This is a genomic window from Paracoccus cavernae, from assembly GCF_042430175.1.
Classification (GTDB): Bacteria; Pseudomonadota; Alphaproteobacteria; order Rhodobacterales; family Rhodobacteraceae; genus Paracoccus; species Paracoccus cavernae.
The window spans coordinates 1-111,227 of record NZ_JBHMDZ010000002.1 but is presented as its reverse complement, the minus strand read 5'-3'; the positions used below and the strand labels follow the sequence as shown (position 1 = coordinate 111,227).

At 63.3% G+C, this 111,227-nt stretch carries 112 protein-coding genes, 3 tRNA genes and 1 pseudogene (1 of these 116 running past the window's edge); 34 read left to right on the top strand and 82 right to left on the bottom strand.

The annotated features are described in order from the left end of the window. Together cyoE and coxB are read right to left on the bottom strand one after the other, a co-directional pair. Positions 1-544 carry the 5' portion of a heme o synthase gene (cyoE, locus tag ACFFUC_RS04165; protein ID WP_377683828.1) on the bottom strand. 374 nt of this gene lie to the left of the window's left edge, so 544 of the gene's 918 nt are visible here — the first part of the coding sequence; the start codon lies at positions 542-544; its stop codon lies off the left edge, out of view. Between the two features lie 15 nt (positions 545-559). Further along, entirely contained in the window at positions 560-1,456 is an 897-nt protein-coding gene (gene coxB / locus ACFFUC_RS04160) for a cytochrome c oxidase subunit II (protein ID WP_377683826.1), read from the bottom strand. 163 nt (positions 1,457-1,619) lie between these two features. On the opposite strand from coxB, the gene tldD reads away from it, so the two are divergent. The 3 genes and pseudogenes from tldD (at position 1,620) to ACFFUC_RS04145 (ending at position 6,589) form a co-directional block, all read left to right on the top strand. After that, positions 1,620-3,041: a metalloprotease TldD gene (gene tldD / locus ACFFUC_RS04155; protein ID WP_377683825.1), complete on the top strand. Its 1,422-nt coding sequence runs from the start codon at positions 1,620-1,622 to the stop codon at positions 3,039-3,041. A 122-nt stretch (positions 3,042-3,163) separates the two neighbouring features. After that, a pseudogene (dprA, locus tag ACFFUC_RS04150) lies at positions 3,164-4,339 on the top strand (DNA-processing protein DprA). 195 nt (positions 4,340-4,534) lie between these two features. Continuing rightward, entirely contained in the window at positions 4,535-6,589 is a 2,055-nt protein-coding gene (locus tag ACFFUC_RS04145; RefSeq protein ID WP_377683823.1) for an OmpA family protein, read from the top strand. A 75-nt stretch (positions 6,590-6,664) separates the two neighbouring features. Here the strand turns inward: ACFFUC_RS04145 and phoB are convergent, their stop codons facing one another. The 8 genes from phoB to ACFFUC_RS04105 form a co-directional block, all read right to left on the bottom strand. Beyond that, the gene (gene phoB / locus ACFFUC_RS04140) at positions 6,665-7,357 is read right to left on the bottom strand and encodes a phosphate regulon transcriptional regulator PhoB (protein WP_377683822.1); all 693 of its coding nucleotides are present in this window, start codon (positions 7,355-7,357) and stop codon (positions 6,665-6,667) included. Positions 7,358-7,360: 3 nt separating this feature from the next. Further along, a complete protein-coding gene (phoU, locus tag ACFFUC_RS04135) occupies positions 7,361-8,083 on the bottom strand; it encodes a phosphate signaling complex protein PhoU (RefSeq protein WP_377684152.1) in 723 nt (240 codons plus the stop codon). Positions 8,084-8,105: 22 nt separating this feature from the next. Continuing rightward, the gene (pstB, locus tag ACFFUC_RS04130) at positions 8,106-8,903 is read right to left on the bottom strand and encodes a phosphate ABC transporter ATP-binding protein PstB (protein ID WP_377683821.1); all 798 of its coding nucleotides are present in this window, start codon (positions 8,901-8,903) and stop codon (positions 8,106-8,108) included. Between the two features lie 20 nt (positions 8,904-8,923). Continuing rightward, a complete protein-coding gene (gene pstA / locus ACFFUC_RS04125) occupies positions 8,924-10,312 on the bottom strand; it encodes a phosphate ABC transporter permease PstA (protein ID WP_377683819.1) in 1,389 nt (462 codons plus the stop codon). After that, entirely contained in the window at positions 10,309-11,547 is a 1,239-nt protein-coding gene (gene pstC, locus ACFFUC_RS04120; RefSeq protein WP_377683817.1) for a phosphate ABC transporter permease subunit PstC, read from the bottom strand. Before pstC ends, pstA begins: the two co-directional genes overlap by 4 nt. 112 nt (positions 11,548-11,659) lie before the next feature. Beyond that, the gene (locus tag ACFFUC_RS04115) at positions 11,660-12,688 is read right to left on the bottom strand and encodes a substrate-binding domain-containing protein (RefSeq protein WP_377683815.1); all 1,029 of its coding nucleotides are present in this window, start codon (positions 12,686-12,688) and stop codon (positions 11,660-11,662) included. Between the two features lie 372 nt (positions 12,689-13,060). Next, on the bottom strand, positions 13,061-14,164 hold the full coding sequence (aroC, locus tag ACFFUC_RS04110) for a chorismate synthase (protein WP_377683814.1): 1,104 nt from the start codon (positions 14,162-14,164) through the stop codon (positions 13,061-13,063). 73 nt (positions 14,165-14,237) lie between these two features. Further along, positions 14,238-15,308 (bottom strand): NAD(P)/FAD-dependent oxidoreductase, encoded by a 1,071-nt coding sequence (locus ACFFUC_RS04105; protein ID WP_377683812.1) that lies wholly within the window; start codon positions 15,306-15,308, stop codon positions 14,238-14,240. Between the two features lie 188 nt (positions 15,309-15,496). Here ACFFUC_RS04105 and ACFFUC_RS04100 point away from each other — a divergent pair, with 188 nt between their 5' ends. Further along, positions 15,497-16,684, top strand: coding sequence for an MFS transporter (locus tag ACFFUC_RS04100; RefSeq protein ID WP_377683810.1), 1,188 nt, complete (start codon positions 15,497-15,499; stop codon positions 16,682-16,684). A 113-nt stretch (positions 16,685-16,797) separates the two neighbouring features. On the opposite strand, the gene carB is transcribed toward ACFFUC_RS04100, so the two are convergent. The 7 genes from carB to ACFFUC_RS04065 all read right to left on the bottom strand — a co-directional run bounded on the left by carB (position 16,798) and on the right by ACFFUC_RS04065 (position 25,468). After that, the gene (carB, locus tag ACFFUC_RS04095; RefSeq protein ID WP_377683808.1) at positions 16,798-20,130 is read right to left on the bottom strand and encodes a carbamoyl-phosphate synthase large subunit; all 3,333 of its coding nucleotides are present in this window, start codon (positions 20,128-20,130) and stop codon (positions 16,798-16,800) included. A gap of 388 nt (positions 20,131-20,518) precedes the next feature. After that, positions 20,519-21,238, bottom strand: a complete 720-nt coding sequence (locus ACFFUC_RS04090; protein ID WP_377683807.1) for a sulfate/molybdate ABC transporter ATP-binding protein — start codon at positions 21,236-21,238, stop codon at positions 20,519-20,521. Between the two features lie 54 nt (positions 21,239-21,292). After that, the gene (gene cysW / locus ACFFUC_RS04085) at positions 21,293-22,174 is read right to left on the bottom strand and encodes a sulfate ABC transporter permease subunit CysW (RefSeq protein WP_377683805.1); all 882 of its coding nucleotides are present in this window, start codon (positions 22,172-22,174) and stop codon (positions 21,293-21,295) included. After that, positions 22,167-23,048 carry a sulfate ABC transporter permease subunit CysT gene (cysT, locus tag ACFFUC_RS04080; RefSeq protein ID WP_377683803.1) on the bottom strand — a complete coding sequence of 294 codons (882 nt, stop codon included), beginning with the start codon at positions 23,046-23,048 and terminating at the stop codon, positions 22,167-22,169. Before cysT ends, cysW begins: the two co-directional genes overlap by 8 nt. A 12-nt stretch (positions 23,049-23,060) precedes the next feature. Further along, positions 23,061-24,119 (bottom strand): sulfate ABC transporter substrate-binding protein, encoded by a 1,059-nt coding sequence (locus ACFFUC_RS04075; protein ID WP_377683801.1) that lies wholly within the window; start codon positions 24,117-24,119, stop codon positions 23,061-23,063. 438 nt (positions 24,120-24,557) lie between these two features. After that, positions 24,558-24,923 carry a cell division protein ZapA gene (locus ACFFUC_RS04070; protein WP_377683799.1) on the bottom strand — a complete coding sequence of 122 codons (366 nt, stop codon included), beginning with the start codon at positions 24,921-24,923 and terminating at the stop codon, positions 24,558-24,560. A gap of 2 nt (positions 24,924-24,925) precedes the next feature. Then, positions 24,926-25,468 carry a hypothetical protein gene (locus tag ACFFUC_RS04065; protein WP_377683797.1) on the bottom strand — a complete coding sequence of 181 codons (543 nt, stop codon included), beginning with the start codon at positions 25,466-25,468 and terminating at the stop codon, positions 24,926-24,928. A 178-nt stretch (positions 25,469-25,646) separates the two neighbouring features. Here ACFFUC_RS04065 and hisB point away from each other — a divergent pair, with 178 nt between their 5' ends. Both hisB and hisH read left to right on the top strand, forming a co-directional pair. Continuing rightward, a complete protein-coding gene (gene hisB, locus ACFFUC_RS04060; RefSeq protein ID WP_377683795.1) occupies positions 25,647-26,234 on the top strand; it encodes an imidazoleglycerol-phosphate dehydratase HisB in 588 nt (195 codons plus the stop codon). Then, positions 26,234-26,869: an imidazole glycerol phosphate synthase subunit HisH gene (gene hisH, locus ACFFUC_RS04055; RefSeq protein ID WP_377683793.1), complete on the top strand. Its 636-nt coding sequence runs from the start codon at positions 26,234-26,236 to the stop codon at positions 26,867-26,869. Before hisB ends, hisH begins: the two co-directional genes overlap by 1 nt. A gap of 76 nt (positions 26,870-26,945) precedes the next feature. Here the strand turns inward: hisH and ACFFUC_RS04050 are convergent, their stop codons facing one another. After that, positions 26,946-27,332, bottom strand: coding sequence for a DUF2147 domain-containing protein (locus ACFFUC_RS04050; protein ID WP_377683791.1), 387 nt, complete (start codon positions 27,330-27,332; stop codon positions 26,946-26,948). A 200-nt stretch (positions 27,333-27,532) separates the two neighbouring features. On the opposite strand from ACFFUC_RS04050, the gene hisA reads away from it, so the two are divergent. From hisA to ACFFUC_RS04030, 4 genes are read left to right on the top strand one after another with little or no spacing between them, the layout of a single operon-like run. Beyond that, entirely contained in the window at positions 27,533-28,249 is a 717-nt protein-coding gene (gene hisA, locus ACFFUC_RS04045) for a 1-(5-phosphoribosyl)-5-[(5-phosphoribosylamino)methylideneamino]imidazole-4-carboxamide isomerase (protein WP_377683789.1), read from the top strand. 9 nt (positions 28,250-28,258) lie between these two features. Continuing rightward, positions 28,259-28,657 (top strand): hypothetical protein, encoded by a 399-nt coding sequence (locus ACFFUC_RS04040; RefSeq protein WP_377683787.1) that lies wholly within the window; start codon positions 28,259-28,261, stop codon positions 28,655-28,657. Positions 28,658-28,679: 22 nt separating this feature from the next. Next, on the top strand, positions 28,680-29,441 hold the full coding sequence (hisF, locus tag ACFFUC_RS04035) for an imidazole glycerol phosphate synthase subunit HisF (protein ID WP_377683785.1): 762 nt from the start codon (positions 28,680-28,682) through the stop codon (positions 29,439-29,441). Further along, positions 29,438-29,752, top strand: coding sequence for a phosphoribosyl-ATP diphosphatase (locus tag ACFFUC_RS04030; protein WP_377683783.1), 315 nt, complete (start codon positions 29,438-29,440; stop codon positions 29,750-29,752). The genes hisF and ACFFUC_RS04030 overlap by 4 nt, the downstream gene beginning before the upstream one ends. Before the next feature lie 27 nt (positions 29,753-29,779). On the opposite strand, the gene ACFFUC_RS04025 is transcribed toward ACFFUC_RS04030, so the two are convergent. The 4 genes from ACFFUC_RS04025 to ACFFUC_RS04010 form a co-directional block, all read right to left on the bottom strand. Further along, a complete protein-coding gene (locus ACFFUC_RS04025; RefSeq protein WP_377683781.1) occupies positions 29,780-30,766 on the bottom strand; it encodes a GNAT family N-acetyltransferase in 987 nt (328 codons plus the stop codon). 28 nt (positions 30,767-30,794) lie between these two features. Next, the gene (rnd, locus tag ACFFUC_RS04020; RefSeq protein WP_377683779.1) at positions 30,795-31,985 is read right to left on the bottom strand and encodes a ribonuclease D; all 1,191 of its coding nucleotides are present in this window, start codon (positions 31,983-31,985) and stop codon (positions 30,795-30,797) included. A gap of 220 nt (positions 31,986-32,205) precedes the next feature. After that, the gene (gene tgt, locus ACFFUC_RS04015; protein ID WP_377683777.1) at positions 32,206-33,351 is read right to left on the bottom strand and encodes a tRNA guanosine(34) transglycosylase Tgt; all 1,146 of its coding nucleotides are present in this window, start codon (positions 33,349-33,351) and stop codon (positions 32,206-32,208) included. 142 nt (positions 33,352-33,493) lie between these two features. Then, positions 33,494-34,240 carry a GNAT family N-acetyltransferase gene (locus ACFFUC_RS04010; protein ID WP_377683775.1) on the bottom strand — a complete coding sequence of 249 codons (747 nt, stop codon included), beginning with the start codon at positions 34,238-34,240 and terminating at the stop codon, positions 33,494-33,496. Between the two features lie 140 nt (positions 34,241-34,380). Between ACFFUC_RS04010 and msrB the strand changes: the two genes are divergently transcribed. Together msrB and ACFFUC_RS04000 are read left to right on the top strand one after the other, a co-directional pair. Beyond that, entirely contained in the window at positions 34,381-34,779 is a 399-nt protein-coding gene (gene msrB / locus ACFFUC_RS04005) for a peptide-methionine (R)-S-oxide reductase MsrB (protein WP_377683773.1), read from the top strand. 45 nt (positions 34,780-34,824) lie between these two features. Then, a complete protein-coding gene (locus ACFFUC_RS04000; RefSeq protein WP_377683771.1) occupies positions 34,825-35,823 on the top strand; it encodes a P1 family peptidase in 999 nt (332 codons plus the stop codon). Between the two features lie 147 nt (positions 35,824-35,970). Here ACFFUC_RS04000 and ACFFUC_RS03995 read toward each other — a convergent pair whose 3' ends face one another. Further along, complete coding sequence (locus ACFFUC_RS03995; protein ID WP_377683769.1) at positions 35,971-36,426, bottom strand: outer membrane protein assembly factor BamE; 456 nt, start codon at positions 36,424-36,426, stop codon at positions 35,971-35,973. Positions 36,427-36,543: 117 nt separating this feature from the next. Between ACFFUC_RS03995 and ACFFUC_RS03990 the strand changes: the two genes are divergently transcribed. Further along, on the top strand, positions 36,544-37,068 hold the full coding sequence (locus ACFFUC_RS03990; protein ID WP_377683768.1) for a YceD family protein: 525 nt from the start codon (positions 36,544-36,546) through the stop codon (positions 37,066-37,068). A gap of 70 nt (positions 37,069-37,138) precedes the next feature. Here the strand turns inward: ACFFUC_RS03990 and betA are convergent, their stop codons facing one another. From betA to betI, 3 genes are read right to left on the bottom strand one after another with little or no spacing between them, the layout of a single operon-like run. Beyond that, complete coding sequence (gene betA, locus ACFFUC_RS03985) at positions 37,139-38,791, bottom strand: choline dehydrogenase (RefSeq protein WP_377683766.1); 1,653 nt, start codon at positions 38,789-38,791, stop codon at positions 37,139-37,141. 41 nt (positions 38,792-38,832) lie between these two features. Further along, positions 38,833-40,278 carry a betaine-aldehyde dehydrogenase gene (gene betB, locus ACFFUC_RS03980; protein WP_377683764.1) on the bottom strand — a complete coding sequence of 482 codons (1,446 nt, stop codon included), beginning with the start codon at positions 40,276-40,278 and terminating at the stop codon, positions 38,833-38,835. Next, positions 40,275-40,844: a choline-binding transcriptional repressor BetI gene (gene betI / locus ACFFUC_RS03975; RefSeq protein WP_377683762.1), complete on the bottom strand. Its 570-nt coding sequence runs from the start codon at positions 40,842-40,844 to the stop codon at positions 40,275-40,277. Before betI ends, betB begins: the two co-directional genes overlap by 4 nt. Before the next feature lie 91 nt (positions 40,845-40,935). On the opposite strand from betI, the gene ACFFUC_RS03970 reads away from it, so the two are divergent. The 4 genes from ACFFUC_RS03970 (at position 40,936) to choV (ending at position 44,757) form a co-directional block, all read left to right on the top strand. Beyond that, positions 40,936-41,874, top strand: coding sequence for a choline ABC transporter substrate-binding protein (locus tag ACFFUC_RS03970; RefSeq protein WP_377683761.1), 939 nt, complete (start codon positions 40,936-40,938; stop codon positions 41,872-41,874). Further along, positions 41,874-42,833, top strand: coding sequence for an alpha/beta fold hydrolase (locus ACFFUC_RS03965; protein WP_377683759.1), 960 nt, complete (start codon positions 41,874-41,876; stop codon positions 42,831-42,833). Before ACFFUC_RS03970 ends, ACFFUC_RS03965 begins: the two co-directional genes overlap by 1 nt. A gap of 66 nt (positions 42,834-42,899) precedes the next feature. Continuing rightward, complete coding sequence (choW, locus tag ACFFUC_RS03960) at positions 42,900-43,751, top strand: choline ABC transporter permease subunit (RefSeq protein ID WP_377683757.1); 852 nt, start codon at positions 42,900-42,902, stop codon at positions 43,749-43,751. Next, complete coding sequence (choV, locus tag ACFFUC_RS03955) at positions 43,744-44,757, top strand: choline ABC transporter ATP-binding protein (protein ID WP_377683756.1); 1,014 nt, start codon at positions 43,744-43,746, stop codon at positions 44,755-44,757. The genes choW and choV overlap by 8 nt, the downstream gene beginning before the upstream one ends. 65 nt (positions 44,758-44,822) lie before the next feature. Here choV and ACFFUC_RS03950 read toward each other — a convergent pair whose 3' ends face one another. Further along, the gene (locus tag ACFFUC_RS03950; protein WP_377683754.1) at positions 44,823-45,710 is read right to left on the bottom strand and encodes a DMT family transporter; all 888 of its coding nucleotides are present in this window, start codon (positions 45,708-45,710) and stop codon (positions 44,823-44,825) included. A 38-nt stretch (positions 45,711-45,748) separates the two neighbouring features. After that, on the bottom strand, positions 45,749-46,348 hold the full coding sequence (locus tag ACFFUC_RS03945; RefSeq protein ID WP_377683752.1) for a LysE/ArgO family amino acid transporter: 600 nt from the start codon (positions 46,346-46,348) through the stop codon (positions 45,749-45,751). A gap of 84 nt (positions 46,349-46,432) precedes the next feature. Between ACFFUC_RS03945 and ACFFUC_RS03940 the strand changes: the two genes are divergently transcribed. Then, a complete protein-coding gene (locus ACFFUC_RS03940; protein ID WP_377683750.1) occupies positions 46,433-47,302 on the top strand; it encodes a LysR family transcriptional regulator ArgP in 870 nt (289 codons plus the stop codon). 47 nt (positions 47,303-47,349) lie between these two features. Here ACFFUC_RS03940 and ACFFUC_RS03935 read toward each other — a convergent pair whose 3' ends face one another. The 9 genes from ACFFUC_RS03935 to ACFFUC_RS03895 form a co-directional block, all read right to left on the bottom strand. Beyond that, positions 47,350-48,093 carry a YebC/PmpR family DNA-binding transcriptional regulator gene (locus ACFFUC_RS03935; RefSeq protein ID WP_377683749.1) on the bottom strand — a complete coding sequence of 248 codons (744 nt, stop codon included), beginning with the start codon at positions 48,091-48,093 and terminating at the stop codon, positions 47,350-47,352. 47 nt (positions 48,094-48,140) lie between these two features. Next, positions 48,141-48,419, bottom strand: a complete 279-nt coding sequence (locus ACFFUC_RS03930) for a ribbon-helix-helix domain-containing protein (protein WP_377683747.1) — start codon at positions 48,417-48,419, stop codon at positions 48,141-48,143. Continuing rightward, positions 48,412-48,615: a DUF4169 family protein gene (locus ACFFUC_RS03925; RefSeq protein WP_377683745.1), complete on the bottom strand. Its 204-nt coding sequence runs from the start codon at positions 48,613-48,615 to the stop codon at positions 48,412-48,414. The genes ACFFUC_RS03930 and ACFFUC_RS03925 overlap by 8 nt, the downstream gene beginning before the upstream one ends. A gap of 131 nt (positions 48,616-48,746) precedes the next feature. Then, the gene (gene fumC, locus ACFFUC_RS03920) at positions 48,747-50,141 is read right to left on the bottom strand and encodes a class II fumarate hydratase (protein ID WP_377683743.1); all 1,395 of its coding nucleotides are present in this window, start codon (positions 50,139-50,141) and stop codon (positions 48,747-48,749) included. A gap of 158 nt (positions 50,142-50,299) precedes the next feature. Then, positions 50,300-50,779 (bottom strand): SspB family protein, encoded by a 480-nt coding sequence (locus ACFFUC_RS03915; RefSeq protein ID WP_377683741.1) that lies wholly within the window; start codon positions 50,777-50,779, stop codon positions 50,300-50,302. A gap of 236 nt (positions 50,780-51,015) precedes the next feature. Further along, positions 51,016-51,092 (bottom strand) — tRNA-Asp (locus ACFFUC_RS03910). A 31-nt stretch (positions 51,093-51,123) separates the two neighbouring features. Beyond that, positions 51,124-51,200: transfer RNA gene (locus ACFFUC_RS03905), tRNA-Asp, on the bottom strand. Between the two features lie 147 nt (positions 51,201-51,347). Then, positions 51,348-52,187, bottom strand: coding sequence for a PRC-barrel domain-containing protein (locus ACFFUC_RS03900; protein ID WP_377683739.1), 840 nt, complete (start codon positions 52,185-52,187; stop codon positions 51,348-51,350). A 107-nt stretch (positions 52,188-52,294) separates the two neighbouring features. After that, positions 52,295-53,398: an anhydro-N-acetylmuramic acid kinase gene (locus tag ACFFUC_RS03895; RefSeq protein ID WP_377683738.1), complete on the bottom strand. Its 1,104-nt coding sequence runs from the start codon at positions 53,396-53,398 to the stop codon at positions 52,295-52,297. 60 nt (positions 53,399-53,458) lie between these two features. Between ACFFUC_RS03895 and tyrS the strand changes: the two genes are divergently transcribed. Continuing rightward, positions 53,459-54,703 carry a tyrosine--tRNA ligase gene (gene tyrS / locus ACFFUC_RS03890; RefSeq protein WP_377683736.1) on the top strand — a complete coding sequence of 415 codons (1,245 nt, stop codon included), beginning with the start codon at positions 53,459-53,461 and terminating at the stop codon, positions 54,701-54,703. Between the two features lie 79 nt (positions 54,704-54,782). Here tyrS and ACFFUC_RS03885 read toward each other — a convergent pair whose 3' ends face one another. The 3 genes from ACFFUC_RS03885 to ACFFUC_RS03875 all read right to left on the bottom strand — a co-directional run bounded on the left by ACFFUC_RS03885 (position 54,783) and on the right by ACFFUC_RS03875 (position 56,687). Further along, positions 54,783-55,409 carry a DUF2585 domain-containing protein gene (locus tag ACFFUC_RS03885; protein ID WP_377683734.1) on the bottom strand — a complete coding sequence of 209 codons (627 nt, stop codon included), beginning with the start codon at positions 55,407-55,409 and terminating at the stop codon, positions 54,783-54,785. A gap of 173 nt (positions 55,410-55,582) precedes the next feature. After that, positions 55,583-56,176: a peptidylprolyl isomerase gene (locus ACFFUC_RS03880; protein WP_377683732.1), complete on the bottom strand. Its 594-nt coding sequence runs from the start codon at positions 56,174-56,176 to the stop codon at positions 55,583-55,585. Continuing rightward, complete coding sequence (locus ACFFUC_RS03875) at positions 56,169-56,687, bottom strand: peptidylprolyl isomerase (RefSeq protein WP_377683728.1); 519 nt, start codon at positions 56,685-56,687, stop codon at positions 56,169-56,171. The genes ACFFUC_RS03880 and ACFFUC_RS03875 overlap by 8 nt, the downstream gene beginning before the upstream one ends. 166 nt (positions 56,688-56,853) lie before the next feature. Here ACFFUC_RS03875 and ACFFUC_RS03870 point away from each other — a divergent pair, with 166 nt between their 5' ends. Next, complete coding sequence (locus ACFFUC_RS03870) at positions 56,854-58,047, top strand: phosphoglycerate kinase (RefSeq protein WP_377683727.1); 1,194 nt, start codon at positions 56,854-56,856, stop codon at positions 58,045-58,047. A 197-nt stretch (positions 58,048-58,244) separates the two neighbouring features. Here the strand turns inward: ACFFUC_RS03870 and ACFFUC_RS03865 are convergent, their stop codons facing one another. Further along, entirely contained in the window at positions 58,245-58,502 is a 258-nt protein-coding gene (locus tag ACFFUC_RS03865; protein ID WP_377683724.1) for a hypothetical protein, read from the bottom strand. Positions 58,503-58,629: 127 nt separating this feature from the next. Here ACFFUC_RS03865 and ACFFUC_RS03860 point away from each other — a divergent pair, with 127 nt between their 5' ends. The 3 genes from ACFFUC_RS03860 (at position 58,630) to ACFFUC_RS03850 (ending at position 61,311) form a co-directional block, all read left to right on the top strand. Continuing rightward, positions 58,630-59,559 (top strand): class I fructose-bisphosphate aldolase, encoded by a 930-nt coding sequence (locus tag ACFFUC_RS03860; protein ID WP_377683722.1) that lies wholly within the window; start codon positions 58,630-58,632, stop codon positions 59,557-59,559. 175 nt (positions 59,560-59,734) lie between these two features. Then, positions 59,735-60,961 carry a signal recognition particle-docking protein FtsY gene (gene ftsY / locus ACFFUC_RS03855; protein WP_377683720.1) on the top strand — a complete coding sequence of 409 codons (1,227 nt, stop codon included), beginning with the start codon at positions 59,735-59,737 and terminating at the stop codon, positions 60,959-60,961. A gap of 83 nt (positions 60,962-61,044) precedes the next feature. After that, positions 61,045-61,311, top strand: coding sequence for a hypothetical protein (locus ACFFUC_RS03850; RefSeq protein WP_377683718.1), 267 nt, complete (start codon positions 61,045-61,047; stop codon positions 61,309-61,311). Between the two features lie 30 nt (positions 61,312-61,341). Here ACFFUC_RS03850 and hisG read toward each other — a convergent pair whose 3' ends face one another. Genes hisG through hisS form a run of 3 tightly spaced genes read right to left on the bottom strand, consistent with a single transcriptional unit; the run spans position 61,342 to position 64,570 of the window. Further along, the gene (gene hisG, locus ACFFUC_RS03845) at positions 61,342-62,028 is read right to left on the bottom strand and encodes an ATP phosphoribosyltransferase (protein WP_377683716.1); all 687 of its coding nucleotides are present in this window, start codon (positions 62,026-62,028) and stop codon (positions 61,342-61,344) included. After that, positions 62,025-63,086, bottom strand: a complete 1,062-nt coding sequence (locus ACFFUC_RS03840) for an ATP phosphoribosyltransferase regulatory subunit (protein ID WP_377683714.1) — start codon at positions 63,084-63,086, stop codon at positions 62,025-62,027. The genes hisG and ACFFUC_RS03840 overlap by 4 nt, the downstream gene beginning before the upstream one ends. Further along, positions 63,083-64,570 (bottom strand): histidine--tRNA ligase, encoded by a 1,488-nt coding sequence (hisS, locus tag ACFFUC_RS03835; RefSeq protein ID WP_377683712.1) that lies wholly within the window; start codon positions 64,568-64,570, stop codon positions 63,083-63,085. The genes ACFFUC_RS03840 and hisS overlap by 4 nt, the downstream gene beginning before the upstream one ends. A gap of 50 nt (positions 64,571-64,620) precedes the next feature. Here hisS and ACFFUC_RS03830 point away from each other — a divergent pair, with 50 nt between their 5' ends. Then, positions 64,621-64,839 (top strand): SlyX family protein, encoded by a 219-nt coding sequence (locus ACFFUC_RS03830; RefSeq protein WP_377683710.1) that lies wholly within the window; start codon positions 64,621-64,623, stop codon positions 64,837-64,839. A gap of 25 nt (positions 64,840-64,864) precedes the next feature. On the opposite strand, the gene ACFFUC_RS03825 is transcribed toward ACFFUC_RS03830, so the two are convergent. Next, the gene (locus ACFFUC_RS03825) at positions 64,865-65,230 is read right to left on the bottom strand and encodes a DUF4177 domain-containing protein (RefSeq protein WP_377683708.1); all 366 of its coding nucleotides are present in this window, start codon (positions 65,228-65,230) and stop codon (positions 64,865-64,867) included. 512 nt (positions 65,231-65,742) lie between these two features. Next, positions 65,743-67,257, bottom strand: coding sequence for an Asp-tRNA(Asn)/Glu-tRNA(Gln) amidotransferase subunit GatB (gene gatB / locus ACFFUC_RS03820; RefSeq protein ID WP_377683706.1), 1,515 nt, complete (start codon positions 67,255-67,257; stop codon positions 65,743-65,745). A 583-nt stretch (positions 67,258-67,840) separates the two neighbouring features. On the opposite strand from gatB, the gene ACFFUC_RS03815 reads away from it, so the two are divergent. Beyond that, the gene (locus ACFFUC_RS03815) at positions 67,841-68,473 is read left to right on the top strand and encodes a transglycosylase SLT domain-containing protein (RefSeq protein WP_377683704.1); all 633 of its coding nucleotides are present in this window, start codon (positions 67,841-67,843) and stop codon (positions 68,471-68,473) included. 81 nt (positions 68,474-68,554) lie between these two features. Here the strand turns inward: ACFFUC_RS03815 and ACFFUC_RS03810 are convergent, their stop codons facing one another. Then, on the bottom strand, positions 68,555-72,475 hold the full coding sequence (locus ACFFUC_RS03810) for a hypothetical protein (protein WP_377683702.1): 3,921 nt from the start codon (positions 72,473-72,475) through the stop codon (positions 68,555-68,557). 199 nt (positions 72,476-72,674) lie between these two features. Here ACFFUC_RS03810 and ACFFUC_RS03805 point away from each other — a divergent pair, with 199 nt between their 5' ends. Next, complete coding sequence (locus tag ACFFUC_RS03805; protein ID WP_377683700.1) at positions 72,675-73,577, top strand: SIMPL domain-containing protein; 903 nt, start codon at positions 72,675-72,677, stop codon at positions 73,575-73,577. Between the two features lie 79 nt (positions 73,578-73,656). On the opposite strand, the gene ACFFUC_RS03800 is transcribed toward ACFFUC_RS03805, so the two are convergent. The 6 genes from ACFFUC_RS03800 to ACFFUC_RS03775 form a co-directional block, all read right to left on the bottom strand. Next, positions 73,657-74,943, bottom strand: a complete 1,287-nt coding sequence (locus tag ACFFUC_RS03800) for an O-acetylhomoserine aminocarboxypropyltransferase/cysteine synthase family protein (protein WP_377683699.1) — start codon at positions 74,941-74,943, stop codon at positions 73,657-73,659. A gap of 175 nt (positions 74,944-75,118) precedes the next feature. Beyond that, positions 75,119-76,729 (bottom strand): glucose-6-phosphate isomerase, encoded by a 1,611-nt coding sequence (gene pgi, locus ACFFUC_RS03795; protein WP_377683697.1) that lies wholly within the window; start codon positions 76,727-76,729, stop codon positions 75,119-75,121. Positions 76,730-76,743: 14 nt separating this feature from the next. Next, on the bottom strand, positions 76,744-77,418 hold the full coding sequence (gene pgl, locus ACFFUC_RS03790) for a 6-phosphogluconolactonase (protein WP_377683695.1): 675 nt from the start codon (positions 77,416-77,418) through the stop codon (positions 76,744-76,746). Next, on the bottom strand, positions 77,415-78,866 hold the full coding sequence (gene zwf / locus ACFFUC_RS03785) for a glucose-6-phosphate dehydrogenase (protein ID WP_377683693.1): 1,452 nt from the start codon (positions 78,864-78,866) through the stop codon (positions 77,415-77,417). The genes pgl and zwf overlap by 4 nt, the downstream gene beginning before the upstream one ends. A gap of 50 nt (positions 78,867-78,916) precedes the next feature. Next, positions 78,917-79,504: an RSP_2648 family PIN domain-containing protein gene (locus tag ACFFUC_RS03780; protein ID WP_377683692.1), complete on the bottom strand. Its 588-nt coding sequence runs from the start codon at positions 79,502-79,504 to the stop codon at positions 78,917-78,919. Continuing rightward, positions 79,501-80,697 (bottom strand): RSP_2647 family RNA methyltransferase, encoded by a 1,197-nt coding sequence (locus ACFFUC_RS03775; RefSeq protein ID WP_377683690.1) that lies wholly within the window; start codon positions 80,695-80,697, stop codon positions 79,501-79,503. The genes ACFFUC_RS03780 and ACFFUC_RS03775 overlap by 4 nt, the downstream gene beginning before the upstream one ends. 116 nt (positions 80,698-80,813) lie before the next feature. On the opposite strand from ACFFUC_RS03775, the gene edd reads away from it, so the two are divergent. Beyond that, entirely contained in the window at positions 80,814-82,616 is a 1,803-nt protein-coding gene (gene edd, locus ACFFUC_RS03770; RefSeq protein ID WP_377683689.1) for a phosphogluconate dehydratase, read from the top strand. A 148-nt stretch (positions 82,617-82,764) separates the two neighbouring features. On the opposite strand, the gene ACFFUC_RS03765 is transcribed toward edd, so the two are convergent. From ACFFUC_RS03765 to ACFFUC_RS03730, 8 genes are all read right to left on the bottom strand, one after another. Then, entirely contained in the window at positions 82,765-84,834 is a 2,070-nt protein-coding gene (locus tag ACFFUC_RS03765) for a methyl-accepting chemotaxis protein (RefSeq protein WP_377683687.1), read from the bottom strand. A 108-nt stretch (positions 84,835-84,942) separates the two neighbouring features. Beyond that, complete coding sequence (locus tag ACFFUC_RS03760) at positions 84,943-85,416, bottom strand: arsenate-mycothiol transferase ArsC (protein ID WP_377683686.1); 474 nt, start codon at positions 85,414-85,416, stop codon at positions 84,943-84,945. Next, complete coding sequence (locus ACFFUC_RS03755; protein ID WP_377683684.1) at positions 85,417-85,926, bottom strand: UPF0262 family protein; 510 nt, start codon at positions 85,924-85,926, stop codon at positions 85,417-85,419. Further along, on the bottom strand, positions 85,923-87,233 hold the full coding sequence (hisD, locus tag ACFFUC_RS03750; protein ID WP_377683682.1) for a histidinol dehydrogenase: 1,311 nt from the start codon (positions 87,231-87,233) through the stop codon (positions 85,923-85,925). The genes ACFFUC_RS03755 and hisD overlap by 4 nt, the downstream gene beginning before the upstream one ends. Positions 87,234-87,367: 134 nt before the next feature. Further along, positions 87,368-87,862, bottom strand: a complete 495-nt coding sequence (locus tag ACFFUC_RS03745) for a GNAT family N-acetyltransferase (RefSeq protein WP_377683680.1) — start codon at positions 87,860-87,862, stop codon at positions 87,368-87,370. Further along, positions 87,863-88,339: a DUF2948 family protein gene (locus ACFFUC_RS03740; RefSeq protein WP_377683678.1), complete on the bottom strand. Its 477-nt coding sequence runs from the start codon at positions 88,337-88,339 to the stop codon at positions 87,863-87,865. After that, positions 88,332-89,615 (bottom strand): UDP-N-acetylglucosamine 1-carboxyvinyltransferase, encoded by a 1,284-nt coding sequence (gene murA, locus ACFFUC_RS03735; RefSeq protein ID WP_377683676.1) that lies wholly within the window; start codon positions 89,613-89,615, stop codon positions 88,332-88,334. The genes ACFFUC_RS03740 and murA overlap by 8 nt, the downstream gene beginning before the upstream one ends. Next, positions 89,616-89,843: a hypothetical protein gene (locus ACFFUC_RS03730; RefSeq protein ID WP_377683674.1), complete on the bottom strand. Its 228-nt coding sequence runs from the start codon at positions 89,841-89,843 to the stop codon at positions 89,616-89,618. 181 nt (positions 89,844-90,024) lie between these two features. Here ACFFUC_RS03730 and ACFFUC_RS03725 point away from each other — a divergent pair. Beyond that, positions 90,025-90,099: transfer RNA gene (locus ACFFUC_RS03725), tRNA-Thr, on the top strand. Between the two features lie 707 nt (positions 90,100-90,806). Further along, positions 90,807-92,111, top strand: a complete 1,305-nt coding sequence (locus tag ACFFUC_RS03720; protein WP_377683672.1) for an outer membrane protein — start codon at positions 90,807-90,809, stop codon at positions 92,109-92,111. Between the two features lie 160 nt (positions 92,112-92,271). Here the strand turns inward: ACFFUC_RS03720 and ACFFUC_RS03715 are convergent, their stop codons facing one another. Together ACFFUC_RS03715 and ACFFUC_RS03710 are read right to left on the bottom strand one after the other, a co-directional pair. Further along, on the bottom strand, positions 92,272-92,556 hold the full coding sequence (locus ACFFUC_RS03715; protein ID WP_377683671.1) for a hypothetical protein: 285 nt from the start codon (positions 92,554-92,556) through the stop codon (positions 92,272-92,274). An 805-nt stretch (positions 92,557-93,361) separates the two neighbouring features. Then, entirely contained in the window at positions 93,362-93,649 is a 288-nt protein-coding gene (locus tag ACFFUC_RS03710; RefSeq protein WP_377683667.1) for a hypothetical protein, read from the bottom strand. 209 nt (positions 93,650-93,858) lie between these two features. Between ACFFUC_RS03710 and ACFFUC_RS03705 the strand changes: the two genes are divergently transcribed. Next, the gene (locus ACFFUC_RS03705) at positions 93,859-94,623 is read left to right on the top strand and encodes a class I SAM-dependent methyltransferase (RefSeq protein ID WP_377684150.1); all 765 of its coding nucleotides are present in this window, start codon (positions 93,859-93,861) and stop codon (positions 94,621-94,623) included. Positions 94,624-95,012: 389 nt separating this feature from the next. Here the strand turns inward: ACFFUC_RS03705 and ACFFUC_RS03700 are convergent, their stop codons facing one another. From ACFFUC_RS03700 to ACFFUC_RS03680, 5 genes are all read right to left on the bottom strand, one after another. Then, positions 95,013-96,278 carry a phosphoribosyltransferase family protein gene (locus ACFFUC_RS03700; protein ID WP_377683665.1) on the bottom strand — a complete coding sequence of 422 codons (1,266 nt, stop codon included), beginning with the start codon at positions 96,276-96,278 and terminating at the stop codon, positions 95,013-95,015. Between the two features lie 13 nt (positions 96,279-96,291). Then, positions 96,292-97,233, bottom strand: a complete 942-nt coding sequence (locus ACFFUC_RS03695; RefSeq protein WP_377683663.1) for a DNA-processing protein DprA — start codon at positions 97,231-97,233, stop codon at positions 96,292-96,294. Between the two features lie 564 nt (positions 97,234-97,797). Further along, positions 97,798-98,412 (bottom strand): SOS response-associated peptidase, encoded by a 615-nt coding sequence (locus ACFFUC_RS03690; RefSeq protein WP_377683661.1) that lies wholly within the window; start codon positions 98,410-98,412, stop codon positions 97,798-97,800. 56 nt (positions 98,413-98,468) lie between these two features. Further along, positions 98,469-98,852 carry a hypothetical protein gene (locus ACFFUC_RS03685; RefSeq protein ID WP_377683659.1) on the bottom strand — a complete coding sequence of 128 codons (384 nt, stop codon included), beginning with the start codon at positions 98,850-98,852 and terminating at the stop codon, positions 98,469-98,471. 2 nt (positions 98,853-98,854) lie between these two features. Then, the gene (locus ACFFUC_RS03680) at positions 98,855-99,577 is read right to left on the bottom strand and encodes a peptidoglycan recognition protein family protein (protein WP_377683657.1); all 723 of its coding nucleotides are present in this window, start codon (positions 99,575-99,577) and stop codon (positions 98,855-98,857) included. Positions 99,578-100,083: 506 nt separating this feature from the next. Here ACFFUC_RS03680 and ACFFUC_RS03675 point away from each other — a divergent pair. After that, complete coding sequence (locus ACFFUC_RS03675) at positions 100,084-100,422, top strand: hypothetical protein (protein ID WP_377683655.1); 339 nt, start codon at positions 100,084-100,086, stop codon at positions 100,420-100,422. A 114-nt stretch (positions 100,423-100,536) separates the two neighbouring features. On the opposite strand, the gene ACFFUC_RS03670 is transcribed toward ACFFUC_RS03675, so the two are convergent. From ACFFUC_RS03670 to ACFFUC_RS03660, 3 genes are all read right to left on the bottom strand, one after another. After that, a complete protein-coding gene (locus tag ACFFUC_RS03670; RefSeq protein ID WP_377683653.1) occupies positions 100,537-100,800 on the bottom strand; it encodes a hypothetical protein in 264 nt (87 codons plus the stop codon). A gap of 356 nt (positions 100,801-101,156) precedes the next feature. After that, positions 101,157-101,324, bottom strand: coding sequence for a hypothetical protein (locus tag ACFFUC_RS03665; RefSeq protein WP_377683651.1), 168 nt, complete (start codon positions 101,322-101,324; stop codon positions 101,157-101,159). Next, positions 101,321-102,118, bottom strand: a complete 798-nt coding sequence (locus tag ACFFUC_RS03660; protein ID WP_377684148.1) for a glycine-rich domain-containing protein — start codon at positions 102,116-102,118, stop codon at positions 101,321-101,323. The genes ACFFUC_RS03665 and ACFFUC_RS03660 overlap by 4 nt, the downstream gene beginning before the upstream one ends. On the opposite strand from ACFFUC_RS03660, the gene ACFFUC_RS03655 reads away from it, so the two are divergent. Further along, complete coding sequence (locus ACFFUC_RS03655; RefSeq protein WP_377684166.1) at positions 102,047-102,259, top strand: hypothetical protein; 213 nt, start codon at positions 102,047-102,049, stop codon at positions 102,257-102,259. The genes ACFFUC_RS03660 and ACFFUC_RS03655 overlap by 72 nt on opposite strands. Here ACFFUC_RS03655 and ACFFUC_RS03650 read toward each other — a convergent pair. The 7 genes from ACFFUC_RS03650 to ACFFUC_RS03620 form a co-directional block, all read right to left on the bottom strand. Then, positions 102,238-102,429 (bottom strand): hypothetical protein, encoded by a 192-nt coding sequence (locus ACFFUC_RS03650; RefSeq protein WP_377683650.1) that lies wholly within the window; start codon positions 102,427-102,429, stop codon positions 102,238-102,240. The genes ACFFUC_RS03655 and ACFFUC_RS03650 overlap by 22 nt on opposite strands. Further along, positions 102,426-102,758 carry a hypothetical protein gene (locus tag ACFFUC_RS03645; protein ID WP_377683648.1) on the bottom strand — a complete coding sequence of 111 codons (333 nt, stop codon included), beginning with the start codon at positions 102,756-102,758 and terminating at the stop codon, positions 102,426-102,428. The genes ACFFUC_RS03650 and ACFFUC_RS03645 overlap by 4 nt, the downstream gene beginning before the upstream one ends. A 105-nt stretch (positions 102,759-102,863) precedes the next feature. Then, entirely contained in the window at positions 102,864-103,166 is a 303-nt protein-coding gene (locus ACFFUC_RS03640) for a hypothetical protein (protein WP_377683646.1), read from the bottom strand. Then, entirely contained in the window at positions 103,163-105,019 is a 1,857-nt protein-coding gene (locus tag ACFFUC_RS03635) for a phage tail protein (protein WP_377683644.1), read from the bottom strand. The genes ACFFUC_RS03640 and ACFFUC_RS03635 overlap by 4 nt, the downstream gene beginning before the upstream one ends. Beyond that, on the bottom strand, positions 105,019-105,414 hold the full coding sequence (locus ACFFUC_RS03630) for a GNAT family N-acetyltransferase (protein ID WP_377683642.1): 396 nt from the start codon (positions 105,412-105,414) through the stop codon (positions 105,019-105,021). Before ACFFUC_RS03630 ends, ACFFUC_RS03635 begins: the two co-directional genes overlap by 1 nt. Beyond that, complete coding sequence (locus tag ACFFUC_RS03625; RefSeq protein ID WP_377683641.1) at positions 105,405-106,010, bottom strand: hypothetical protein; 606 nt, start codon at positions 106,008-106,010, stop codon at positions 105,405-105,407. The genes ACFFUC_RS03630 and ACFFUC_RS03625 overlap by 10 nt, the downstream gene beginning before the upstream one ends. Continuing rightward, the gene (locus ACFFUC_RS03620) at positions 106,010-106,684 is read right to left on the bottom strand and encodes a hypothetical protein (protein WP_377683639.1); all 675 of its coding nucleotides are present in this window, start codon (positions 106,682-106,684) and stop codon (positions 106,010-106,012) included. Before ACFFUC_RS03620 ends, ACFFUC_RS03625 begins: the two co-directional genes overlap by 1 nt. Before the next feature lie 59 nt (positions 106,685-106,743). Between ACFFUC_RS03620 and ACFFUC_RS03615 the strand changes: the two genes are divergently transcribed. After that, on the top strand, positions 106,744-106,944 hold the full coding sequence (locus tag ACFFUC_RS03615) for a hypothetical protein (RefSeq protein ID WP_377683637.1): 201 nt from the start codon (positions 106,744-106,746) through the stop codon (positions 106,942-106,944). A gap of 12 nt (positions 106,945-106,956) precedes the next feature. On the opposite strand, the gene ACFFUC_RS03610 is transcribed toward ACFFUC_RS03615, so the two are convergent. The 4 genes from ACFFUC_RS03610 to ACFFUC_RS03595 are packed head-to-tail and all read right to left on the bottom strand — an operon-like array spanning position 106,957 to position 110,631. Beyond that, positions 106,957-109,620, bottom strand: a complete 2,664-nt coding sequence (locus ACFFUC_RS03610; RefSeq protein ID WP_377683636.1) for a phage tail tape measure family protein — start codon at positions 109,618-109,620, stop codon at positions 106,957-106,959. Then, a complete protein-coding gene (locus ACFFUC_RS03605) occupies positions 109,620-109,769 on the bottom strand; it encodes a hypothetical protein (RefSeq protein WP_377683635.1) in 150 nt (49 codons plus the stop codon). The genes ACFFUC_RS03610 and ACFFUC_RS03605 overlap by 1 nt, the downstream gene beginning before the upstream one ends. Further along, positions 109,769-110,155 carry a gene transfer agent family protein gene (locus ACFFUC_RS03600; RefSeq protein ID WP_377683633.1) on the bottom strand — a complete coding sequence of 129 codons (387 nt, stop codon included), beginning with the start codon at positions 110,153-110,155 and terminating at the stop codon, positions 109,769-109,771. The genes ACFFUC_RS03605 and ACFFUC_RS03600 overlap by 1 nt, the downstream gene beginning before the upstream one ends. A gap of 14 nt (positions 110,156-110,169) precedes the next feature. Continuing rightward, positions 110,170-110,631: a phage tail tube protein gene (locus tag ACFFUC_RS03595; RefSeq protein WP_377683632.1), complete on the bottom strand. Its 462-nt coding sequence runs from the start codon at positions 110,629-110,631 to the stop codon at positions 110,170-110,172. Between the two features lie 3 nt (positions 110,632-110,634). Between ACFFUC_RS03595 and ACFFUC_RS03590 the strand changes: the two genes are divergently transcribed. Beyond that, positions 110,635-111,227, top strand: a 593-nt coding sequence (locus ACFFUC_RS03590; protein ID WP_377683630.1) for a DUF2303 family protein, incomplete at its 3' end; no start/stop codon positions are given.

Here is a 111,227-nt window from a genome sequence, read left to right as displayed (position 1 = left end):
AGAAGATCAGTGCGAACATCAGCAGGGATTCGATACTGATCCCGCCGGTCGCACAGGCCCAGCCCACCATGGGCGGGAAAGAGCCCGCCGCGCCGCCGATCACGATGTTCTGCGGGGTCAGGCGCTTGAGCCACATCGTGTAGATCACGACATAGAAGAAGATGGTGAAGGCCAGAAAGCCCGCCGCGAACCAATTGGCCGCGAGGCCCAGCATCATCACCGAGAGAACCGAAAGCGCAATGCCGAGGCCAAGCGCTTCACGTCCTTGGATCAACCCGGCCGGGATCGGCCGGGTTTGGGTCCGGCGCATCTTGGCGTCGATATCCGCGTCATACCACATGTTCATCGCGCCGGAGGCGCCGCCCCCGATGGCGATGAACAAGATGCAGCAAAAAGCCACGAACGGGTTCATCGACACCGGCGCGACCACAAGCCCTGCAAGGGCCGTGAACACCACCAGCGACATCACCCGCGGCTTCAGCAGGGCGACGTAATCGCCGAACCCTGCCTCTGCCGGACCTTCATATGCGTTAATCTCAGCCACAGCGTTTCCTAGACCTTACTGAGCCGAAGCCAGCTGGACGGGAGCTGCCGGAAGGTAGTCCGAGGCATCAGCCGCGAATTCCTCTTTTGCACCCGCAAGCCAGGCGTCGTATTTCTCCTGGCTGACCGCCTTGACGACGATCGGCATATAGGCGTGGTTCACACCACAGAGTTCCGAACACTGACCGAAATAGATGCCTTCTTTGTCGGCTTCGAACCAGAGCTGCGCGATACGGCCCGGAACGCCGTCCTGTTTCACGGCGAAGGCCGGAACGGTCCAGCTGTGGATCACGTCGGCAGCGGTAACCTGCACGAGGATCTCTTTGCCGACCGGAACGACGACGGCGTTGTCGGTTGCGAGCAGATATTCCTGTTCGGTGTAACCGGCATCGGCCAGATCTTCTTTTTCCAGCATGATGGCGTCGAAAGCGATGCCGTCATTGGGGTATTCATAGGACCAGTACCACTGGTGGCCGGTCGCTTTGATCACCAGAGCCGGATTGTTCGGCATTTCCTGGCTGCGGAACAGGATCGGCAGCGAGTAGGCGCCGATTGCCACAAGGATCAGCACCGGAACCAGCGTCCATGCGATCTCGAGGGGCGTGTTGTGCGTGAAACGTGCCGGAACCGGGTTCGCGCGCTTGTTGAAGCGCAAGATGCAGTACAGCAGCATAAGGCAGACAAGAACCGTCACCACCGAAATGATGATCAGAACGAAGTGGTCCAGCCACTGCTGGTCGTGCGCCAAGGGGCTTGCCGCCGGCTGAAAATTCATGCCGCCGTCTACCGGAGTCCCGATAATCGGCAGGTCGCCCAGCACGTCCTGCGCCAAAGCAGGAACTGCCGTCGCGGCTGCCAGTCCCGTCGCTGTCATTGCCGCCAGCGCGCGGCGCATTGATGCAATTGCCATCATCCCATCCCGTTGCCTACAGTCATACCGGCCGCCTCGCAGGAAATGCGATCAACCGACATTGGTGCGGACTTCACAACCATATCTTGGCCGGACGGGCAAGCCATACCTATCGACTTTGGGTCAAAAACCCCATACTCGACCACTTCAGAGAGGGACCGCACACATGACCGAAGCCCAATTCGCACCCTTTGACGATCTTCTCGACCGCGATCAGGCCCTGAGCATTCTGCGCTCCGCCGTGGCCGGTGGCGAGGACGGAGAACTCTTCCTCGAACGTTCGCGCGCGGAAAGTCTGGTTTTCGACGACGGACGGCTGCGCAATGCCGGATACGAGGCCGATCAGGGCTTTGGCCTGCGCGCGGTCAGCGGCGAAGTCACGGGCTATGCCCATTCGACCGAAATCAACGAGAAATCACTGCGAAACGCGGCGGAAACCGCGCGTTTGGCGGTCGGAAACGGCGGCGCGACGCTGGCCGCGCCCCCCTCGGGCGAGACCCCTGCCCTCTATGGCGCCTTCGATCCGGCCGCGAATGTGGGCTTTGCCGACCGCGTCCAGCTTTTGCGCGAGATCGACGATTACGCCCGCTCCAAAGACCCCCGCGTCGTTCAGGTCAGCGCCTCGATTTCCAGCGCGGTTCAAGAGGTTGCGATCCTGCGCCCCGAGGGCGGGCTCTGGACCGATTTCCGTCCCATGGCGCGACTGAATGTCACGGTCATGGTCGAATCGAATTCGCGCCGCGAATCGGGCAATGCCGGCGGCGGCGGACGTATTGCGCTTGACGGCCTTGTCGCGCCCCAACATTGGCGCGCTCTGGTCGACGAGGCCCTGCGCATCGCCCTTGTAAACCTGCGTTCCGTGCCCGCTCCTGCCGGCGTGATGGATGTGGTTCTCGGGCCGGGCTGGCCGGGGATTTTGCTCCACGAGGCCGTCGGCCACGGACTCGAAGGTGATTTCAACCGCAAGGGCCATTCGGCTTTTGCAGGACTAATGGGCCAGAGGGTCGCGGCCAAAGGCGTCACCGTGATCGACGACGGCACCATTCCCGACCGCCGCGGCTCGATTTCCGTCGATGACGAGGGCACGCCCCCGGGCCGCAACGTGTTGATCGAGGACGGCATTCTGACCGGCTATATGCAGGACCGCCAAAGCGCGCGATTGATGGGGGTTGCGCCCACCGGCAACGGCCGCCGCCAGAGCTACGCCTATGCGCCGATGCCGCGCATGACCAATACCTTCATGCTCGCAGGGCAGGACGATCCGGCGGCTATGCTCGCCGATCTCAAGGACGGGATTTATGCGGTCGGCTTCGGCGGTGGTCAGGTCGACATCACCAACGGCAAGTTCGTCTTTTCCTGCACCGAGGCCTACCGTGTCAAAAACGGCGTCGTCGGCGATCCGATCCGTGGCGCGACACTGATCGGGGACGGCGCGACCGCGCTCAACCATATCCGCGCGATCGGCAATGACCTCGCGCTGGATCCCGGCATAGGCAATTGCGGCAAGCAGGGCCAATGGGTGCCGGTCGGCGTGGGCTTGCCCTCGCTGTTGATGGGTGGGCTGACCATCGGCGGCTCGGCAGCCTGAGGGCGCACCCTGCGCTTTCTCGGACGGGCGGTTGCCGCAAGGCATCGCCCGCAGCCCGAAAACTAACCGATCCTTAAGATTTCTCCGCCATTCTCGGCGCGAGAAGCAAAAGAATCGGCGCAATGTTCAGAAAATCCCCCCCGAGAGGCGGCTTCCGGCCGGCACGAAACGCTGATTCCGGCGCGGCCTTCGACGCTTTGCGGCTGATCCGCTCGCGCAGGGTCGGGCCTGCGACCTTCTATCGCCTGCTCGAAGAACACGGCAGCACTCAAGCCGCCCTCGCCGCCCTGCCCGACATCGCTCAAGCCGCGGGAATCGCCGGTTACGCCCCCTGTCCGCTGGCCGCGGTTCAGGCCGAGCTTTCCGCAGGCCGGCGCGCGGGCGCACGGCTGCTGAGCTGCTTCGACGCGGATTACCCGCAGGCATTGCGCGATATTCCCGAAGCCCCGCCCGTCATCTGGGTCAAAGGCGATCTTTCCGCGCTGAACAGACCGCAAATCGCCGTCATCGGGGCGCGCAACGCCTCGTCTCTGGGGTTGCGGATGGCGCGCACGCTGGCGGGCGGGCTCTCGCGGGCGGGGATCGTCACCGTCTCGGGCCTCGCGCGCGGCATCGATACCGTCGCGCATGAGGCCAGCCTTGCCACGGGCACGATCGCGGTCATGGCGGGCGGGATCGACGTGATCTATCCCGCCGAGAACACCGAACTCGCCGCGCGGATCTGCGAGACCGGCCTGTTGCTGAGCGAACAGCCCCCCAGCCTCGCCCCTCTCGCGCGCCATTTCCCCGCCCGCAACCGCATCATCTAGGCGCTCAGCCTCGGCGTGGTCGTGGTCGAGGCGGCAGAGCGCTCGGGCAGCCTGATTACCGCCCAAAACGCGCTGGATCAGGGGCGCGAGGTCCTCGCCGTGCCCGGCCATCCGATGGATTCGCGCGCGAGCGGCTGCAACAATCTGATCCGTGACGGCGCGACATTGGTCCGCTCGGCGCAGGATGTGCTGAATGCTCTGGAACTGGCGGACCACCCTCCGCCGGAACGCGGCGCCGCCCGGCGTCCCCCCGTTTTCGAGGAAACGGCCCCCGCTCCGCACGGATCCGGCTCGCCCGCCGAGGAAGCGGGCCGCCAGAAATCGATTCGCGCGCGCATTCTCGCGCGGCTCAACCTCAGTCCGACCGACGAGGATGCGCTTTTGCGCGATCTCGGCATTCCCGCCGCGGAAGGTGCTCAAGAACTGCTGGCGCTCGAACTCGGCGGCGAGGTCCAACGCAGCGGCGGAGGCTTCATCCACCGCAATTAGGCAGGAGCGCCACAGACCAATCGTGCCAAAGCTCCTGCTTTGCGCCGGTTCTCGCGCGAAGCCCCGAAAGCCGTTAGCCGGAAGCCGCCGATCACGCGGCTCTCACGCGGCTGTGCCCGTCCGTTCCGGAACCTGCGCTGGACCGCATCGTTCGTTTCCAGTCTGGTGATGGCGATAAGGCCGAAAGGAAGTTTGATGCGGCATATTTTGAAGACATCCACAGCGATCGTCATGGTCCTGTCCCTGATGACCCCGATGACGGCATTGGCCCAGAACCAGGCGGCGCCGGAAGGCGAAGCCTCGGCGCAACCGGCCGTCGATCCCGCAGCCGCCCCGCCCGCCGAGGCCGCTCCCGAAACGGCGCCCGAAGCAGCGGACGCCCAGGCCGAGCCCCAAGCCGAAGCCGTTGGCGACACCCCGCCACCGCCCCCTCCCCAAGCGGTCGAAGCGGAGGCCGGACAGCCCGTGACCGCCGACGCGCCGTCCGCCAAGCCCGAGGTCGTGGAGGCCCCCGCCCCCGAGGCCAAGCCCGAAGATGCGCAAGCTCAGGCGCAAAAGGCCGAAGCCCTCGCCGCCGAGGCAGAGAAAAAGCCCGAGCCCGCCCCGCGCGAGGCCGTCATGGATGCTGCGCCAGAGACCAAACCGGATGATGCCGCGTCCGAAGCATCTGCCGTCGCGGCCGAAGCGGAAACCGACATGGAACGCGAAGCGGATCCCGTCGTGACCCAGCCTGCAGTGGAAGCCCCTACGCCCAAGCCCGATGACGCTGCAGCCAAAGCCGCCGCCGTGGCGGGCGAAGCCGAGACCGAAATGGAGCGCGAGGCCGATCCCGCCGTGGCCGAACCTGCGGACACCAAGCCGGCAGAAAAACCGGCGGCGAAACCTGCCGCAAACGCCGAGCCGAAGGCGGAGGCCGCGCCGGCCGAAACATCTGTCGGCGACAATCCGGATGCGCTGAAAGACGCCCTCGCGGCAGAGGCGAAAGCCGCGCAAGGGCAAACCGCCACGCCCGAGGCAGAGGCAGAGACAGAGACAGAGACAGAGGAAGCGCGGGCAAAAGCCGAGGCAGAGGCCGCGAATATCGCCAATCTGGTCGAGAACCTCGCCCCGCCCGAAGCCGCAGCCGAAGAGACCGCCGCCGCGGTCGAGGCCGCCGAAGCCAAGGCCCCCGCCGCCAATGACGCGCTCAAGGCGCTTGCCGATGGCGCGACGGCTGCCGCTGCCGGTGGTCAGGTCAGCGAAATGACGGTCAGCGCCGATGATGCGCGCCGCTCGGACGAGGATTTCACCACCTCGGTCGCGAAAAGCATCGCCGATGCGGTTGGTGCCCAGAAGACGGAAGGCGAGGCCAAGGCAAAATCGGACGACAACAAGGGCCGCGACCTCGCACGGCTTGCTCTGGTCGGCATGGCCGGAATGGCGGTCGGCTCGATGCTGTCGAACAACCGCGAGGTTGCGCTCAACACCGGCGACCGCGTGGTCGTGACCCTGCCCGACGGCTCGCAGCAGCTGATCAAGAATGACGACACCCTGCTTTTCCAGCCCGGCTCGAATGTCCAGACCGAGAAATTCTCGGATGGCTCGACCATCACCACGGTGACGCGCGCCGACGGCAGCAAGGTCATGACGATCCGCGACGCCAATATGAACGTGTTGCGCCGCACGGTCCAATCGGCGGACGGAACGCAGACCGACCTGATCGACGACACGGCCGAAAGCGAACCGGTGCGCGTCTCGGAGCTGCCGCCGCCGGCACGGCCGATCGTCTACCAAAGCTCGATGAGCGAGGATGCCTTGCGCGAGGCCCTGATGCAGCAATCGCGGGTCGACCGGCATTTCACCCTCGACCAGATCCGCGACATCGCCCAGGTCCGCGCCTTGGTGCCGCCACTCGATATCCAGTCGATCACCTTCGAGACCGGCTCGGCCGCCGTCCAGCCGGATCAGGCCCGCCAGCTTTCGCTTTTGGGCCGCGCCATCGCGCAATCGATCCGTGACAACCCGCGTGAGATCTTCCTGATCGAGGGCTACACCGATGCGGTGGGCTCGGATGCCTCCAACCTCGCGCTGTCGGATCGCCGCGCCGAATCGGTGGCGCTGGCGCTGTCGGAATATTTCGCCGTGCCGCCCGAAAACCTCGTGGTTCAGGGCTATGGCGAGCGGTTCCTCCGCATCCAGACCGATCAGGCCGAACGTGCGAACCGCCGGGTCGCGATCCGCCGAATCACGGAGCTGATCGCCCAGAACTAAAGCGCCACCTGCCGAAACGCGAAACGGCCTGCGGAGAGCGATCCCCGCAGGCCGTTTCCTGTTCTGACGCGCGCCTCAACCGAGGGCGTAGCCCGTGCCGCGCACCGTACGAACCGGATTTTCGCCGCCGTTCACCATCAGCGCCTTGCGCAGACGCCCGACATGGACGTCGATGGTGCGGGTATCGACATAGACGTCGCGCCCCCAGACCCGGTCGAGCAATTGCTCGCGCGTCCAGACACGGCCGGGCTTTTCCATCAGGGTCGAGAGCAGGCGGAACTCGGTCGGGCCGAGATGCAGCGTCTGCCCGCCGCGAAACACCCGATGCTCGCCCGCATCGAGGATGATGTCCTCGAAGCTCAGACGCTCGCCCATCGTGGTCGGACGGGTACGGCGCAGCTGCGTGCGCAGACGCGCCATCAGCTCGACTACCGAATAGGGTTTGACGACGTAATCATCGGCACCCGTTTCCAGCCCGCGCACGCGGTCGACCTCTTCCGAGCGCGCCGAAAGCATGATGATCGGGATATTGCGCGTCGCAGGATCGGCCTTGACGCGGCGGCAGACCTCGATCCCCGAAACGTTCGGGAGCATCCAGTCGAGCACGATCAGATCGGGCTGTTCCTCCTGAACCAGCAGCATCGCCTCGTCGCCGTTTTCGGCGAGAACCACATGGAAGCCCTCGGCCTCGAGATTGTAGCGCAGGACCTCGCGCTGTGCGCCTTCATCCTCGACGACCAGAACGCAGGGTTGTTGTGCCGATGCCATGCCTCAGTCCTCGCCCTCGTTGAGGTTGGTGCGCACCACGCTGTCGCTTTTGGGGCGGGCCTCTTCGGGGAGTTCGCCCGTGGTGAGATAGATCACCTGCTCGGCAATCCCCGTCGCGTGATCGCCCATGCGCTCGATGTTTTTAGCGATGAAATGGAGATGCATGCAGGCGGTGATGTTGCGCGGATTTTCCATCATATAGGTCAGAAATTCGCGGAAGAGCGCATTGTACATCTGGTCGACTTCGAGGTCGCGCTGGCGCACATCTGCAGCCAGAGCCGCATCGCGCTGGATGAAGCTGTCGAGCGCATCCTTCATCATGCCCTCGACCGTGGCCGACATGCGGCGCAAGGCAATGCCCGAGCCGTTGATCACCGGCATATGCGCCAGAACATGGCTGCGTTTGGCAATGTTTTTGGCGTAATCGCCGACCCGCTCGAGGCTGGCGGAGATCTTGATCACCGTCAGCGCGGTGCGCAGATCCGAGGCGATGGGCGCGCGCAAGGCGATCAACCGCGCGGCTTCCTCGTTGATTTGCGCCTCGAGCGCATCGATGGCCTTGTCGCGTTTGCGCACGTCCTCGGCCAGCTCGTCATCGCGGGTTTCCAGCGCGCGGGCCGCGTCCTGAATGGCGGTTTCGACCATGCCGCCCATTTTGACGACCAGCGCCTGAACGGTTTCGAGGTCGCGGTCGAAGGCGGAAGCAATGTGCTTTTCTGAAATCATCGTCATAATCTCGGCTCCTCGATCAGCCGATCCGGCCGCTGATATAGCTTTCGGTCCGCGGATCGCGTGGGCGGGTAAAGATGTCGTCGGTATCGCCGTATTCCACCAGATTGCCCAGATGGAAGAAGGCGGTTTTCTGGCTGACGCGGGCGGCCTGCTGCATCGAATGGGTCACGATCACCACCGAGTAATCGGCGCGCAGCTGGTCGATCAGCTCTTCGACCTGACTGGTCGCGATCGGATCGAGCGCGGAACACGGCTCGTCCATCAGGAGAACCTCGGGCTGGGTTGCAACCGCGCGCGCGATGCACAGACGCTGCTGCTGGCCGCCCGACAGGCCGGTTCCGGGTTCGTGGAGGCGGTCCTTGACCTCGTTCCAAAGCGCGGCGCCGCGCAAGGATTTCTCGACGATCTCGTCGGTCTCGGCCTTGTTGCGCACCAGCCCGTGGATGCGCGGGCCGTAGGCCACATTGTCGTAGATCGATTTGGGGAACGGGTTGGGCTTTTGAAAGACCATGCCGATCTTGGCGCGCAGTTGCACCGGATCGACGCGGCGGTCGTAGATGTCCTCGCCCATCAGATCGATGCGGCCCTCGACGCGGGCGATGTCGATCGTGTCGTTCATGCGGTTGATGCAGCGCAGAAAGGTCGATTTGCCGCAACCCGAGGGGCCGATGAAGGCCGTCACGGTTTTGTCGAGGATATCGACATCAACGTCTTTGATCGCATGTTTCTCGCCGTAATAGACCTGCACGGCCCGGGCAGAGATCTTGACGTCGTTTTGGGTCACGGCGCGCTCCATGATGCTCATGTCGTTCATATCAGAATTCCTTTCTGGGATCACCACCGGCGCTCGAAGCGGCGACGCAGGAAAATGGCGAGAAGGTTCATGCAGAGCAGGAAGACCAGAAGCACGATGATCGCGCCGCCGGCCCGCTCGAAAAAGGCGGGGTCGGCGCGCTGGGTCCAGTTGTAGATCTGGACCGGCAGCGCCGAGGCGGGATCGCCCAGACCGCCGAGGCTGTTGATTCCCTCGGCGGGCCAGGGCGCACCGGGGAAGTTTTTCACGAATGCGACCATGCCGATCAGCAGAAGCGGCGCGGTTTCGCCCAGAGCCTGCGCCAGACCGATGATCGTGCCGGTCAGGATGCCGGGCAGAGCCAGCGGCAGGACATGGTGGAAGATCGTCTGCATCTTCGAGGCACCGATCCCCAAGGCCGCATCGCGGATCGAGGGCGGCACGGCCTTGAGCGCGGCGCGGGTCGAGATGATGATGGTCGGCAGCGTCATCAGCGTCAGCACCAGACCACCGACGATCGGCGCCGATTGCGGCAGGTGCATGAAGTTGATGAAAGCCGCGAGGCCGAGGATGCCGAAGACGATCGAAGGCACCGCCGCGAGGTTCGAGATATTGACCTCGATAATATCGGTCAGGCGGTTTTTCGGCGCGAACTCTTCCAGATAGATCGAGGCGGCGACCCCGATCGGCACGGCGAGAAACAGCACGATCAGCATCATGTAGAGCGAGCCGAGGATCGCGACGCCGACGCCGGCCGCCTCGGGGCGCTGGTCGGAGGCATCGGGATTGGTGAGGAAGGACCAGTTCCATTTGGTCTCGACCAGCCCGTCATCCTTGAGCTGTTGCGCCAGCGCAAGCTGCGCGGGCGAGGTATTGCTGTCGCGGGCGGCGGCCTCCATCGTGACGCGGCCCTTGAAGAAACCGTCGACGCGGCCATTGGTCAGGAAGCTCGAATCGATGGTCTTGCCGACCAGCTCGGGATTGGCGAGCACCATGGCGCGCAGCTGCGCGGGCGCCTCTTTGGAGATGAGATCGCCGATATCCTTGTCCGAGAGCCCCTCTTCGCTGATGCCGTTCGCGGCCAGCGCCTGACGCAGCGCCGCATCGACCACGCGACCGTAACCGATCGTCGTGACCTTGCGCAGATCCTCGGGATTGCGCGCGCCTTTGGGATCGACGATCTGCGTATCCAGCGTCACGGGGATGGTGATATAGGTCTGCCGGAAGGCACCCATTCCGCCCGAAAGCACGGTATAGAGCAGCGCGATGAGGCACAGGACGGCGATGACGATCGCTCCCATCCCATAGGCGCGAAAACGGGCTTCGGCGCGGTGGCGGCGGCGGAGGTTGGCATCCGCCTGCATCAGCGAGCCGTGACGACGCGCCGGCGCGGCTGCCGGGGCCGCTCCCATATTGGTTGCGTCGGTCATTCGTACTGCTCCCGGTATTTGCGCACGACATAGAGCGCGAGGATGTTGAGCCCCAGCGTGATGATGAACAGCGACAGGCCGAGCGCGAAGGCCACGAGGGTCTCGGGCGCGCGGAAGTCGGTATCGCCGGTCAGCTGCGAAACGATCTTCACGGTGATCGTCGTCATGGCCTCGAAAGGGTTGAGGTCCATTTTCGCGGCCGCCCCCGCCCCCATGACCACGATCATGGTCTCGCCGATGGCACGCGAGGCCGCCAGCAGGACGGCGCCGACGATGCCCGGCAGGGCTGCGGGCAGAACCACCTTGCGCACGGTTTCCGATTTGGTCGAACCAAGGCCGAGCGCGCCGTCACGCAGGCTTTGCGGCACGGCGTTGATGATGTCGTCCGACAGCGAGCTGACGAAGGGGATGAGCATGATGCCCATCACGAGGCCTGCGGTCAGCACCGAGGAACCCGAGCTTCCGAGGTTCAGCGGCTGGGCGAAATAGTCGCGCAGCATCGGGCCGACAGTGATCAGTGCGAAAAGGCCGTAGACGATGGTCGGTATGCCTGCGAGCACTTCGATCACCGGCTTGACCACCGAGCGCAGGCGCGGGCCGGCATATTCCGACATGTAGATCGCGGCAAACAATCCGACCGGCACCGCCACAACCAGCGCGATGAACGAGACGTAAAGCGTGCCCCACATCAGCGGCAGCATGCCCAGCTGCGAGCCGCCGCCGAAGCGCGGCGACCAGGTGGTGCCGAAGAGGAACTCGGTCCAGGCATATTGTTTGAAGAAGTTGGCAGTCTCAAAAAGCATCGACAAGACGATGCCGAGTGTCGTCAGGATCGCGATGCTCGAACAGGCGATCAGCAGGCCTTTGACATAGGTCTCGACAAGCGCGCGTGCGCGGAAATCGGGGGTCATCCGTCTCAGCGTGGTGATCAGGCCGAAAACGGCAACCGCAAGCACGATCAGCGTCAGCGTGAGGCGCGCGCCTTGCCCGACCTCGCCCGGAACATCGACCGCCGAGGCGGGATCGACGATGGCCGCCTGGATGATCGCGATCACGATCATCGCCAGAAACGCCGGAAGCGCGGTCGAAAGGGCAACGCCCCAGCCGTGATAGGGCGGGCGCGAATTCAAGCGGCGGCTGTCGCCCCCCGCGAGGGAGAGCGCGCGGTTGACACCCAGAACATAGCCGATGACGGCCAGTCCAAGGATTGTCAGCACGATCCAGATTGTCGGCATAAGGGCCTCGGGCTTTCGTGAAAAATACGGACGGAACGGAAGAATCTGGTGGGTAGGATCGGGTCGTTAAGGGAGAAGCGGGGCCATTTCTGACCCCGCTTCCGGTAAGCGCTTATTGTGCCAGCACCGTTTCGTCGGCGACGGCTTTCTGGACTTCCGCCAGCGCCGGATCGGCAACCAGCCCGTATTGGGCCAGCGGGCCCTCGGCCCCTGCGATATCGTCCGAAACGAAGAATTCCGCGAACTCCTTCAGGCCCGGAACCGTGCCGATATGGGCTTTCTTGACGTAGAAGAAGAGCGGGCGCGACACGGGATAGTCACCGGCCGAGATGGTCTCGGTCGAGGGCGCGACGCCGCTCATCGTGGCGACTTTCAGCTTGTCGGTGTTGTTTTCGTAAAACGACAGGCCGAAGACGCCGATGCCGTTCAGCGACGAGCCGATGCGGGCGAGGGTTTCGGTGTAATCGCCGTCGATATCGACCGATTTACCGTCGGTGCGCAGGGTCGAGCAGGCTTCTTTGCCCTTCTCGTCACCCAGCTCGGTCTTGAGAGCCGCAGCCGCGCCGCTTTCCTCGCAGCCTGCCGCGATCACCTTTTCGTCAAAGACTTCGCGGGTGCCGTGCTTGGTGCCCGGAACGAAAGCGAGGATCTCCTGATCGGGCAGATCGGCGCGGATCTCGTTCCATTTCGTATAGGGGTTGGCGACAACCTTGCCGTCCTTGACCACCTGCGCCGAAAGGGCGTTGAACCAGTCGGCGGGGGTGAATTCAAAGGAATTGCCGTTGATGTCGCTGGCAAAGACGATCCCGTCATAGCCGATGCGGACTTCCACGATGTCGGTCACGCCATTGGCTTTGCAGACTTCGATCTCGCTGGCTTTGATCGGACGCGAGGAGTTCGCGATATCGATCGTATTGTCGCCGACACCGTCGCAGAACTTCTTGAGGCCTGCCGAAGAGCCGCCCGATTCGACGACCGGCGTCGGGAAGTCCGAGTTCTCGGCAAAGGCTTCTGCGGCGATGGTCGAATAGGGCAGCACCGTGGACGAGCCTGCGACCTGGATCTGGTCGCGTGCTGCAGCAGCCGTTGCGGTCGCTGCGATGATGGCCAGAGCCGAGACGGTGAGTTTCGCGGAAGTCATGGATCTCTCCTGAATGTCGTGCGGTCGGGTTCGACCATGGCTGTGACCTAGGCCCTCGACATGTCGCTTCTGCTAAAGTTTTGTGTCACTTGCGTGACGTTGTGCGCGACCCCGATCAAATCATTGAAAACGCTTAATTATGTCGCGGAAATTTGGCGTAATTTTTCTCGGGGCGCTGTCACATTCGGGCAAATCCCTCGACAACAACCCGATTCGTCTAGCCGCGATTCGCCCGAATGTGACGGCTCTTGTCACAAAACCCGACCGGATTCGCGCCCGCCGGACGGCCGCGCGAAAGCGTGCCCCACAAGCGAAAGCCGCGCCCGAGGGCGCGGCTGGTGCAGGTCGTTCTCTGTCCGAATACGTTCGGGCTTAGCGGCCGATCGGACCGCGCTGCCCGCCGGTCTGGGCGCGGTCGAGCAGAAGATGGTCGAGGATGACGCAGGCCGCCATCGCCTCGGCGATTGGAACGGCGCGGATGCCGACGCAGGGATCGTGGCGGCCCTTGGTGATCAGTTCGATCTCCTCGCCCTTTTGGTTGATCGTGCGGCGCGGGGTCAGGATCGAGCTGGTCGGCTTGACCGAAAAGCGCACCACGATGTCCTGTCCGGTCGAAATCCCGCCCAGAATGCCGCCTGCATGGTTCGACAGGAACACCGGCCCGTCATTGCCCATGATGATCTCGTCGGCATTCTCGGTTCCGGTCAGGCCCGCTGCCGCCATGCCCTCGCCGATCTCGACGCCTTTGACCGCATTGATCGACATCATGGCCGCCGCGAGCTCGGTATCGAGCTTGGCATAGATCGGCGCGCCGAGGCCTGCGGGGCAGCCCTCGATCAGGACCTCGACTGCCGCGCCGACCGAATTGTGATCCTTGCGGATCGCGTTCAGATAGCTTTCCCATTCGGGGACGGCACCGGCATCGGGCAGGAAGAACGGGTTGTTCAGGATCTCGCTCGCGTCGAATTTCGTGCGGTCGAGATGCAGGCTGCCCATCTGGGTCATATAGCCGCTGATACGCAGGTCCGGCACGAGATCGCGCAGCACCGCCTGCGCCACGCCACCCGCCGCGACCCGCGCCGCAGTCTCGCGCGCCGAAGAGCGCCCGCCGCCGCGATAATCGCGGATGCCGTATTTCATCTGATAGGCGATATCGGCATGGCCCGGACGAAAGGCCTGCGCGATTTCGCCGTAATCCTTCGACCGCTGGTCGGTGTTCTCGATCATCAGCTGGATCGGCGTGCCGGTCGTCTTGCCCTCGAACACGCCCGAGAGGATGCGCACCGCATCCGGCTCTTGACGCTGGGTGGTGAATTTCGACGTGCCCGGACGGCGACGGTCGAGGAATTGCTGGATGAAGGCCTCGTCCAGCGCGACACCGGGCGGGCAGCCGTCGACCGTCGCGCCAAGCGCAGGCCCGTGGCTTTCGCCCCAGGTGGTGAAGCGGAACAGATGGCCGAAAGTGTTGAAGCTCATGGATCGCCCTGCCTGAAGGTAGTCTCGCCCTGCGATAGCCGCCCGCCCCGCAGGGGGCAACGGCAAACTGGTCTTAGCCGAAGCGCGCCGGATCGATCGCGCGGCGCAGCTGTGCATCCGTCGGGCGTCCCGCCGCGATATCGGCGATGAAGCGCGCCGCCGCGACCGAGCTTTGGAAGCCGTAGCCGCCCTGCCCCGCAAACCAGATGAAATCGGGCTGGTCGGGATCGCGGCCGTAGACCGGCGCACCGTCGGGGGCAAAGCTGCGCAGTCCCGCCCAATTGGCGATGAGGCGATCGACCGGATAGAGCATGAGCGCCTCGTAACGCGCGAGACCCTCGGCCAGCACCATGTCGTCGGCCCAGGCGTCATGGGCGGTGGTCGGCTCCGCATCGGCGGGCGAGACGATCAGCGCCCCCGCATCGGGCTTGGCGTAAAAACTCTCGTTCACGCCCAAAAGCATCGGCCAGCTCGCGACATCAAGCCCCGCGGGTGCCGGAATGCGTGCCATCGAGCGGCGGTGCGGCACGATGCCTTTGGGGGCAATGCCCGCCATTTGCGCCACCGGATCGGCCCAGGCCCCCGCCGCATTGATCAGGACTTTCGCGGAGAAAACGCCCTTGGGCGTGGTGACAACCCATTGCCCGTCCTGCCGCGCGATCGCGGTTGCGGGGGCTGAAAAGAGGATCTCGGCTCCCCGTGACCGCGCATCGCGCTGATAGCTCTGGATCAGCAGATCGGTGTCGATATCCTGCGCCCTTGCCCCCATCGCCGCCCGCGCGACCTTCGCGGGATCGAGCGCGGGAAAGGCCGCGACGGCGGCATCGGGCGCGATCTCCTCCATCCGCATCAGTTCGGCCTCGTGATCGAAATGGTCGCGCTCGTCATGCCCCGCGACCAGCATCACGCCGCGCGGCGAGAGCACGCCTGCCGCAGCGAGCCCCTCCCCCGAGGCAAGGCTGAATTCGACCATCGGCGGCGGGCCGTAAAAGGGCTCGTAAAGCGCGGCCGAGCGCCCAGAGGCGTGGTAGGCGGCATGGGCCTCTGCCTCGATCAGGCGGCAGCTGCCCAGATGCGACAGTTCGGCCGCGGCGGATACGCCGGCGATACCGGCGCCGATGATAAGGAAATCAGTGGTGGTCATGCTCTTGCTCCTGCCCCCGTCCGCGCGCGGCGGCTCCGGTCGCGCAGGGGTCTTTCTCCACTTTCAACAAATGCTTGCAGAAGGTTCAAGCAATCCCTTGGGCCGAGTTTCGGGATTTCGGCGGGCCAAGCGGGAAACTCTGCTCTAAGCTTTGCCCAAGCCGCCCGAAACCGCATAAGGATGACGCAGTGACCAGATCCAACCGCCCGCTATTGCTTGCCATTTTGCTTTTGTCGCTCAGTCTGCGGCCGGTGATGGCGGTTCTGGGTCCGGTGGTCGATCTGATCGAGGACTACACCGGCCTGAGTTCGGCCCAGGCGGGGCTTTTGACGACGCTGCCCATTCTCGTCATGGGGATCGTGGCGCTTTTCGGCGGGCGGGTCAGGCGTCTGATCGGCGAAAAGCGCGGCATTGCGCTCGGGGCCTTGTGCCTGACCATCGCCTGCGCCATGCGCCTTCCGGTCCATAATGCTGCCGGAATGCTGTTCAGCGCGGCTCTGGGCGGGCTCGGGATCGCGCTGACGCAGGCGCTGCTGCCGGGGCTGATCAAACGCCATTTCGGCATGGCGACCGGAACGGTCATGGCGCTTTACACCACGGGCATCATGACCGGATCCGCACTCGGGGCGGCGAGTTCGGCCGATATGGCGCGCCTGATCGGTTGGCAGTCCTCATTGGCCTTTTGGGCGCTGCCGGCGCTGGCGGGGCTGATCGTCTGGAGGCTGATCGCGCCTGCCGACCCTGCGCCCGCCAAAAGCGCGACACGGAGCCGCAAGACCGGCTTTGCCGGTGTCGCGCGGGCGTGGCAGCTGGTGGCCTTCTTCGGCCTCGGCACAGGCTCCTATACGCTCGTCCTGGCCTGGCTTCCGCCCTATTACCAAGACCTCGGCCTCGGCCGCGAGGCCAGCGGCTATATGCTCGCGGGCCTGACCATCACCGAGGTTTTCGCAGGCCTCGGCATCGCGGCTTTCATCGACCGCTTCCCCGACCGCCGCGCGCCGCTGATGGCGGTTCTGTCGTGTCTGATGCTCGGGCTGATCCTGCTGGTCTGGGTGCCGGTCACGATGGCGGTTCCCGCGATGATCCTGCTCGGGATCGGAATCGGCTCGGTCTTCCCGCTCGGGCTGATCGTGACGATGGACCATGCCGCCAATCCCGAAACCGCCGGAGATCTGGCGGGATTCGTGCAGGGCTGGGGCTATGTTCTGGCCAGCACGCTTCCCTTTGTCGCGGGTGCGATCAAGGACCACTTCGCCTCGCTGACGCAGGCTTGGTATCTGATGATGCTGGGCGTGGTGGTCATGGGCGCGGTCTCGCTCGGCTTCAGCCGCAAGAGCTATGCCGCGTTCGACGCGCGGATCTCGCTGCAGGACTAGACGGAGCGAAACAGGCGGGCGGACCGGCCAGTCCCGGACGGCATGAGGCACAAAGAAAAAGGGGGGAAGGCTGCGGCCCTCCCCCCTTTTCATTGTCCCGATAGGGCGCGCGCTCAGGCTTGCAGCGGCCGCACGCTGATTTCGCCCTCGCCACGCGATTTGATCGCGGCAACTGCGGCGATCGAGCCGGCAGCCGTGGTGAAATAGGGCGTCTTGCCGTGAAGCGCGACCGCACGCATTTCGCGCGAATCGGCGATGGCCTGCTTGCCCTCGGTGGTGTTGAGCACCATGGCGAGCTCGCTGTTTTTCAGGCGGTCGACGATGTTCGGGCGGCCTTCGTAGACCTTGTTCACCAGCTCGGTCGCAACACCTGCCTCGCGCAGGAATTCGGCCGTGCCGCGGGTTGCGACCAGAACGAAGCCCATATCGACGAGATCACGCGCGGCAGCCGCGAGATCGGCGCTCTTGTCGGCATCCTTGACCGAGATGAAGACGCGGCCTTCGCTCGGCAGTTCCACGCCCGCACCCAGCTGCGCCTTGAGGAAGGCGCGCGCGAACGAGCGGTCCCAACCCATGACTTCACCGGTCGAACGCATCTCCGGCCCGAGCAGCGTGTCGACGCCGGGGAAGCGGGCGAAGGGCAGCACGGCTTCCTTGACCGAGAACCACGGCGTGTTCGGATCGGCCAAAGTCATCGGATCGGCGAAGGGCAGATCGGCATCGGCCGCAATGCCTTCGGGATAGGCCGGACGCTCGGGGAAGCTCGCCAGCGTTTCGCCCGCCATCAGACGCGCCGCAATCGAAGCGATCGCGCTATCGGTCGCTTTCGCGACGAAAGGCACCGTACGCGAGGCGCGCGGGTTCACTTCGAGGACATAGATCGTATCGCCCTTGATCGCGAACTGGACGTTCATCAGACCGACCACGTTCAGCGCCAGCGCCATTTTGACGGTCTGCGCCTTCAGCTCGGCCACGACGGCAGGGGTCAGCGTATGGGGCGGAAGCGAGCAAGCACTGTCGCCCGAATGGACGCCGGCCTCCTCGATATGCTCCATGATGCCCGCGACATGGACGTTCTTGCCGTCGCACAGCGCGTCGACATCGACCTCGATCGCGCCCGAAAGGTAGCTGTCGAGCAGAACGGGGCTATCGCCCGAAACCTGCACGGCCTCGCGGATATAGCGGTGGAGCTGCTCCATGTCGCGCACGATTTCCATCGCGCGGCCGCCCAGAACATAGGACGGACGGATGACCAGCGGGAAGCCGATGCGCTCGGCAATCTCGATCGCCTGCTCGTCGGTATGGGCGATGCCGTTGATCGGCTGCTTGAGGCCCAGATCGTTGAGCAGCTTCTGGAAACGCTCGCGGTCCTCGGCAAGGTCGATCGCGTCGGGCGTGGTGCCGAGGATCGGGATGCCTTCGTCTTGCAAAGCATTCGCCAGTTTCAGCGGGGTCTGGCCGCCGAACTGGACGATCACACCGTGAAGCGTGCCGTTTTCTTTCTCGATGCGCAGGATTTCCAGCACATGTTCAAAGGTCAGCGGCTCGAAATACAGGCGGTCCGAGGTGTCGTAATCGGTCGAAACCGTCTCGGGGTTGCAGTTGATCATGATGGTCTCGTAGCCGACATCGGACAGCGAGAAACATGCATGGCAGCAGCAATAGTCGAATTCGATCCCCTGACCGATCCGGTTCGGGCCGCCGCCGAGGATGACGACTTTCTTGCGGTCGCTCGGGCGCGCCTCGTTTTCGACATCGCCCATCGCGGGGGCTTCGTAGGTCGAATACATATAGGGCGTCTGCGCTTCGAATTCGGCGGCGCAGGTGTCGATGCGCTTGAAGACCGGATGCAGCTGCAGCGCGCGGCGGGTCTTGCGGACCTCTGCCTCGGCCTTGCCGGCCAGTTTGGCCAGACGCGCATCGGTGAAGCCCATCATCTTGAGCTTGCGAAGACCTTCGACATCCGAGGGCAGGCCATTGGCGATCACGCCGGCTTCGATTTCGACGATCTCGCGCAGACGGGCAAGGAACCACGGATCGAACGAGGTCGCCTGCTGGATCTCGTCATCGCTCAGACCGTGACGCATCGCCTGGGTGATCAGGCGCAGACGGTCGGGCGTCTGGACCGAGATCGCCTTGATGACGGCGGCTTTTTCCGGCGCGCCGGGGATCTCGATATCGTCGAGGCCGGTCAGCCCGTTCTCCATCGAGCACAGCGCTTTTTGCAGCGATTCGTGGAAGGTCCGGCCGATCGCCATGACCTCGCCTACCGATTTCATCGCCGTGGTCAGCTCGGCCTTGGAGCCGGGGAATTTCTCGAAGGCGAAACGCGGGATCTTCGTCACGACATAGTCGATCGAAGGCTCGAAGGACGCGGGCGTGACTTTGGTGATGTCGTTGTCCAGCTCGTCCAGCGTATAGCCGACCGCCAGTTTCGCGGCGATTTTCGCGATCGGGAAGCCGGTCGCTTTCGAGGCCAGCGCCGAAGAGCGCGACACGCGCGGGTTCATCTCGATCACGACCATGCGGCCGTCGGCAGGGTTGACCGCCCATTGCACGTTCGAGCCGCCGGTTTCCACGCCGATCTCGCGCAGAACCGCGATCGAAGCGTTGCGCATCGCCTGATATTCGCGGTCCGAAAGCGTCAGTGCCGGTGCGACGGTGATCGAATCGCCGGTATGGACGCCCATCGGATCGATGTTTTCGATCGAGCAGACGATGATGGCGTTGTCGTTGCGGTCGCGCACGACTTCCATCTCGTATTCTTTCCAGCCGAGCAGCGATTCATCGACGAGGATCTGCGCCATCGGCGATGCATCCAGACCCGAGCGGCAGATCGCCTCGTAATCGTCGCGGTTATAGGCCACGCCCCCGCCGGTGCCGCCCAGCGTAAAGGCGGGACGGATGATCGCGGGCAGACCGATGTGATCAAGCGACTTCATCGCTTCGGCAACACCGGCCGAGATGTCGAACTTGCCGTTGGGCAGTTTCGGCGCGGTGATGATGTCGGCTTTGGGGTTCTCCAGACCGATGCGGTCCATCGCCTCGCGGAACAGCTTGCGGTCTTCGGCCATTTCGATCGCGGCGCGCTGCGCCCCGATCAGCTCGACGCCGTAGCGGTTGAGGACGCCCATATCGGCCAGGGCAAGCGCGGTGTTCAGGCCGGTCTGGCCGCCCATCGTCGGCAAAAGCGCGTCGGGGCGCTCTTTGGCGATGATCTTTTCGACGACGGCCGGGGTGATCGGCTCGATATAGGTCGCATCCGCCATCTCGGGATCGGTCATGATCGTCGCGGGGTTGGAGTTGACCAGAATGACGCGGTAGCCTTCTTCGCGAAGGGCCTTGCAGGCCTGTGCGCCCGAATAATCGAACTCGCAGGCCTGCCCGATCACGATGGGACCTGCGCCGATGATCATGATGGATTTGATATCAGTTCTTTTCGGCATGGCTTTGTCCTCGGGCGGTTGGCGGCAGATAAATCGTCCGGCGTTATAGCTATGGCAAGCCCGCGCGCAAGGGTAGAGGCAGCTTTTCCGTACGGAAAAGCAGCGCCTCCTGATCGACCCCGCCTCCCGCGCAAGCCGTTTGCCGACGCAGGGCGGGCTGTTTCCCCAAGGATCGGGGCACCGCCGCCTGCGGCAAGCGCCCAACATGGCGGGGTCACACCCCAAGGTCAAGACCGCCCCCGCCCCCACGGCGAAACACGGCAAAGCCCCGCAAAACAAAGACGGAAAAATGCCGGAGGCTGACCTCTTTCTTCATCACCCCAATACCCGAATCCACAGCGCAACCGGCACCCGCCCCGCAGAACGGAAGGGTACCGGCGACAGGACCTCAGGCGTCGATGAAGCTTTTGACGAATTCGGTCGCGGGCCGCGCGCGGATATCTTGCGGACGCCCGACCTGCTCGATCCGGCCCATCGACATGACGACCACGAGATCGGCAAGCTCCATCGCCTCTTCCTGGTCATGGGTCACGAAGATCGAGGTCAGGCCGGTGGAATCGTGGATATCGCGCAGGCCCGCCCGCAGCTCCTTGCGCACCCGCGCATCCAGCGCCCCGAAGGGCTCGTCGAGCAGCAACATCCGCGGTTCGATCGCAATGGCGCGCGCCAGAGCCACACGCTGGCGCTGGCCGCCCGAAAGCTGGCTCGGGAAGCGCTTGCCGATATCGGGCAGCTGGATCAACTCGAGCAGCTTGTGCACGCGGCGGTCGATCTCGGCATTGGTCGGTCGGCTCCGGCGCGGACGCGCGCGCAGCCCGTAGGCGATATTCTCGAACACCGTCATATGGCGAAAGAGCGCATAGCTCTGGAACACAAAGCCCGCGCGGCGCTCCTGCACGGTCAGGCCCGTCGCATCCTGCCCGTCAAAAAGCACCCGCCCCGAGGTCGGAAACTCCAGCCCGCCCAATATGCGCAGGAGCGTGGTCTTCCCCGAACCCGACGGCCCCAGCAGCGCCACCAGAGCCCCCGAAGGGATCTTGAGGCTGACCGGATGCAGCGCAGAGGTCACACCAAAGCTTTTCGCGATTTCGTCGATTTCGATATGCATGTGCAAACCTTTCATCCCCGGCCCCGGGGCCGTGTCATGATGGGAGGGCGCGCCTCAGTGGCGGCGCCCCGAAGCAAGCTGGTCGGCAAAGCGCCATTCGAGAACGGTTTTGAGCAGCAAGGTCACCAGCGCCAGCGCGGCAAGCACCGCCGCCATGCTGAAAGCCGCGACCGAGAGATACTCGTTATAGGCCATTTCGATCGCGATCGGCATGGTCGCGGTCTGGCCGCGGATCTTGCCCGAGACGACCGCCACCGCCCCGAACTCGCCCATCGCGCGGGCATTGCTCAGAAGCACGCCGTAAAGCAGCGCCCATTTGATATTGGGCAGGGTCACGGTCAGAAACGTCCGCCAGCCCGAGGCGCCAAGGGTGAGCGCGGCCTCCTCCTCGGTGCGGCCCTGCTCGATCATCACGGGGATGAGCTCGCGGGCGACGAAGGGAAAGGTCACGAACATCGAGGCCAGCACGATGCCGGGCAGCGCAAAGATCACCGGATAGCCCATGCCGACCAGCCAGCCGCCAAACAGGCTGTTCACCCCGAAAAGCAGGACCAGCGCCAGACCCGCAACCACCGGAGAGACCGAGAACGGCAGGTCGATCAGCGTAATCAGAAAGGCCTTGCCGCGAAAATCGAACTTGGTGATCACCCATGCCGCCGCCAGTCCGAAGACCGCGTTCAAAGGCACGGTGATCCCCGCGACCAGAAGCGTGAGCCGGATGGCCGAGCGCGCCTCGGGCGCGCCGAGCGAGGCCAAAGCGGCACGACCGCCTTTGGCCAAGGCCTCGGCAAAGACCACGGCAAGCGGGGCCACGACCAACAGGGCAAGCAGCACAAGGCAGATCACGATGAGCGCGATACGGAAGGGCCGCTTTTCTTCGGTGACGGGCTGCCATTTGCGCGCGGGCACAGCGGGATGAAGAGAGGTCTCAGACATTGCCGATTCTCCGTCTGCTCCAGATCTGGATGAGGTTGATGGCCAGCAGCATGCTGAACGAGATCGCGAGCATGGCGATCCCGATCGCCGAGGCTCCGCCATAGTCGAACTCTTCAAGCCGGATCACGATCAGCAGGGGCGCAATCTCGGTTTTCATCGGGATATTGCCCGCGATGAAAATGACCGAGCCGTATTCGCCGACCGCACGCGCCAGCGACAGCGCAAAGCCCGTCAGCGCGGCGGGAGCCAGCATCGGCAGGACGACGCGGCGCAGCGTATAGGCGCGCGTTGCGCCCAATGTGGCCGAGGCCTCCTCGACCTCGCGCTCGATCTCGCCGATCACCGGCTGGACCGTGCGCACGACGAAGGGCAGGCCGACAAAGATCAGCGCGATCAGGATGCCCCATTGCGTATAGGCGATCTTGCCTGAAAACTCGATGCCGAAGACCCCGAAGACGCTGTTGGCCGCCGGCGCGAGATGGTTCTTGACGAAGGCGCCAAAGACTCCGTTCGGCGCGTAAAGCGTCGTCAGCGCAATGCCCGCAACCGCCGTCGGCAGGGCGAAGGGCAGATCGACAACCGCATCGACAATGCGCCGACCGGGGAAGTCGTAACGCGACAGGACCCAAGCCAAAGCAACGCCGAAGACAAGGTTGAAGACCGCCGCCATCAGCGAGATCCGGAAGGACAGAAACAGCGCCCCCCAAACCCTTTCGGTATTCACGACCCGCCAGATTTCCGACGGGCCGAAGTTCAGACCAAAGAGCAAAAGCGCCCCGATCGGCAAAAGCACGACCAGCGACAGCATGGTCAGGGTAATGCCCATGCCGAGGCCGAAACCCGGCATGGGGGATTTTTGCACGAGCGCTTTCATGACCGTAGCGCCTTACTTCGCGGTATAGATCTGGTCGAAGGTGCCGCCGTCGCCGAAATGCTCGGCCTGCGCCTGTTTCCAGCCGCCGAAATCGGCGATCGTCACCAGATCGAGCGCGGGGAAGCGGGCGACATCAGCCGGATCTGCCTTGGAGGCGTCCCAGCCGCGATAAAAATTCTTGTAGATGATCGCCTGACCTTCGGGCGAATAGAGATAGTCGAGATAGGCCTTCGCCAGTTCGCCTTGGCTTTCGCTGGTGATGTTCTTGTCGACAATCGCCACGGGCGGCTCGGTCAGGATCGAGACGGACGGTGCCACGATGTCGAACTCGCCCTCTCCGAGCTCCTGCAGCGCCAGATAGGCCTCGTTCTCCCATGCCAGCAGGACGTCGCCGATACCGCGCTGGGTGAAGGTCGTGGTCGATCCGCGCGCCCCGCTGTCGAGAACCGGCACGTTTTTATAGATCGCGCCGACGAATTCCTTGGGGTCCTGGCCGTTCTTTTGCGCCCAGGCCCAAGCTGCAAGGTAGTTCCAGCGCGCCCCGCCCGAGGTTTTCGGGTTCGGCGTGATGACCTCGACGCCCTCTTTGGTCAGATCGCCCCAATCCTTGATGCCCTTGGGATTGCCCTCGCGGACGAGGAAAACGATCGTCGACGTATAGGGCGAGGAGTTGTGCGGCAGGCGGGTCTGCCAATCTTCGGGCAAAAGGCCCTTGGCCGCGATCTGGTCGATATCGGCACCCAAGGCCAGCGTGACGACCTGCGCGCCAAGCCCGTCGATCACCGCCCGCGCCTGCGAACCGGAGCCGCCATGCGAGCTTTCGAGCTGGGGCTTTTCATGGCCGTCGGCCTCCCATTTCGCGGCAAAAGCCTCGTTCACGGCGCGGTAGAGCTCGCGGGTCGGGTCGTAGCTGACGTTGAGCAGGCTGTCGGCGGCGCTGGCGGTCTGGGGGCCGAGCGCAAGCGTGAAAGCGGTCACGACACTTGCCACGAAACGGCGCAAAGGCCTGTGGGCGCGCGGCTGCGCATGGGGCGGAACGGGCGCGGTCTTCGAGCGGTCAGAGCGGATCATTCTGGTCTTCCTTCCTGCGTTTTCCGGGCTGCCGGTGGCGGCGCCTCTTGCTGGACATAAATATCGACCGACTTACTCGCGTTTATCAAGAAAATAATTACGCTAAAACTTATCGTGTTTAAGATGTTTTTATTTTCCCGCCTTTTCCGGAACGTCCTCCCTGCCCCGCACTGCCGTCCCACGACAATATTCGCCAATGATTGGAGATTTCGCGCCCGACCCCGCGCCAAAAGCACCGCGAATCACTTTCGGTGGCCGGAATCGACGGGAAAGGTTCTTGTCGTCACACAGGCCGAATGCGGAAAAAACCGGCCGCAGGTACGAAGGTCACACAAAAGGGACTGCCGGACGTCATGCCAAAGAAAAAGGCCGGACTTCCGTCCGGCCTTTTTCTCGTGCGGGATATCAAAGGGCGGGACTGCGCCCGCCCGTCCCGTCCTAACCCTGTTTCAGGCTATCTTCGGCCTTCTGCGCCAAAGCCTCGGCCCTTGCGGCCAGATCGGCCAGCGCATCGGCCACGCCCTGCGGCACGACCGGCACTTCGACCCGCGCCGGATTGGCCTTGAGACGGGCCAACTCGCGTTCTGCCGCAACCGCGCGATCCTCGAGCGCCGAGGTGCGGTCGGCGAGCATCAGCCCCGCCAGCAGCAAAAGCCGCGGCTCGGGCATGCGGCCGGCCTGACCAAGGATCTGCTGCGCCTCGGCATCCAGCATGCCCGCGGCGCGTTTGAGCAGACGCTCCTCGCCCTCCTGACAGGCCACGGTATAATCCTTGTGGCCGATGGTGAAATCGACTTCAGCCATTGCTAGCGCCCCTCATCCGTTTCCTGATCATCCGTCCGGCTCTCTGCCGAAAGGCTGTCGCCGGGCAAAAGCAGGCTGTCGGCGGCGCCTTCGCCCAACATTTCGTCCAGAGCAGCAACAATGGCACCGATCCGGTTGATCTCGGCCTCGCGCGCCAGACGCAATGCGGCGTTTTCGGCCTCGAGCGCGGCCCAAGCCTCGTCGGCACCGGTAGAGCCGCTATCGGCGCGCAGCAAAAGCTGGTGGTTGGCCTGTGCGAGCGCTTCGTTCGCGGCCGAGAGCTCGGCCAGTTGCGCCGCTGCGATGGCGAGTTCGGCCTCGAGCGCGGCATTGCGCGCTCCGGCAGCCGCAAGCTCCTCCGCCAGACGCCGGTTTTCTTCGGCGGCTGCGGCCGCTTCGCCGTCAGACGCACCGCCTTGTGTGCGGGACCCGGCATCCGCCGCCGCCCCGTTGCGCAGATCCTTTGCCGCGCGTTCGATCGAAGTATCGATCCTGTCCAGTGCGGCCAGAAGACGCTTCTCACTGGTGGTCAGGTTGCCGATCATGGTCTGCATCCTTTCAGATAATCCCGAACTTTTTGGCATCCTGCGGCCCTTATGACAAGGATGCGCGGCAAGAGAGCGGCCGCTGGACGCGAAAACCCGCGACTTTACGGGGAAAGCGGTGCTTTTCAGGGCGGTCGGAGCGACCTATAAGGTGGCGTCACATCATGAGGGATTGCCGATGCGCCGCGCCACGATCATCCGCGAGACAGCCGAAACCAAGATCGAGGTCACGCTCGACCTCGACGGGACCGGCCGTTACGACAACCAGACCGGCGTGGGCTTTTTCGATCACATGCTCGACCAGCTGGCACGCCATTCGCTGATCGACATCAGCGTCCGCGCGACCGGAGACCTCCATATCGACGATCACCACACGGTCGAGGATACCGGCATCACCATCGGTCAGGCACTGGTCAAGGCTTTGGGCGACAAGCGTGGCATCCGCCGCTACGGCGCTTTCAACCTTGCGATGGACGACACCCAGATCCGCGCGGCGCTGGATCTGTCGGCACGGCCCTATCTGGTCTGGAACCTCGATTTCCCGACCCAGAAAATCGGCCAGTTCGACACCGAGCTGGTGCGCGAGTTCTTTCAGGCGCTCTCGACCCATGGCGGGATCACGCTCCATATCGACCGCATCCACGGCTTCAACAGCCACCACCTTGCCGAAGCGACCTTCAAGGCGGTGGCGCGGGCCCTGCGCGAGGCGGTCGAGCCCGATCCGCGCATGGCGGGCGTGCTGCCCTCGACCAAGGGTGCTTTGTGATGCGGGTTGCGCTGGTCGATTACGAAAGCGGCAACCTCCATTCCGCGGCAAAGGCGCTGATCCGCGCGGGCAACGAAGCCGGTGTGACGGTCGAGGTGACAGCGGATCCGCGTGTCGTCGCCGCTGCCGACCGCATCGTTTTGCCCGGTGACGGCGCTTTTCCGGCCTGCCGCGAGGCTTTGGGCGCGGTGCCCGGCATGATCGAGGCGCTCGAAGAGGCGGTTACCCGCCGCGCAGTACCCTTTCTCGGGATCTGTGTCGGCATGCAGATGCTGGCCGAGCGCGGGCACGAGTACCGCCTGACCGACGGTCTGGGCTGGATCGGTGGCGAGATCGTCGCAATCGCGCCGGCAGATCCCGCGCTGAAAGTGCCGCATATGGGCTGGAACGATCTGCACCTGCACCGCCCGCATCCGGTTCTGGACGGGATCAAGGACGGCGATCACACCTATTTCGTCCATAGCTGGCAGTTCGCGGTCAGCGATCCTGCCGATCTGATCGCCTCGGTCGATTATGGCGGACAGGTCACCGCGATCGTCGGGCGCGACAATGTCGTCGGCATGCAGTTCCACCCCGAGAAATCCCAAGCCGTCGGCTTGCGGCTGTTGACAAATTTCCTGCGCTGGCAGCCCTGACGAAAAGGCCGGAGGCTTTGCGCCCCCGGACCCCCGCAGGATATTTCGCCATGAAAGTTGGTTTGGACGCGCCGGCTTATTGCGCGCGACGCCAGGTCTGGGTCTTGCAGAAGACCGTGACACAGCCCGAAACGCTGAGCGTATTGCCCTTGAGCGTCATTTTCGACTTGTAGGTCTTGTCGGCGCCCGGGTCCCAGATCGTGCCGCCCGAAAAAGAATTGTCGCCGTTGTCGTTCATATTGGCGACGATATTTTTGCCCGTCGCATTGCTCGCGATCTCGTTGCCGCTCTTGTCGAAGGAGCGGACGAGCTTGCCGCAATACTTGCCGCCGCAATCGTAGAATTCGACCATGCCGATATGGCCCTGGTCATTGGCCTGTGTCTGGAAGATCCCGCTGATTCCATCGGCTTGCGCCATGCCTGCGGTCAGCGCCATGACGGCTGCGTAAAGATAAGCTTTCACGATTTCCTCCCGATGAAGCCTTCCCTGACAGGAAGGATGCGGCTGCTGGCGGCTTGCGATCAACTGTAACGTCGGGTCCCGCAAGCGCGCCAAACGCGACAATCGCGGCGGCGGGGGGTTTGATGAAGGCGCGGGGATGTGGCAAGGGGATTGAAAAGGGGCCGTGGCCCTTGCCGCAAGGCATTTTCAGGAGAGATGCGATGATCCTTTACCCCGCGATCGACCTCAAGGACGGCAATTGCGTGCGGCTCTTGCGCGGCGAAATGGATGCGGCGACGGTTTTCGGGACCGATCCGGCAGCTCAGGCACGCGCGTTTCAGGATGCGGGCGCGGAATGGCTGCATCTCGTCGATCTGAACGGCGCTTTCGCGGGTCATCCGGTCAATGGTGCGGCAGTCGAGGCCATTCTGGCCGCGACCTCGATCCCCGCGCAGCTGGGCGGCGGCATTCGCGATATGGCCACGATCGGGGCATGGATCGAGCGCGGCCTCTCGCGCGTCATTCTGGGCACGGTCGCGGTCGAGAATCCTGCGCTTGTGCGCGAGGCGGCGGGTGCCTTCCCCGGCAAGATCGCGGTGGGCATCGACGCGCGCAAAGGCAAGGTCGCGACGCGCGGCTGGGCCGAGGAGACCGATGTCGATGCGACCGATCTCGCGCGGCAGTTCGAGGACGCGGGCGTCGCCGCGATCATCTATACCGACATCGACCGCGACGGCGCGATGGGCGGGCCGAACACCGCAGCGACCGAGGCTTTGGCCCGTGCCGTCTCGATCCCCGTGATCGCTTCGGGCGGGGTATCCTCGATGGAGGATCTGGCCGCGCTCAAGGCAACCGGCGTGATCGCGGGCGCGATTTCGGGGCGCGCGCTTTACGACGGCGCGATCGATCTCGGCGCGGCGCTCGCCTTTTTGAAGTAAGGCTCGGAGATGGTCGCCCTTCTCGAAGTGCTGGCCGTCACCTCGCCGATCTGGATCATGTTGCTGCGCCATTTCGCGCTCGCGCGAGTGGCGCGGCTCGGGCTGGCCGTCATGGCGGTTTGCGCGGGTCTCACCTTTTCCTCGATGGTGTTTCTCGGTGCGGTCTGCGCGCCCGCGCAAGACCTGACCTATGGGCCGGCCCAATGCCCGAGCCTGCCCGTCCCGCTGATCAACGCGCTGGTCTTCCCGATGCTGTTCGGGATCATCGCCTTCGTGATCTGGGCGCCCGCCCTGCTCGCCCTCGTCCTTCTGACCGAGGGTCATGCACGATATACCGCCCAAAAGCGGAACGCCGAAAAGAGCGGCGATGCCGCACCATCCCTTTCCCCCGACGCACCGAAGGATTAAGTCAGTCCTGTCAGGAGGCCCCATGCTGAAAACCCGCATCATTCCCTGTCTCGACGTCGCCGACGGCCGCGTGGTCAAGGGTGTCAATTTCGTCGATCTCGTCGATGCCGGTGATCCGGTCGAGGCCGCGCGCGCCTATGACGCGGCGGGTGCCGACGAGCTCTGCTTCCTCGACATCCATGCCACGGTGGAGAACCGCGGCACGATGTTCGATCTGGTCACCCGCACCGCCGAGCAATGTTTCATCCCGCTCACCGTGGGCGGCGGCGTGCGCAGCCACCACGACGTGCGCGACCTGCTGCTCGCCGGCGCCGACAAGGTCAGCTTCAACTCGGCCGCCGTCGCCAATCCCGATGTCATCGCCGAGGCCGCCGAGCGGTTCGGCAGCCAATGCATCGTCTGCGCCATCGACGCCAAGACCGTCGCCCCCGGCAAATGGGAGATCTTTACCCATGGCGGGCGCAAGGAGACCGGCATCGATGCCGTCGAATTCGCGCGCACCATCGCCGCCAAAGGCGCGGGAGAGATCTTGCTGACCAGTATGGACCGCGACGGGACGCGCGCGGGCTTCAATCTGCCGCTGACCCGCGCGATCGCCGATGCGGTCACGATCCCCGTCATCGCCTCGGGCGGCGTCGGCACGCTCGACCATCTCGTCGAGGGCGTGACCGAGGGCCATGCCAGCGCGGTTCTCGCCGCCTCGGTCTTCCACTTCGGCACCTTCACCATCGGCGAGGCCAAGGCCCATATGGCCGCCGCCGGCATCCCCATGAGGCTCGCATGAGCGACAATGCCCTGACCCGTCTGGCCGCGACCATCGACGCGCGCCGTGGCGCCGATCCCAAGGAAAGCTGGACCGCCCAGCTTCTGGCGAAAGGCCCCGAAAAATGTGCCGAGAAATTCGGCGAGGAAGCGGTCGAAGCGATCATCGAGGCCGTCAAGGGCGACCGTGGGCGGCTGACCTCCGAAGCGGCCGATGTGCTCTACCACCTGCTGGTGATGCTGGCCGCGCGCAATGTCTCGCTCGACGCGGTTCTGGCCGAGCTCGAACAGCGCGAGAGCCGCTCGGGCATCGCCGAAAAGGCCGCGCGCTGATCATCAGCCGCGCCGCTGCCCCTCGCGTCAGTTGAGGAGCAGGCGAAAGCGCATGCCGCCAAGGCCGTCGCGCAAAGCGTCGGTGTTGGTCGTGCCTTCGCGGGTGTCGGGAAGCGGGCGGACCATGACCGGCCGTTCGGCGACAAAACCCGAATGCAGGAACAACCGTCGCGCCGCGCGGTTTTCCATGGCGACATCGGCCCAGATCGAACCCAAAGCATAGCGGTCGCCAAGCTCTGTGCAGACGGCGGGCAGCACTTCGGTACCGATGCCGCGGCCGCGGATCTCGGGGGACAGCCAGATCGCCAGTGCTGGCTCGCGCCCCGGACCGATTTCGATCAGCCCGACCGGCCGCCCGCCGGAGCTGATCCTGAGCATGCTGGCGCCCTGCATCCCCGAGAAATGCGCGACCATGCCGCGCGCCTGTTCCGCGGCCTTGAAGTCCAAAAGCCCGCCGAGCGCGAGGCCCGGCACGATCCGCGACAGCCCGCCGCCGCTCGGGACTGCGACGCGCTCGATGACGCAGCGCGGTGTCGAGATGATCAGGGGCCGCCTCGCCGCGAAATCCGCAGCTTCCAGACGGTGGAGCAACAGCAGCCCGTCCTGTTCCGGATCGACCGTCCCGCTGGCCCCCTCGAGCTTGAAGCCGAGACGCTCGAGCGTGGCGCGCATCGCGCTGTTCGACAGCTGCGTGCGCGCATAGGCGACCTCGGCCCCGCTGGCGAAATAGCGCGACAGGGCCAGCGTGCCCGCGCGCAGGGCCACGCCTTTGCGCCGGTAAGGGCTGCCCACCCAGAAACCGACCTCGGGTGCGGCTATCACCAAACCGGCAAAATGCCCGTCCACCCTGATCGCGAATTCCCCCACGCCCGAGGGATCGGGCGCGGGATCTTTCTCGCCGCGATCATGGGGAAAGGGAAAGGAGCTGAGCCAGCTCGAGAAAAAAGGATCCGTCATCGCAAGAGCGATTGCAGACGTGTCGGCTGCCTGAGGTCGAGCAAGCGTTACACGCATCTGACGGATCCTTCGCCTCCCAGCTAACTCATTTTCCGGGGACCGCGACGATCTGGACCTGCCCGCCTTCGGCCGAAAGCGCGATCTCGCCGCGCGCCAGACGCAGGGCGTCATTGCCGAAAACCTCGGCGCGCCAACCGGCAAGGGCCGCCAGATCACGCCCGCCCGAGGCGATCGCATCAAGATCCGAAGCCGAGGCGATCAGCTTGGGCGCAACATCCGCCGCATCCGATTTCGCCTTGAGCAGGACGCGCAAAAGATCGGCAAGCGCAGCATTGCCCGGACGGCCCGGCTCTTCTTGCGTGGCTTTCGGCATATCCTTGGATTCGATACCCGCCTTGACCGCCGCCAGAATGCCGTTCGCGATCTCGCCCTTGCGGGCCTCGCGCAGCAAGAGCCGCGACTTGCCGAGATCGGCCTCGCTTTGTGGACGGGTCGAGGCCAGCTCGATCAGCGCATCATCCTTGAACACCCGCGAACGCGGGACATCGCGTTCCTGCGCATAGGCCTCGCGGAAGCGCGCCAGCTCGCGCACCACCGAAAGGAACTTGGGCGAGCCGGACCGCGTCCGCACCCGCTCCCACGCCTCTTCGGGGCGGTTGATATAGGTCTCGGCATTCAGCAGAACGCCGACCTCTTCCTCCACCCAGGCCGAGCGGCCGGTCTTGACCAGCTGGGCGGCAAGGAATTCGTAGATATTGCGCAAATAGGTCACATCGGCCAGCGCATAGGTCGCCTGGTCATCCGACAACGGACGGCGCGACCAATCGGTGAAACGGCTCGATTTGTCGAGCTGGTGACGCGCGATCTTCTTGACCAGAGTCTCGTAGCCGACCTGCTCGCCAAAGCCGCAAACCATGGCCGCGATCTGGGTGTCGAACAGCGGATCAGGCAGAACGCCGGCGTCGTGGAAGAAGATTTCCAAATCCTGACGCGCCGCATGAAAGACCTTCACGGTCTCGCGGTGGCGGAAAAGATCATAGAGCGGCTCGAGCGAGATATCGCCCACCAGCGGATCGATCAAAACCGCGCGGCCTGCCGAATTCTTGCCGGTGCCCGCCGGCGGCAGTGCCGCCTGAATGAGACAAAGCTTGGAATAATAGGTCCGCTCGCGCAGGAATTCGGTATCCAGCGTGACATAGGGCTGCTCTTTGGCCTGCGCACAAAACGCAGCCAATTCCTCGGTCGTGGTTATCGTCTCGACTTCTTGTGCGGACATCCGCCGTGGCCTTTCGAATTTGGGCGGGTCGTCCGCCAACTTTTGCTCAATTCGCGCTCGTGCAAAAGCAGATTTGATCAACAAATATCAAGAAGGCCGTGCGCGTGACCCGCTTTTCAACTCTCAGATGTCGGCGCAGTGGTGATTTCCCGCAACAGCCACGTTGCGGAATTGTGACGACCGGCGAAGCAATGCCCCGCCGGTCGCCAGATTCGTTCGCTTAGCCCGATACCTGCCCGAGCGGCTCGATATCGCCCTCGTCACGTTGTCGGTGGAATTCGGCGACGAAAGCATCAAGCGTTCCCCCGGCAATCGCACCGCGCAGCCCCGCCATCAGCTCCTGGAAGTAATGGAGGTTGTGCCAGGTCAACAGCATCCCCGAGATCATCTCGCCCGAGCGGAACACATGGTGGAGATAGGCGCGGCTGTAGCCCGTACAAGCGGGGCAGCCGCAATGCTCGTCCAGCGGACGCGGGTCGTCGGCGTGGCGGGCGTTCTTGATGTTGACCTGACCGCGACGCGTCCAGGCCTGTCCCGTGCGCCCCGACCGCGAAGGCAGAACGCAATCCATCATATCGACACCGCGCACGACCGCGCCGACGATATCGTCGGGCTTGCCGACCCCCATCAGATAGCGCGGGCGGTCATGGGGCAGATAGCCCGGCGCGTAATCGAGAACACCGAACATCGCCTCCTGCCCCTCGCCGACGGCAAGACCGCCGATCGCATAGCCCTCGAAACCGATCTCGCGCAACGCACCAGCCGATTCCTCGCGCAATTCGGGGGTGACGCCGCCCTGCATGATGCCGAACAAGGCATGGCCGGGACGATCGCCGAAGGCATCGCGCGAACGCTGTGCCCAACGCATCGACATGCGCATGGATTTCGCGACTTCCTCTTCGGTCGCCGGAAGCGCCGGACATTCGTCGAAAGCCATCACGATATCCGATCCGAGCTTGCGCTGGATCTCCATGCTGGTCTCGGGCGAAAGGAAATGTTTGGAGCCGTCGACATGGCTCGAGAAGGTCACGCCCTCTTCCGTCAGCTTGCGCAGCCCCGCGAGCGACATGACCTGAAACCCGCCCGAATCGGTGAGGATCGGACGTTCCCAGTTCATGAACCGGTGCAACCCGCCCAGCCGTTCGATGCGGTCCGCGCCGGGGCGGAGCATGAGGTGATAGGTATTGCCCAGCAAAATATCCGCGCCGGTCGCGCGTACCGATTCGGGCATCATCGCCTTCACCGTCGCGGCAGTGCCGACCGGCATGAAAGCAGGGGTACGGATCTCGCCGCGCGGGGTCGAAATCACGCCTGTCCGGGCACGACCATCCGTGGCCGAAATCGAGAAGGAAAAGTTTTTGCTCATGGGCGCAACAGATACTCCAGCGCCGACAGGATGCAAAGATGCTCCGTTACGACCCGAAAGCCCTGCGCAAAACGCACCGGCACGCGCACTGGCGGCCACGGACGAAGGGCTTCTTCATCACTCAAATACCCGTGTTTCCGCCTCAACCGGCGGCTGCGCGCATCAGCTGGGCCCGCGCAGGCGGAATGGCCGCTATCTCGAGGCCGGTAAACACATGGAGCGTGTTCATCTGGCGATCGACCACCGCATGATCCGAGACCCAGCCCCCCATCAGAAGATAGCTGCGCAGCAGAGGCGGCATCACCGCCATTGCCCGTTTGGGATCGGCCTTGCGGGCCCTGAGCGCGCGCGCGAAGCGGAAAATTTGCGGCGCCTTGACCCGCGGCAGCCAGCGCTTGGGCGCAAGATGGCGTTCGCGCAGCATGGCGAAAGCATCTTCGTAATCCTCGGTCGCTGTGCCGTGAAAGCTCGAACAGCCGAAAAGCATGCCGATCTGGTGCTCGTCGACATGGCGCGCCAAAGCCCCCCAGGCGAGCCGCACGATATCGGGGTCGTGCCATTCGGGATGCAGGCAGAAGCGCCCGATCTCGACCATGCGCCCGTTATAGCCCTGCAAAAGCGCGAGGTTGTAATATTGCGCCGAATAGCTCTGCCCGATCTCGGCCCCGCCCGTCAGGGTCAGCATGCGGAAACAGGCGACCAGACGCCCCTGCGCGGCTTCCTCGATCAGGACATGGGTGCAGCGCGCGTCGTAATCATCGCTGTCGCGCGCCTCGGGCAGCCCCTGATCACCGCGAAAGCTCAGCCAGCGCAGGCGCTGCGCCGCAGCCAGATCCTCCGCGCTTGCAGCGATCCGAAGATTGTAGCGGCCTTTACTCATCGACTGCATGGCTGACCGAATCCGCTCTGACTGAATGCGCCCCGAGCCCCCGAAAGCCGCTCCGGCGCGAGGGGCACAAGCGCCTGTCTTGTTCCCCACAACTCTAGGCTTATGTTGTAACAGGACCGCAACAAGATGATAGGGGCGAGATGTCCGAGATATCCGGCAAGATCACCAAATCCGACGCGGAATGGCGCGCGCTTCTCGATTCCGAGACCTATCGCGTCACCCGCCAGGCAGGGACAGAGCGTCCCTTTTCGCATCCCGGCTTCCCCGAGGGCGAGGGCCATTACGTCTGTACCTGCTGCGGCGCGACTTTGTTCGACGGCAATGCGAAATTCGAAAGCTATTGCGGCTGGCCCAGCTTTTCGTCGCCGGGCGGCGCGATCGACGAATATCGTGACGCCAGTCACGGCATGATTCGCACCGAAGTCCGCTGCCAAGGCTGCGACGCGCATCTGGGCCATGTTTTCAACGACGGGCCGCCTCCGACGGGATTGCGCTATTGCATCAACGGCGTGGCCCTGAAATTTGTGGCGGATGCCTGACAGCCGAGCCGTCGGGCGAGTTTTCCGATCAAGCCCGAGACGAGCATGCGACAGAAGATAGACCCCAAGGACTGGTGGGCGCTCCCCGCCGGTCCAAAGAATTCGATTTGCGACATTGCGGGCGTCAGCGCCGGCCATTCCACCATCGACCAGACCGAGATCCAGACCGGCGTCACCGCGATCCTGCCCCATCAGGGCAATCTCTTTGCGGATCCGGTTCCGGCAGGCGCGGTGGTGCTGAACGGTTTCGGCAAAAGCGCGGGGCTGATCCAGCTCATGGAGCTGGGCGAGATCGAGACCCCGATTCTTCTGACCAACACATTCGGCGTCGCGGCCTGCACCGAGGCGCTGATCCGGCAGGCGATTGCCGGAAATCCGGCGATTGGGCGCACCACCTCGACGGTGAATGCGCTGGTGCTCGAATGCAATGACGGGCGGGTGAACGACATTCAGGCGCTCGCGGTCACCCCCGCCACGGCGCAGGCGGCGATTGCCGCAGCAGGGACCGGCCCTCTGGCACAGGGAACCGTCGGCGCGGGGCGCGGCATGAAGACCTTCGGGTTGAACGGCGGTATCGGCACGGCCTCGCGGCGCGTGGGCGATCACATGCTGGGCGCACTCGTGCTGTCGAACTTCGGCCAGCGTTCGGAATTGCGCGTCATGGGCGAGCGCGTGCCGCTTTCGGGACCCGAGACCCGCGATCAGGGCTCGATCATCATTCTTTACGCCACCGATGCGCCGGTTGATTCGCGCCAGCTGACGCGGATCGCGCGGCGGGCGGCGGCGGGACTCGGACGTCTGGGCAGCCATCTCGGTCACGGCAGCGGCGATATCGCCATCGCTTTCTCGACCGCACGCCCGAGCAAGACCGAAGCCGGCCTGCTGCAGTCCGAGCGGCTGGACGACGATGCGCTCGATCCTTTCTTCCTCGCCGCGGTCGAATCCGTCGAAGAAGCCGTGCTGAACGCGATCTGGCACGCCGAACCCCTGCCCGGCCGTGACGGACAGGCAGGCATGACCCTGCCGCAAATCCTGCAGGGCTGATCCATCGGGGTCGAGCTTTGGGGTCAGATCCCGCCCCACATAGGAAAAGCCCGACCGCAAGGCCGGGCTTTTCCATTTTCCCCTGTCGGGCAATCCTTGGGGCGATTCGCGTGCGGCGCCGATCCGGCGGCCGCGCGAAGCATCCGCTCAATTGTCGAGCAATTGCCCCGCCGAGACGCGGCCGATGCTGCCCATCAGCTGGCGCACGATGCTGACATTGGTGATGCCCGATTCGGTGGTGCGGCGCGACAATTCAATCACGCGGCCGTCCTCGAGCCCAAAGGTCTCGACATTGGACACCACATTTTGGTCGTTGAACGAGATGGCGACGACGCGCCGCTCGATCTCGCGCGGCTCGCGGGCGCCGTAGTAATCCCAACGCGATCCGACATAGTACCATGCCGAGCCGGTCAGAACGCCCTGCGCGCTCGGGCGACCGATCAGCGAATCAAGCTCGCTCTGGTTGGTTTGCCCGATCTGAACCTGCGCCAGATCGTGCTCCGGCGGAACATAGCCATGGTTGCGATAGACATGAGTGCAACCGGCAACGATAAGTGGCATGATAAAGGCGAGCGCGCGGATATGCTGCCGGAAACTGGTCATCGTAATCGTCTGCCCCCAAATGCGTCTGTTGACGCCTTGAACCCGACTTAGCAAACTCGGACCCTGCGCTCAAGAATATCCCTAGAGTCTAACAGACTTGTAAGCAAAGACTTGAATATGACCCGCCAAGACGACCGAAATACACGCTTCCGCGTCGCCCATCTGAATCCCAGACAGCCGACCGAGTTCCGGATCGCCCCCGATGCCGAGACCCGCAAGGCTTTGGCCGCGGAGCTCGATCTGATCGATCTGCCCAATCTGCATTTCTCGGGCCGCATCACCGCCGAGGGATTGGATGCCTGGAAAGTGACGGGCAAACTGACCGCCCGCGCGGTTCAGGCCTGCGTCGTGACGCTCGCGCCCGTGACGACGGCCATCTCGGAAGAGGTCGAGCGCTTCTATTCGCCCCATGTGACCCAATCCGAAGAGGAAGAGGTCGAAATCCCCGAGGATGATGTCGAGCCGCTCGGGCAATATATCGACGTGAATGCCGTCATGGCCGAGGCTCTGGCATTGGCTTTGCCGCTTTATCCGCGTGCCGAAGGCGCAGAGCTTCCGGCCCCCGTGGCAGATGACGCAGAAGACGACAACACCCGCCGTCCCTTCGCCGGTCTGGCCGATCTGCTGAAAAAGCCGAACTGATCCGCCACAGGCGCGGAAAATGCTGTCGCGGCCCGACTTTCCGCGACAGCAAAACGCATCCCAAGCCGCTTCAGCCCGAGCGCTGCATCCGGTCCCAACCGGCCGCCATCTGCGGCCCGAGGTTCTTGGGTGCAAGCATCCCCGCCCCAAGAATATGGTCGGCCGCCTTTTCGCCGGTCATGATCGAGGGCGCGTTGAGGTTGCCGTTGGTGATGCGCGGGAAGATCGAACTATCGGCGACCCGCAGCCCCTCGACGCCGATCACCCGCAATTCGGGATCGACCACCGCCAAAGGATCATCCGCCCGTCCCATCCGCGCCGTCCCGCAGGGATGGAAGGCCGATTCGGCATGTTCGCGGATGAAAGCGTCGATTGCCTCGTCCGAGACCACATCCTTGCCCGGCTGGATCTCGTGGCCTTTATATTCGCTGAAGGCCTTTTGCTCGAAAATCTCGCGGGTCAGGCGCACGCAGGCGCGGAATTCGGCCCAATCGTCGGGATGGGACATGTAGTTGAAGCGGATCTCGGGCGCTTCCGCGGGATCCGCGCTGCGCAGCCGGACCGTGCCCCGCGATTTCGAGCGCATCGGCCCGACATGGGCCTGAAACCCGTGCCCCTCGGCTGCGGCCTTGCCGTCATAGCGCACCGCAAGCGGGATGAAATGGTACTGGATATCGGGATATTCGACCCCCGCACCGGACCGGATGAAGCCGCAGCTCTCGAACTGGTTTGAGGCCCCGAGCCCCTGCCCCGTCGCCATCCACTGCGCCCCGATCGAGCCTTTGCCCCAAAGATTCCAGTGTTTGTACAGCGTCACCGGCTGGGTCGCGGTATATTGCATATAGATTTCAAGGTGGTCCTGCAGGTTCGCACCCACGCCCTGCCGGTCGGCCAAGGGGGTGATTCCGTGTTCGATCAGGTGGTCCGCCGGACCGATTCCCGATTGCATCAGCAGTTTCGGCGTATTGATCGAGCTGGCGGAAATGATGACTTCGTTCGCGGCAAGGACGGCCTCGGTCCCGCGTGCATTCTTGATCTCCACGCCGACGGCGCGTTTGCCCTCGAACAAAACCCGCGTCGCAAGGCCGCGCCGCAGACGCAGCAGGCCGGTTTTCAGCGCGGGGCGCAGATAGGCATTGGCGGCGGACCAGCGGCGGCCCTCCCAGATCGTGGCCTCCATCGCGCCGAAGCCTTCCTGCTGGGCCCCGTTGTAATCTTCGGTCGTGGGATAGCCCGCTTCGCGGCCCGCACGGATGAAGGCGTTGAAGAGCGGGTTCTTGCGCTGGCCCCGCGTCACATGAAGCGGACCCTCGGTGCCGCGATAATCGCTGACCGCGCCATGCGAGGTCTCCATGCGGATGAAATAGGGCAGCACATCGGCATAGGACCAGCCATCCGCACCCTGATCGGCCCAGTGGTCGTAATCGCAGGCATGGCCGCGCACGAAAACCATGCCGTTGATCGAGGACGACCCGCCGATCACCTTGCCGCGCGGCGTCACCAGACGGCGGTTGCCCAGATTGGCCTCGGGCTCGGACGAAAAGCCCCAATCGTAGCGGCTCATGTTCATCGGATAGGACAAAGCGGCGGGCATCTGGATGAACGGCCCGATATCCGAGCCGCCGAATTCGACCACATCGACGCGCTTGCCGGCCATGACCAGCCGGTAAGCCAAGGCGCAGCCGGCAGAGCCGGCCCCGATAATGACATAATCAGCCTTCATCTTTTCCCTCCATGACCGATGCGTTGCGGGGCTGGGGCGCCTTAATAAGGTGCCTCGACCGAGCCCAGACCGACGTAAACGGATTTGATTTGCGAATAATGGGCGATGGCGGCGGCGGAGTTCTCGCGGCCGACACCCGATTGTTTGACGCCGCCAAAGGGCGCTTCGACAGGCGTCAGGTTATAGGCGTTGATCCAGCAGGTGCCCGCCTCGAGCTGGCCGATCACGCGATGGGCGCGCGCCAGATCGCGGGTGAAGACACCGGCGGCAAGGCCGAAGCTGGTGGCATTGGCGCGGGCGATGACCTCGGCCTCGTCGGTGAAGCCAAGGACCGTCATGACGGGGCCGAAGATCTCGTCGCGCGCGATGGTCATCGAATCATCGGCATCGGTGAAGACGGTCGGCGGCACGAAGCGCCCCTCGCCCGGACCACCGCTGACCAGCCGCGCCCCTTCGGAAATCCCCGCCGCAATCGCCGCGCGGACCTTTTCGGCCTGCGCCATGTTCACGACCGGCCCGTGCTGGGTCTCGGGGTCCAAAGGATCGCCCATCCGCACATCCTCGAGGCGCTCGGACAGACGGGCGAGGAAGGCCTCGCGCAGCCCTTCCTGAACGAAAACCCGCGTCCCGTTCGAGCAGACCTGACCCGAGGAATAGAAATTCGCCAAAATCGCCGCGCTGACCGCATCCTCGAGGCTCGCATCCTCGAAAATGATCAGGGGGGATTTGCCGCCGAGCTCCATCGTGACATGGCGCATGCCTTCAGCGGCTGCCGCATAGACGCGCCGCCCCGTCGGCACCGAGCCGGTCAGCGAAACCTTGGCCACGCGCGGATCGGTGACCAGTGCTGCACCCACCGCGCCACGGCCCTGCACGACGTTGAAAATCCCTGCGGGCGCGCCGGCCTCGATCAGGATTTCCGCCAGTTTCAGCGCGCCGAGCGGGGTTTCCTCGCTCGGTTTGAAGACCATCGCATTACCCATGATCAGCGCGGGCGCGGCCTTCCAGCAGGCGATCTGGCTGGGATAATTCCACGCGCCGATGCCAGCACAGACGCCCAGAGGCTCGCGGATCGTGTAAACGAATTCATCGCCCAAAGGCACGGTTTCGCCCGTCAGGGTCGGGCCGAGACCCGCGAAATATTCCAGCGCATCCGCCCCCGAGGGCCAATCCGCGACCTCGGTTTCCTGAATGGGCTTACCGGTATCGAGGGTTTCGAGCCGCGCGAGCTCCGCGCCGCGTTCGCGGATGATCGCGGCGGCGCGGGCCAGAACGCGGCCGCGCTCGACCGGACGCAGGGCCGCCCATGCCTTTTGCGCGCGTGCCGCCGATTCGGTCGCGCGGGCCACCTGTTCGGGCGTGGCCTCGCGCAAAGTCGCGATGACCCGGCCGTCATAGGGATAGAGGACCTGCAGTTCCGGCCCCTCGCCCTCGACAAATGCTCCGTCGATGAAAAGGCTGGCCTTGGGTTGGGCGTTGAGCGTCATGACAGGATCTCCCGCAGAAAGTCTTGAACGATGCGAACGGCTGCGCCGGCATCTTGTTTTTCGGACAAAGCGGCGCGGATATAGACCCCGTCGATCAGCGCGCCCAAAGTCTCGGCGACGTCGCTGGCGCGGTCGGGGACCAAAGGCAGCAGCGCCACCAGAAGGTTCGAGCGCAGACGCTTGCGGTAAACCCGCAAAAGCCGTGCGGCTTCGGGGTCGACCAGCGCCAAAGCGTAGAAATTCAGCCATGCCGCGATGGTGTTGCGGTCGAAGTTCGGCAAGGCGAAACTTGCGGTGACGATGGCCTGAAGACGCTCTTGCGGGGTCTCGACCGAAGCGAGCGCGTCACGCACCGCATCACGGTACTGTGTCAGGATCTGGCGCATCGCGGCCAGAAAGATCCGGTCCTTGGACCCGAAGTAATGATGCGCCAGCGCCGAGGACATTCCGGCCTCGCGCGCGATCTGGGCGACCGTCACATCCAGCGACCCCGTGCGCCCCACCATCGTGATGGCGGCGTTGATTAATGCCGCCTTTCGGATAGGTTCGACACCTAGTTTGGGCATCCAGTCCGGCCTTCTTCGAAAAAAATCGTTGCCAGACTGGGGTAGCTCATTCTTAATTGACTCGTCAATCAACAACAACAGGGAGAACACTATGACCGTTCGCAGCACGATGCTGGCAGCAGCCGTCGCGATGCTTGCAATGCCGGCATTCGCGGCCGAACCCGAATCCTGCAAGGACATCGTCTTTTCCGATGTCGGCTGGACGGACATCACCGCGACGACGGCATTGTCGACCTCTGTCCTCCAGGCGCTCGGCTACAAGACCGAGATCAAGATCCTGTCGCTGCCGGTGACCTATACGGCGATGGCCAAGGATGATGTCGATGTCTTCCTCGGCAACTGGATGCCCAGTCAGGAAAACGATCTGAAGCCCTATCGCGATTCGGGTACGGTCGAGACGGTGCGCACCAACCTGACCGGCGCGAAATACACGCTTGCCACCAACGAGGCGGGCAAGGCGCTCGGCATTGCCGATTACGCCGATATCGCCAAGCACAAGGCCGATCTCGACGGCAAGATCTACGGGATCGAGCCGGGCAATGACGGCAACCGCCTGCTGCTGGAAATGGTCGCGTCCGACAAATTCGGCACCGGCACGATGGAGGTCGTCGAAAGCTCGGAACAGGGGATGCTTGCACAGGTGGCCCGCGCAAGCGCGTCGAACAAGCCCGTGGTCTTCCTCGGCTGGGAGCCCCATCCGATGAACACCCAGTTCCAGCTGACCTATCTGACCGGCGGCGACGATATTTTCGGGCCCGACTTCGGCGGTGCACGGGTCGACACCAACGTCCGCGCGGGTTACGTAAAGGAATGCCCGAACGTCGGAAAATTCCTCGAGAACCTCGAGTTCACCCTGCCTATGGAAAGCGAAATCATGGGCAAGATCCTGAACGACGGGGAAGAGCCTGCAAAAGCGGCGCTGTCCTGGCTCAAGGCCAATCCGGATGCCGCGAAGCCCTGGCTGGCCGGCGTGACCACCGTGGATGGCGGGGATGCGCAAGCCGCGCTGGATGCGGTACTGGCCAAGTGATGCGGGGGTCCGGCAGAGAAGCCTTCGCCCGTCTGTCGGCCCCTCTCGCGATCGGGGCAATCGCGATCGCGGGTATTCTTGCGGGAGGGCTGGCGCCCTCTCCGCTCTCGGCCGCCCCCGTCGCTTTGCCCGATCAGGCGGGCTGGAACGATGCCCGCCAGCTCATCGCCACGCCGGATGGGCAGGACATCGCCTATGTCGAACTGGGCGAGGATCCCGAAACCGCCAGCGGCGTGCCGGTCATGCTCATCCACGGCTATACCGACAACAGCCGCAGCTGGTCCCTGCTCGCCCCCGCGCTGCGCGAAGCTTTGCCCAAGCGCCGCATCCTCGCACTCGATCTGCGCGGACACGGCTATTCGGCGAAACCCGCGTGCTGTTACGGCATCGACAGTCTGGCCGGTGATGTCGGCGGGCTGATGGCCGCGCTTAATATCGAACAGGCCGATCTGGTCGGCCATTCGCTCGGCTCGATGACCGCCGCCTATCTCGCCGCGACCCGACCCGAAAAAGTCCGGCGCGTGGTTCTGGTCAGCAGTGCGACCCGCCTTCCCGCCGAAAGCGCCGCCTGGCTGTGGGAAAATGTCCCCGCCCTGCCTGATCCGATCGACCCCGACAGCGCCTTCATGCGCGACTGGTACGCCAATCCGACCCCCGTCACCGAGGATTTCCTGAGCCGCGAGCGCGCCGAATCGGCCGCCTTGCCGCGTGAGGTCTGGATGGGTGTCCTGCAATCGCTGAGCGCGACCGACTGGAGCTCGCTTGCCCCCCGCATCACCGCACCGGTCGCGATCCTCTGGGGCGATCAGGACGGGCTGTTCGGGGCGCAGTCGCAAGACGAACTGCGCCGCGCCCTGCCCCAAGCCCGCCACCAGACCTTCGAGGGGCTTGGCCATAACCTTTTCTGGGAGCAGCCCCAGCGCGCCGCCGAAACCATCTCGACCTTCCTTACGGACTGAAACCACGGCCAGCCGGTCACCCCTTGCCAGCGGGCCGCGCGCCCGAACGCCGGAGTAACAAGCATCATGGATCAACTGACATCCATCTTCACCGACTGGAAAATTCCGGTCGGCAAGACGGCTAAAACCATCTTCGACTGGCTGAACGCCCACGCGTCGGTCGTGTTCAACACCATTTCGAAAATCATGGAATCGCTGATCGGAGGGATCTTGTGGCTGCTCGAACTGCCGCATCCGCTGATCTTCACCGTGATTGCCGTGGTGCTGACCTGGGCCTTGCAGCGCAACTGGAAGGTCTGCTTGCTGATCGGGTTGGGATTTTTGTTCATCCTCAACCAAGGCTATTGGGACGAGACGATGCAATCCCTAACGCTGGTCTTGTCGGCCTGCGTGGTCTGTATGGTCGTGGGCGTGCCGATCGGCATCGCCGCCGCGCATCGCCCGACGCTTTACGCGTGGATGCGGCCGGTGCTCGATCTGATGCAGACGCTGCCGACCTTCGTCTATCTGATCCCCGCGATCGTCTTTTTCGGCATCGGCATGGTGCCGGGCCTGATCGCCACGGTGATCTTCGTGCTGCCCGCGCCGGTGCGCCTGACCTATCTCGGGATCAGCTCGACCCCGCCCGCACTGGTCGAGGCCGCCAAATCCTTCGGCGCGACCCCGCGCCAGCTTTTGTGGAAGGTCGAGCTTCCCAGCGCCATGCCCCAGATCATGGCGGGGATGAACCAGACCATCATGCTATCCCTGTCGATGGTGGTGATCGCGGCGCTGGTCGGCGCCTCGGGTCTGGGTGTGCCGGTGGTGCGCGCGCTCAACAGCGTCAACACCGCCCTTGGTTTCGAAAGCGGCTTCATCATCGTCGTCGTGGCGATCATGCTGGACCGGATGCTGCGTGTGGGGAAAAACAATGACTGAGCGCAACGCCGTCGAATTCGACAATGTCTGCATCGTCTTCGGAAACCGCCCCGAGGATGCCCTGCCGCTGATGGATCAGGGCGAAAAGCGCAGCGTGATCAAAGAGAAAACCGGGCAGGTCCTCGGCGTGCACAATTGCTCGCTCTCTGTACGCGAGGGGGAAATCCTCGTGCTGATGGGGCTGTCCGGTTCGGGCAAATCGACGCTTCTGCGCGGGGTCAACGCGCTCAACGAGGTGGTGCGCGGCGAGGTCCGGATCTGGGACGGCAAGGAAATGGTCTCGGTGACCAAGGCCAATGCCTCCAAGCTGCGCAAGATCCGGCTCAACAATATCGCGATGGTCTTCCAGCAATTCGGCCTGCTGCCTTGGCGCAGCGTGCGTGAAAACGTCGGCCTCGGGCTTGAACTCGCCGGCATCTCCGCCGCCGAGCGCCGCGAGCGGGTCGACAACCAGCTTGCAACCGTGGGCCTTGCCGAATGGGCAGAGCGCAAGGTCGGCGATCTTTCGGGCGGGATGCAGCAGCGTGTGGGTCTTGCCCGCGCTTTCGCGACCGAAGCGCCGATCCTGCTGATGGACGAGCCCTTCTCGGCGCTCGATCCGCTGATCCGCTCGCGCCTGCAAGACGAGCTGCTCGAGCTTCAGGCCAAGTTCCAGCGCACGATCATCTTCGTGAGCCACGATCTCGACGAGGCCTTCAAGCTCGGCAACCGCATCGCCTTGATGGAGGGCGGACGCATCGTCCAGATCGGCACCGCGCGCGAAATCATCGCCAATCCGGTCGACGAATATGTCCAGCAATTCGTGGCCCATATGAACCCGATGGCTGTTCTGCGCGCCGAAGATGTCGCCGAAGAGGGCATAGCCCCAGGCCAGCCGCTTCCCCGCGACATGCCGGTCAAAGAGGTAATGGCGGCGCTGGCTACGGCCGAATATCTGCCGCTCGAAGGCGGTGGCCGCGTCTCGCGCGAGGGCGTGCTTGCCGCTCTGGTCGATCCGCGCGGCTAAACCACGGCTTGCGGAAAAAGCCGGCCCGCCCTTTGCGACAGGGGCGGGCTTTTTTTGTTGCGCTCTCAGGCCTTTGCGGCCCGCCCGCGCAGACCGGCCTCGCGCCAGGTGATATAGCAGATCGAGCCGATCATCAGCCCGCCGCCGACCAACACCCAGATATCGACCGGCTCGGAAAAGACCAAAAGTCCGAGCAGGCTCGCCCAAAGCAATTGCAGGAAAGTCACGGGCTGGGTCACCGTCAAAGGCGCGATCGCGAAAGCCCGCGTCATCGCGTAGTGGCCCGCAGTGGCGCAAAGCGCGGTCAGGCCGAGGGTCAGGACCTGAGACGGACTGGGCGTCACCCAAACAAGCGCCGCAACAGGCGCAAGCCCGATGGTCACGGTCAAAGACAAAAGCGCCACCACCACCGCCGCCGGCACCTTCTGCGAGAGGTTCTTGGCGATCAGATAGGAGCAGGCAAAAAACATCGACGCGCCGATTTGCGACAGATGCCCCGGCTCGAGCTGGCGCAGACCCGGCCTCAAAACGATCATCGCACCGGCCAAAGCCACGCCAATCGCCAGACCGCGCCGCCACGAGATCCGCTCGCCCAGAAACAGGGTCGCCGCGATGGTGACAAGGATCGGGTTGAGATAGCCGATCGCGGTGACCTCGGCCACGGTGATGCGGGCCATGGCAAAGAACCACAAGATCACCGCCACGGTATGGAGCGCGCCGCGAACAGCCACAAGCCGCCAGACCGCAGCCGGCAATCCCCGCCTTATCGCAGGCAACAGGACCGGCAGCAAAAACGTCAGCCCCAACGCGAAACGGATGAAGGCCGCCTCGGGCGCGGGCAGGCTCGTGCCCAGCCAGCGCACCGAGCCGTTGACCGCGACAAAGCAAAGCCCCGCCGTCAACATCCACAAGATGCCGCTGATGTCGTTACGGGTTTGCGCCGGATTGCTCATTGCCGCCGCTTGCCCTGTCGCTCGGGCAAAGGCAAGGCTCAGCCGCCGCGTATAAGCGAAAAGGCGATGGTCCACATCATGGCCCCGACCAACGCGTCAAGAATGCGCCAGGACAGCGGCTTGGCAAAGACCGGCTGAAGCAGCCGTGCGCCGTAGCCCAAAGCGAAGAAGAATGAAAACGAGGCCGTAATCGCGCCCAAGGCAAAGCCCGCGCGGCTTTCGGCCTTGGCCGAGATCGCCCCCAGCAAGATCACCGTATCGAGATAGACATGGGGGTTGAGCCAGGTCAGCGCCGCCGCCGTCGCCAGCACCGAGGCCAGCGTCGCGGCACCCGTCTCGGCCGCGCGCAACGCATGCCCGCCCTCGCGGGCCGAGCGGAAGGCGCGCAGCCCGTAAAGCAGCAGAAAGGCCGCGCCCCCCCAACGCATGGCGAGCAAAAAGCCGGGATGCGCCCCAACGATCGCCCCCGCCCCCGCAACCCCCGCCGAGATCAGGATCGCGTCCGAACCCGCGCAGAACAGACAGACCGCCCAGACATGCTGACGCAGGAGCCCCTGCCGCAACACGAAAGCGTTCTGCGCCCCGATCGCCACGATCAGGGATAAGGCAGCGCCCAGACCGGCCCAATAGTCATGCATCGTCTTCCCCTTCTTTGAGGCCGTCTTGCAACCCTGCGCAACATCAATCAAATTAATTCGGATAACCGTAGTTAAGGAAAACTGATGCACGACTACCCCGCCCTCGAAGCTCTGGCCGAAATCATCCGCCTCGGCTCTTTCGATGCGGCGGCGGCAAGGCTGGGCATCACCCCTTCGGCGGTCTCGCAAAGGATCAAAGGGCTCGAGGACCGGCTCGGTGCGGTGCTGATCCATCGCGGCCCGCCCGCAAGCGGGACCGAAACCGGCCTGCGCCTGATGCAGCATCTCGATCAGGTGCGGCTGCTCGAACAGGGCCTCGACAAACACATCCGTCCGCAATCGGGACCGGCGGTGCTGCGGATCGCGGTCAATGCCGACAGCCTCGCGACATGGTTTCTGCCCGCCATGACGGCGCTGCCGGTACTTTATGATCTCGTCGTCGACGATCAGGACCACGCACGCGACTGGCTCAGAAGCGGTCAGGTCAGCGCGGCGATCACCTCGAACCCGCAGCCGGTCGCAGGCTGCGACGCAAGCGCGCTCGGCCATATGCGCTATCTCGCCCTCGCCTCGCCCGCCTTCATCGCGAGCCATTTCGCCACGGGCTGCACCGCCGAAACCCTCAGTGCCGCGCCGGCCGTGATCTTCAACAGCAAGGATGCGTTGCAAGCGCACTGGGCCGAGCGCGCCACCGGCCAGCGCCTGCGCCTGAGAGGGCATCTCATCCCCGCCTCCGAGCCTTTCGCCCGCGCGCTGGCCCTCGGCCTTGGCTGGGGGATGGTGCCCGAAACCATGGCCCGCAGCGCGATCGCAAACGGCGAGCTGCGCCCGATCCTCCCAGATCTGCCGCTCGACGTGCCGCTCTATTGGCAAGTCAGCCGCGCCTTGGCCCCCGCGATCCGTCCGCTGAGCGACGCGGTAAAGAAAAGGGCCGCAGAAAACCTGCGACCCTGACATCTTTCATGCTTCAAGTATCCCCGCCGGAGGCTCCGGCAGTGCCGTCACAGCTGTGCGGCGATCTCTTCGGCGATGTCGAAATTGCCGGTGACGGTCTGGACGTCATCGTCGTCTTCCAGCGTATCGATCAGCTTCATCAGCTTCTGCGCGGTCTCGAGATCGGTGATCTCGGTCGGCGCCTGCGGCTTCCAGACCAGCTTCGCATGCTCGGATTCGCCCAAAGCGGCCTCAAGCGCTGCGTTGACCTCGAAAAGCGTAGTGTCCGAGGTATAGATCCAGTGACCTTCTTCGTCGCTTTCGACATCATCGGCACCCGCTTCCAGCGCCGCCATCATGACGGTATCGGCATCGGCGATATCGGCCTTGAACAAGATCTCGCCCTTGCGGTCGAACATGAAGCTCACCGAGCCGGTCTGGCCCATATCGCCGCCCGATTTGGTGAAATAGCTGCGCACGTTCGAGGCCGAGCGGTTGCGGTTGTCGGTCATGGCCTCGACGATGATCGCGATGCCGTTCGGGCCGTAGCCTTCGTAACGGATCTCGTCATAGTTCTCGGCGTCGCCGCCGACGGCCTTCTTGATGGCGCGGTCGATCACGTCCTTGGGGACCGAGTTCGACTTGGCTTCCTTCACCGCAAGACGCAGACGCGGGTTCTTGTCGGGGTCGGGGTCGCCCATTTTCGCTGCGACGGTGATCTCTTTCGAGAGTTTGGAGAACAGCTTCGAGCGGATGCCGTCCTGGCGTCCTTTACGGTGCTGAATGTTCGCCCATTTTGAATGGCCTGCCATTTTGCGGGGTCCCGTTTTTCAGATATGCGATGGTTTCAATGGCGCTTTTATGCGCCCGAAGGCGTCGCCGCAAGCGTTGTGCCTGCCTTGACCTCGGCCAATACGAAAAGCCGTACCGCCGTTGCCAGCCCGACGTCGGGAGGGCGGGCGTGGTCGATCGCCGCGATCAAACCCGCCGGAGAGGTGGCGCGCCGCTTGGCGATCTCGCGCAGATCACGCCAAAACGCATCTTCCAGACTGACGCTGGTGCGGTGCCCGTCGATCGTCACCGACCGTTTGAGCGGCGGCCCCATCGCGGGCAAGGCAAGCGGTGCGGGATCAGGCATCGCCGCCATCCGCGCCGCCGGGGGGAGCCTCGATCCGGTGGCCGTCGAGACGGCTTTCGGCCTTGGCGGCCTGCGCCCCGTTCAGCTGCCTTTCGGCTTTCGTCCGGCCGAATTTCGCCGCATTTTCATCGCCTTTTGCACGGTTTTTGGCCCGTTCGCGGTCCTTGCGGGCCTGCCGCAGATTGATCACGCCCATCGCGAACCCACGCTTTCTCCGGAATGAAAATACCCCCGCGGCAGAACCGCAGGGGCAAAGATCCGCATCCGCACCAAAGACGGGCCACAGGCGCCGTCCAATCGTTGCGGATGCGGGGCTTGTCGCATGGATCAATCCTCGGGGCCGACCATCTGTTCGGGCCGCACCACGCGGTCGAAGGTCTCGCCGTCGACGAAGCCCAGATTGATCGCTTCCTCGCGCAAAGTGGTGCCGTTTTTATGCGCGGTCTTGGCCACTTTGGTCGCGTTGTCGTAACCGATGGTCGGCGCAAGCGCGGTAACCAGCATCAGCGATTCCTGCATCAGCTTTTCGATTCGCGGCTTGTTGGCCTCGATCCCCACGACCATGTTGTCGGTGAAGGAACTGGCGGCATCGCCCAGAAGCTGCATCGACTGGAGCACATTGTAGCTCATCATCGGGTTATAGACGTTCAGCTCGAAATGGCCCTGCGAACCGGCAAAGCCGATGGCCGCGTCATTGCCCATGACATGAGCGCAAACCATGGTCAGCGCCTCTGCCTGCGTCGGGTTGACCTTGCCCGGCATGATCGAGGAGCCCGGCTCGTTTTCCGGCAAGATCAGCTCGCCCAGACCCGAGCGCGGGCCGGAGCCGAGCAGACGGATGTCGTTGGCGATCTTGAAGAGCGAGCCCGCAACGGTTTTCAGCGCTCCCGAGAAAAAGACCATCGCGTCATGCGCGGCCAGAGCCTCGAATTTGTTCGGCGCGGTCACGAAGGGGAGATCGGTGATCTCGGCGATCTTCGCGGCAATCGCGGTATCCCAACCCTTTTTGGTGTTCAGCCCCGTGCCGACGGCCGTGCCGCCCTGCGCCAGCTCGTAGATGTCGCCAAGTGCCAGCTTGACGCGCTCGATGCCTTTTTCGACCTGATGGGCATAGCCGCCGAATTCCTGACCAAGGGTCAGAGGCGTCGCATCCTGCGTATGGGTCCGGCCGATCTTGATGATGTCCTTGAACTCTTCCGCTTTCGCGACCAGCGCCTTGTGCAGCTTTTCGAGGCCCGGAATCAGGACGTCGCGCGACTGCATCGCGATGCCGACATGCATCGCGGTCGGGAAAGTGTCGTTCGATGACTGGCCCATGTTCACATGGTCGTTGGGGTGAACGGGCTTTTTGCTGCCCAGCTCGCCGCCCAGCATTTCGATCGCGCGGTTCGAGATGACCTCGTTGGCGTTCATGTTCGACTGCGTGCCCGAGCCGGTCTGCCAGACGACCAGCGGGAAGTTGTCGTCGAATTTGCCGGCAACGACCTCTTTGGCGGCTGCAACCATCGCATTGCCGATCGCCGGATCAAGATTGCCGGTCGCCATGTTCACTTCGGCAGCGGCCTGTTTGATCACGCCCAAAGCGCGGATGATCGGAACCGGCTGCTTTTCCCAGCCGATCGGGAAGTTGATGATCGAGCGCTGCGTCTGCGCGCCCCAATATTTGCTGGAATCGACTTCAAGCGGGCCGAAGCTGTCGGTTTCGGTGCGGGTCTTGGTCATGACATTCATCCCTCACGGTTTCGCCGAGGTTCTAGGCCGTCGGGCAAAGATTCGCAATCTGTATGCAGTCGCATGCAGAAACATGGAAACCGCCCTACCGGAACGCCGCAAATGAAAAGGCCCGCGGATCCTTGGATCGCGGGCCGGATGCGGTGTGCCTATTTGCGCCACTTGTCGAGGCTGACGACCTCGGCGCTGGTTTTTGGGGCCTCTTCGACCTCCTCCATCTCGAGATCGTCTTCTTCGTCGTCGTCGTCATCAAAATCGTCATCGTCGGAATCATCGCCCTGCGTTTCGAAGCGCAGGCCGAATTCGACCGAAGGATCGACGAAGGTGCGCAGGGCGTCGAAGGGAATATGCAGCGGCTCGGGCGAATTGCCGAAGTTCAGCGTGATTTCGAAATAATCATCCTCGATCACGAGGTTGTCGAACCAATGCTGGATGACGATGGTCATTTCCTCGGGATAGCGCTCGCGCAGCCAGTCGGCCATCTGCACGTCCGGATCGCGTGTATCGAAGGTGATGAAGAAATGGTGCTCGCCCGGCAGACCGTTTTTCGCAATGTCGCGCAGGACATTCGCAATCAGCCCCTGCATGGCGCGGTGCATCATTCCGCCGTAATCAATTCCGCGTGCCATGGTCGCCCCCTGATTCAAATCGAGGCCAGAATAGGGAAATGGCGGGGGATGAAAAGCCCCACCGCGCTCCTGCTTCCACCTGATCCATCATCGGCGAAATCGGGCGGCTTTAACAGCGCAACTTTTGCACGGATTCGGGCAGAGGGGCGAATACGGTCGGGAATCGGGAGCCGGAAATGACAAACGGCCCCCGAAGGAGCCGTTTTGACATTCAAGGTTTCCCTTGAAAGGATAAATGGCGCGGTTGACGGGGCTCGAACCCGCGACCCCCGGCGTGACAGGCCGGTACTCTAACCAACTGAGCTACAACCGCGCATTTTATCTGGCGAATTTGTTTATGGTAGTGGCGCGGTTGACGGGGCTCGAACCCGCGACCCCCGGCGTGACAGGCCGGTACTCTAACCAACTGAGCTACAACCGCGTATACCATCTCCAGATCGCCTCTGGAGTAAGGCGGTGTCTAAGAGGAGTGGCTGGGACCGTCAAGGGCCGATCTGCGACAAAGATCACGAAAAGTGAAAGAGGCGCCCGAGGGCGCCCCAAATAGCCAGCATTCCTTGAGAAATCCTCATTTCAAAACCGTGGCCGGATTGAAGTCCGGCAGGGCCTCCAGCTCCGCTTTGGTGAAATTCGTGGCGTAGAAGCGCTCGGAACCAATCTGAATCAGGTGAATCGCCTCTGTGCCGAGCAGAACCTTCTTGGCGCCGATTCCCAGAAAGCCGCCGATATCGGCGATATAGCCGACCAGCTGCCCCTGATCATCAAGCACGATGTCGTCCACCTTGGCGATGTCCTGCCACGTCGCGGGGCGCGCGGTCAGAGCGGTATCGAGCGCCGAATCGTCCCAAGGCGTGCTCGAGGGCTCGTTGGTGGTCCAGATCCGGCGGCTGGTGATCCAGGAGGCCAGAACGCCCGGCTCCGCCTCGGAGATGGCGGGCGGGCGGACATCGGGAGCGACGACCTCGGGCTTGGCGGCAGCCCCGCCTTCGGCGGCAGCCTCTTGGGCGGGCTTGGCGGCTTCGGGGGCCGAGGCTGCGGGTTTGGCGATATTGGCCTTGCGGTCGAGCTCTTCATCCACGGCTGCAGCAGCAGCGGCTCCGGCCTCTTTGGCGGCGGCCTCTGCCTCGGCAGCGGCGCGGGCGGCCTTTTCGGCGGTGCTTTGCGCGATATCGCCGGCAGCCTCGGCTGCCGCCTCTCCAGCGGCTTCCGCCTTGGTCCCGGCCTTGGCGGCTGCATCTTTGCCGGCCTCGATTACGGCGCCCAGCTCTGCGCCCAGTTTCGTGCCCTGTGCGCCGCCTGCCTCTGCGGCGGGGGCGGCTTGGGGAGCGGGGTCCTGTGCGCGGGCCGGTCCCGTCACGGCTAGGCCCGTGAGGGTGAAGGTCGTCGCTGCGATGACAAATGCTTTCATGCGCTTTGTCCTTTTCGGTCGTTTCTACTGGCGGCCCGTCTCGGGGCCGGTGGAAAGCTCAACCCCAAGGCGTGTCACATCGTTCCCCGCCTCGGGCCTGTCGCCCTTCACGGATAGCTGATCCGCCCGCCGCACACAGGTGCGGGCGCGCCCGTGGTTTCGGGCCCCGAGGTCGGCAATCCGCGCAAAACCCGAACGGCCAGCCAGCCGAAGGCCTGCGCCTCGATCATGTCGCCATCAAGCCCCGCCGCCTCGACGGGGACGACTTCGGCCGCGACCCTGCGCGCCAGCGCCGCCATCATGGCGCGGTTGTGCCGTCCGCCGCCGCAGACCAGAAGCGTCGCCGGCGGTCGCGGCATGAAGGCCATGCCCGCGCCCACGGCAGCGGCTGTGGCCTCGGTCAATGTCGCTGCGGCATCGGCATCCGAGAGATCGGCCACAGCCGTAGACAGACTGCTGAAATCGTCGCGATCGAGCGATTTAGGCGGCAGGCGCGTGAAATAGGGATGGGCGAGAAACCCGCCGATCACGCTTTCCGAGACAGTGCCCGACAATGCGAGCGCCCCGCCCTCGTCACGCTCGCGGCCCAGACGCGCGCGCATCAGATCATTGACCGGCGCATTGGCGGGACCGGTATCAAAGGCAAGGCAGGCACCCGGCGCCTCGGGGCCCGCGGCCGACGGATCGACCCAAGTGATATTGCCCACCCCGCCCAGATTGAGAAAAGCGACCGGCGCTTGGGGCAGATGCCCTTGTCCCACAGCCCAATGCGCGCAGGCCCAATGGAAGAAGGGGGCAAGCGGCGCTCCCTCCCCGCCTTGGCGGACATCTTCCGAGCGGAAATCCCAGACCACCGGACGGCCGAGCGCGCGCGCAAGCGCCGCGCCGTCGCCCGCCTGATGCGTGCCGCGCCCCTTGGGGTCATGGGCCAAAGTCTGGCCGTGATAACCGACCAGCTCGGCCTCGGGGAAATCGGCGGCAAGACCGGCATGGGCCGCAACCGACAAGGCGGCGGCCTCGGCCACGCCCTCCCCACCCTGCCAGCGCCCCAAAGCGGCATGAAGCACATGCGCCTCGTTGTCACCATAGGCCGCATAGGCGCTGCGTCCAAAGCCCGCGATGCGGATTCCGTCGGTTTCGATCATCGCGGCATCGACGCCATCCAGCGAAGTGCCCGACATCATGCCCAAAGCGCGTATAAACCCGTCCATCAATGGCTTTCCCTTGATCACCCGCATCGGTATACCCGTCACGTTCGAAAGGAAAAGACCATGACATACCATGCCAAGTCCGAATTCATGCGCGTGATGATCGAGCGCGGCTATCTGGCCGATGCGACCGATATCCAGGCGCTTGACGAAGCCCTCAAGGACGGTCCGGTCACGGCATATATCGGCTATGACGCGACCGCGGCGAGCCTGCATGTCGGGCACCTGCTGAACATCATGATGCTGCGCTGGTTCCAGAAGACCGGCCACAAGCCGATCACGCTGATGGGCGGCGGCACGACCAAAGTGGGCGACCCCTCGTTCCGCTCGGACGAGCGTCCGCTGCTGACCGAAGACCAGATCCAGTCGAATATCGACGGGATGCAGAAGGTTTTCGCGCGCTACCTCGACTACGGCGAGGATAAAGCGCGCATGCTCAACAACGCCGAATGGCTCGACAATCTGAACTACCTCGAATTCCTGCGCGACATCGGGCGGCATTTCTCGGTCAACCGGATGCTGTCCTTCGAATCGGTGAAATCGCGTCTGGATCGCGAACAGTCGCTGAGCTTCCTCGAATTCAACTACATGATCCTGCAGGCTTACGATTTCCTCGAGCTGAACCGCCGTTACGACTGCAAATTGCAGATGGGCGGTTCGGATCAGTGGGGCAATATCATCAACGGGATCGACCTGACGCGCCGCGTGCTCGATCACGAGATCTGGGGCCTGACCTCGCCGCTGCTGACCACCTCGGACGGCCGCAAGATGGGCAAATCGGCGGGCGGTGCGGTCTGGCTGAACGGCGACATGCTCTCGCCCTATGATTTCTGGCAGTTCTGGCGCAACACCACCGATGCCGATGTCGGCCGCTTCCTCAAGCTTTACACCGAGCTTCCGGTCGAGGAATGCGACCGTCTGGGCAGCCTTGAAGGTCAGGCGATCAACGACGCGAAGATCATCCTCGCCAATGCGGTCACAACGCTGCTGCACGGCGCGGAAGCCGCCGCTTCGGCCGAGGCGACCGCACGCAAGGTCTTTGAAGAAGGCGGCGCGGGCGGCGATCTGGCCGAGGTTTTCGTGACCATCCCGCCCGAAGGCATCACGGCCAATGCGGCTTTGGTCGAAAGTGGTCTCGTCGCTTCGGGCAAAGAGGGCAAGCGCGCCTTCCAGGGCGGCAGCGTCAAGTTCAACAACGAGAAAAAGACCGATCCGCAAGAGATCATCGCGACCGAGGATCTTCTGGCCGGCATCAAGGTCTCGCTCGGGGCCAAGAAGCACTTCATGCTCAAGGGCAAGCAAGCCTGAGTCGGATCCGCGATCAAGCGAACCAGAAGGCCGGAGGAGACTCCGGCCTTTTTGCTGCGCCAAGGGACGCGAGGGGCCGCTAAAGCGCGCCTTGCCAATCGCGAATCGCGTCGACCGGCCAGACCAGCATCACGATGTTCAGCGCCAACCCGTCGCGGATCACAATGGCCAGCATCACCTCGGAGATCACGGCCAGCGCGAGGGACAGCCGGACGGGCAAGCGATAGGCGAGCCAAAAGCCCAGCATCATCGCCCCCATATCGGCCACCGAATTGATCACGCTATCGCCGTAATAATCGAGCGAGATGGTGACCGCACGGTAGCGCTCGATCACCGCATCCGAGTTTTCGACCACCTCCCATACCGCCTCGATCAACGTGGCGACGACCAGCCGCCAGCCGAAGGACAGCGGCGTCTGCTCCCTGCCCCGCACCAGCATGGCCAGCCAGATCAGGGCATAGAACAGGAAGCCGTGGGTGATATGCGAAAAGCTGTACCAATCGGCGAGATGCTGCGAGTTCTCTGAACTGAGCACGGTGCCGTGCCACAGCTTGACCGTTCCGCAGGTGCAGATCAGCGGTCGGCCAAAGCCCCAAAGCACGAGCGCGGCCGCCAGAACGATTGCCGCGGCAATGCCGAAGGGCAGCAGGCGGCGGGGGCCTCGGCTGTGGTCGGGATTGGGTGGCAGGGGGGCGGTCATGTTCATGATGACGACAGAGCATCTCTGGCCCGCGCCGTCTACCGGCCTTCGCGCGGGTGCCTTAATGGCCCCGCATTTTGCGCCCCGACAGCATCGGGCCGGAAACATCGCGCCTGCCGGATGAAACAAGCCCCGCCGGAGGTCCGACGGGGCTTGCCGAATGGTCTTTGCCGGAAAACTTATTCCTGAACGGTGACCTTCACCATGACATCGGGCTTGTCGACCAAACCATTGGCCGCCTCGTCGCCCTTTTTGATGGCGTTGAGCACGTCCCAGCCGTCAACCAGCTGACCGACGACCGTATATTGGCCGTTCAGGAAATCCGCCGGTGCCAGATCGATGAAGAACTGGCTGTTGGCGGAATCGGGGTTCTGCGAACGCGCCATGCCGACGGTGCCTGCGCCGAAAGGCACATCGCTGAACTCGGCTTTCAGGTCGGGCAGTTCCGAACCACCCATCCCCGCACGCGAAGTGTCGCCGTCTTTTTTGCCGTATTGCACATCGCCGGTCTGGGCCATGAAGCCGCCGATCACACGGTGGAACACAACACCGTCATAAGCGCCCGATTTTGCCAGCGAAACGATCCGCTCGACGTGTTTGGGGGCTTTTTCGGCGTTCAGATCCAGAACGATCGTGCCTTTGGACGTGCCTGCGGCATCGGCGACCTCGATCACGAGATTCGGGCCCGGACCATCGGTCACACCCGGCAGACCTTCGGCGAATGCGGCCGGAGCGGCAAGCGCGACAGCGGAGGCGAGAAGAAGCTTACGCATTGTCTTCCACATCCTTCGCGACCTTGACCGAGATCATGCGGTCGGGGCTCGCCGGCGGCTCGCCGCGGACGATTTTGTCGACATGCTCCATGCCCGAGATCACGCGGCCATAGACCGTGTACTGCCCGTTCAGGAAGTGGTTGTCGCCGAAGTTGATGAAGAACTGGCTGTTGGCCGAGTTCGGGTTCTGCGAGCGTGCAGCGCCAAGGGTGCCGCGGTCATGCGGCAGGCGCGAGAGTTCCGCCGGCAGGTCCGGCAGGTCCGAGCCACCCGTGCCGGCGCGGCGCGGGTTGTAGTCTTTTTCCATATTGGCGTGTTCGACATCGCCGGTCTGGGCCATGAAGCCGTCGATGACACGGTGGAAGGCCACGTTGTCGTAAGCGCCGGCGCGGGCCAACTCTTTCATGCGCTCGGCATGTTTGGGCGCCACGTCGGGCAGAAGTTCGATCACGACCGGACCGTCCTTCAGCTCGATGATGATTGTGTTCTCAGCGTCTTTGATCTCGGCCATCGAGGGTTCCTCTTTTACTGGTCTGTGCCAGAGTTAAGCCTTTCGTCCGTCTTGGACAACGGCTGACAGCGGTTTAGCGAACCCGAGGGGGAGCGTCAGTTGACGATAATGTCAACATGATAGAAAAACCGCAGTGACAGCGAAAAGTCGCGGAGAGGACCCGAACATGGCAAATTTCAAAACCATTGACGACATGGATCTCGAGGGCAAGGTCGTCCTTGTGCGCGTCGACATCAACGTGCCCGTCGAAAACGGTCAGGTCACGGATGCCACCCGGATCGAAAAGATCGTCCCCACCGTCAAGGATATCCAGGCCAAAGGCGGGATTCCGGTGCTTCTGGCGCATTTAGACCGCCCCAAAGGCCAAAGGGTCCCCGCGATGAGTCTGGCGCAGCTGCTGCCCGCGCTGGAGAAAGCCATGGGACAGCCGGTCAAATTCTCGGAGGAGACCATCGGCGGTCCCGCCAAGCGCGCGGTTGCCGATCTCAAGGCGGGCGACATCCTGCTTTTGGAAAACACCCGCTTCTATCCGGGCGAAGAGGCCAATGACCCTACTTTCGCGGCTTCGGTCGCGGCTCTGGGTCAGGTCTATGTCAATGACGCCTTCTCGGCGGCGCATCGCGCCCATGCCTCGACCGAAGGCATCGCGAAACTGCTGCCCTCGGCGGCCGGTCGCCTGATGCAGGCCGAACTGACCGCGCTCAATGCAGCCCTCGGCGCGCCCGAGCGTCCGGTGGTCGCCATTGTCGGCGGCGCGAAAGTCTCGACCAAGCTCGAACTGCTGACCAACCTCATCGAGAAGGTCGACCATCTCGTGATCGGCGGCGGCATGGCGAATACCTTCCTCGTCGCCAAAGGCATCGAAGTCGGCAAATCCCTTGCCGAGCGCGATATGGCCGATACCGCCCGCGACATCCTGACGAAATCGGTGACCACCGGCTGCACCATCCACCTGCCGGTCGACATCGTTGTCGCGCGCGAATTCAAGGCACATGCCGCGACCGAGACCCTGCCTGCCGACCAATGCCCCGAAGATGCGATGATCCTCGATGCGGGTCCGGCGACCGTAGCCGCGATCGCGCAGGTCTTCGAGGCCTCGCGCACGCTGATCTGGAACGGCCCGCTCGGCGCGTTCGAGATCCCGCCCTTCGACATGGCCACCAATGCCGCGGCCAATGCGGCGGCCGCGCTGACCAAAGCGGGCAAGCTCGTGACCGTCGCAGGTGGCGGCGATACGGTGGCGGCGCTGAACAAGGCCGGTGTGGCGGATGATTTCACCTATATCTCGACCGCAGGCGGCGCTTTCCTCGAATGGATGGAAGGCAAAGAATTGCCGGGCGTCGCAGCCCTGATGCGCTGAGCAAACAAGCGGGATAAAAAAGGGGGCGCGGTTTCGCGCCCCTTTTTCAATCGTGCCGCCGCGTCGTTTGCGGCTTTTGCGAACTGCTTGGCCACAGGCGGCAAAACGCCGCCCCGATCACCTCAGGCACGACCTCCGTGCCCCGAGCCCGCTTGCGCCATGCGGACCAGAACCGCGCGGCGTATGCGGGCGCAGGGTTAATTGCTTGTCGCCGGAGCGGCCGGCGCGGGTGCTGCCGTCTCTGGGGTCGTGGTCGCTGCATCGGGCGTGGCGGCGGGCGGCGTGACCAGCGCGGCGGGGGGATCGGTGCGCTCGAGATCGTTTTCGTTCACATCCTGCGACAGGATCCACAAAAACGTGCCGATCCCGACCACGAAGGCAATCGCCAGCGCGATCATGAAGGGACGGGTCTGACGGATCTGTTCGGGAATGCCGGAAGGGTCTTCGTTTGCCATCGGATATCCTCGCAACTATGCAAGAATCAAACGCAGATCGTGTGACGGGGTTCCCGTTAGCGCAACCTTGATTGCCCTTCCCGAAGGGTCTGCTATCAGCGCGTCAATCTGGAAAGGGGAGCTTCCAATGCAAATGACAGATACGGTTCGCAAAATCCTCGCCAATTACGAAGGCGAAACGCCCGGCGTGAAGGCACAGCTCGCCCGAATGATGATGACGGGTAAACTGGCCGGCACCGGCAAGATGATCATCCTGCCCGTCGATCAGGGCTTTGAACATGGTCCGGCACGCAGCTTTGCCGCCAACCCGGCAGCTTACGACCCCCATTATCACTACCAGCTGGCGATCGACGCGGGGCTGAACGCCTATGCCGCACCGCTCGGCATGATCGAAGCCGGCGCGGATACCTTCGCAGGCCAGATCCCGACCATCCTCAAGGTGAACTCGGCAAATTCGCTGATGTCGGAAACCGCCGGCAAGAACCAGGCGATCACCGCGACCGTCGACGACGCGTTGCGTCTGGGCTGCTCGGCCATCGGCTTCACCATCTATCCGGGCTCGGATATGGCGCTCGACATGTTCGAGGAAATCTCGGCCATGCGTCAGGAAGCGGCTGCCAAAGGCATCGCGACCGTGATCTGGTCCTATCCGCGCGGCGAAGCGATCACCAAGGACGGTGAAACCGCGATCGATATCGCAGCCTATGCCGCACAGATCGCGGCTCTGGTCGGCGCGCATATCATCAAGATCAAGCTCTCGACCGACCATCTGATGCTGCCGGAGGCCAAGAAGGTCTACGAAGACAAGAAAATCGAGATCGAAACCCAGGCGAAGCGCGTCGCGCATTGCATGCAGGCTTCCTTCAACGGCCGCCGCATCGTCGTTTTCTCGGGCGGCGCGGCAAAAGGCGCGGATGCGGTCTATGACGACGCACGCGCAATCCGTGACGGCGGCGGCAACGGCTCGATCATCGGCCGCAACAGCTTCCAGCGCTCGCGCGAGGACGCTCTGGCGATGCTTCAGCAGCTGGTCGACATCTATCTCGGCAAGGCCTGATTTAGGGCTGTCCGCGCCGGATCCGGGGGCCTGCCGCCCCCGCACCCCCGCGGGTATTTCCCTGATGAAGAAAAGCGGATCGGAAAGGGCGTCTTCGGGCGCCCTTTTCTTTTGCCTCCCTTTCCCTTTCAGGCGGAAAGCCCTAGGTTCTGGGGCGAAGTCAGAAGGATTGCCCATGTCGTTTTTCTCGAAGCTCCGCGAGCGTTTGACCCGGTCCTCGTCGAAAATCGGCGAAGGGCTTGATGATCTGGTGAAGGAAGGCGCGCAAACGCCGGTTGTGCCGCCAGTTGCCCCGACGGTCGATCGGCCTGCCGAACAGGCCGTTGCCGAAACGGCCGAGCCGCAGGCCCCCGTGCAACAGCCCGAGGTTCGGGCCGAGGTGGCCCCTGAAGCGCCCAAGGCGCCTGTCGCACCTGTGACCCAAGCGCCGGAGCCTGCCGCACGCGCAGCGGCTATGCCCCCTGCATCCGTGCCGGTCCCGCCCCCTGCCCCGACCGCTGCGCCCGAAAGCGCCGCCGCCAAGCCCGGCATGATCGGGCGCCTCTTTGGTCGTGGCGACAGCGAACCGCGTCGGGAATTGAACGACGAGATGCTGGAGGAGCTCGAAGAGATGCTCATCCAGGCCGATATGGGCGTCGAGACCGCCTTGCGCGTCACCGCCAATATCGCCGAGGGGCGTCTTGGCCGCAAAATCTCCTCGTCGGAGCTCAAGGAGCTTCTGGCCGAGGAAATCGCGCGCATCATGGCCAATGTCGCCAAACCCTTGCCGATCTATGCCAAAAAGCCGCAGGTCGTGCTGGTTGTCGGCGTGAACGGCTCGGGCAAGACCACGACGATCGGCAAGCTGGCAAGCCAGTTCCGCGCTGCGGGCAAGAATGTGATGATCGCGGCGGGCGATACTTTCCGCGCGGCGGCGGTCGAGCAGTTGCAGGTCTGGGGCAAGCGCGCGGGCGTTCCGGTTCTGACCGCGCCCGAGGGCAGCGACCCCGCGAGCCTTGCCTTTGACGCGATGTCGCGGGCCGAGGCCGAGGGCATCGATCTCCTGATGATCGACACTGCCGGACGCCTGCAGAACCGTCAGGATCTGATGGAGGAGCTTGCGAAAATCGTGCGCGTCATCCGCAAGAAAGACCCGTCGGCACCGCACAACACCCTGCTGGTTCTGGATGCGACCACCGGCCAAAACGCCCTGCTTCAGGTCGAAACCTTCCAGAAGCTCGCCGATGTATCGGGCCTCGTGATGACCAAACTGGACGGAACCGCGCGGGGCGGCGTTCTGGTCGCGCTCGCCGACCGTTTCGGCCTGCCGATCCATGCGATCGGGGTGGGTGAGCAGATCGACGATCTCGATGCCTTTGATCCGAGCGATTTTGCACGCGCACTTGTCGGGCTGGACCATTAAGCGCCAAGCCGCGTTAACCCATTCTTACCATATGGCGGGCTAGCTTGCAGGGAATCATCTCTTTCCCTGCAAGGAGCACTCTCGTGAAGCCCCATCTTCCGCTGATCACCGCAATGGCCCTGATGCTGGCCGCTTGCGCGCCTCCGACCGCGACGGTCGCCGATTTCAACGGCGACAGCGTCAAGATCCAGACAAACCAGATGGCCTCGAATGCCGAAGAGGCCAAGGCCAATGCACAGACCGAGGCAGACCGCGTCTGCCAGAAAGGGCATCGCAAGCGGGCCGAATATGCCTCGACCCGCGCTTTGCCGAATTACATCAACGAGCATCTCTTCCTCTGCCTGAGCTAACCGGGGCAAAGAAAGAAGGGCGCGGTCCTGCTAGCGGCTGGCCGGCAGTCCGATCTGGGCGAGAAAAGCGTCCAGCTCGGGCTGGCGTGCCGAACGGCTGGCGAAGAGCGTCGCTTGCGAGCGCAAGATAGGGTCCGCGTCGATGATCTTGAGGTGGTTGGCCCGCAAGGTCTCGCCCGAAGAGGTGATATCGGCAATCGCCTCGGCGGTGAGATTGGCTACGGTGCCTTCGGTCGCGCCCTGGCTGTCGACCAGTTGGTAATCGGCAACCTCGTGATCGGAGAGCCAAGCCCGCACCAGACGATGGTATTTGGTGGCAATGCGCAGACGGAAGCCGTGGGCGATGCGGAAATCGCGGGCAATTGCCGCGAAATCGTCGAGGCTGTCGCAATCACGCCAGCAATTGGGCACGGCGAGGATGAGATCGGCATGGCCGAAGCCCATCTGCGCGACCTCGACCACATCCGAGCGCCAGCCGGCCAGTTTTTCGCGCACCAGATCCGTGCCCGTCACACCGAGCTCGATCCGGCCCGCGGCCAGTTCGCGCGGGATTTCACCCGCCGAGAGCAGGACGAGCGAGACGCCCTCGGCCCCTTCGACGCGGCCCGAATATTCGCGGTCCGAGCCTGTGCGCGACAGTTTGACGCCGCGTTCGGCGAACCAGTCGAAGGTCTGCTCCATCAGCCGTCCCTTGGACGGAACCCCCAGACGGATCATGCCTGCGCCTCCAGTTCTGCCAGAAGGCCGGGGCGGATGATTCCGCCGACTGCCGGAATTTCGCGGCCCTGCCCCAGCACCTGGGTCAGCGCGTCATAACGCCCGCCCGAGGCCACAGGCGGCCAATCGGCGCGATGGGTAAAGAAGGAGAAGGTCATGCCGTCGTAATATTCCATCGACTGCCGCCCGTGGCTGGCATCAAAGCGGATCGCGGCGGTATCGACGCCCAAAGCCGCGATCCGGTCCAGACGTTTGGCGAGCCGCTCGACCGCAGGTGCGATCTGGGGAAGCTCGCGGGCGACCCCGCGCAATTCGGCCAGGGCGCCGGGGGCGGAGCCGGTGATCGACAGCAGATGCTGAAGACGCCCCGACCATTCGGGCGCGAGCGGAGTTTCGTCGGCAATCGCATCCAGACGCGCGATGCGGGCCTGCATTTCCTCGGGGCTGCGCAGACCGGTCCAGATTCCGGCTTCCTCGCCGAAATCGCGGCGCGGGGCGGGACTGGAAAAGCGGGCAAGGCAGGCGCGGAACCGTTTGGGCTGCCAGATATAGTGCAAGAGCATGTCGCGGCGCGCCGGAGAAAGCGGCAAGGCACGCACCGCCTCGAGAACGAGGCTCATATCGCCCATCACCGCCGACAGGCGATAGGGGCGCAAAATGCCGGCAAAGAGCGTGAAGACCTCGGCATCGGCATCTTCTTCGCGGGCGAAAAGCTCGAAACCGGCCTGAAGATATTCGTTCTCGCGCGGGTGCTCGGGACGGGTATCACCGTGGTCCTGCTTGCGGAAAACCTCACCCAAGTAGCAATAGCGCGCGGGCTCCGCACCCTCGGCCATATGCATCTGGACGACCGGCACGGTGAAGTCGGGGCGAAGCATGACCTCGCCCCGGACCGGATCATGGGTGACATAGGCGCGGGCACGGATATCCTCGCCGTAAAGGTCGAGAAGCGTCTCGGCCGGAAGCAGGATATCGGGCGCGACCTCGATGGCACGGGCAGCGCGAAACTCCGCGAGGACGCGCTGACCGATTTCCTGACGCAGACGCTTGTCGGTCATTGGCCGATGATCTTTCTGACGCCGGCGACGAGATCGGTTCGCGCCACTTCGGTCTGGGCGGGCTGGGCCTTCCATTCGTCAAGGCTGGCTTCGGCTGCGATCTTTGCGCCGAGGATCAGGTCCTTGACCTGAACGACACCGCGCGCCGCCTCGTCCTCGCCCTGGATGATCGCGACCGGAGATGCGCGTTTATCGGCGTATTTCAACTGGTTGCCGAAGTTTTTGGGGTTGCCGAGATAGACTTCGGCGCGGATCCCAGCCGCGCGCAGCTCGGCGGCCATGGCCTGATAATCGACCATGCGCGCCTTATCCATCACCGTGACGACGACCGGCCCGTGGTTGTCGCGACCGGCCAAACCTTTGGCGCGCAGCGCGGCCAGCAGACGGTCGACCCCGATGGAGACCCCCGTCGCGGGAACCTTCTGGCCGGTGAAGCGCTCGACCAGACCATCGTAGCGACCGCCGCCCGCGACCGAGCCGAACTGGCGCTTGCGCCCCTTTTCGTCAAGGATTTCAAAGGTCAGCTCGGCCTCGAAGACGGGGCCGGTATAATAGCCCAAGCCGCGCACGATCGACGGATCGATAACGACACGGTCGGGGCCCACGCCCTGCGCGGCCAGAAGATCCGCGATCTGGGCCAGCTCGTCCACACCCTCGGCCCCCATTTCGGAGGCACCGACCGCGGCGCGCAGATTGGTCAGCGTCGCGCCGTTGTCCGCACCTTTCGAGGTCAGGAAGGCCAGCACCGGATCTGCGGCCTCGGCGGCAAGTCCGATCCCGTCGATAAAGGCCCCGCTGTCGTCCTTGCGGCCGGTCGTGAGCAATTCGCGCACGCCCTGCTCGCCGATCTTGTCGAATTTGTCGATGGTGCGCAGGACCGCATCGGCCTGCTCGCCCGCCGTGACGCCCATCTCCTCGAGGATTCCGTTCAGGACTTTGCGGTTGTTAACGCGCACGAGATAGTCGCCGCGCTGGATGCCCACCGCCTCCAGAGCATCGGCCAGCATACCGCAGATCTCGGCATCGGCCGCGACCGAGGCCGAGCCGACGGTATCGGCGTCGCATTGATAGAACTGGCGGAAGCGCCCCGGTCCCGGTTTCTCGTTGCGCCAGACCGGCCCCATCGCATAGCGGCGGTACGGGCTGGGCAGATCGTTGCGGAACTGGGCCGCGACCCGGGCCAAAGGCGCGGTCAGGTCGTAGCGCAGGGCCAGCCAGTCGCCCGAGCCGCCGCCCGGCACATCGGCTTCCTGCCAGGCAAAGACCCCCGCATTGGGACGGTCGACATCAGGGAGGAACTTGCCGAGCGCCTCGACGGTCTCGACGGCACTGGTTTCCAGCGGATCAAAGCCATGGCGATGGTAGATTGCGGCGATGCGGTCCAACATCTCCTTGCGTTCCGTGACATCCGCGCCGAAATAGTCGCGAAAGCCCTTCGGCGTCTCTGCCTTGGGACGGGGCTGTTTTTTCTGATCCTTGGCCATCGCTGTGCCCTCTGGTGATTGCAGGCAAGGATCTAACGGATGGAGGCTTTATGGACAAGCCAAGGCAAGACCAGATCGAGCGGCTGGAAGAAAACGTGGCGCATCTGACGCGTCTGACCGACGACCTTTCGGCGATCGTGGCGCGGCAGGAACGCGATCTCGAGCGTCTCGCCCGCCGCGTCGGCATGCTGATGGAGCGCGAGGCCGAGCGCGAAGCCAATCAGGAAGGCACGATTCCGCTCGCCGATCAGCGCCCGCCGCATTGGTAATCCCCAAGCGGCGAGGCTTTGACGATCAGGAAGCCTCGTCGTCCTTGGCCGCAGCCGCAGCCGGAGCAGCGACGGGTGCCGGAGCCGCAACAGCTGCGGGCGTGACCGCCTGCATCGGCTGGCTGAAGGGGCGTGCGCTCGCCGCTGCGACCGGCGCGCCTGCAAGCGGGCGGCGGAAGACCAGAACATTGTGGTAAACCGTCGTGCGGCCTGTCAGACCGCTGCGCTCCTCCGAGGGCAGGGTCTCGGCGCGGATATATTCCCAGCCCTCCGCCGCCATTTCGTTCAGCGTCGTGGTGAAGGCGATCGAGAACCGGTCCGAGGGCGTTTTCGCACCGCGCGCCTTCTCGCCGCGATCGGGGGCGGGAATGACGGAATATTCGAAGCTCATCGTCTGTGTCCTGCTGTAAAACTTGGACAAAACGTAACGGAGATCGCGCGGAAGGGAAAGATAACTCTGCCGGTCAATTGTCCATATGCGCAGGAAGCAACCGGCTTGCGGTCGCGAGCCCCGAGCGTGGGCCGCGTCCATCCCCGAGATCATGAAATGACAGGAACGCAGAACCTCGGCCTTTTCGCCAAAGCGGCCAGAAGATCGTCGCTTGTCGGGCCGGAAGGCGCCAGTCTGCGTCGCGCAAGAACCGCGGAGATCGCGCATCATTCCCGTCCATTGCATCGCCTGCACCACGACCGGCACCCAGAAGGCGCGCGGAAGTTGCTGCTTGCTTTCGGGCAGCAGCCTTGCCGGATGAAAGATTACCATAAAGGCGGCGCGGCAACGGCGGAAGCACCCGAGCCGCGGGCGGGTCAAAGAGCGCATTCCGCGCCCTGCCCCGCAACCGGAAAAAGCGGCGCGAGGGGCACAACGGGATAATCACCGTCGCGCCCCCGCGCCGCCAGTCGTTACTGTTCGAGCTTCTTCGCGACCAGCTCGTTGACGGCGGCCGGATTGGCCTTGCCGCCGGTGGCTTTCAGGACCTGACCCACGAACCAGCCCGCGAGTTTGGGGTTCTGCTTGGCCTTTTCGACCTGATCGGGGTTCGCGGCGATGATTTCATCCACCGCTTTTTCGATCGCGCCGAGGTCGGTGACCTGCTTCATGCCGCGCGCCTCGACGATCTCGGCGGGGTTGCCGCCTTCGGTCCAGACGATCTCGAACAGATCTTTCGCGATCTTGCCGGAAATATCGCCCTTGGTGATCAGATCGACGATCGCGCCAAGCTGGTCGGCCGAAACCGGCGAGGTGGCAACCGAGAGGCCCTCTTTGTTCAGACGGCCGAACAGCTCGTTGATGACCCAGTTTGCGGCCTGTTTGCCGTCACGACCCTTGGCGACCGCCTCGAAGTAGTTCGCATTGTCGACCTCGGCCGTCAGAACGCCCGCGTCGTAATCCGAAAGACCCAAAGCGGTGATGAAACGCGCTTTCTTGGCATCGGGAAGCTCGGGCAGGCTGGCGGCGATATCATCAACCCACGCCTGCTCGATTTCCAGCGGCAACAGATCGGGATCGGGGAAGTAGCGGTAATCATGCGCCTCTTCCTTGGACCGCATCGAGCGCGTCTCGCCCTTGTCGGGATCGTAAAGGCGCGTTTCCTGATCGATCTTGCCGCCGTCTTCGATGATCGCGATCTGGCGGCGCGCTTCGTAATCGATGGCGGCCTGAATGAAGCGCAGCGAGTTCATGTTCTTGATTTCGCAGCGCGTGCCGAGATGGCCGAAATCGCCGGTCTCGATGAATTTCTCGTAATCGCCCGGACGGCAGACCGAGACGTTGACGTCGGCCCGCAGGTTGCCGTTCTGCATATTGCCGTCGCAGGTGCCCAGATAAAGCATGATCTGGCGCAGCTTGGCGACATAGGCGGCAGCCTCTTCGGGGCCGCGGATATCGGGACGGCTGACGATTTCCATCAGCGCGACGCCGGTGCGGTTGAGATCGACGAAGGACATGGTCGGATCCATGTCGTGGATCGACTTGCCGGCATCCTGTTCAAGGTGGATGCGCTCGATCCGGACGCGGCGGGCGACGCCCGGCCCCATTTCGACGATCACTTCGCCCTCGCCCACGATCGGGTGATAAAGCTGGCTGATCTGATAGCCCTGCGGCAGGTCGGGATAGAAATAGTTCTTGCGGTCGAAGGCCGAGCGCAGGTTGATCGCGGCCTTGATGCCAAGACCGGTCCGCACCGCCTGTTCGACGCAGAATTCGTTTACGACCGGCAACATCCCCGGCATGCCGGCATCGACGAAAGCGACATGGCTGTTCGGCTCGGCCCCGAAGCCGGTCGAGGCCCCAGAGAAGAGTTTGGCATTCGAGGAAACCTGAGCGTGGACTTCAAGCCCGATCACCAGTTCCCAATCTTGCTTTGCACCCTGAATGACCTTGGGTTTCGGCGGGGTAAAGCTGAGTAGATCAAGCATCGCGATATCCTTGCATATTAACTGGCGTTCTAGGGCCGCGAGCGCCTTTGGGCAAGAGCGTGGCGCCGCATTCGCCCGCCAAGCACCGCCTTTGCGCCGCGAAAACGCGCAAGAGGCGCGTCCGTGAGCTGTCCGGTACGCCCGATGAGGGCGGGGCCGGTCCGCGGCAGACCGGAAAAACGATTGCATTTGAACGAATTCGTCGCCGGATTCGCCCTTCTCCAGCGTTTTCTTGTGCGGGAATGTCCTTAGGCCTCAGCGACAGGGCAAATCATCGCGCAACGGGGGCCGCCGTTCCGGCACTTTCTCCGATTCCCCCTTGACGAGGCGAAAAGTGACCAGCTTTGGGTCAAATAAAACCGGATTAATAACCTGTTTTAAATGGAAATAATTTTAATACACAAGAATTCGAACCCTCTTCAAATCCGGCATCGATCTTACGGATTGCGCGTCTGATCGGCGGATTCCCTCTCATGCCTTTCGGCAGCTTTGGCAAGTTCCCGCCCGCGCGCAAACAGTTAGGTTTTGCGAAAGGCTTTGCCGCGATACCTCTGTGCCAGCGAAACGGCTATGGAATTGGCGAATGCAGGTTAAATTCGGCGCAAGGGCGCTCGCAGCGGCGGCACTGGTCACCATCATGGGACTGTCCGCATGCGACACGACCGCTACCGCAAATGGAGCGAATGTCGCCCGACTGGCCGAAGCACCCTCGTCCGCGCCGGATATGCGCTGGGGCAATCGTGCAGGCTCCGACGCCTGGACCAAAGCCGCGCTTTCCGCACTCGAATCCGAAGGCGTGACGCTTTTGTCGACCGTACCTTCGGATGTCGGCAGTTTCTGCCCGGGCTATGCCACGCTCAACCGCGAGGAGCGCAAGCATTTCTGGGTCGGGCTGCTCTCGTCAGTGGCCAAGCATGAAAGCGGCTACAATCCGGCAGCGAAGGGCGGCGGTGGCCGTTACCTCGGGCTGATGCAGATCTCGCCCGCGACCGCGAACCATTACAATTGCTCGGGCAGCATGCTCGACGGCTCGAACAATATGGCCTGCGCGGTCAAGATTGCCGCCCGCAATGTCAGCCGCGACGGCGCGATCGTCAGCGGTCAGGGCAAGGGCTGGCGCGGTGTTGCGCGCGACTGGATGCCGCTGCGTTCGGGTGCCAAACGCGCCGATATCGCGGGCTGGACCAAGAGCCAGAGCTTCTGCAGCAACGGCTAAGCCCCGCCTGCACCGCCAAGCCCTCAAACGACAAACGGCCGCTCGCGCGGCCGTTTTGCATTTGCGGTTGCCGGTTTCCCGTCAACGCCCGTCGAGCAGTTTCAGCTCGTGGGTGCGACCCGACTTCACATAGGTCACGCGGCCGTCACCGATCGAGTTGATCGTGCCGCCATCGATCTTGTCGCCCAACCGCACCGTCACGATCTTGCCGCTGCGCAGCCGGATCAGGGCGCGGCTGGCATTGCCGGCCCCAATGATGCCGATGATCGTTGTCCGGCCCAGATCGATCGCACGTTTCTGGGTGGCCGCGCTTGCAACGCTTGCCGTGGTCTTGCCACCCGAGGGCGCGGCGGCAACTTCGGGCTCGTCGTCGATTTCCTGCGGTTTATAGCGCTGGCGTTGCGCGGCGGCCGTGCGCTCTTCGGCGGCGACTTGCGCGCGTGCCCGCGCCTCGGCCTGGGCACGGGCCTGCGCTTCGGCAGCAGCATCGGCTTGGGCGCGCGCGCGAACCCGTGCCTCGGCCTGCGACTGGAGCTGCTCGTCGAGGCGGCGACGCTCGGCCAGCTCGGCCTCGTTCGGGCCTTCGGGAGCGGCGGGTTGCGCCGAAGTCGGGGCCAAAGCGGCGATGTCGCGCTCGGGCGCAGCTGCAGCGGCCGCGACCGCTTCGACCGCGCTTTGAACGGCAGCACCGGCAGCACGGCGCGGCGGCAGCGGCGACGATGCCAGCGCCGTCAGCGCTACCCCGCCCGCACTGACCGGCGCGCTCGAGACCGCGCTGGCGACAGCCGCCTCGACCGCGTCATTGGCCGCTGCGGCACCCGAGGCGGCAGCGCCCGCACGCGCCGCAAGCGGGCGGGCATGGGGACGGCTGGAAGAATGCAAAAGCCCGCCCGAATTCTGGGCGGGCATGGCAGAGCCGCGATTTGAGCTGGCGGGCGGCGCATTGGCCGCGCGAACCGCCGCATCGACGGAACCCGCATCAACCGCGCCGCCCCCGCCCTGAGCCCCACGCGCCGTGATCGCGGCAGGCCTGCGGGCCGGTCGCGCTTCGGCGTAGCGCTCGAAACGGATATCGCGGCTCAGCGCGTAATCGCGATTCTGCCGGACGGCTTCCGCACCGGGAAAGCTCGCCCGCAGATCCTTGATAAGCCCGTCGAGATGGTGCTGTTCGGCGGGTGTCAGTGTCTCGCGCATGCCCTCGGGATCGGGGGCCGCACCTTCGGGACGCGAGGGCGGGCGGTTCGAGGCGCGCAGATTGGGACGCGCCGCGCTCGGCTGAGCCGCGGCGGAGGCCGGCTGGGCCTCGCTCTGGGTCGCAGCAGGGGCGCGCGGCGCAGGCGTGGCGGCCGGACGCGCCGAGGGACGGGTCGGCGGGCGAACCGCAGCGGGCCGCACGGTTTCGCGTTGCGCGGCCTCGAAGGGGATCGGATTGCTCGGCACGTTCGGCGGCGTATCGACGCGCGGCTCGGTAGCACGGCGGCGCGGCGCGGTGGCGCTTTGCGGACGGGCGGAGCTCGCCAAGGCGCGGCTGCGGGCCGGAGCGGTGGCGGCAGTAGCCGGAGCACGGCTCGGCGCGGCAGCAGGTTCGGCTCTGCGCGCGGGCTGGGCTGCAGCTGCGGGCGCAGCTGCCGGCGCGCTTTGGCGCGGCTCGGGTGCAGGGGTTGCCGCCGCTTGCGGAGCGGGGCTCGGGGTTTGGGCAGGCGCTGCAGGGGCCGGTGCCGCTTGCGGGGCCGGAGCAGCAGGCGCCGGCGATGCGGGCAGCGGCGCGGCAGCGACCTCTTGCGGTGCGGCGGGCGCAGGGGCGACGGGCGCAGGAGCTTCGGCCAGCGGCGTTTGCGCGGGAGTTTGCGCTTGGGCCGGTTCTGTCGTTTCAGGCGCGGTCGCGGGCGCGGAGACCTGCGCCTCGCCTGCCGGATCGAGAACCAACAGGCTTCCCGAAGGCTCGGTCGCCGCGGCAATTACCACCGCGCGCTCGACCGGCGTCATTGCCGAGGATGCGGGCATTGGTGCCGGCGTGGTTGCGGTCTGACCGGTGCTTTGCGGCGCAGCGGTTGCGGATTGCTGCGCCTCGCCGGCGGGCGGCACAATGCCGCGTTCGACATTGCGCATCGCGGTTTCGGCCGGACGTTCGCCCGGCGCGAAGAAGGCCCAGACCAGAACCAGACCGACGAGCAATGCACCCAGCATCACCACCAGCTCGCCCTTGCCGCTGCGGGCGCGGCGACGCATCGGCGCAACCGGACGCGCGCCGGCCGAGGGGGCGCCATTGGGATTGCGGCGGGCCTCTTCGGCCCGTTCGCGGACGGCGCGGGCGCGCGGGTTGAGCAAATGGGCGGGCGGCGTGCCATGACGCACCACCGTAGGACCAGAGGCCGCACCGGCCGCAGCTTCGGCCGCAGCCACTTCGAGAGCGGCAGCGGCGAGAGCCTCGCGCTCGGCCTCGGTCAGGTCGTCGTCTTCCTCGGCAGCCTCGCCGGTACCGGTCTCTTCGGCGAAACCTTCGGCGTCGGGGCCTTCGGTCTCGGTGCCGGTGTGCTCTTCGGCCCCGGTCTCGGGCAGATAATCTTCGGCATTTTCAGCCTCGAAAACTTGGTCGGCTTGCGGCTCGTCAGCTTGCGCCATTTCGTCGTCGGCGCCCTGCACTCCGGCTTCCGCATCACCATTTTCGGCGAGGAAGTTTGCTTCATCCTCGTCCGATGCAGACCCGCTTGCGACGGCGTCCGCGGCATCGCCTTCGCGTTCGGGCTGGTCCATGTCGATCGCGGCCAGGGACTCCGCATCGGGAGTTTCCACCGCAGCCGTTTCATCTTGCTCGTTGGCGGACACTTGATCCGCGACCGCGCCCCATGCCTCTGCGACGACAGCCGCATCGGCTTCGGAAACGTCGGCGCGTTCCGATAGGCTTTCTTCCGACGGATCCGCCGCCGGTGCCTCGGTCGCGATGTCTTCGACAGGCGACGGTGCAAAAGCCTCTTCGGCTTCGGTCGCGGGCAGCGTTTCCTCGGCGAAGGCCGCATCCTCGACATAGGGCCCGACATCGGCATCGTCAGGAACGGTAGCCTCTTCCGCCTCCGGTTCGGACGCTCCTTCGGATCGGGGCAGATCCTCGATCTGGGCATCCTCGACCACGAGGGCCGCGAGGGATTGCGCATCGTCCTCGGCGGCAGCGTCGGCAACCAAAGCGCCCTCCGCTTCCGGTTGGCCGTCGGCTTCCGCCCCTGCAGACTCTTGCGTCAGGCTTTGGCCGAGCTCGGTAAAGGCCACATCCGTGATCACCTCGACCTCGGGGGCAAGCGCCTCATCAGCTTCCGCCACACCATCGACATCCGCAAAAGCTTCGTCGCCCAAATCGGCGTCGAGATCGAGATTGAGACCGGAATCTACGGTATAATCATAGTCTTCGCCCGGTTCTTCCGGCGCATAGTCCAGTTGATGAAGGCCGGCGATCGGCAGATCTTCACCGATGGAATCGAAGTCGGTCTGGGCCTCGGACAAAGCGAAAACCGGCATGCCCGGATAATCGGCATCGGCAGGGCGGGCGGTATATTCGCGACCGTCGAACCCGTGCCGATTGGCGAATTCCTGCGCTTCGAGCAGCGTCTGGCGGGCGACGGCGGCAACGCGGATATCGGTGCCTTCGCCGCGCCAGTCAAAGGCGAGCTGGTCGATCGGGTAGGGGGTCAGCCCGTCGAGCGCGGCGCCCACGGCCAATTCGCGGCCCTCGCCGGTCGGAACCTGAAGATCGGTATAGAGGATCTGGTCATCGGGGATCACCAGAACCACCGGCAAAAGCGCATCGCCCTGCTCCGGCTGGACCGCCGCGCGAAGGGCCGCCAGATCCTGACGGAAATTCGGCGAGGAGAACGCGGCAGAGCCCAGAACCTCCCAATCCTCCTCGGGCCGGGTGGCCTCTGCAGGCTGGATACTCGGGCTGCGACGCAAAAGGTGGACCGCGTCGGCGCTGAAGGAAAGGGCGTGGTCAGGATGAAGTTCAGGCTGCATGCGACTGCTGATCGTCCGGATTATAGGGCTGCTCTTATGATTATTTATTCTCGGAGTAGCGCAGAAACGGCCGCGTGAAAAGCTTTACACCGTATTGTTATGCAAACCTCGGTCGAGTTTCGCGTTCCCTTTGCACAAAATCCGGTATCGATCGAGCAGAGCGGTCGGTGCCGCCGCAGAAATCTTTGAGGAGCAGAAGATGAAACCCGAAATGATCGCCCCTGCGCATCCATCCGCACGGTCCCTTCAGGCCATTGGCGCAAAGCAAGCGCGGCTCGGGACGGGCGCGCCTTCCCGCCGGATCCATGCGGGAATCGCTGCGAAAGTCGCGGCGGGAATCACCGCGCTCGCCTTGGGAGCCGCCGCCCTGCCCGCACTCGCCCAGACGCCGCCCGTACCGGCCGACGCACCGCAACCGCCCCATCAGATGGGCCACGACAAGAAAGCCCACCCCGCGATGGCACGCCTGACCGTGACCGCCGAGGGCGAATCCGCCGCCCAGCCCGATCTTGCAACGATTTCGCTTGGCGTTTCGGTTCAGGCCGAAACCGCCGCCGCCGCCATGGCGGAGAATGCCACGCGCCAGCAGACGGTCATCGACAAGCTGAAGGCCGAAGGGATCGAGGCCCGCGACATCCAGACCTCGGGCCTCAGCCTTTCACCGGTCCAGAATTACTCGCAAGACGGCAAGCCTCCGGTCATCACCGGCTATATGGCGCAGAACATGGTGACCTTGCGCGTGCGTGATCTGGCGCGGCTGGGGCCGGTTCTCGATATGCTGGTCGAGGCGGGAGCAAATGAAATCAACGGGATAAACTTCACCCGCGAGGATACGACCGAGGCCGAGGATGCCGCGCGCACCAATGCGGTCGCCGCCGCGCACCACAAGGCCGAAGTCATGGCCGAGGCCGCAGGCATGAAGCTTGGCCGCCTGATCGCGCTGTCGGACGGCGCGGTCTCGAACGGGCCGCGCCCGATGATGATGGCGACGGCGAATGACGCCAAAGGCCGCGCGACGCCGATCGAAGCAGGCGAGTTGAGCATCTCCGCCTCGGTCTCGGCGACCTATGCACTGATTGCGGCGGATGGAGCGGCCGAGTAAGCCGCGCCACCCACCCGAATGACAAAGGGCAGGCATGGCGCCTGCCCTTTTCTTGTTCGCGGACCCTTCGACCGGTGCGTCAGGCCGTGGCTGCGGCCAAAGCCTGATCGAGGTCGGCCAGAAGATCCTCGATATTCTCGATGCCGATCGAGAGGCGCACGACATCGGGGCCGGCCCCTGCCGCGATCTGCTGCTCGACGGTGAGCTGGCGATGCGTGGTCGAGGCCGAATGGATCACCAGCGAGCGCGTATCGCCGAGGTTGGCGACATGGCTGAAGAGCGCGAGGTTGTCGACCAGCTTGACGCAGGCCTCGTAGCCGCCCTTGACCGCGAAGGTAAACAGCGCACCCGCGCCTTTGGGATAGACCCGCGCCGCCGTCTCGTGCCAGGGCGACGAGGGCAGGCCCGCATAGGTCACGGCCGTGACGCGCGGGTCGTTTTCCAGCCATTGCGCGACTTTGACCGCATTCTCGACATGCTTTTCCATCCGCAGGCCAAGCGTCTCGATCCCCATCAGCGTGTAATGGGCCGCCTGTGGGTTCATCGTCATGCCGAGATCGCGCAGACCGATGGCGATGCCGTGGAACGTATAGGCCATATTGCCGAAGGTCTGGTGGAAGGTCAGGCCGTGATAAGCGGGCTCGGGCGCGGAGAGCGAGGGGAACTTGTCGCTAGCCGACCAGTCGAACTTGCCGCTGTCGACCACGACGCCGCCGGTGACGGTACCGTTGCCGGTCATGTATTTCGTCAGCGAATGGACCACGAGGGTCGCGCCCATCTCGATGGGTTTGCACAGGAAGGGCGTCGCCAAAGTGTTGTCGACGATCAGGGGAATGCCCGCCGCATCGGCGACTTTCGCAACCGCCGGAATATCGGTGACATAGCCGCCCGGATTCGAGATCGATTCGCAGAAGATCGCGCGGGTATCATCGTCGATCGCCGCCTTGACCGCCTCGAGATCGTCGAGATCGACGAATTTCACCCCCCAGCCGAAGCGGCGGATGGTCTGGCTGAACTGGGTGATCGTGCCGCCGTAAAGACGGGTCGAGGCGACAATATTGCGCCCGGGTGCCATCAGCGGGAACAGTGCCATGATCTGTGCGGCATGGCCGGATGAGCAGCAGACGGCGCCGACGCCGCCCTCCATCGCCGCAACGCGCGCCTGCAAGGCACCGACCGTCGGGTTGGTCAGGCGCGAATAGATATAGCCCACTTCCTGAAGGTTGAAGAGACGCGCGGCATGGTCGGCGTCTTTGAAAACATAGGCCGTCGTCTGGTAGATCGGCACCTGACGCGCGCCGGTCGCCGGATCGGGCGCGGCGCCCGCGTGGATGGCCAGCGTGTCGAAACCCCAAGTCTCAGTCATAGGTTACTCCCCCAAGATCATTTCGCGCCCACCCTATGGCTGGGTGTGGCGCGAGGCAATCTCTGCTTGCCGGCCACGAGGCGCGGTTCGGGCGCGGGCTATGCTACGGCTTAGGCGCGGGACAAGGCCGGGGCCCTGCCCCGGACCCCGGGATATTTCGACATGAAAGAGAGGTTCAGCCGCGCATCTCGCGGACGAGTTTCGCGAGATGGCGCGTCGAGCTGTCATGGCCCGCGACCTCCTGCCCCGCAAGCAGGGGTTCGACCTGAAGGGCGAGCTCCTTGCCGAGTTCGACCCCCCATTGGTCGAAGCTGTTGATCCCGAGAATCACGCCCTCGGCAAAAACGCGGTGCTCGTAGAGCGCGACGATCTGGCCGAGCGAGAACGGGGTGAGCTGTTCGATGAGCAGGGTCGTCGAGGGCCGGTTGCCGTGAAAAACGCGGTGACGGGCCTGACGCTCGCATTCCTCGCCGGAGAGGCCTTTGTCGATCATGAGGGCACGCGCCTCGTCAAGGCTGCGGCCGCGCATCAATGCCTCGGATTGCGCGAGGCAATTGGCGACGAGCAGGAGGTGGTGATGGGCCAGCTCGGGTTCGTGGCCGCGGGCGGCGAGAATGAATTCGCAAGGCACGACCGCGGTGCCCTGATGGATGAGCTGGTAGAAGGCGTGCTGGCCGTTGGTGCCCGGCTCGCCCCAGACCACGGGGCCCGAAGCGCGCGGCAAGGGGCTTCCGTCCATAGCGACGCTTTTGCCGTTCGATTCCATCTCGAGCTGCTGGAGATAGGCCGGCAGGCGCGCGAGGCGATTGTCGTAGGGCAGGACCGCACGGGTGGCGTAGCCGCAGATCTGATGGTGCCAGATCCCGACCAGAGCCAGCAGGATCGGCAGGTTCTCACTGGCCGGAGCCGTGCGGAAATGGCGGTCCATCGCCGCGCCGCCCGCGAGGAAGCGGTCGAAATCCTCGGGGCCGATCGCGATCATCAGCGAAAGGCCGATCGGGCCCCAAACCGAATACCGCCCGCCGACCCAATCCTCGAAACCGAAGACGCGATCGGCGTCGATCCCCCATTGCGCAGTCCGCCCCTCGGCCGAGGAAAGCGCCGCGAACTGGGTCGCCGGCGCGGTCACGACCTGCCCCATCCAGTCGCGCGCCGTTGCGGCATTGGTCATGGTCTCGATGGTGGTAAAGGTTTTCGAGGCGACGATGACCAGCGTGGTTTCCGGATCAAGCCCTTGCAAAGCATCGGAAATATCCGCGCCATCGACGTTCGAGACGAAATGGATGCGCGGCCCGTCGTGATAGGGCGCAAGCGCCCGCACCGCCATGGCCGGCCCGAGATCCGAGCCGCCAATCCCGATATTGACGACATCGGTGATCTTGCCGCCCTGCCCGCAATAACGCCCGTCACGGACCCGCGCTGCAAAGTCGCGCATATGCTCGTGCGTATCGCGCACCAGCCTCATGACGTCGCGCCCGTCGACGAAAACCTCGCCATCGAGGTTGCGCAAAGCGGTATGGAGCACCGCGCGCCCCTCGGTCTCGTTGATTTTCTCGCCCGCGAACATCGCATCGCGGCGCGCCGGCACGCTTTCGGCCAATTGCAGCAAAAGGGCGCGCGCCGTCCCGTCGATCAGGGTCTTGGACCAATCGAAAACCATACCGTCGAAGACTGTGGCGTAATCATCCGCGCGCGTGCCGTCCTCGAGCAAATCCGCAATGCGCAGATCACCCTGCGCGGCGCGATGGGCAGCGAGCGCTGCCCATGGATCGGCTGAAATCGTCATGTCTTGCCTCTGGCCTATGCGGCCCAATGAACGGTGATATCGCCCAGCAGGGCACGGATCGGAGCCTCGATCGGGTCGAGTGTCTGGGCACGTTCCAGAGCCTCTCGTTTCTCGGGGCCGGTGATCAACAGATGCACGTTGATCGCATTCTTGAGCGCGCGGGCCGACAGCGAAATCCGCGGCTCCTCGCCGCCGCCACGGATCGGCACGACCGCAGGCGCATCGGGCGAGAGAGCGGAGATCGTGTCGGAAAGTCCGGGAAACAGGCTCGCCGTATGCATATCGTTGCCCATGCCCAAAAGCAAAACCGTGATCGGCAGCTCGTCCTCGATGGCGGGCGACAGCAAAGGCGCCGCGGTCGCCGGATCTGGATCGCCGGTGAAGAGGTCGATGTATCGCGCAACCTCGGCACGGTCGCGCAAGAGATGCCGACGCAAAAGCCGCGTATTCGAGCGCATATGTTCGGAATCGACCCAACGCTCGTCATTGAGGAAAACCGTGACCCGCGCCCAGTCGAGATCGCTCCCCGACAACGTGTCGAAGATCGGCGCAGGCGAAGTCCCGCCCGGCACACAAAGCGACGCACGCTCGTTCACGCGCAGATGCTGGGCGAGCTGGCCCGCCATCTGGTTAGCCAAGGATAAAGCCAGCATCTCGCGATCGGGATATTCGACGAATTCGAGCGTCATGACCGGATCTCCCGCCAGCGGCGATTGTCGCGGTGAAGCAGACGCAGAGCTTCGTCCGGCCCGCTCGATCCCGCATCATAGGGCTCGGGGCGCGCCTGCCCCGCCTCCCATTCCGAAATGATCGGATCGGTCCAGGCCCAGGCCGCCTCGACTTCGTCGCCGCGCATGAAAAGCGTCTGGTTGCCGCGGATCACATCCATGATCAGCCGCTCGTAGGCATCGGGCATATCGGTGCCGTCCTGCCCCAGGGCATCGGCGAAACTCATGTCGAGCGGCACCTGAACCAGCCGCATTCCCCCCGGCCCCGGCTCCTTGATCATCACGGTCAGATGCATGCCCTCGTTGGGTTGCAACTTGATCACGAGCTGGTTGGCCTTGGGCGCCTCGGTCTCGTCAAAGATCGAATGCGGCGGTTCCTTGAAGGTGATGACGATCTCGCTCGTGCGCGCGCGCAGCCGTTTGCCGGTGCGCAGATAGAAGGGCGTGCCGGTCCAGCGCCAATTGGCGATGGACAGCTTGAGCGCCACGAAGCTTTCCGTGCGCGAAGCGGTGTTTTCTACATCATCCAAATACCCCGGCCCGTCCGGTCCCGCGAGATACTGGCCGCGCACGATCTCCGAGCTTTTGAGCGGCTCGAGCGCGCGGATCACCTTGAGCTTCTCGTCGCGCACGGCATCGGGGTCGAAATGATAGGGCGGCTCCATCGCGATCAGACACAAGAGCTGCATCATGTGGTTCTGGATCATGTCGCGGATCGCGCCGGAATGATCGTAATATTCGCCGCGCCCGCCGACGCCGACCGTCTCGGCCACCGTAATCTGGACGTGGTCGACATATTGGGCGTTCCACAAAGGCTCGAACAGGATATTGGCGAATCGCACCGCCATCAGGTTCTGCACCGTCTCTTTTCCGAGATAGTGGTCGATCCGGTAGATCTGCTTTTCGTCGAAATAGCGCGCGAGGGTCGCGTTCAGCGCCTTGGCGCTGGCGAGATCGCGGCCGAAGGGCTTTTCGACCACGATGCGGCTGCTCTCGTCGGCCATGCCGTGACCGGCCAGACGCTCGGCAATATCGCCGAAAAGCGCCGGCGCGACCGAGAAATAGAAGGCATGGACCACGCCCGGGCGGATCTTTCCCTTGAGCTCGTCCCAACCGTTGATGCCGCGCGCATCGATCGAGACATAGGAAATCAGCGCGAGAAATTCGGCCAGACGCGCCTCTTCGCCGAAGCCGGGCAGGAATTCGCGGATGGCGCGATCGACCTCGTTGCGGAAGGCCGCGTCGTCTTGTGCGGTGCGCGCCGCACCGATGATGCGGGCGGTTTCGGGAAACTGGCCTGCCACGAAGCGCCGGAAGAGGCCCGGGAAAATCTTGCGATGTGCAAGATCGCCGGTAGCCCCAAAAATGACGAGGTCGAAATCCTCGACCGGAATGACCCGCGAAACCATAGGTTCCTCCTGTTGCACGATCAGAGGCTTACCCCTTGTTAGCGCTACCATCAAGCCCGTCCTCCGGTTACGCCCGATCCAGACCCTTCCCCCGCGCTTTTTGACAGGAATTTGTTCAAACGCGGTAAACGCGCCCGCGCCAGCATGTCGCGCTGGCTGAGCCCCGTACCGCCCGCCGCATGGGCACGCGCCAAAGCCCTGCGCACCGCGCTCCCGACAAGATCGGGATCGCGCCGCGCGAGATCGGTCAGAAATTCGTCGGGGTGAAGTGCCGAAAGGCCGAGCTGTCGCAGGGTCCGCGCGGGAAAATCACGCAAATTCAAGGTGACGATCACATCCGCCCTACCATCCAGCGCAGCCTTAAGCACATGGAGATCACCGGCATCGGGCAATTGCACGCCCAGCTCCGACTCTCTCCCGACTGCGACCATCGCATTAGGGAAGCGGCTCTGCAACAGGGCCGCCTCCGCACCCGCGATCTCCTGCTGATCACGCCCCAATTTGGCCGTGGCGTGACGCCATTCCTGCAAGATCCGCTCCGACCACAGCGGGGTATAAGCCCCCGCTGCAGCCACATCCGTCAGGATTTCGCGCAAAATCGTCGGGAAAAGCACGCAGGCATCGAGAAGGGTTCTCATCCATCCAGCCGGAAGAACAACGCCTTGAGATAGCCGGTCTCGGTCAATTGCGGCAAAGTCGGATGGTCCGGCCCCGCCTGACCGCTGTGCAAAAGCTGCATCCGCCGCCCACCGCGCCCGATCCCGCGCGCCGAAGCATTGCGGAACGAGGTCATATCGGCCGCATGCGAACACGAGCACAGCCCGAGATAGCCGCCCGGCGCAACCAGCCCCGCAGCCAGACGCGCGACCCGTTCATAGGCACGCAATCCCGCCTCGAGCGCCTGTTTCGAAGGAGCGAAAGCCGGCGGATCGCAAATCACCATGTCGAACCGGGCGCCCTCTTCGGCCATGGCCTCCATCACCGCGAAAGCATCGCCCTGACGCGTGGCAAAGCGGTCCTCGGCACCCATGCGCTTGGCCCCTTCGGCCGCGAGACCCAGCGCAGCGGCAGAGCCGTCAACGCAGATCGTATGGCTCGCACCCCCAGCCAAAGCGGCAAGGCCGAAGCCGCCGACATGGGAGAAGACATCGAGAACCCGCCGCCCCTTGGCCATGCGCTGCGCGAAAGCATGGTTCGGCCGCTGGTCATAAAACAGGCCGGTCTTCTGGCCGCCGATCAGATCCGCCAGATAGGTCGCGCCATTCATCGGCACCTCGACCGGCGCATCAACGCCGCCCGACAGAACCGCGCTGCGTTCGTCCAGCCCCTCAAGACCGCGCGCACGACCATGGCCGTTGAGGATGACAGTGGTGACGCCGGTCACGTCTCGCAGGGCTTCGGCCAGTTCCTCGACCATTTTGTCGGCCCAGGCGGCATTGGGCTGGATCACCGCCGCATCGCCGAAACGGTCGATAATCGTACCGGGAAGGCCGTCGGCCTCGGCATGGATCAGGCGGTAAAACGGCTTGTCGAACAGACATTCGCGCATAGCCAAAGCCCGCGCGATCCGCGCGCGCAGCCATGCGCCGTCGATTTCAGCCTCGGGATCGGCATCCATCACGCGCCCGATGATTTTGGAATTGGGATTGACCGTAACCGTGCCCAGCGCGCGACGCTCGGCATCTTCGAGCGTGGCAAATGTGCCCGGCGCGATGGCCCGCGTTCGTCGATCCGTCACGACCTCATCGGCGAAGACCCATGGAAAGCCATGGCGGATGGCTCGGGCGTTGGCTTTGGGGCGAAGTCGGATCGTCGGTCGGTCTGCGGGCATTGGCACCTCGGGTTTGATCAAAGAATTGCCACGAGTACCGCAGCGCGGCAAGGGGCACGTGGTTGCATTGTTATCGCTAACAAGTTAAGGACGGAGATAGCGAAAGGAAGGATGCCATGACCCTGCATTCCACCATAGATCGCGTGACCGACCGGATCAGAGAAAGATCCGCCGCCTCCCGCGCCGCCTATCTGTCGAAAATCGCAAAGGCTGCGGAAGACGGGCCACGCCGCGCACATCTGTCTTGCGGCAATCAGGCTCATGCCTATGCGGCCATGCCCAACAAGCAAGACTTCGTTGCAACGCGCAAACCCAATCTTGGTATCGTCACCGCATATAACGATATGCTGTCGGCGCACCAGCCCTATGAGCATTATCCCGAGCTGATCCGCACAGCCGCAGCCGCCGTCGGCGCAACCGCGCAGGTCGCGGGCGGCGTCCCCGCGATGTGCGACGGAGTCACGCAGGGCCGCGCGGGAATGGAGCTGTCGCTTTTCTCGCGCGATGTCATTGCCCTAGCGGCGGGCGTCGCGCTTTCCCATGACACATTCGATGCGTCGCTTTATCTCGGAATCTGCGACAAGATCGTTCCCGGTCTTGTGATCGCTGCGGGGACATTCGGCCACCTGCCTTCGGTTTTTCTGCCTTCGGGACCGATGACCTCGGGCCTGCCCAACGACGAAAAAGCCAAGGTCCGCCAGCAATATGCGACCGGAGAGGTCGGGCGCGAGGCGCTGATGGCGGCCGAGACCGCGAGCTATCACGGCCCGGGCACCTGCACTTTCTACGGCACCGCCAATACCAACCAGATGCTGATGGAGTTCATGGGCCTCCACCTGCCCGGCTCGAGCTTCGTCAACCCCGGCACGCCCTTGCGTCAGGCGCTGACCGACACCGCGGTTGCGCGGGCGGCGGCAATCACCCGTCTGGGGAACGACTATCTGCCGGTCGGCCGGATCCTTGACGAGCGCGCCTTTGTGAACGGTCTGGTCGGATTGATGGCGACGGGAGGCTCGACCAACCTCGTGATCCACATGCCCGCAATGGCACGTGCGGCGGGCATCCAGATCGACCTGCAGGATTTTCACGATATTTCCGAGGCCGTGCCGCTGATGGCGCGGGTCTATCCAAACGGCATCGCCGATGTGAACCATTTCCAGGCGGCCGGCGGTCTCGGCTTCATGATCCGCGAATTGCTGAAGGCAGGGCTGCTGCACGAAGACGTCGAGACGATCATGGGGGAAGGCCTCTCCCACTATACGCGCGAGCCGCGCTTGACCGGGGGGCGGATCACCTGGGTCGACGGGGCCGAAACTTCGCTGAACGACCGCATCCTGCGTCCCGCGTCCGAGCCTTTCGCGCCGATCGGCGGCCTCAAACAGCTCGACGGCAATCTTGGCCGAGGCGTCATCAAGGTTTCGGCCGTGGCACCGGAACGCCACATCATCGAGGCTCCGGCGCGGATTTTCGACAATCAGGACGATGTAAAGCTCGCATTCAAGAATGGCGAGTTCACGTCGGATTGCGTGGTGGTCGTTCGCTTTGAGGGCCCGCGTGCCAACGGCATGCCCGAGCTTCACTCGCTGACGCCCACGCTGGCGGTTCTGCAAGATCGCGGACTTCGGGTCGCCCTGGTGACCGACGGCCGGATGTCGGGTGCTTCGGGCAAAGTTCCCGCCGCCATCCACATTTCCCCCGAGGCGGCAGATGGCGGGCCCCTCGCGCGTTTGCGGGACGGTGACATTATCCGCCTCGACGCCGTTGCCGGAACGCTGAGCTGCCTTGCGCAGGATCTCGAGACGCGACCCGTTTCCATCCACGACGGCGCAGCGAGCCATGAAGGGATGGGACGCGAGCTCTTTGCTGCTTTCCGCAAGAACGTATCCGCAGCCACCGACGGAGCCTCGGTGGTGGTCTAAGCCCCAAAGCTGGCAGTGCGCGCGGATGCACGCCCTGCCAGCTTATTCGGCGTCGACGTCCTGGTAGCGAATAATGGAAGCGGGAGAAGCGATCCGTCCCCACGCTTCCGTCTGCTCCATGCCCCTCGGTCAGGCGGAAAGAGCGTGATTATGCGACCTTGCGCGAGGAACCCAGGCGGTTGCCGGAAGGACGCGATGCTGCGGGGATTTCTTCGCCGGTATTGAAGCGATCCATCATCGCGCCAAGTTCCTCCACCTGCGACGAAAGCGATGCTGCGGCAGCGGCATATTGCTCGGACATCGAGAGGTTCGCTTGGTTGACGCTATCCAGCTGCGAAAGCGCTTGCGAGACCTCGCGCACGCCGGTTGCCTGTTCGGTCGTGGCGTGGGCAATGCCCGCGATATTTTCGACCATACCGGACACCGCCTCGCGGATCTGATCGAGCGAGCTGCCGGCGTCACGCACCAGTTTCACGCCGGCTTTGACTTCGGTTTCGCTTTTGCTGATCAGATCGGCAATGCTTTGCGAGGCTTTGGCCGATTGCTGCGCGAGGTTGCGCACCTCGTTGGCGACAACCGCAAAGCCGCGACCGACCTCGCCGGCTCTGGCGGCCTCGACAGCCGCGTTGATCGACAGAAGATTCGTCTGGAAAGCGAACCCTTCGATCACGCGGGTAAACTCGCCCATCTGCTTGGTATGCTCGTCGATACGCTCGATCGCGGCAATCGCTTGCGAGACGACCTCCGCGCCGCGTAGAACCACCGCCTGAGCATCGCGCGCCGCCGAATCCGCGTCATTGGCCGATTCGCTGGTCATCGCAATATTACCCGAGATCTGTTCGACCGCCGAGGCGGTTTCCTCGAGCGAGGCGGCCTGGCTTTCTCCGCGGCGTGCCAGATCGCCGGCACCGCGCGCAATTTCGCCCGCCTCGGTATTCATCAGCTCGGCCTGTTTGCGGATATCCTCAACCATCTCGGTGAAGGATTCGAGCGTCAGGTTGAAGCTTTCTCGGACCGATCCGAATTCCGCGCTGATCCCTTCGCTGATGCGGGGAGTGAGATCGCCATGGGCCAACTTGTCGAGGCCGACAATCAGTTCGTTGACCGCGTGCTTGCGCGGCGTGACATCGGTTGCGTATTTGATCACGCTCGAGACATTGCCCTGATCGTCGAGGACAGGGTTGTAGCTTGCGACAATCCAGACTTCGCGGCCACCTTTGGCCACGCGGCGATATTCGCCGGTCTGATAGCGCCCCCCCTCCAGCTCTTGCCAGAACTGGCGGTATTCCGAGGTTTGGGTATAGGCGGGATCACAGAACATGCTGTGATGGCGCCCGACGATTTCCGGCAGGGTGTAGTCGAGAGCGGTGAGGAAGTTTTCGTTGGCGCTGATGATCTCGCCGGTGGCTTTGAACTCGATCACCGCCTGCGAGCGCGACACGGCCTGCTGACGCGATTCGGCCTTTTCCAGCAGAGCGCGTTTGCGCACGGTCACATCCGCCGCGTATTTCACCACGCGCAGCACATTGCCGCATTTGTCGATAACTGGGTTGTAGCTGGCAACGATCCAGACATCGCGACCGCCCTTGGCAAGGCGGTGGAATTCACCGGCATGAAAATAGCCGTTTTCAAGGTCCGTCCAGAACTGGCGATATTCCATGCTGTTGGCATAGGTCGGTTCGCAGAAAATGCTGTGGTGGCGGCCTTTGATTTCGGCGGCGGTATAGCCGAAGGTTTTCAGGAAATTCTCGTTGGCCGAAATGATTTCGCCATTGGGCTTCATCTCGATCACGGCTTGCGAGCGCGAAACGGCATCCTGGAGCGCGAGATGTTCCTTGGCGCGCAGGTTCATTTTCGTCTGGTCCAACGCGAAAATGATGACCTGCTCGAGCTGGCCGTCGGAGCTCATGACCGGCACATGGGTTTCGTAAACCCAATAATTGTCGCCGTTTTTGGCGACATGTACGGCCTCGGTCTTTTGCGCGGCTCCACGGCAGAGCGCCGACATGAAGTCGACGGGCGCGATCCGGTCGGTATCCTGATCCTCGTTGAGCATCATCAACGGTTGGCCGACCAGCTCTTCGCGGCGATAGCCGCAAATATCGAGATAGCGCTGGTTCACATCGGTGATCCGGCCATCGAGATCGTGAACCAGAACGGCCTGAACCTTTTCAATCGTGGTCAGGGCCTGACCTGGGTAGGGGTGGGTAATCGACATCGGCAACTCCTGTCCGGTTTCCCGCAGGGTTAAATCGGAATGGATAAGATATCGTTAGCGTTGCACCGACCAAGGCGATCGCCCTAGCGCAAAATAGCTAAAATGCGCTCAGCCCGAAGCGCCATCCGCAAGCAACGGCGGGCCGAAACGCGCCAGCATGCGGGCCTGGATCTGGTCGCGCGTCTCGCGGTAGGCGGCGAGTTTGGCCTCGCGCCCCTCGGCCAATCCGGTCGGGTCCATGATCGGCCAATACTCGACGTCGAGGTGATAAATACGCGTCAATTCAAGCGCCTGACGCTGGCTGGCGGGCGAGAGCGCGACCACGAGATCGAAACCGCCCAGATCGTCACCCCAGGCCTGCATTTCCTCGAAGGAGCGCGAGCGGTGCTGGGCGATCTCGATCCCGATCTCCTGACAGACCGCGATCGCGAAACCGTCGATTTCGAGGTCGTTCTTCACGCCGGCCGACTGGACATAGGCCGAGCGACCGTAAAACTTCTTCATCATCCCCTCCGCAATGGGAGAGCGGATCGCGTTGTGATCGCAGCAGAAAAGAACCGATTGGGGTATCTGCTGCGCCACTTACTTCCCCGGTACCAGCGCGCAGATCAGGGTGAAAAGACGCCGCGCCGTGTCGATATCGATCACGGCCTTGCCGTCGAGACGGTCCTGTAGCGTACGGGCCCCCTCGTTGTGGATGCCGCGCCGCGCCATGTCGATCACCTCAATCTGGGCAGGAGGCAGCTTTTTCACGGCATCATAATAGCTGGCGCAGATCTGGAAGTAATCCTTGACCGTCTGGCGGAACGGCCCGAGCGAAAGGTGGAATTCCGCCACTTTGTCACCGGGATCGGTCGTCAGATCAAAGACCAGACGCCCCTCGCGCAGGGCAAGGACCAGCGCATAGGGGCCGGCCGGAACCGGCGAGCCGTCACGTCCGGGCAGGGTGAAGCTGTTGTCTTCGAGCAGATCGAAGACCGCGATGCGGCGCTCTTGCTCCATCTCGGGCGAAGGCGCGGTCAGGCCCGCTTCGTCAATGTCGATCCGTATCAGCCGGGCCGTCTCCTGCCCTGCCGCCGCGCTGCCGTTCATTTTCCTGCCTCGTTCAAAGTCCTGAGCCGAGCCGAAACCGAAAGTCCGTGCGCGTCAAGCCCCTCCGAGGCGGCAAGGCGCACCGCCGCCGGTCCGATCGCCGCCAAAGCGCCAGGCGAGAGCTGGGCAATCGTCGTGCGCTTGAGGAAGTCAAGTGCCGACAACCCCGAGGAAAACCGCGCCGAACGTGCCGTCGGCAGGACGTGGTTCGGACCCGAAACGTAATCGCCGACCGCCTCTGGCGTGTAGCCGCCAATGAAGATCGCGCCGGCGTGGCGGACTTTGTTCGAGAGCGTCTCGGGGTCCTCGACGCAAAGCTCGAGATGTTCGGGCGCGATTCGATCGGAAAGTGCCGCCGCCTCGTCGAGGTCGCGGGTGATGATGACCGTGCCGTAATCGCGCCAGCTTGCGCCCGCGATCGCGGCGCGGGGCAGCGTCGGCAAGAGACGTTCGACCTCGGCCACGACTCGCTCCGCCAAAGCACGGTCGGGCGAGATCAGGATCGATTGCGCATCGGCGTCATGTTCGGCCTGCGCCAAAAGATCGAGCGCCAGCCATTCGGGATTCTGGTCGCCCTCGGCGATCACCAGAACCTCGGACGGGCCCGCAATCATGTCGATGCCGACACGGCCGAAGACCTGACGTTTGGCCGCCGCGACATAGGCATTGCCCGGTCCGGTGATCTTGTCGACGCGGGCGATCGTATCGGTGCCGTAAGCCAGCGCCGCAATCGCCTGAGCGCCGCCGATGCGGTAGATCTCGTCGACGCCCGCAAGCTGGCAGGCCAGAATGACCAGAGGGTTGACGACACCGTCGGGCGTCGGCACGCAGACGACCAGCCGCTCGACGCCGGCGACCCGCGCGGGAATCGCGTTCATCAGGACAGAGGACGGGTAGCTCGCCTGCCCGCCCGGCACATAAAGCCCCGCCGCCTCGACCGGCGTCCAACGCCAGCCGAGCGTCGCGCCTTCGGGATCGGTCCAGCGCACGTTTTCGGGCATCTGGCGGGCGTGATAGGCGCGGATGCGTCCGGCGGCCAAGGTCAGTGCGGCGCGATCCTCGGGCGAGACGCGCTCGATCTCGGCGGCGATTTCCGCGGGCGAGAACGCGAGGGTTTCGGGCGAGAGCTCCAGCCGGTCGAAACGGGCGGTCAGCTCGACCAACGCCGCATCGCCGCGATTGCGCACATCGGCGATGATCGATGCCACGACATCATTCACATCGGTCGAATCCTCGCGCTTGGCACCCAGCATGTCATGGAAGCGCGCTTCGAAATCGGGATCGGTCGTGGTCAGGGTAATGGGCATCGTCGGGCCTCCGGACAAGTTGGCCCTTGTTACCCCCTGCCCCTGTCCTGCTCAAGCGAGGAAGGGCCTGCGGCGCGCTTTGCATGTCCGCAATGCCCCGAAGCGGCCTGACGCGGCGCGGTTCGCGGTCGGGATCAGAGGTCGAGGAGCAGCCGGTATTCGGGATGTCCCATATCGCTGACCACCCCTCCCATGCCGCTGTCGACAAAGCCCAGCCGCGCATAAAGCCGCAAAGCGGGCGTATTCGTCTTCACCACATGCAGCCCGAGCGAGGTCATCCCCGCCGCACGCGCATCATCGGCGATATGGTTCATGACCGCTTCGCTATAGCCCTGCCCACGCGCGGCGGGGCGGGTATAGACCGACATGACCCAACCGCGGAGAGGGTCTCCCTCGACCAGCCCCGCCTGCCAGCAGGCGACGGCCAGCGGCTTGCCCGCCTCGGCACCCGCCGCGAAATGGCGCGCGTCGATCAGCCGTTGCTGAAAGCCCGAAGGCGGCACATGGCGCCAATCCTCGTAGCGCGAGCCGAAGGCTTCGGCATGGAGAAGCAGGGATTCGAGCCGGATCTCGCGCCATTCCGCCGCGCGCTCCGGCCCGATCCACCACAGTTGCACCGGACCGGCCACTCAGGCCGGATGCCCGGGCTCTTGACCCGAGGGCGCGATATAGGGCTGGGTCACGTCGCGCAGGTCGATATTGAGCGCCTCGACATCCAGAGCCAGCGTGCCGTCTCCGGCGAATTGCAGCAACAGCTCGCCACTGCCCTCCTCTGCCGGATTCCACACGATATTGAGCAGTTCGAGGACCAGATCCTTGTCGGTGCGGTCGATCCCGTCGCTGCGTACCCGCAGGATATCCGAGATCACCATGAGGCTGCGCACCCGCTCGAAGGGGCGTTTCTCGCGGCGCGCGAGATCGGCATCCTCCCAGCGGAAGCGGTTCAGCAGCAGCGCCAGAAAGCGGCCGCGCCCGTCGTATTTGATCTCGGTCACCGGCAGAACGGCATCCTGCACCAGCGTCGAGACGACCGTCAGATCATCACCATCCGCCACCCGCAAAGCCAGCGGGGAAGGATCGGCATCCGCGAAACGTGCGTCAGTCATCTTGGGCAGGCTCCTTGATCCGTTCGATTTGCGCGCCAACGCCGCGCAGCTTGCGCACGACCTTCTCATATCCGCGATCGAGGTGATAGACGCGGCTGACCACGGTTTCCCCCTCGGCCGCGAGACCGGCGAGAATCAGGCTGACCGAGGCGCGCAGATCGGTCGCCATGACCGGCGCCCCTCTCAGCTTCTCGACGCCCGTGACTTTGGCGGTGCCGCCGTGGACCTCGATATTCGCGCCCATCCGCGCCAGTTCCGGCGCATGCATGAAGCGGTTCTCGAAAATGCGCTCCTCGAGGACCGAGGTCCCCTCGGCCGTACACATCAGTGCCATCATCTGTGCCTGAAGGTCGGTCGGGAAGCCGGGGAAAGGCTCGGTCACGACATCGACGGCACGCACGCGACCATTCTTGCGCGAGACCTTGAGACCGCGGGCGGTTTCCTCGACATGGACCCCCGCTTCGTCCAGCTTTTCGCAGAACGAGGCCACGAGATCGATGCGGCCGCCAAGACATTCCACCTCGCCGCCGCAGATTGCGGGGGCGAGCATATAGGTGCCAAGCTCGATCCGGTCGGTAACGACCGCATGGGTCGCGCCGCCGAGGTTGTCGACGCCTTGGATGGTGATGGTCGAAGTCCCCTCGCCCTCGATCTGCGCGCCCATGCGGCGCAGACAGACGGCAAGATCGACGATTTCCGGCTCGCGCGCGGCATTCTTGAGAACGGTCGTGCCCTTGGCCAGAGCCGCCGCCATCAGCGCGTTTTCCGTCGCGCCCACCGAGACGATCGGAAAGTCGACAACCGCACCGCGCAAACCACCCAAAGGCGCCTTGGCCGAGATATAGCCGTCGCGCAGATCAAGTTCCGCGCCCATCGCCTCGAAGGCCTTGAGGTGGAGATCGACCGGACGCGCACCGATGGCACAGCCCCCCGGCAGCGACACCACACCCTGCCCGTAGCGCGCGAGCAGCGGGCCGAGAACCAGAATCGAGGCGCGCATCTTGCGCACGATATCGTAATCGGCGGTCTGGCTGGTCAGATCATGGCTCGACATTGCAAGCACCTGACCATCCTGCAGGCTGACGACCTCGGCCCCGAGCGACTGGAGCAACTGCGTCATGGTGCGGATATCCGACAGGCGCGGCGTATTGGTCAGCGTGAGCGGCTGGTCGCTGAGCAGCGTCAGCGGCATCAGCGTCAGACAGGCGTTTTTCGCGCCCACGATCGGGATCTCGCCATGGAGCGGACCGCCGCCCTTTACGATGATCTGGTCCATCTACTTCTCCTGATTGGGTCGATGGGGCGCATCGTCGGCGTCCCTGTCATCGGCCTTTGCCTCTGCTTGCGCCGCGCCCTGCAATTCGTCTTGCGTCTCTTCCTCTGGCTCTCCGGCCGCGCGGGCGCGACCCTGGGCCTTGCGGCGGGCAAGATTGGCACGCAATGCCGCCCTGAGGCGTTCATCGCGGCTGGACTTCTCTGTACTGGATTGCGGGCGTTTGCTCATATCTTCTGTTAACCGCCTTGCCGTGAAGCGTAAAGCTGCCGCTCGGCCCCAAAACCCCGCTTCGGCGAAGTCCCGAGCATGTTTATCGCGCGAAAGCGAAAACAATTCGAAAGCGTTGCAAATTTTTCATCTTTCCCTCTTGCGCCCCCAGAGCGTCCGGTCTAAATCGCCCTCACACGGCGCTGCAGTAGCTCAGTGGTAGAGCACTCCCTTGGTAAGGGAGAGGTCGAGAGTTCAATCCTCTCTTGCAGCACCATAAAACTTCCCCATGAAATTATCGGAACTTCCCGAACACCGCGGAAATTATTCGAGATTTTATTCGCGAGCCTTTGCTCGCGCGTTCGCCCGAACAACTGGCCCTGCGCAATCGCCGAAGGGCAAAACCGGGCGCTCCGGCGACGAAGCCCAAGACCCCATCCAGCCATATCAGCGGACGCGACACCTCCGGCGTCCCGCCTGCCGGAACCATACCGTAAGGCGCAGAACAGCACGCGCTGAACGCAGGTCGCCGGATGGTCATATGAGGGAAAATCTACGGCCAATCAGCCGGATGATGGTCGGGGCGAGAGGATTCGAACCTCCGGCCTACGGTACCCAAAACCGGACAGGCCTCTGATCATCAATCAGATAATTCGCAAACGATTGGCGATCTGACTGAAACCATTTCAATGGGTTACCCGCAGCTTGCAAACCGCGAACACCCCGTGGGCGACCGTCAACACGTCCCGACCGATCAGGCAGCGCCGGAGCCGCTGCCGTGCCCGCTCTGCGGGGGAGAGGTTTCGCCAGCCACCCGTAACGGCACGCTGTGGGTATATTGCATGACCTGCACCTGCGCGACCCGCATGCACCGCAGCTTGGCGGTCGCGTAGCTGTCTGAATAGGCAGGATGATCGGTGAACGACTCTACGCTAAGAAGATCTCTTGTTAACCATCATCTTGTATAAATAGTAGAGTAACGATTTGACACATATCGCACAAAATATGGCTGCCTTAGCCTGCGTGTTTGCTTCTTCGTCCGCATATGCTGGGGGATATGTAGCACCTGTGGTCGCACCAGCACCGATGGTCGCCGCTCAATTTCAATCGGAGAACGCTCAATCCTTTTCATGGACTGGACCGTATCTAGGGGCCGCAATCGGCTATAGCGACCTTAAGCTCAAACGCAGAGTACCCGTCGAGCATCCAGCTGAGGTGATTGAACACCCAGCTATCACTGAAGAAGTCATAATACCGGCGGTAACCGAAGAGATCGCGATACCTGCCGAGACACGTGACGTAGAAATTCCGCCGGTAACCGAAGAACGGGAAATCCCGCCCGTCACGCGCGACGTGGTTCATCCGCCTGTCACCCGAGACGTCGAGATACCCCCGATCACGGAAGATCGTGAAATCGTTGTTGAGCATCCTCCTGTCACGGAAGAACGCCCAGTCATCGACAAAATTTGGAAGCCAACCGACCCGAAAGACCAATTTCCCGGCTGCAATCATGGCAATAACTCTTGCCCCGTGCCCGTTCCTGGATCCGGCGAATGGAACGAAAATGGGCAATGGACTGGCGACTGGGAACGTGGCGAAGTCGGTCGCGAAACCGTCATCATCCGTGATGCTTGGACCGAAACGTCAACCGAAACTGTCATCGTGGCACCAGGGCGCACTGAAACAGAAATCGTTCGTGACAGTTGGACCGAAACCGTGGTCGTCACCCCCGGGAGGGTCGAAACTGTGATCGTGGAGCCGGGGCGAACCGAAACTGAGATCGTGAGCGCCGCCCGAAAGGAAACGATCATCGTAGAGCCCGAGCGTCGGGAAACTCGCATCATACGCGAAGCGTGGACGGAGGTCGTACGCGCCGCCTATGCCTCCACTTTCGTGCAGGAAATGAAAGAAAGCGCGAATACTTTCGGCGTTTTCGCCGGTTATCGGCATCAGTTTTCCAACAAGGCTGTTGTTGGCGTGGAGGCAAATTACGCTCGAACAAACAGCGTTAGGACCTCCTTTGAGCGGGAGTCTCACAGGTTTGACCTGAAGACGGCAAGTATCGAAGCACAGCTCGGCTACGCCCACGCAAGGTTTCTACCTTATATCGCTGCCGGTTACGTCAAAAACAGTGGTGATGATGGATGGCTCGCGGCAGCAGGCGTTGACTATGCACTCACTGACAACGTGCTCTTGGGCGTCAAATATACTCGGCACGACTACGACAACTTGCAGGGATGGAAGGCGACGAACGACACGATTTCTGCCCGTGTCGGTTGGAAATTCTGATCTTCAACCGTTTTAACGGTAGTTGCCCGCGCCGCCCTCGTCCTGGCTGGGGAGGGAGAGCGGTGACGGACAGAAGCTATCTCTCGCCAAAGCAGGGTTCAGCGCGGGCAAATTCCCGCGCTGCTTGTGTAACGGCCGCTGCTCTCCATGCATTCAAGAATTAAGCATTCCTGCGGCGCGTCACCACAAAGGCGCCCGCGGCACCCATCAACCCGAAGAAAATCCAAGTGTAAGGAAGGATGTCTGCCTTTTCGCTACGGATCGGAAGGACCGCAATCGTCCCCGCTGAGCTCTCGAATCCCGCTTTTCCCTCTGCCTTAGCCTGAGCGATTTGTTCGGGGGACACCACCCACTCGGCGTTGGACAACTTGTCCTTGATCATTGCGCCACCGCCTATCGAGAGCCCGACGATCAGCGCGACGATGATCCGTTTGCTAAGAGACATTTCTCGTTCCTTCAAAATTCATTCGCCGCACGCCACCTGTGACTTGACGCGCTCATGCAAAATTTATGTTAGGCGCGCTCTGTAGTCTGGGCCGAAAGCAGAATGCAATTCTTTTAAGACAGCTCCTATCCTGCCTCCTTGTGATGGCCAGAGCCCCAAACAGTCACCGTCGCCCTTCGCCGCGTCATTGCGGCCGAGGGGACGCCCGCGATCCAAGACGCATTGGATCGGGTCGAGGAGCATATCGAATTCGCATATGGGCATGTGCCGGAACGGGAGCGCAGCTGCATCCATATAGGCAAAATTACCTAGGTAGAAACGCACTTATCTATTTCGACAAATAGCGAAACCTAACCTTGTGCAGTAGACACAAGGCGTAGTCGCTAGCTTCTGTTTTTACCGAGTTTTTGAGTAACGATCCGGCATTCTGACCGGCCCACGCATTGTTGACGCGGGCCGGTCAGCCAAAGCCTTTCCATCCCCGAACCAGTCCTACATAAATGCCGCAGCTCGCAAGTTCCCTACACTTCGAGCGTGGCCAGTCGCTTCAGGGGTTTGCGTTCATTGTGGTGGCTGGCCACATCTCACGCACGCTAGTCCTTGATCCAGCCAGGCGTCGTGTCATCTACCTCCACGATCAAGCTCTTTGCGCCTTTCCTACCGCACCAAACGCAACGACAGCGCGCCAAGATCTGATCGCGCGGAATGAGCGGCCTGCCGACCCGCGCGTATCCCACATGGCCGCACTCGCATTCGAAGCGGTAGCGATAAGGGAGCGCCTGGGCCGCGTCCGCAGCTGATCGGCTCACCAGCGCCATAGCGGAGGTCCGGCCTTCGAAAGCGGGCTCAGCGGATTGGCCGTGCGCCGAATATCATCGATCACTGTCTGGGGGATGGTCATCACAACCTCGCCGCGCGCGCAGCAGTCCTTGCACCGCAAGGCAAACTGCAGGTCGCGGATGCGCATGTTTGGCGTCGCGACCGTCCGAAGCCGGAAGTCGCCCTGATAGACATAGGTCTTGCCGCAGCCGGTGCAGTGAATCTGCAACGCCACTCCCTCAGCTATCAAATCTCGAATCGTTATGCCCGCCATGGCATGAACATATCGGGAACGATCTTGACGATCCACAGCTAGCTATGCGGACGAAGCTGCCGGTGTGCTTCGCTCGATGCTGCTCTCGTCGGTATCTGGATGCCTCGCTCCATCATCGACGAACCTGATCGGATGCTTTCCGACTTGACCCATACACTTATAGTACCAAGAACATAACCTTCGAGGCAAGCAGTGGAGTTTTGAACAGCATGCGAGACAATCGATATGGGGCGCTCTCATCCTGGGTCTATAATCTCGACAAGCCAGTTGGGCGGTCCTTTGGAGATCTGGAATATTATCGGGATCGTCTCGCAGCCTGTCATGGCCCCATCCTGGAACCCGCAGTTGGCAATGGACGAATTTTTGTGCCCCTGCTGCAAGAGGGCTTTCAGATCGAAGGTTTCGATGCCTCTGAGGAGATGCTGAATTACTGCCGCGATGCTTGCCAGAAGCGGAATCTTTCAGCGGATTTGACCCTGCAGACCTTTGAGGAGTTCTCCTACGGCAAAAGCTTCGCCGCGATCATAGTTCCGGCAGGCTCATTTCAGCTCATCACCGATGAAGTTGCCGCAGCCGCCGTATTGAAGCGCTTTTATGATCACCTGGCCCCCGAGGGGCGATTGATCATCGACCTCGACCCGATTGGCGGCATCCTTGCCCCTCCCGGTCCTATTCGAAGCTGGACCACCGAAGGTGGCGACCTGCTGACTTTGACCGACAATCGGGTCCAGACCAACCACCTCGCGCAGACGACGCTTTCTCACAGTCGCTACGACCTTTGGCGCAATGGGGCGCTGATAGAGACCGAATTGGAATTGTTCAAACTGCGCTGGTGGGGTGTGCATGAGTTCCGGTTGGCCTTGCGGGACGCTGGCTTTGCGGATGTACAGGTTTCTGGCAATTATCAGCATGGACGGGCTCCGCAGCCCGAAGACGAGATTTTTACTTTCGAAGCAAAGCGAGTGACTGCTTAGGGCTCGAAGTGACTATGAGGACCACCAACTGCTAAGCGGGACATTGCTGCCGTTTGCGAGTGCAGAACGGCAGAAAGCTAGGAATCCACAAGATCGGCCCAATCGGAGGGAAGCAGTCTGACGGCGGTGCGGCAATCCAAGGCTCACAGAATACAGGAGAGGATGTTCGTCCCCGACCCAGAAAGGTCGTCGCATGGTTCGTCACGAAGGGCAGAGAACCCAATATTCGTAGCGCAAGCGTATACAACCTCGAACACGCTGCAAGCGGACACTCAATCATTAATGCCGATTGTCACTTAACAACCTAGCTCTGAATGGACGAAACTTGCAGTTTTCGTTGTTTCACGATCGCACGTTAGGCATGAACCTGAACTAGCTGGCGGGATTCTTTATGCCAGACCTTCGGGCCAATCCCAATTGATGTATTTAGTGTAAGCCTCCGCAATTTCGGTGTCTGCATTAGGATTTATCACATTTCCAGAATTGGAGTAAATCTTCTCCTTGACACTTGTGGGTATGTATTTATGGAATGGCTTCTTGATCGCAGGGGTGGTGCCGCAAAGAGCGCGGTAATCGTTTCGCCCCGGAGTTTTTAGCCATGACAAAAGTATCACTTTAGCTCCAGCTGCTTCGAAAAAGGCGCGCGAGGCCTCTAGGGAATACCCTTCAGTGCAGATATCATCTACAACGAGGACCGTCTTACCTTTGATATTTGGTTTATTCACATACCGTCGCTGCTGAGGTCCGGGCTTCGTTGGTGTTGGGTTCAATCTTATGGTCGAAAGCTGATTTTCAGACGACGGAGAGCCGCCGGTAGTCCTGAGGGTTTGCGATTTCGCAGCATCTGTATGCCGATCTATAAAATCGAAAATGTACTGAGCGCGCAGGGAGCCGGACACGACTGCAACTGCATTCATCAGCTTGGTCTTTTGCGATGTTGTTTTGTGGCCCGGGTATGGCGCCACATATTTAATTTCAGATCCGATGCCTGAAAGATGAATTCGGGCGGCCATCAGCAGCCCCCAAAACCTCATGTTTCCCAAATCTTGCTTTACAGCCTGCTTTGCGTCTGTCGAGTAAATCGCCCCTTCTGGATATGCGCGTGAGTATTCCGCAAATGGGGCAATTGAGTAAACTCGCAGGTTCCCATCCTCGATACCCCAAAACCAATCTTTGGGAGTGAGACAGCAACAATCTACAAAGCTTGCGATTGCTCTTGGAGAGTCAAACTCGAAGCCATAGGGTGAGTTGTTACCGTGCCACTTTGCATTTAAGAGGGGAAAGCCGCCGTTGGAAGCGGCTATTACGTCTTCTTGCGTATTTCCGACATAAAAAACTTCACAAGCATTCCAGCCCTGCGCCTCAAGTACAGCGCGCATTGCGCTACCGCGCTGCTTGTAATCGATATCCCTACCGCCTTGGTAGTATGGTAGCTTTTGCCCTACAAATTCAGATAGATAATCCTGGTATGGCTTTCTCTCTCCGCCTTTGATGTTAACAATCCACGGATTGTTTGAGATCAAAACCGGTTGTATTCCTTTTGAAAGTAAGAATTTGAGTAACTTGACTGTCTCCAGGAAAAGATCACGGTCGATTGATCCTTTGTGAGCGAGAACATCGCTAAGGGAGAATATTATTCCTTTGAGGCTATGCACGTCGCACCTTTGATCAAAATAGAGTTTTCTGAGCAGGCTCGGAGGAGAGGCTATCTCGAATGAACTTAAGAAATTCGTTATGAGCTTGGGGTAGTGTTATTCTGATCGAATTATGCAGAAGATTTGAAGGTATCCAATCCTGAAGTGGCTGCATAGGAGTTCGAGCGTAGACAATTGGCCTGTTGATCTCTGATGCGAATTTTACAGTGTGAGCCGTGCCACTTTTGATACCCCACTCAATTGGGAACACGACATGCCCGAGAGCGGCCTGAATCCTGTTTCGGCGAACAAAGCTACGTGCGCTGAAAGAGTCTTTGGGCAGGTATTCAGTTACGATACAGCCACCACCTTCGATAATCTCCTCTCTCAAGGCTTCAGAGCCTTTGGGGTAATTCAGAAGAATACCGGTTCCTAGAACTGCAATGGTCGGCAAGCCAGCGGCCAAACTCGCCCTATGCACTATCTGGTCGATACCCTCCGCCAGTCCGCTCACAGTAACGACATTTAAGTCTTTCAAACAGTACCCGAAATAGGTGGCTAGCCACTTGCCATCAGCCGTGACTTTTCGAGATCCAATTGCTGCTACAGCGCTGCTTTGGAGGGCATCGACACACCCTTCAACAAACAACCAATGAGGCGGGTCTTGTAAGTCGGACAAGCGTTTTGGGTATAGGTTATCATTCCGAAAAATAAGATTGATGCCGCGCTGTTCGAAATACTCGAGCTTACGTCGCCCTGCTCTGAGCGCTTCGTCGCGAGCAGACTCAGTGCTAAGAACTTCCAAAATTCTGGAGAATTTGGATCTCAGAGTGTCTTCACTGGACAGCCTTTGCCTTTCTTGAGGATTAAAGAAAGACGAAAACTGTACACGTTCTGCACAAACTTTCTTAAGAGTTTCAAAGCCCACACCACGTAAGTCGCATAAAGCTAAAAATGAGACGTGCTCTTGGTTCATATGTCATTTTTCCTGCTGCACGGGGCGGTCAAATTTTCTTGCGTCAAATGCTACAAACACCAGTAAAAATAGTGAACCCCCTTTGAAGAAAGGGCGAAGGGGCTAAGGGTAGACGAATTTGGCCGGGTGGATGTTCTGTTGGGGGGGCGACGGTTAACCATGGGGAGGATTACTTCAGCCGCGGAGGTTCGGATCGACGGCGTGCTGGCAGAGTTCTGGCCAAGCCGTACGACGAGGGAACTAGCCGCGTGGGCACAGTCTTGGCCAGAGTGGATGATCGGAGCCGTCCTCGGGGGTAGGCGCCTTTCAGTCGGATTGTTACTTAAGATCCCCCCACGTCCCACCTGAGCACGTGGAGGTTTTGAATGCCTCGTCCACGACCTCGGCCATCCGACGGGCAATATTCTGCGCCACGTGCCGAAAGCCCGCCTCCGAAATTGAGGCCAAGTAGCACCTCTTGGGGTCGACTGGCGGCTATGGGCCGCAACTTCCCGCTGCACCTGCGAAGTACTTCGGCAAGCTGGAGTTTGGTCCAATGACCGCTATGGGCTCAAAGCGACTGCGCTATACGGTCCGTAGCGCCCCGTCCCGCAGAGGCCGCTGCAAGACCTTCGCCTGATCCCATGGCAAACTGAGCCATGCCGCCCATTCGTCCGGTTCGGTCAGGATCACCGGCATCGCCTTGGAATGAATGGCGCCGACCTCCGCATTCGGCGGGCAGGTCAGGAAGCCGAACAAGTCATCGGTCGTCTCGCCGTCCTTGACCTTGCGCACCGAGGTCCAGCCCTGCGTCTGGATTCCCGCGAAGAACATCGGCCGCCCATCGACCGGTGCGAACCAGACAGGCTTGTGATCGGCCCCCGGCTCCGAGAAGCGGACCACCGGCACGAGACAGCGATGGTCCGGTCCGAGCCAACGCCGCCAATGCGGGGAGTTGGTGTTGCGGATATTGGTCACCCCCGGATCGCGGGCAGTTTTGAGGTATATCGGCGGCGTCGGCATGCCCCAACGGGCGCGCGCAACCGCCAACCCATCGCCGTCATGCCGGATGATCGGTGCGGTGCGGTCGGGATAGACATCCTCCGGCCACGGCTCGTTGCCGGTCAGATCGCGCAGCGGCTCGCGAAAGAGCTGCGCGACGAGATCGGCGGATTTCGCGGTCTGGTAAAGGTTGCACATGAAACCAGGCTAGCGCGTCGAGACGATTCGCTCCAGCGGTGCAGCCCCAGCCAGCCTCAGCCTCGCCTTGCGCTCAACTCCTTCAACGCGGCCTCAAGCTTCTGGATGCCTCCTGCACCCTGCGCCACCTCCCGCAGCTTCGCCTGCGCCAGATTGCCCAGCACTTCGGTGCCCGCATCTAGCCCGATCACCGCATCGGGCACGCTGATCTGAACATGCTTGAGGATCTCGCTCACCGCCGCCTGCCCGCCGAGGCCGCGCTCGAGCGCCAGCCGCGCGCCGTTTAGCAGCGCCGAATGCAACGCCTCGCGGTGGCGGGCTTCGATGTCGATGCCCCATTTACTGCGCGCGGCATTGGCGGCCCAGCCAATCAGCGAGGCCAGCAGGATCCCGATGATTTCCAGAAGATGCGGCAGCAGCGCCGCCTTGATGATGTCCATGATCACTGTCCCTTGTTGAGTGCTGCCCAAGTCTGCGGCCCGACGATTCCGTCAGGCTTCAGCTGCTCGAGCTTTTGAAAGATCCTCACCGCGGCATCGGTGCGCTCGCCGAAATCGCTGTCGACCTTGCCGAGGGCATGTCCCTGCCCCGTCAGCCGCTCTTGCAGGTGACGGACGGCCTCGCCCTTGGACCCGCGCCGCAAAACCGGCGTGAAGGCGGCTGCCTCGATCGCGGGCTGGCCCATGGCCGCGAGGATCCGCGCGCGGAGCTTGTCGCCCACCGCGACCGGATCGCCGGGGGCGTCCATGCCGGGCAACCAGCTGATGTCCCATTTCCCGTTCTGCCGAATCCCGAGCGTCGTCTGAACCTCGGCATGGCTCAGCACCGTGCGCCGCGTCACAGGGATGCGGTATTTTTGGCAGAGATCGGCAACAAGGGTCACCAGCACATCGAGCTGCAGCTCGGTGATCGGGAAGCGGCCGGCACGGAACGGGCGCTCATTGGCATCCCCCATGGCATCGAGCGCGACGCCAATGCGGTTGCTGTTGGCATTCAGGGTATGGGCGGCATAGGCTCCCGCCCTAAGCGGCGGGATCTGCGCTTCGGGTGCATGCTTCCCCGGGGTGATGGTCCCGTCGCGGCCGATCAGGAAGTTGTAGCTGTCCGCCTCATGCGGCGTCACACCGTCGGCACCCGCCGTCCAGTGCAGGATGATTCCGTCCATGATGTCTCCGGTTATGAAAAAGCCGCCCAAAGGCGGCGTGTCGTGTTAGGATCCGTTCAGGCTCTCGCGATGGCTTAACAGAATCGCTTGATCGAGCCGCCGGCCCCGGAATGGTGACCAATGCCCAGATCCGGGGCCGGCTTAGGTTCCCCCGGAAATAGCTCGTCCATTTGCCGGGAGTTGTGATAAAGTTAGTATGACTGGCCTCTCCTGGGAGTTTGGCCGTGTCACGGCCCTCACCCCCACGGCGTGGGGTGAGGGCCGACTAGGTCTCAAGAGAGTACTGAAGTCAGCGCGGCGAAAAAATGCGATCGAAGCGTTTGCCTGCGCCCAGAGAATGAAGTTCCATTAGTACTCTCTGTAGATATCAAAAGCCCCTGCAATAGCGGGAGGATGTGTTATGTTCGATTTGGCTTGCGTCTCTCTCGGGAAATTCCCGCAAGCCTCGGCCCCCATCCCTTTGCAGTTTGGGGGCCGACCCTCTTGACTTGGGTATCGGCGGAGATATGAATCCGTTGCCTCGCGTGCAGCTGAGCGAGGATGGGGCCGGAATTTTCGCAACCATGTTGCAGTGTCTCAGCCGGCCCCATTTTTTCCAGAATGGGCCGATTCCTCTCTTCTCGGCCGCGCAGATCCGATGTTTACGAATGCACACCTCACATGATCAGACGACCTTCACCCTTGCCGGCAAGGCTTGGTCGGGCACCTACCCACTTCACGAGCTTCCTAAATGGCTGGCCTTCTATCGCCACCAGAAGGAAAGGTTTCCAAAATCGGGGAGTGCGTATGATTCCGCCATCACCGTGCTCGAGGAGCTGGCCGCGAAGCTCGGAATCGAAACCTGACGCGGTCCCCGTGACGTTCACAGGGCGGAGTGATATCCTTTTTGAGCTCGCGAGTCCTTGGGAAACTCCCGCGAGCAGATCGGCCCCCAGTTCTTCGCGGTTTTCGGGGGCCGATCACCTCGGCGGGCTGGTCTTATCGTTCCAGTGAATTTGATGCCCGCGCCCGAGCAGCAGTTTGATATCCCGCTGCACCTCCCGAAGCAGGTCATGCGTTTCCCGACGGCTGTCCTTGGCATCGCGGCGATCTTCATCCATCTGGATCTCCAACCGAGCGATTTCTTTGGCGTTTGCGTTTACGCGAGCCTCCAATCGAACGAGCCACGCAACAAAGCTGACGCCGCCGATGATCATGGCCCAAAATTCGCGGATTTCCGTCATTGCCCCTCCTAGGCGTCCTGTTTTCGGTATTGCAGCCAGCGGTTGTTTCGCTATTCGTCACCGCGCTCTCCCCGAGCTGGCTGGCGCGGTTTGAATTCGAACGGTGAGCACAGCAGCCATTCCTGCGTAGGGGCAACTCCTCGCTTTAGAGTGTCGCCCCTGCGCAGGAAAAATGGCCTGAAAAGAGCTTCTTGTTTTCCGTCGAAGGCAGGCTAGACTGCAGCCTTGCCGCTCTCTCTGGCGAGGGGCGGCAGGATCGCACCTGACCTTGTGATCTAAAAATCCGCGGGAGGCGTTGTTTGGTAGGCGCGTCCTCCCGCGGTACTTTCCATCAAAGCGGGAGCACTTTCGCGGGGCTACTCTGTCCGATCGGGCGGGACAAAGCGCGTGCCGTCATAGGCCCACCCGATCCCGACCGCGTTCATGGGCCCGATCACGGCCCATCCGTCCGGTGCGACGTAATCATCGGCCTCAACTGTCACCTGTGCGACGAGGCCGTCTTTGATGCGCGCAGCATAAGTCATGTGATCACCACCACCTTTGCGTTTGCCGAAGGGAAGACGAGGACAAAGAGGCCTTCGCCGCCGTTACCGGATCCTTGGTTACTCCCGCCGCTGCCGCCACCGTTTACGGCTGGCGATGATGCAACCCCGCGAGCAGCACCAGAACCGCCATGCGTTGCCGTGCCCTGATCATAAGCTGAACCGCCGCCGCCACCGCCGCAGATATCCATTGCAGGCTCACACCACCCAAGCGTGATGCCAGCGCCTCCAGCCCCGCCAATCTTGGGCAAGCCATCAACGCCAGCACCACCAGCGCCACCGCCCCCGCCGCCACCCTCACTGACCGCACCGACGCCCGCCTCGCCGCCCGACACGGAGTTACCACCACGGTTGCCGGGATTGCCTATACCGCCGACGCGCGGATTTCCGTTCGTGCCAGCCCCGCCGCCGTTTCCACCTGCGCCACCGTTACCGTTTCCGCTTCCCGATCCACCACCGGGGGAAACAGACTGAACGACGCCATCGAGCAGCAAGCGGGAAGGAGAGCCGGGGTTTCCCTGCCCGGTCGTGGCCAAGCCAGCTCCGCCGGCACCGACTTCGACGAGATAGTCGCCCTGCAACATCGTCCCGCTCGAGACGTCCGGCCACGCGGCACCCCCACCGCCCGTGGAGCGCCCTGTATAGCCGCCGGAACCACCCCCACCGACAAGCGCCCAATGGGCATCCGCGACCGGCGCGCTGACGTGGATCGAACCCGACCGGCGGAAAAGAACCTGCGTGAAGCTGACGCCCCCGCGATCGAAGATGGTGACCACCCCACCCGTGACCGTCACGACCGCCGGTCGCACCCATTCGCGACCGCCAGCCCAAAGGCGCTCCAGCTCGGCCCCGCCGTGCCACATGCGATGGGACGTCAGATCGAGGAGCCCGCCCATCACGCGCCTGCAGGTTTGTAGGTAACGATGTCGCCCGGATACTGCGCCGCCGCCGCTTGCGCTGCCGCGAGATCGGTGAAGGACCGAACCGTGACAGAGGTGCCAGCATCGCCTTTCAGCGTCGGCAGCGAGATCAGAGGCATGGTGTAGGTCTCCACCTGCTCACCGGCTCCAAAGATAACGACCTTCATCGACCCACCCCTTCGATTATCTTCAGTGGAATATTGGAGGACGCCGGGATCGGGAGACGTGCGCCGTCCTTGGTGATCCAGACGTCGAACGCGGCCACTCCGGTTCGGCCAGTTTCTTCGGTCAACCACAACCGCGTGCTTGCAGGCGCGGCGGTAACGGTGATTGTTCTTTGTGATGCCGCTACGCTGACCGCGAGCGGGTATCTGCGCCCGCCCTGCCCGACCTCGGCAGTGATTTCCTCCCAAGGATAGATCTCGGCCCACTCTTCGGCATCGAAGATCAGTTGGGCCTTGAAGGTGGCGCCGCGCTTGACTGTTGCTGCCTTCATGGCTGCTCCAAATGAAGAAGCCCGCACGAGGCGGGCGGTGTTTCGGAAAATGCGGGCCAGCGCCCAGACGGGCATCGGCCAGTGCCTGCAGCTGAATGATGGCAGTTACGAGATCACGGCGCGGTCGCTAACCCGCCGCCAGGTCGTTCCGTCAGAGAAAGCCGGTGTTGCGCCGCCGCTTTCGTTCGAGACGTAGATCATCGAGCCTGCCCCAGCCGGACCAGCAGCGGGCGCATTGGCGACGGTGAACACGGGAAGTTTGGGTGGCACCAGCAGCTGCACCGAATATCCGGTGAGGCGGATGGCGTTCACCATCGTTCCGCCGTGAATGACGCCGAGCATCAACTGCCCGGTCCGGTTGCCCGTCGCCACGTCGACCAAGGTCCAGGTGATCCGGCCAACGTTCACATCCTGACCAGCATTGTCACGCGCCTGCAGGTGGTTCCAGAACGTGTCGCCATTGGCGGGATTCGCCCGCTGACCGCGAAAGCGGGCAACCTCCTGGCCAGAGGCATCGGATTCATTGACAACCAGAAGCGGCGATCCCTCGCCGCGGTAGACGCCAAGCGTATGGGCATCCTCAGCCGTGTTGCGGCCATCTCGATCCAAACCGGCTGCGGGTCTGGCCATGGCCCCTCGGCGGCGACATTGCCCTTGGCGACCTGCGCGCGCAGGTGAAGATCGTCGCGACCGGGATTGGCAACCTCGACCACCAGCTTGCCGCCGCGCACATCGCCGGAGAGCAGCACAGGCTCTTGCGTCAGGCTGATGCCGGAGATCATCGGCGGAGCCTTGTCCGGCGTCAGGATATCGTTGATCCCCGGCGGTAACGGCTTTTCCTGCGCCGCAGTCCAGCCATAGGGATTGGCGATGCTGGCGACCCCGATCGTGCATTCGCGGGCTTCGATATCGAAGGCATGGGCCGTCACCTCGAAGACCCCGTTCAGGCCGAACTCGGGCGCAACCAGCCGAATGGTATGGATCCCGTCACCCTTCGGGAACCGCGCCTTCAAGCCCACGAGGTTCGTCCGGATCTGGCCGGAAAACTCCCGCCGGTCCTTGGCGAACTTGATCTTCATGAGCCGCTGGAGCTGCGGCGAGGACGGACACATATCGACGTCGAACTGATCGGGGCGCTCGCCTTGCACCGCGAGGGACGCTTCGTCGCGGATCTCGGCAACTTCTGTCGGCTGGTAGGCGTGATCGGGGCTGACGAAGCTGCCCTTGAGAACGTTATAGGCCGTGAAGGGATCAAACCCGTCATTCATCTCGATCGAGAGAATGTCGTCGGCGGTGATGGTTACCTCCGGCTCCGACCATGCGCCGCCCAGAATGCCGATCCGCCCCTCGGCGGTCTCGTAGATCTGGCCGTCGCAGGTCGCGAGCATGCGGCTCGTGACTTCTTTCAGGGCATCATCGAGCGAATAGTAACCGCAAAGGCGATAGCGCGGCTCTGTGCCGCCGGTCGCCAGCGCAACGGGCTCGGCGCAGAGGTTGACGAACCGGGACCATGACGCACTGTCGAGCCGCGGCAGCGGGATGTTCCAGCCGTCCTTGTGGGTCATGAGGTCGCGGATACACAGGCCAGCATTCTCGGAATAGGTCTGCGCTCCGGAAAGGTCGGCCACTAGCGCCCCGCGGAACTCGACCTGTACCTGGGTGCTGGGCCCCTTCGGGAAATACTTCATGAAATCTTCGTCGGACGGATCCCCGAGAACCGCATAGAACGTGGCCTGCCCTTGCAGCCGATGGTTCGCGCCCCAAAGCATCGGGAAGTCTGCCGACAGATCCGCCCAGCCCAGCCCGTCGCCCGCAAAGACGCCGGCATAATTGCCGCCCGCGCCGGAGCCGTCACGGAATGCGAACGCGGTATAGCGGTCACGACGATGGAGACCGGCGGCGTTGGGCGTCATGGTCACGCGCTCGCCATCGACCCAGAAGCCGGTGAGCGAGGAAACGCGGCCGTGGTTGAAGACGACAACCTGATGCAGACGGCCATGCTGCGCCTCGTAAAAGACACGCAGCCCGCCCATGAGATTGCGCCCGTAAGCCCGCGTCCGCGCCCGATCCGTTTCCGTCGTGGTCGCCATGACCTGCTGGCGCGGGATCTTGGGCTGGAAGAGAGCGGAGGATGCCAAAGACCACAGGGCCGCGCGACCGGCCGCGATGATCGCTGCCGATATGCCAGGCGACAGGCCGAAGATCGTAACCGCACCGCTCCATGCGGGGAGCATCGCGATGATTGCAGAGAAGATTGCCATTACTTGACCCAAGCCCTTTCGGTCAGGCGGTATCCGAGACGGGAAAGATCGAGGCCTTCCGCGCCGGTTGAAAGCTGGACGAGCACCGCGCCGCGTTCGCGCGCCCATGCCTCGAACACCCGCAACAACCGCAGTCCCGAGCCGTCACGCGCGAACCAGCCCATCTCGCATGCGATCGGCGCGGGATTGATGATGGTCGGGCGCAGCGCACCCGCGATGAAGCCGCCCGCGCTGACCCAGACCGCGCCGTCGGGATCGGCAATCAGGCCGGCCACCGTCCGCGCCGTCCATGCGCGATCGACGGGAATGGGGCCGTTGACCGCGGCGCGCAGATCCTCGATCAGATCGACAACCTGCAAGACATCGCCCGCGTCGGCCTTCCGGATCACCGCCACCGCGTCTCGTAGCCCCCGACATAGAGCGGGATCCGCTCGAAGCCGCGATCATTGCCGAAGCGCGCGCGCTGGTCGGTATCGGTCCAACGTCCGCGCGGTGCCATGTTGCGCCGGAAGAACAGCCCCTCCGCCTCGACCTGGACGGTTCGCGAAGTCGGGCCTTCCGCCGACCACGGCATGCGCTGCATGGTCCCGCTGAACAGGGCCATGGGGGAACCGATTGGCTGTCCGCGTTGGACGGTCCCGCCCTCCGGCAAGGCGACATCCTCGACCGCAAACAGTTGCGAATAGACCGTAACCGCGCGATCGCGGACCCGCGCCTTCGCCGCCAGAGCCAGCGCAAGCATTTCCGGGGTCGCGGCGACGGTGAAGGTCACCGCCTCGGCCGAGACCTGATAGGCCGTGCTGATCTCGCTGATCGCGATCAGGTCGCCGACACCTTCCCAAAGGTGCCCGCCCGTCTGCATGTCGCCGAAGCCGCCCCACCAGCGTTTGGGCGTCTCGCGGAAATCCATGTGCACCAGCACCGCCTGCGCGATGCTGCCGTTGCGCAGCACCTCGTCCGGTATGGCCAGAAGATCCTCGCGCGCGCCCATCAGATCGCCTCCACGAATTTGACCTGCGCGCGCGGCAGAACCGGCATGGACTGGTCGAGCAGCCCCTCATCTTCGGTCACCATGCGCATGCGACAAACCGGACGCCCCAGCTCGACCCGCGCACCAGCGCCAATCGCCGCGCGCAGAGGCGGCTGGAACATCAGCCGCGATGTCCCCTCGGCGCCGGGCTGCCAATGCGCCTGCACGCGGTGAAGGCGTTCGCCGATCGAGAAGAACTGCCCGGGGCGAAGGCCCGTCGTGTTGAGGTTCCGGACATCGATCTGCGTGGCGCGCAAGGGCGCGGCGGCGGCAACCGTCATGTAGCTGATCAACGTGTTGTCGAAGCCGAAATGTTCATGCGTCTGTGCGTCGGCCAGATCGCCGGTCTGGCAGAACGCGATGGCATGTCCGTCACGATCCCTTGGCCGCCAGCGCGAGCGCGCCGGAACCAGCGTGGTGCCGATGCGCCCTTCCATCTGCGCAAGAAAGGCCTGCCATTGCAATACCGCCCCCTCGCCCTTGAGCACGAAACTGGCCGAGGCCGACCAGCGCCCGCGCAGCGTCGGGATCACCGTTTCGGCCCCGCTGATGCTTTGCCGACCTTCGAGCGACTGGCCGGTCAGCGAGAACTGCACCTCTTGCCACAGGGCAAGGTGCGGGAAGGTTGCCTGCATATTTGACTCGACTCCAGATTGTGCCCTCGGCACGCTGATATCGTCAGGGAGGCACTCACATGACGAACAAGGAACTTGCAGCCCGGATCTCGCGGCTGGAAACCGAAGTCGAGTTGCTAAAAGAACAGGCGCTCGATGCCGAGAAGCTACGCAGCCTGGTCAAGCTGGTGATCGCGCAATTGAAAGAAGCGGATCGGCCCGTGCCGCTGCGCCTGACCGATCCGCAGCGCGGCCCCAAGAAGCTTACCCCGCTCCTCTGAGCAACGCGGGCCTCAGCCGACCCTCTTGTTGTAGTTGTTCATGATGGTTGGAACTTGCCGCGCCAATCTCTCATCGCGGGCGTCAAGCTCGCGCCGGATCTCGGCCATGGTTTTGTCGTCGGCATTACCTTGGACGACGATGCTGGTGGACGGAGAGAAGGTCATGGGACCGCCCTGCCCTCTTGTGTGATCGAGGACGGTTTCGTTCGGGTGGAGCAATGCCAAGCGCCCGCCCTTTCCATCCAGACCGCCAGAGCGCGGTCCTCCCCACGTAAAGCCGCCCCCGTCATAGCTCGGCACCGCGGCCTGTGTGCCGCCGAAAGCAGCTCCGAGAAGGCTTCCGAGGAAACCGCCACCGCCAGCCGAACCGGAAAACGCGCTCTTCAACGCGTTCTGAATTCCAGCATTCAGGATGTTAGCGGCAATCTGCTTGAAAATATTGGCAAGGCTGTCACGCAGATTCTCGCCCTGAAGAATGGCGTTGCTGAAAGCGGTAGCGATCCCGTCGACCGCCTGATCGAACTGACGCTGTGCGAGTTCGCCCCGCTCGAGCTCGGCAGTCAGCTTGCCGACCTGATCAGCCTGCGCCGCGATGCGCGCGCTCATTTCGTCGGTGACGGTGATGCCAGCCTTTTTCGCTGCATCCAGCATTTCCCTTTCGGCGCGCAGCCTTGCGGTTTCCTCCGCCGATTTCCCGATTAGGGTGATCTGCCGCTCGAGGTTGGTCAATTCCTGCTCGGCATCGGCAAAGATATCGACGGCTTCCTTTTCGCGTTTTTTGCCGCCCCCACCACCGCGACTGCCCTTTGCCGGCTTGCCCGACTCCGAGATGGCCTTGAGCCGCGCCTGCGTCTCCTCCTGAATGCGCGCCAATTCCCTTTCGCCCTCGACATAGGTTTCGCGCCGCGCATCGATGTCGGCCTGCATCTCCTTTGTGAGCGGGCCTTGGTAGGGGTTGGCGGAATCATAGGCGACATCAAAGTCGAGGGCGCCCGTGGCACCAGCCGCGCCGACCTTGTCGCCCGCAAAATCACGAGCGATCTCGGCACGCCGAGCGGCAACTGCCTGCTGCCCCTCCAGCGCGGCGATTGCGGCCATCCCTGAGCGGAGCGCCGCCACAAGCTGCCCTGCCCCCGCGATAGCAATGCTGAAATCGATGCCTGCGACGTTGGCCGCGATAGTGCTGGCGGCATCCGCCGCTTCTTGCTGCGATAACTTCATGTCTTCAGCGCTCTTTGCTATTTCGTAGCCTTTAATGGCCGCAGCCCCAGCTGTCCGCGTCCATTCGATAATTTTCTGATTAGCGTCACCCGAGGCCTTAACTGCACTGTCTAGGTAAATTGCAATTTCGTTGAGGTAGCGCGCTTTCTCTTCAATACTCTGGGCGGCCTGCGCGTCGGACAAAAGCTTGTTGAACGCCCGGGCCTGCTCGATTGTCAGGCCAAAATCATCGGCGATCTGCTTTGCGATAGTCTCTTCGGTCGAAGGCCCAACAACTCCGAACTGCTCAAGCTCCGCGTCAAGCTGGTTGAGATAGCCTTGAAGGTCTTCGAAGTTCTTGGACAGGCTGGTAATGCCATTGCTGACGGCAGACACGGCGTCGATGTAGTTTAGCCGTGCGATACGATCATAGAGATCCTGCGCCTGCGCTGTCGCCGCACCGAACTTGGAAACAAGCTCCGCCGCCGTCGCGCCCGAATCTTTCGCAGCCGCATTATAGGCGTCAACGGCCTCTTCCAGTGATTTGATACTGTTGCGCAGTTCCTTGGCCGCGTCCCCTGCGCCGAGGAAATGGGCTGCGAGCGGAACACCGACCGCGACAACCGCGCCGATCACGGCCCCGAGCGCACCAAAGCCGCCGAGAAGCTGGGGCAGTTGCTGGCCCAAAGCGGTGGAGGCTGCCGTGCCCGCAGCAACCTGCACCGCAAAATCCTGCACCTGAAACGAGAAGTTCTGTATTTGACCCCGCATTGCGCGCGAGGATCCTGCCGTCGCTGCGGTAGAAGCTTCGGCGGCGGCAGCAACCTTTTGACCGGAGGCCTGCGCCGCCACGCCCGTGCGGGCATATTCGGCGTTCAGCTGCTCAAGCGCCGCTTCATGCTGCTTGGCCGAGATCGATCCCACCTCCAGAGCCCGATCCAGCGTGGCGAGCGAGGCCTCATATCGCTTCGAGGCGGCATAGAGCGGGTCCAGCTTCATCCGGAGCTGCTCTTTTTCGGTGGCAAGGCGCGCGGTTGCTGCCGCTGCCTCTGTCTCGGCCGCAGCTGCTTCACGTTGTGCTTGTGCAACGCGCTGCGCTTCCTCCGCAGCACGCGCAGTGGCGCCGGATGCGGCATCGATAGCAGCCCGCTGCCTTTGCGCCGCCTGCTCCAGCAAAACGTTGTATCGCTCCTGCGTGATCGCCTTGCCCGCGACGGCACTGTCCAGCCGCTTGACTTCCGCTTCATATTCCTTCGCGGCGCGATAGACCGGATCATATGCTTTCGCGAGCTTGTCCATCTCACGGACGTGCGCGCGCGAGGCCTGCGTATTGGTGACGCGACCCTGCGCATCGTCAAACGCCTTCTGCGCTTGCTGCCCGGTCTTCTCGAAGAGAGCGATCACCTTTCCGGCTTCCCGTGCCAACTTGGCATCGGAGAAGCCGGCAGAAATCAGCAGATCGGAATCATCGGCCATTATTCAATCCCAAGCTCGCGCAACCGCTCAAGGCTCATGGGCTTGCCCGCGCCGCGATCAGCACCGCCGTGGGCTTTTTGCCAACCGTCAAAACAGCAGGCATATTCCCAAGGCGTCATCTGGCCGATTTGCGCGGGCGTGAAGCCCATTACGGCGCCGTTTCCGTAATAGATGGAGAATTTCCATCGTCCGTTTTTTGGTCGTCCGGTGTCGGATCCGCCACCGGCATGCTCTCCCCCGGCTGGTCATCCGGCGGGCCGTAGAGGCAGGCCGCAAGCACGGCCTGCGCCGGAACCTTGAACGAGATGAGCGGGTGATCCTCGAACGCTTTGCGGCAAGCCTTCAACGCTTCGACATGGGGCATGCCGCCGCCGATCAAACCGTTGCGCAGGATCTCGAACAGATCGGCCGCGGCCCATTGCGCCAGATTGATCCGGTGCAAAAGGTGCTCTGGCCCGAAATCGGTCTTTTCCTGAATGACCTGCAACTCGCGCAGGGCGAGGCGGAAAGGATGCTCCCCGCCCGGCCAGATCAAGACAACCGGCTCCATCATACGGCGTCCGTCAGCTCGACGCCGTCCTTGAAGCTGATGTTGAGCGTGTAGGTGATCACCGCATTATCATCGGTGCTGCCGATGTTATCGAGGTTCAGCTGCGGCAGCAAACCGACGCCGTCGATATATTGGATCTCACCGGCTTCCGCCTCGACCAAGTGGAAGCGGATCGGCAACTCTCGCTGGTCAAGCGCTGCACGGATCAGAGCGTCGCGCCCCAAGCGCGTCAGGCTGGCGTTCACCGTGGCGGCCACGGACTGCGCGCCATAAGCACGGATGACCTGTGCGGGAAGCGCCCAGTCATCGCAATCGGCGACGGTCTGCTCGCTGATGGCGTTCGTGATCGAGAGGCTGATGCCGCTGGCACCGCACCAATTGGTGTAGGTCAGCGGGGTGGCGGCATCCCATGCCACCATGACCACCAGATCCTTGCGGTACTGAAGGTTCGGAATTGCCATTCTATGCGTCCTTGTCGTTATGCTAATCGCTTTAAATCCGATCGCTCGGTCATCATCGCGGATTTCGACGCGCTCACTGTCTCGGCCCGCCTCGACTGGCACGAGCACAACCTCGGCGCGGCTTTCCCCGCCTCTGGCCACAACGCCCACGCCGCCACGTTGAAACTGCGCCCCTCGGAAGAGTTCGCCCGATGGGATGCGATGGAAGGCAAGATCCACCCGCAAGACGAGTTCGCCCGCTTCCTCGAAGAGAACAGCGTCGACATCGGCCATCCCGAAGCGGCGACCATGATCGAGATCAGCCGCGACTTTGAGGCCACGGTCGGACAAACCTACAAATCCGCCCTGCGCTTGGACAACGGCGACCGCAAGCTGGTCTTCGAGACCGATACCAAGGTCCAGAACGGCGTCGTGATCCCCGAGAAGTTCACGCTCTCCATCCCGATCTACAACGGCGAACAGCCGGAAGAGCTGAGCTGCTTGTTCCGCTGGCGCGCCATGGGCGGCGGCGCTGTCGGCCTCGGCTTCCAGTGGCACCGCGTCGAATACCAGCGCCGCGCACACTTCCTTCAGATCGCCGCCACGGCAGCCGAGGA

Coding starts and splice junctions, on each gene's coding strand:
- ACFFUC_RS03645 (WP_377683648.1), bottom strand. CDS start 102,758: ATGAAGGCAGCAACAGTCAAGCGCGGCGCCACCTTCAAGGCCCAACTG.
- ACFFUC_RS04030 (WP_377683783.1), top strand. CDS start 29,438: ATGAGCGACAATGCCCTGACCCGTCTGGCCGCGACCATCGACGCGCGC.
- pstA (WP_377683819.1), bottom strand. CDS start 10,312: ATGACCGACGCAACCAATATGGGAGCGGCCCCGGCAGCCGCGCCGGCG.
- ACFFUC_RS03650 (WP_377683650.1), bottom strand. CDS start 102,429: ATGAAGGTCGTTATCTTTGGAGCCGGTGAGCAGGTGGAGACCTACACC.
- ACFFUC_RS04065 (WP_377683797.1), bottom strand. CDS start 25,468: ATGATCGGCAACCTGACCACCAGTGAGAAGCGTCTTCTGGCCGCACTG.
- ACFFUC_RS04040 (WP_377683787.1), top strand. CDS start 28,259: ATGGTCGCCCTTCTCGAAGTGCTGGCCGTCACCTCGCCGATCTGGATC.
- ACFFUC_RS03870 (WP_377683727.1), top strand. CDS start 56,854: ATGGCAAATTTCAAAACCATTGACGACATGGATCTCGAGGGCAAGGTC.
- pgl (WP_377683695.1), bottom strand. CDS start 77,418: ATGACGCTCGAATTCGTCGAATATCCCGATCGCGAGATGCTGGCTTTA.
- tyrS (WP_377683736.1), top strand. CDS start 53,459: ATGACATACCATGCCAAGTCCGAATTCATGCGCGTGATGATCGAGCGC.
- ACFFUC_RS03925 (WP_377683745.1), bottom strand. CDS start 48,615: ATGGGCGTGATCAATCTGCGGCAGGCCCGCAAGGACCGCGAACGGGCC.
- hisD (WP_377683682.1), bottom strand. CDS start 87,233: ATGCCCATTACCCTGACCACGACCGATCCCGATTTCGAAGCGCGCTTC.
- ACFFUC_RS03995 (WP_377683769.1), bottom strand. CDS start 36,426: ATGACCAGTTTCCGGCAGCATATCCGCGCGCTCGCCTTTATCATGCCA.
- ACFFUC_RS03935 (WP_377683749.1), bottom strand. CDS start 48,093: ATGGCAGGCCATTCAAAATGGGCGAACATTCAGCACCGTAAAGGACGC.
- ACFFUC_RS03685 (WP_377683659.1), bottom strand. CDS start 98,852: ATGGACATCATCAAGGCGGCGCTGCTGCCGCATCTTCTGGAAATCATC.
- ACFFUC_RS03810 (WP_377683702.1), bottom strand. CDS start 72,475: ATGCAGCCTGAACTTCATCCTGACCACGCCCTTTCCTTCAGCGCCGAC.
- betB (WP_377683764.1), bottom strand. CDS start 40,278: ATGACGCTCAACGCCCAACCCAAGGCCAGCCTTTTCATCGACGGAGCA.
- ACFFUC_RS03865 (WP_377683724.1), bottom strand. CDS start 58,502: ATGGCAAACGAAGACCCTTCCGGCATTCCCGAACAGATCCGTCAGACC.
- pstB (WP_377683821.1), bottom strand. CDS start 8,903: ATGAACGACATGAGCATCATGGAGCGCGCCGTGACCCAAAACGACGTC.
- ACFFUC_RS03625 (WP_377683641.1), bottom strand. CDS start 106,010: ATGGGCGCGCGCGAGGATCTTCTGGCCATACCGGACGAGGTGCTGCGC.
- ACFFUC_RS03900 (WP_377683739.1), bottom strand. CDS start 52,187: ATGAAAGCATTTGTCATCGCAGCGACGACCTTCACCCTCACGGGCCTA.
- ACFFUC_RS04010 (WP_377683775.1), bottom strand. CDS start 34,240: ATGCAGTCGATGAGTAAAGGCCGCTACAATCTTCGGATCGCTGCAAGC.
- ACFFUC_RS03885 (WP_377683734.1), bottom strand. CDS start 55,409: ATGAACATGACCGCCCCCCTGCCACCCAATCCCGACCACAGCCGAGGC.
- phoU (WP_377684152.1), bottom strand. CDS start 8,083: ATGATTTCAGAAAAGCACATTGCTTCCGCCTTCGACCGCGACCTCGAA.
- ACFFUC_RS04105 (WP_377683812.1), bottom strand. CDS start 15,308: ATGACCACCACTGATTTCCTTATCATCGGCGCCGGTATCGCCGGCGTA.
- ACFFUC_RS03620 (WP_377683639.1), bottom strand. CDS start 106,684: ATGCAGGCAACCTTCCCGCACCTTGCCCTGTGGCAAGAGGTGCAGTTC.
- tldD (WP_377683825.1), top strand. CDS start 1,620: ATGACCGAAGCCCAATTCGCACCCTTTGACGATCTTCTCGACCGCGAT.
- ACFFUC_RS04145 (WP_377683823.1), top strand. CDS start 4,535: ATGCGGCATATTTTGAAGACATCCACAGCGATCGTCATGGTCCTGTCC.
- ACFFUC_RS03605 (WP_377683635.1), bottom strand. CDS start 109,769: ATGGGCTTCACGCCCGCGCAAATCGGCCAGATGACGCCTTGGGAATAT.
- ACFFUC_RS03730 (WP_377683674.1), bottom strand. CDS start 89,843: ATGAGCAAACGCCCGCAATCCAGTACAGAGAAGTCCAGCCGCGATGAA.
- hisF (WP_377683785.1), top strand. CDS start 28,680: ATGCTGAAAACCCGCATCATTCCCTGTCTCGACGTCGCCGACGGCCGC.
- ACFFUC_RS03710 (WP_377683667.1), bottom strand. CDS start 93,649: ATGGCGGGCATAACGATTCGAGATTTGATAGCTGAGGGAGTGGCGTTG.
- ACFFUC_RS03595 (WP_377683632.1), bottom strand. CDS start 110,631: ATGGCAATTCCGAACCTTCAGTACCGCAAGGATCTGGTGGTCATGGTG.
- hisA (WP_377683789.1), top strand. CDS start 27,533: ATGATCCTTTACCCCGCGATCGACCTCAAGGACGGCAATTGCGTGCGG.
- ACFFUC_RS04000 (WP_377683771.1), top strand. CDS start 34,825: ATGCGACAGAAGATAGACCCCAAGGACTGGTGGGCGCTCCCCGCCGGT.
- ACFFUC_RS03915 (WP_377683741.1), bottom strand. CDS start 50,779: ATGGCACGCGGAATTGATTACGGCGGAATGATGCACCGCGCCATGCAG.
- ACFFUC_RS03830 (WP_377683710.1), top strand. CDS start 64,621: ATGGACAAGCCAAGGCAAGACCAGATCGAGCGGCTGGAAGAAAACGTG.
- pgi (WP_377683697.1), bottom strand. CDS start 76,729: ATGACGATTTCAGCCGATCCATGGGCAGCGCTCGCTGCCCATCGCGCC.
- ACFFUC_RS03670 (WP_377683653.1), bottom strand. CDS start 100,800: ATGACGGAAATCCGCGAATTTTGGGCCATGATCATCGGCGGCGTCAGC.
- ACFFUC_RS03950 (WP_377683754.1), bottom strand. CDS start 45,710: ATGAGCAATCCGGCGCAAACCCGTAACGACATCAGCGGCATCTTGTGG.
- ACFFUC_RS04075 (WP_377683801.1), bottom strand. CDS start 24,119: ATGATCCGCTCTGACCGCTCGAAGACCGCGCCCGTTCCGCCCCATGCG.
- ACFFUC_RS03800 (WP_377683699.1), bottom strand. CDS start 74,943: ATGACTGAGACTTGGGGTTTCGACACGCTGGCCATCCACGCGGGCGCC.
- ACFFUC_RS03895 (WP_377683738.1), bottom strand. CDS start 53,398: ATGGACGGGTTTATACGCGCTTTGGGCATGATGTCGGGCACTTCGCTG.
- hisH (WP_377683793.1), top strand. CDS start 26,234: ATGCGGGTTGCGCTGGTCGATTACGAAAGCGGCAACCTCCATTCCGCG.
- coxB (WP_377683826.1), bottom strand. CDS start 1,456: ATGATGGCAATTGCATCAATGCGCCGCGCGCTGGCGGCAATGACAGCG.
- ACFFUC_RS03775 (WP_377683690.1), bottom strand. CDS start 80,697: ATGCCCGCAGACCGACCGACGATCCGACTTCGCCCCAAAGCCAACGCC.
- ACFFUC_RS03690 (WP_377683661.1), bottom strand. CDS start 98,412: ATGTGCAACCTTTACCAGACCGCGAAATCCGCCGATCTCGTCGCGCAG.
- ACFFUC_RS03840 (WP_377683714.1), bottom strand. CDS start 63,086: ATGACCGACAAGCGTCTGCGTCAGGAAATCGGTCAGCGCGTCCTCGCG.
- ACFFUC_RS04025 (WP_377683781.1), bottom strand. CDS start 30,766: ATGCGTGTAACGCTTGCTCGACCTCAGGCAGCCGACACGTCTGCAATC.
- ACFFUC_RS04090 (WP_377683807.1), bottom strand. CDS start 21,238: ATGCATATCGAAATCGACGAAATCGCGAAAAGCTTTGGTGTGACCTCT.
- ACFFUC_RS03755 (WP_377683684.1), bottom strand. CDS start 85,926: ATGAACGGCAGCGCGGCGGCAGGGCAGGAGACGGCCCGGCTGATACGG.
- ACFFUC_RS03675 (WP_377683655.1), top strand. CDS start 100,084: ATGAATCCGTTGCCTCGCGTGCAGCTGAGCGAGGATGGGGCCGGAATT.
- ACFFUC_RS03715 (WP_377683671.1), bottom strand. CDS start 92,556: ATGTCTCTTAGCAAACGGATCATCGTCGCGCTGATCGTCGGGCTCTCG.
- hisG (WP_377683716.1), bottom strand. CDS start 62,028: ATGATCCGTCTGGGGGTTCCGTCCAAGGGACGGCTGATGGAGCAGACC.
- ACFFUC_RS03880 (WP_377683732.1), bottom strand. CDS start 56,176: ATGCGTAAGCTTCTTCTCGCCTCCGCTGTCGCGCTTGCCGCTCCGGCC.
- hisS (WP_377683712.1), bottom strand. CDS start 64,570: ATGGCCAAGGATCAGAAAAAACAGCCCCGTCCCAAGGCAGAGACGCCG.
- ACFFUC_RS03740 (WP_377683678.1), bottom strand. CDS start 88,339: ATGACTGACGCACGTTTCGCGGATGCCGATCCTTCCCCGCTGGCTTTG.
- ACFFUC_RS03860 (WP_377683722.1), top strand. CDS start 58,630: ATGCAAATGACAGATACGGTTCGCAAAATCCTCGCCAATTACGAAGGC.
- ACFFUC_RS03635 (WP_377683644.1), bottom strand. CDS start 105,019: ATGGCAATCTTCTCTGCAATCATCGCGATGCTCCCCGCATGGAGCGGT.
- carB (WP_377683808.1), bottom strand. CDS start 20,130: ATGCCGAAAAGAACTGATATCAAATCCATCATGATCATCGGCGCAGGT.
- ACFFUC_RS03665 (WP_377683651.1), bottom strand. CDS start 101,324: ATGACTTATGCTGCGCGCATCAAAGACGGCCTCGTCGCACAGGTGACA.
- ACFFUC_RS03695 (WP_377683663.1), bottom strand. CDS start 97,233: ATGAACCAAGAGCACGTCTCATTTTTAGCTTTATGCGACTTACGTGGT.
- ftsY (WP_377683720.1), top strand. CDS start 59,735: ATGTCGTTTTTCTCGAAGCTCCGCGAGCGTTTGACCCGGTCCTCGTCG.
- ACFFUC_RS03615 (WP_377683637.1), top strand. CDS start 106,744: ATGACGAACAAGGAACTTGCAGCCCGGATCTCGCGGCTGGAAACCGAA.
- gatB (WP_377683706.1), bottom strand. CDS start 67,257: ATGCTTGATCTACTCAGCTTTACCCCGCCGAAACCCAAGGTCATTCAG.
- ACFFUC_RS03965 (WP_377683759.1), top strand. CDS start 41,874: ATGCGGGGGTCCGGCAGAGAAGCCTTCGCCCGTCTGTCGGCCCCTCTC.
- zwf (WP_377683693.1), bottom strand. CDS start 78,866: ATGGTTTCGCGGGTCATTCCGGTCGAGGATTTCGACCTCGTCATTTTT.
- rnd (WP_377683779.1), bottom strand. CDS start 31,985: ATGTCCGCACAAGAAGTCGAGACGATAACCACGACCGAGGAATTGGCT.
- ACFFUC_RS04070 (WP_377683799.1), bottom strand. CDS start 24,923: ATGGCTGAAGTCGATTTCACCATCGGCCACAAGGATTATACCGTGGCC.
- aroC (WP_377683814.1), bottom strand. CDS start 14,164: ATGAGCTTCAACACTTTCGGCCATCTGTTCCGCTTCACCACCTGGGGC.
- ACFFUC_RS03680 (WP_377683657.1), bottom strand. CDS start 99,577: ATGGACGGAATCATCCTGCACTGGACGGCGGGTGCCGACGGTGTGACG.
- ACFFUC_RS03970 (WP_377683761.1), top strand. CDS start 40,936: ATGACCGTTCGCAGCACGATGCTGGCAGCAGCCGTCGCGATGCTTGCA.
- ACFFUC_RS03875 (WP_377683728.1), bottom strand. CDS start 56,687: ATGGCCGAGATCAAAGACGCTGAGAACACAATCATCATCGAGCTGAAG.
- cysW (WP_377683805.1), bottom strand. CDS start 22,174: ATGTCTGAGACCTCTCTTCATCCCGCTGTGCCCGCGCGCAAATGGCAG.
- hisB (WP_377683795.1), top strand. CDS start 25,647: ATGCGCCGCGCCACGATCATCCGCGAGACAGCCGAAACCAAGATCGAG.
- ACFFUC_RS03815 (WP_377683704.1), top strand. CDS start 67,841: ATGCAGGTTAAATTCGGCGCAAGGGCGCTCGCAGCGGCGGCACTGGTC.
- ACFFUC_RS03805 (WP_377683700.1), top strand. CDS start 72,675: ATGAAACCCGAAATGATCGCCCCTGCGCATCCATCCGCACGGTCCCTT.
- ACFFUC_RS03990 (WP_377683768.1), top strand. CDS start 36,544: ATGACCCGCCAAGACGACCGAAATACACGCTTCCGCGTCGCCCATCTG.
- fumC (WP_377683743.1), bottom strand. CDS start 50,141: ATGACCAAGACCCGCACCGAAACCGACAGCTTCGGCCCGCTTGAAGTC.
- ACFFUC_RS03765 (WP_377683687.1), bottom strand. CDS start 84,834: ATGTCGATTACCCACCCCTACCCAGGTCAGGCCCTGACCACGATTGAA.
- ACFFUC_RS03825 (WP_377683708.1), bottom strand. CDS start 65,230: ATGAGCTTCGAATATTCCGTCATTCCCGCCCCCGATCGCGGCGAGAAG.
- ACFFUC_RS04115 (WP_377683815.1), bottom strand. CDS start 12,688: ATGACTTCCGCGAAACTCACCGTCTCGGCTCTGGCCATCATCGCAGCG.
- ACFFUC_RS03940 (WP_377683750.1), top strand. CDS start 46,433: ATGCACGACTACCCCGCCCTCGAAGCTCTGGCCGAAATCATCCGCCTC.
- ACFFUC_RS03610 (WP_377683636.1), bottom strand. CDS start 109,620: ATGGCCGATGATTCCGATCTGCTGATTTCTGCCGGCTTCTCCGATGCC.
- cysT (WP_377683803.1), bottom strand. CDS start 23,048: ATGAAAGCGCTCGTGCAAAAATCCCCCATGCCGGGTTTCGGCCTCGGC.
- choV (WP_377683756.1), top strand. CDS start 43,744: ATGACTGAGCGCAACGCCGTCGAATTCGACAATGTCTGCATCGTCTTC.
- tgt (WP_377683777.1), bottom strand. CDS start 33,351: ATGAGCAAAAACTTTTCCTTCTCGATTTCGGCCACGGATGGTCGTGCC.
- ACFFUC_RS03780 (WP_377683692.1), bottom strand. CDS start 79,504: ATGAGAACCCTTCTCGATGCCTGCGTGCTTTTCCCGACGATTTTGCGC.
- edd (WP_377683689.1), top strand. CDS start 80,814: ATGACCCTGCATTCCACCATAGATCGCGTGACCGACCGGATCAGAGAA.
- phoB (WP_377683822.1), bottom strand. CDS start 7,357: ATGGCATCGGCACAACAACCCTGCGTTCTGGTCGTCGAGGATGAAGGC.
- betA (WP_377683766.1), bottom strand. CDS start 38,791: ATGAAGGCTGATTATGTCATTATCGGGGCCGGCTCTGCCGGCTGCGCC.
- murA (WP_377683676.1), bottom strand. CDS start 89,615: ATGGACCAGATCATCGTAAAGGGCGGCGGTCCGCTCCATGGCGAGATC.
- msrB (WP_377683773.1), top strand. CDS start 34,381: ATGTCCGAGATATCCGGCAAGATCACCAAATCCGACGCGGAATGGCGC.
- ACFFUC_RS03705 (WP_377684150.1), top strand. CDS start 93,859: ATGCGAGACAATCGATATGGGGCGCTCTCATCCTGGGTCTATAATCTC.
- betI (WP_377683762.1), bottom strand. CDS start 40,844: ATGCCCAAACTAGGTGTCGAACCTATCCGAAAGGCGGCATTAATCAAC.
- ACFFUC_RS03945 (WP_377683752.1), bottom strand. CDS start 46,348: ATGCATGACTATTGGGCCGGTCTGGGCGCTGCCTTATCCCTGATCGTG.
- choW (WP_377683757.1), top strand. CDS start 42,900: ATGGATCAACTGACATCCATCTTCACCGACTGGAAAATTCCGGTCGGC.
- pstC (WP_377683817.1), bottom strand. CDS start 11,547: ATGCCGACAATCTGGATCGTGCTGACAATCCTTGGACTGGCCGTCATC.
- ACFFUC_RS03930 (WP_377683747.1), bottom strand. CDS start 48,419: ATGCCTGATCCCGCACCGCTTGCCTTGCCCGCGATGGGGCCGCCGCTC.